Genomic DNA, 115,343 nt, shown 5'->3' with positions numbered 1-115,343 from the left:
TAATCTGTATACTTCTCCGGAAGACGCCGCTAATATGATAAAATTTGCGGCTGCCGGTAATCAGTTGTTCTTAGCCGTCAACAGACCCGATAGTATACTATTGGATCTCCTGCATCTGACGGTAGATGATGAAGGATTTTTCCAGTCAATGACCAATGCAGATCAGCGTTATGTCAACAAGCATCTGGCGCCTGATACCGCCTTTTCGCGTAAAGGGATCAGGGGTGGCAGCTATATCACAGGAATGGATTCCAGTGCTACAACTATATTAGGAACAGATGCTTTTAACCGGCCAAACTTTGTGAAAATAACAGTCAGTGAAGGAGCTGTTTTTGTTTTGTTACAACCATCTACATTGACCAATTATTTTCTGATGCATGGTCGTAATATGGTATCGCTGGAAAGACAGCTGTCATATACCAATCACTACATGGATCATGTGTACTGGGATGAGTTTTATAAATATCAGTATAGCAGACAATCATCTGATTTCAGTGAATGGCAGGTGCTGATGCGTTATCCTGCTATGAGATGGGCATTGTGGCTGGGCGTCGGTTTGTTATTGCTGTATATCCTGTTTGAAAGTAAGCGCAGACAACGCATTGTTCCTGAAAGACCACCACTGGAGAATAATTCATTGGAGTTTGTAGATGCATTGGGGCAACTTTATTATCAGCAACATGATAACCGTAATCTGATACAAAAGATTATTCTGCAATGGCAGGAGTTTATACGTACACGTTATTATCTGAGTACGAATAATATGGATCATGCTTTTGCAGATGCTTTGTCGCGGAAGGCAGTGATGCCGGTTGAACAGGTAAAAGGAATATTGCAGGATATCCGGCAGATGCAGGATACACAAACTATCTCAGATGAGTTCCTGCAACAGTTTTATAAGAAAATACAGGCGTTTTATATAAATACGAAATAATGGAAGAAACTATATTCCAGCATCGCACGGACTTTACAGCGCTTCACGAAGCAGTAAATGCTATCCGTCAACAGATAGGAAAAGTAATCGTTGGTCAGCATGAAATGATTGACCTTTTAATAGCAGGTCTGCTTACGCATGGCCACGTATTGATTGAAGGCGTACCGGGTGTTGCAAAAACACTTACTGCCAAATTACTGGCGCGTTGCATTGATGCAGACTTTTCCAGATTGCAGTTCACACCGGATATCATGCCGGCTGATGTGGTAGGTACATCTGTATTCAATCCTGAGAAGAGAGAGTTTGAATATAAACGCGGACCTGTATTTGGTAATCTGGTACTGATAGATGAGATCAACCGTGCTCCTGCAAAAACACAGGCAGCATTGTTTGAGGTGATGGAAGAAAGACAAATTACCAATGATGGTATTACACATCCGCTGCCGGCTCCTTTTATGGTAGTAGCTACCCAGAATCCGATAGAGCAGGAGGGTACTTATCGTTTGCCTGAAGCACAATTAGATCGTTTTCTCTTTAAGATAGAAGTGAAATACCCTTCTTTAACGGAAGAGGTAGCAATGTTGCAGGCCATGCATCAATATAATGGTCTTGCTGATCTCACGCAACTGATACAGCGGGTGGTGACAGCGACACAGATCATCGAATATCAGGCGCTCGTACGTAAGGTGCATATCGAAGATAAATTGTTGCATTTTATTGCTGCACTGATTCATGAAACGCGTAATAATGCTTCATTATATCTGGGTGCTTCTCCACGTGCATCATTGGCAGTCATGAACTGTGCAAAGGCGACTGCCGCTATGACCGGCCGTGATTTTGTAACGCCTGATGATATTGTAAGTATGCTGCCGCATGTATTGCGCCATCGTATTGTACTGACGCCCGAACGTGAAATGGAAGGTATTACAACAGATGAAGTGATCGCACAGATTGTGAAAGCAGTGGAAGTGCCAAGGTAAACGCAATGTTATGTTGAAACGTTTTTTCTCTCTTTATTCTTTACGACACGCTTTTATACATTGATGGGAAGCACAGCGATCTTTTTTGTGATCAGCTTCTTTTTCCCTTTATTGTTTATCGTGGCAAAACTGATGGTAGGTATTTTATTATTCCTGCTGTTGCTGGATCTTTTCTTTCTGTATGTAGCGGGAAAACAACCTGTGCTGATCTCCCGTAGTATGGCCGGTCGCTTTAGCAACGGAGAGGAAAATGATATTCATCTCAAGCTGCAGAATAATTATCGTTTTCCCGTTACCGTGATAGTACTGGAAGAATTACCTGTACAGTTTCAGATCCGGGATTTTCGGAAAAAGGTACAGCTGAAACCCGGTGAAGAGCGGGACATGAGCTATACCTTACGCCCGGTGGAAAGAGGGGAATATAACTTTGGAAAAACCAATGCTTTTGTACGGAGTCTGTTAGGCATGGCGCAACGTCATATAACAGCGGCAAATGAAACAGTCGTGAAGGTGTATCCTTCTTTTGCTGCTTTACATAACTATGAATTTTTCTCTTTTAATAATCGCCTGGCAGAACTGGGTGTACATAAGAAACGGGTGATAGGACACAGTATGGAGTTTGATCATATCAAGGAATATACTCGTGGTGATGATGTGCGTACTTTAAACTGGAAGGCGACAGCAAGGAGAGGTACATTCATGGTGAATAACTATGTTGAAGAAAAGTCTCAGCAGGTATATTGTGTGATTGATAAAGGACGTGCGATGAAGATGCCGTTTAATGGTCTTACGTTACTGGATTATGCCATTAATGCTTCTCTTGTATTCAGCAATATAGCTTTACAGAAAGGTGATAAAACCGGACTGGTGACATTGGCTGCGCAACAGGTAGATGTATTACCTGCTTCCGGTAAGAAGACGCAGATGAACCTGTTGCTGGAGCGTTTGTATGCACAGGAAACGCGATGGGAGGAAAGTGACTATGAACGACTGAGTGTGTCATTGCGTAGTCTGTTCTCACAGCGTTCCCTGCTGATCCTGTTTACCAATTTTGAATCCATGACAGGGTTGCAGAGACAGTTACCTTACCTGCGAAAACTGGCTAAGTATCATTTATTGCTCGTTGTATTTTTCGAGAATACAGAACTGAAAAAGTTCACGAAAGACAATGTGCATACAGTGGAAGATATCTATCGTCAGGTGATTGCGCAGAAGTTTGCTTATGAAAAGAAACTGATGGTAAGGGAACTGACCCGCTATGGTATTCTGTCATTGCTGACTACACCAGAGCAATTAACACTGAATGTGGTGAATAAGTATCTGGAATTGAAATCAAGATCATTGATCTGATAATTGTTTGACGGGTATGGTACTGGTGACAGACATACCGGGATCGTTTTTATTGACAGCTGTAACAGTAATGGAACGGGTAGTACCATCATTACTGTTTAACAGCAGGTCCTGACCCAATAGTTTCCCTGCATTTGTTTCAAATTTTATCGTGGCTGTATCCAGCGGATACACCTTTCCACTCGTGAAAGTACCTTCCACATTCAGATAAAAGCGGAAGCCTCTTTTCAGACTATCTGCATAATGATTAAAACGGATACCTGTCAGGTGAGGAAGTTCGAGTTTCGTAGTGATAGGTGTGGCTGACTCCGGAACGGAAATGGTCAGTTCGATGATATACTGCTGACTGGCCAGCTGTTGCCTGTTGACTAACAGATAACCATTCTGTATACTCCCATTGGAGCTGCTTATTTTGATATTTCTCCATCGGTAAGGCCCTTGTAAATATCCTTCTGTTTTTCTTGTTTGTCCGTTTTCATATTTAAATTCGAGACCTAGTGGTATACGGTCATATAGCTCTGCAATCGCGCCCGGATCATAACTGGCTTTGATGCTGCTGATATTGTTTTGTTGCGCCTGTGTTGGTGTGAATAGGAATAACAGCGCAATGATTAAGAAAGCTTTCAATTTGTTTTTTACCTGAAAGCTGAAAAAATCATTCCACATTTACAAGTAGAGCGGGCTATTATTAATTCTTAACAGATATTAACAGTGCGATGTAATAGCTGCGGGATCATTGCTGAACTGAAAAAACAGCTATATTGGAATGTGGAAAAGTTGTTCGAATGATATATTGCAGGTATTTGTTTTCACTCGATCTGTAAATGATTGACAAGTAGGGGTATATGTCCACTTTGTACGCAATATGCTATTTATCTGCAGCAGATCAAGTCCACGTCAGGTCCACGTTCCGGGCAGGTCAATTACGGGGAATAAGGCTGGGAGTGACTAATGAAGGGCAATGGAATGTAGGGGCGTTCAGTAGTGAAAAAACAGCAAGCGATGCCATAAAAAAATGTTAAATTAGGGAACCATTCGTTGTAAGAAATATTCCCCTTATGTCAAAACAACTTCAATACATTAAAAGCACTCCCGCGTATCTTTCCCGCGTGTTATATTGTATTACCTTTTTACATTGATTAATCTGTTTACGGTGCCTTACATCAGGCTGCTTGCCGGCACTATAGGGCATGGTGTTTATCGCGATAATCTCAGTGAGCGTTCGTGGATATTGATCATGTTTATGCTGTTTGGTACGCTTGGTTTTTTCTGGGGAAATAAGAAGACTTTCAACTCTGTAAAAAGAGAGTCCAACCGCATATGGGTGCTGCATCTGGGTATTGATGTGCTGATTTACGCTGCAAGTATGCTGCTTGTATTATTCATCCACCCATTTCTGGATAAACCGGATGCTGCAATGACTGATTTGTGGAATCCGGTAATGATGTTATTGCTGCTTTCAATCAAGTACACATTTTTACGCATAAGATATGCTCAGCGGGACGATCAGTATATGTCCCGTTAACCTCTTATTGCGGCAAAGTCCTGATTCCTGATCAGAGATCAGGGGTATGTGAGGACGACATTTCCTTGCGGATCTTTTCTCTATGCATCGTACCCCAGTCATTCAGTGAATGTAATACTGCACCAAGTGTATCGCTATATTCTGTCAGTTCATATTCCACCACTACAGGACGTCCTTCATATACCTTTCTCCTGACAAAGCCGTTTAATTCCAGCTCACGCAGTTCGTTAGACAGTACTCTTGCAGAGATACCGGATACCGCACGCTGCAGTTCATTGAACCTTTTATTACCGTCTTCGCGAAGCACGATGATGATCTTCAGCTTCCATTTACCACCAATGGCGTAAAGGGCGTCATGAATGGCTGATAATCTGGCGGAGCACTCTTTCGCACTTCTTTTTACTTTTTCAGCTACCTGTGTTTCCATTTCCCGAAGGTAAATAACTATCCAACAGGTTACTACTAACCTTTAGTATACTACTAACTATTTACTAGCAATTGTGAATAGTTTTGCTTCATCAATTTTTTTAGATGAAAGCAATCAAAGTTACTTATTGGGCCACCACCGCAATTATTGCGTTAATGATGACCTATTCCGCCTATGCCTATTTGACAAAACCAGAAATGGATCAGGCTTTCCGGCATATTGGGTATCCCGCGTATTTCAGGATTGAACTGGCGATCGCCAAGCTGATCGGAGTGGTGCTTTTAGTACTTCCGCTTGTGCATGGCCGCCTGAAAGAATGGACGTATGCAGGCTTTGCCTTCACGTTTGTATCGGCCGCTATTGCACATGCAGCTTCCGGCGATCCGATGCCTAATCCGGTAGTACCGGTGGTATTCCTCGGAATACTGGCCGCCTCTTATTTTACTTATCATAAGCTCAAAAAATAAAAATAATCGTATGAAAAAGATATTGAAAGTTGTATCCAGTGTGAGTGGTGCTGCGTCTAAGAGTACACAGCTGGCAGATGGCATTATTGCTCAGTTACAGGAACGTTATCCGGGTAGCACAGTGACCGTGAAAGACCTTGCAAAAGATCCTTTGGGCCATTTTGATGCATCACATTTACTGGCATTCCGTGGTGCGGGAGATGCTACAGCAGAAGCAGCCGCTATAGCGGACAAATTATCAGAAGCAGCTATTAAAGAAGTGGAAGAAGCGGATATCATCATATTGGGAGTAGCGCTGTATAATTTCCATATTCCGTCTACGCTGAAAGCATGGCTGGATCACGTGGTACGTGCAGGCAGAACATTCTCTTATGCCACAGGTAAACCTGAAGGTCTGTTAAAGGATAAAAAGGTATATATCGCGCTGGCTTCAGGCGGTGTTTATTCTGAAGGACCTGCACAGGCATTTGATTTTGCTTCTCCATATTTGCTGGGTATGCTGGGTTTCATCGGATTGACAGATGTGCAGCTGGTGAGAGCAGAAGGTTGTAGTATTCCAGGTTTACAGGAAACTGCGGTACAGAAAGGATTGGAGCAGGTTGTAATTGCATAAATACTTTCACTGCATAATAAAAAAGGGCTCCGTAAGGAGCCTTTTTTATTATATAATCAGAATGGCGGAGGCGGTTTACATATACTTCATGGCATCGTAGCCCAACAATCTTCTCCACAGGGCCAGTTGTCCGATACAATTTGCTTCCCGGTAAATCTGGAACGAAATGAGTTCCAATAGGGTCATTTTCATACCCGGCATTTCAAAAGGCTCATCCAGTTTCTCATCATCAGCTTCCAGCAGTGCTTTTCTCAGCAAAGGAGAGATGATCTTCCAGTCCTGCTCAAGTGTTTGCAAAGAGGGATATTGTACTCCTTCCTGTATCCCCTTATGATCTTTGAATAATTCATAGGCCTGTTGTTGCTTATCTATGCCGAAAGATTTCGCCAGTTCAAATCTTTCCTGTACAAGACTGCCCGCCAGCCATGCCATATGGTTGGCTTTTGTACCTAAACGTTCGCCGGCATCTTTTTCAGAAATATCCACGATGACTTTGGAGAAAAACGTAGTATGCATGTCATACAATACCATGAAGCCATAGGTTCTGCTGCTAACTGTTTGTACTTCCATCGTTAATAGTATTGGTGTAGTCCAAGGTAGGTCATTCGTCCGCAGGAACGGGTCGGTAAAGCAGCCAATTATAGGGGGTATTTGTGACAAACAGCGTAAATTCGTATTCAACACCATATAGTTATGTCATCTCAGACACTGGACAGCCGCACGATCGATACATTGAGAGATCTTCCCGATCTTATCCCCGTATTCAGAGAATATTTTGAGGACTGGAGCATCCGGGTATTCAACCGGGAGATACATGAATGCCGGAATTATCTTTCTCCTAACCGCCGGGATTTTTACAAGATCCTTTTTACGACAAAGGGCGCAGGTGTGTTTACGATGGGCCTGAATACCTATTATCTGGATGAGCCGTCTATTTTGTTTATACATCCGAATGATATTATTTCCTGGCGGAACCTTTCAGAGGAATCCGGAGGGTATTATTGCCTGTTCAGGCGCTCTTTTCTGGCTGAATTTCCCATGCTGAAAGCGGGTATGGATAAATTTAGTCTGTTTACTGATAAGTCGAAGAGTGTAATCCGTATTGCGGCAACAGATGTTCCGGTGCTGGAACAGCTTTTTGACAGAATGAAAGAGGAAGAACTGGCAGGTAGTAAATTAAGCGGTGATTCGCTGCAGGCTTACCTGCAATTGATTATGGTGGAGAGTGTGAAGAGAGCCAGTTTCCCACCACCAGACACGGTCTCCGATGAATATCGTCATGTGCATGACTTTTTCAGATTGCTGGAAGAGGAAACTGGTGGCATTAACAGGGAAAATCCGATAAGGATCAGGACTGCCAAAGAATTTGCTGCTGGTCTTTCTGTGCATCCTAATCACCTGAATGCCTTGTTAAAGAAGCATACAGGGCAGAATGTGAGCACTCATATCAAAAACAGATTACTGGACGAAACCAAGGTATTGTTACTGCAGACCGACTGGTCATTGCAGGAGATCGGCTATAGTATTGGATTTGCGGAGCAACCCAACTTCAACGCTTTCTTTAAGAAGAATACCGGTCTGACACCCGCTGAATTCAGGAAGAACTATCATCTTTGAAATTCATAATACTTTCAGTGTTATTGCTAACAGCCAGCCCATGGCTTCTTTTCATCTTTGTATCACAAAAACAGACACAAAATGAAAAACACAAAAACACAGAAAGTTTGGTTTATAACTGGTGCATCCAGAGGTTTTGGTTTGGAAATATCAAAGGCGGTGCTTGCGGCCGGAGATAAACTGGTGGGTACTGTACGTAGCAAACCGGAGGATTTGAAAGCACAGCTGGGCAATCATCCGGATCTGGCAGTGGTAGTGATGGATGTGACGAATGAAGAACAGGTACGTAAAGCCGCGGCAGAAGCGATTGAGGTCTTTGGACGTATAGATATATTGGTCAATAATGCAGGTTACGGTTTGCTGGCAGGCGTCGAAGAAGGAACAGCTGCCGAGGTAAAACAGAATTATGAAGTGAATGTATTTGGTACGTTGAATGTTACCCGTGCAATATTGCCTTATATGAGGACGCAGGGTGCCGGTCATGTGATTAATGTCTCTTCTATCGGTGGACTGTCCGGTTTTACGGGATGGGGCATCTATGGTTCAACAAAATTTGCGATAGAAGGTATTACAGAAGCTATGGCGAAGGAGTTGGCGCCATTGGGCATTCATGCCACGGTAGTGGCGCCCGGTTTCTTCAGGACAGAATTTCTGGATGAAGCTTCTCTGACCAGAACCAGTAATGAAATAGCTGATTATGCTGCTACGGTGGGAGAGATGCGCACAGCGATGACCCATGCCAACAAGAAACAGCCCGGTGATCCGGCAAAGCTGGCGCAGGCATTTATTAAACTCGGTCATACAGAAAAGCCGCCGGTGCATCTGCCATTAGGTAGTGATACATTGGCAAGGTTCAGGGAAAAAACGGCTGCTTTTGAACAGGAGATTACGGCATGGCATGATGTGATTGTAGGAACAGATCACGATGATGTGACTGCCTGATGAGTGGCAGCGGAGATAAAGATTATAATAAAGAAAAAGGGCTTATCTGCTGTAATGGTAGACAAGCCCTTTTTCATGTGTATAAGTTATTATTTACTATGACCGGGTGAGTAACTGACTGGTTTTTTCCAGTGTTTCATCCAGTTCCTGTACCAGCCGGGCAACGATGTCACTAATCGGGCTGATATCTTCCACCATTTCCACGCTCTGGCCGGCGGTCCATAATTGTTGATAATTACCCGGTTTGATGGCCTGTTCCAGCTTTTTCATGCCTTTTAACTGTACCAGCATTTTAAAGTATTTGCGGGTACTGGCATTTTTATTCAGCTGTTTTTCCAGCCAATTCTGCTTATAGCCCATTTTTTTGGCTGCCGGTGTGTTGATGACATTGCAGGGCGTGCCTGAGAGGCGTTCTGTCAGTACAATATCTTCCATACCGTAGTCGAGGATGGCATTTTTATAAGCGTCACTTACGCTGGCTTCTTCACTGGCGATAAAACGAGTCCCGATGGAGGCGCCGTGTGCGCCGAGTACCATGGCACTGGCGAGTTGTTGTCCGGTAGCGATACCACCGGCGGCGACCAGCAATTTATCCGGGAAGGCTTTTTGCAGGGCTGGTACGAGAATATGCATAGGGTAGGGGCCGGCGTGGCCACCTGCGCCTACGCAGACTGCAATAAATCCATCACAGCCCTCCTGTGCCGCTTTTTCTGCATGCTGAATATTGGTGACATCGCAGAGTACTTTCGCGCCATAGCTATGGGCGGCGGCGATTACCTCCCGGGGATTGCCCAATGAGGTAATATAAAAAGGTACTTCTGCTGCTACACAATCTTTCAGGTGTTTTGCATAGAGCGGATTCGTCTTCTGGACGATCAGGTTAACGCCATAGGTGCCTTGTCCGGCGGGCAATTGTGCCCGGTATTGGTTCAGCTGGCCGAGTACCTGTTTTAGTTCCCCTTCCTTCCGGTAATTGAGGGTGGGGAAGGTACCGGCGATCCCGCTGTACATGGCTGCCCGGACCATTTTTTCATTACTGACGAGGAACATGGGCGCCATGATAACCGGATGGCGGATGGCAAGGGCTGAGGTTAATTGCATAAGTGGATGTTTGAGCTATGATCTGACAGCAAGCTGTCGGGCCACGAACTTACCCAGAATATCAAATTCCAGGTTGATGGTGTGCCCGGGTTGAACGGCTGAGATATTTGTGTGTTCGTATGTATAAGGAATCACGGCGATGGTGAATTCCGTATTGGTCACATTATATATGGTCAGGCTGATACCGTTGAGGCAGATGGAGCCTTTTTCCACGATGAGGCCGGCGAACTGTTCGGGGTAGCGGAAGCGGAATTCCCAGCTACCGTTCTGCGGTGTTACGGACACGCATTCACCGGTGCTATCGACGTGGCCTTGTACGAGGTGGCCGTCAATTCTGCCATTGAAGATCATGGCTCTTTCCAGATTGACTTTCTGGCCGGGCGTCAGTTGGCCGATATTACTTTTAATCAGGGTTTCGGCTACGGCAACGATATCATATGTCTCGTTATCTACGCGGGTGACTGTCAGACAAACACCGTTGTGAGCCACACTCTGGTCAATTTTCAGTTCAGGCGCGAGGGAAGAGCGGATGGTGATGACCATATTGCTGCCTTCCTGCCTGGTAGCTATTACTTCTCCTAGTGATTCTATTATTCCTGTAAACATGGGGCTAATTTAAGTAATAATGAGGAGACGGGTATGACAGGGTGGCTTTCACATTATTTTGATAATTAAAAAGAATGTTTTACTTTTGCCTTCCTGAAAAAAAAGGCTATTAATTATGTTGATCATCGATTCCAAAGATTGCGAAAACATTGACAAGGCGCTCAAAAAATATAAAAAGAAATTTGAGAAAGCCCGCATCCTGCTTCAACTCAGGTCACGTCAGTCTTTCACAAAACCATCCGTTAAGCGTCGTACTGAAGTGCTGAAAGCTGTTTACAAACAGCAGTTGGCCAGTGGTAAATTAGATTGATTCTATCGGGAGTAATTCCCCGCGCAAAATATCTGATGATTGTAAGGTTTGTTTTAACTTTACAATCATCAACTTTTTTATTTTGAGTGAAGTTTTACACCCGGTAGCCAATCAATTTCTGGCTTATATCCAACTGGAGAAGCGCTATTCTGCGCATACTTTCACTGCATATCAGCAGGACCTTACACAATTTTTTATTTTCCTCAGATCACAATATGGCGATGTGTCTCTACAAGGCATATCGCATTTGCATGTCCGTACCTGGCTGGCGTGGCTGATGGAGGAGGGCATTATTGCCAAAAGTGTTAACCGCAAGATTTCCACACTTAAATCATTTTTCAAGTATGCGATGCGTCATGGTGTAGTAGCGACTTCACCGATGACAAAAGTGACTGCGCCCAAAACGGGAAAGCGTTTACCGGGTTTTATTGATGAGAAGGGGATGCAGGCGGTGGAGGATAACCGGAGTATGCGTCGTGGACAGGAGGACCGGCCTATATTTACGGATGACCTTGAGGGGAAGACGCACCGGTTGATATTTGAGTTGTTGTATCATACGGGCATACGGTTGTCAGAGCTGATAGGTTTGCAGGAGCGGCATGTAGACATCTCCAATCTGACATTGAAAGTGTTGGGAAAAGGGAATAAGGAGCGCATTATTCCCATTAGTACAAACTTACGGGACGAGATCAGGGCATACAGGGATATGCGCAATAAAGAGCTGGAAATGCCGGATAAAGAGGTGTTGCTGGTGAATCCCCGTAGCGGAAAGAAGTTATACCCCCGTTATGTATATAACGTTGTAAAAGGTTACCTCACAGATCACGAGATCACGACGATCAGTCGCAGGAGTCCGCATATACTGCGGCATACGTTTGCTACCCATCTTACCAATAACGGCGCGGACCTCAATGCAGTAAAGGAGCTGCTGGGGCATGCCAGTCTGGCGTCCACGCAGGTATATACACATAACAGTATTGAGAAATTGAAGGAGGCGTACAGGAAGGCACATCCGAAGGGCGAGTAGGGGCGTTGCATGTAGCGTGGGTCTTCATGCAATGAAGGAGTTGCCGGTCGCGTGCGGGTCTGGTGTGTACGGAGATACATGTACATGATAGTATTGAGCAATTGCGCGAAGCGTATCTGAGGGTGCATCCGGAGAATGAATAGAGGCGTTATACATAGTGCGGACCTCCATGCAATGAAGGAGCTGCCGGTCGCGTGCTGGTCTGGTGTGTACGGAGATACATGTACATGATAGTATTGAGCAATTGAAGGAAGCGTACCGGAGGGTGCATCTGGTGGGCGGGCAGGGGAGTTACACATAGCATTATTGAGCAATTGAAGGTGGCGTACCGGAGGAAACAGTTGAAGGGCGAAGAGGGAAGTCGGAAAGCTTTAACAAAATATTACTAAATGGTTATGCAAAAGAGTTGAAAGTTCATTAAATTAGTAATGAGTTCTTTGTATACTTTTTTCATTAGTCGATATCCATGACCATTAACACAATGAAAGCCTATGGACGTAATGTTACGAGCATGTACAAGATTGTTAAAACTAAAAATTAGTGCTATGAACGTTCAAATTCAAACAGTACACTTCGACGCTGACTCCAAATTGATTGATCATGTGAGTAAAAAACTTCAGAAACTCAATACTTTCTATGATCGGATTATCAGCGTAGAGGTATTTTTAAAACTTGATGGAATAGCTCATCAGGTGAAGGATAAAATAGCCGAAATAAAAGTCCACATCCCGCGCCAAGACTTATTTGTAAAGCACGAATCCAAATCTTTCGAGGAGTCATTTGATCTCGCCTTTGACTCAGTTGTTAACCAGATAAAGAGATCGAAAGAGAAAAAATTTCAATAAAATCTTAAAAATATTTTGGAATTAAATATCTGATTACTACCTTTGCCATCCCGATCGAAAAAAGGGATCGGCGAAGGTAGTAAAGTTCTTTACAGTAGGGTGTTTTAGCCGAATATACAAGTCTTAAAAAGGTTGTATGCAGGTGCTGAAAAAAAGATAAAAAAAGATTTGGAAGTTAAAATAAATCAACTATCTTTGCACCCTCTTATAACGGATATCATTTATAAGATTCTTATATAAGATAAGCCAGCATAGCTCAGTTGGCCAGAGCTACTGATTTGTAATCAGTGGGTCGGGGGTTCGAATCCCTCTGCTGGCTCCGGATAAATTCCGAAGCAAAAATGGTCCGGACGGACGAGATTTGGGAAAGGAGTTTAAGGAAAAATGGGCAGGTTCCAGAGCGGCCAAATGGGGCGGACTGTAAATCCGCTGTCTACGACTTCAGAGGTTCGAATCCTCTCCTGCCCACGTAGCGCAAATGTTCCGCCTTTGCCCCTCGCAAAGGCGGAACTTGTCTGTTAAGTGCAGGTTCTCCATAAATAGAGGAGAAGGTGAGTAAGATCAGAAGTTCTTTATAATGTTTACCATTATTAATTATATGCGGGAGTAGCTCAGTTGGTAGAGCGACAGCCTTCCAAGCTGTAGGTCGCGGGTTCGAACCTCGTCTCCCGCTCACAAATAATACGGATGGACTTTGTTCATTAGTATTATGTGAGATGAAAGTTCTTTAAAAGATTTTCAATGCTGTTGTAGCTCAGGGGTAGAGCACTTCCTTGGTAAGGAAGAGGTCGTGAGTTCAATTCTCATCAACAGCTCAACGGATTTCCAAACATCCGGGATCCGGATTTCGTTGTAGCTCAGTGGCAGAGCGTACCGGTTGATACCGGGAAGGACGTGGGTTCAATTCTCATCAGCGATACAAGTTTGTAAAACCGTTTTTTAAAAACAACTATCAATACAATCTTTACAAACCATCTAAAAAAAATACAATGGCAAAAGAAACCTTTAAGCGGGATAAACCCCACGTAAACATTGGTACCATCGGCCACGTTGACCACGGTAAGACTACCTTGACTGCTGCCATTACCAACATTTTGGCAAGCAAAGGTCTGGCAGAGAAGAAAGGATATGATGAGATCGATGCCGCTCCTGAAGAAAAAGAAAGAGGTATTACCATCAATACAGCACACGTTGAGTATCAGACAGCTAACCGCCACTACGCGCACGTTGACTGTCCTGGTCACGCTGACTATGTGAAAAACATGATCACTGGTGCTGCGCAGATGGACGGTGCTATCCTGGTGGTTGCCGCTACAGATGGTCCGATGCCACAAACTAAAGAACACATCCTCCTGGCTCGTCAGGTAGGCGTTCCTCGTATCGTTGTGTTCATGAACAAGGTTGACCTGGTTGATGATCCTGAGCTGCTGGAACTGGTTGAACTGGAAATCCGCGAACTGCTGAGCAAATATAACTACGATGGTGATAACACACCAATCATCAAAGGTTCTGCAACCGGCGCTCTGGCTGGTGAAGAAAAATGGGTATCTGCAGTTGATGAACTGATGACCGCAGTAGATGAATACATCCCACTGCCTCCTCGTCCGGTTGATCTGCCGTTCCTGATGTCTGTAGAAGACGTATTCTCTATCACTGGTCGTGGTACTGTTGCTACAGGTCGTATCGAACGTGGTAAGATTAAAGTTGGTGAAGCAGTTGAAATCGTTGGTCTGATCGAAAAACCACTGACTTCTACTTGTACTGGTGTTGAGATGTTCAAAAAATTACTGGATGAAGGTGAAGCTGGTGACAACGCTGGTCTGCTCCTCCGCGGTATTGAAAAATCTCAGATCCGTCGTGGTATGGTTATCGTTAAACCTGGTTCCATCACTCCGCACACTGAATTCAAATGTGAAGTATACGTACTGAGCAAAGAAGAAGGTGGCCGTCACACTCCGTTCTTCAACAAATACCGTCCTCAGTTCTACTTCCGTACAACTGACGTAACAGGTGAAGTTGAATTACCAGCTGGTGTTGAAATGGTAATGCCTGGTGATAACGTAGGTCTGATCGTTAAACTGATCGCTCCAATCGCTATGGAAAAAGGTCTGAAATTCGCTATCCGCGAAGGTGGACGTACCGTAGGTGCTGGTCAGGTTACTGAAATCATCAAGTAATCACTTTGATATAATTAAAGACCATTAGCAATTAGTAAATTGCGGCTGGATAATAGATTTAAATTTTGTAAATTTGTTCTCCGGATTTCATAAAGCTAAAAGCTAATGGTCTTATACACGGGCATAGTTCAATGGTAGAATAGAGGTCTCCAAAACCTTTGATCTGGGTTCGAATCCTAGTGCCCGTGCTAAAAAATGGTGAAAAGTGAAGGCTTTTCACCTTTCATGTTTTCAAACGGTTAATTTTTAAAACCAATGAATAAGGTTAGAGCATACTTCCGGGAGTCCTATCACGAGCTGGTGCATAAAGTATCCTGGCCAACATGGCAGGAACTGCAGTCTTCCACAATGATCGTATTAATCGCTACTATAGTTATAACTGCGATGGTCTGGGGTATGGACGCCCTATCGCATCTCGTGATGACTCAGTACTATAAAATGCTATAAAATAATTTCATAATGATCGATGCATCCAATAACCCTGCAGAAGAAACAAACATTCCGACCCAGGACACCAAATGGTACGTTCTGCGCGTAGTGAGTGGTAAAGAGAAAAAGGTTAAAGAATACCTGGATATCGAAGTACGCCGCTCCGATTGGGGTAACGTGATCACCCAGATATTTTTACCAGTAGAGAAAGTCTACAAAGTGCAGGCAGGTAAAAAGGTGATGCGCGAGAAAAACTTCTACCCAGGTTACGTAATGATCGAAGCGATTGATGGTAAAATGACTGACGAAGTTATTCAATCCATCCGCAACGTATCAGGCGTTATTCACTTCCTGGGTAAAGACAAGCCAATCGCCCTCCGTAAGGCTGAAGTGAACAAGATGTTAGGTAAAGTGGATGAAATGTCTGACAACGGACTGACCATGAGCGAACCTTTCATCGTTGGCGAAACAATCAAGATCATCGATGGTCCTTTCAACGACTTCAATGGTATTATCGAAGAGGTAATCGAAGACAAGAAGAAACTGAAAGTAACTGTGAAGATCTTCGGTCGTGCTACTCCTGTAGAACTGAACTTCATGCAGGTAGAAAAAATCAGCTAACTATTTCAGTAATCATATTAAAAACGCCTCGTTTCAAGCGAGGCGTTTTTTTATTGCTGTAAACCGGCAGTTATTTCTTTCTGGTAAAGTCGATTTCCATTGTCTTAACTTCTTTTCCATCATTCACCATATACATTTCCATATGGTGATGATCATCATCAATGATCTTGAAGATCTCTTTTACCCCCATGTCTTTGCCACTCATTGGCTCATACATTTTACCGGTAAATGTGATGGATTTAGTAGCGTCATCCCAGGTACCTTCCATATTCATAATACCAGTACCCATATTGTCAACCCAACTGCTCTGGAAGATCTTCTTTGCATTGTCATAAGCCATGAGTCCATGTCCTTCAAATGGCATCCCCATGATCGTACTCTTGTGAACGGATTCCTGATAACGACCACCCAGCACCATTTTATTCACCGTGGTACCATTGCCTTTGGTGGGCGGCTGACTCGGATCCATCCACATAGACATTTCATAGCTCCATTCACCATCTGATTTTGCGATCATCTCGTGAACAGGACCTGGTTTCATATATTCCATCCAGGCTTTTTCTTCGGCAGATTGTGCCTGTACCTTTGTGTTGAAAGAAAGGCAGATGGCAATAGCTGAGGCTGAAAATAACAATAGACGTCTCATAATTGGTGGAGTTTTTTATTTAGAAATAACGCTTTAAAACGGATAAGGTTGATGTATAAAGGCCCTAAATGATTGATTATCGCTACCTTCGTGACTACTTTCGTTATATATATGAGATCTGTATACCTATTGTTAGCGGTCATTATATCATTTTCTGTTTCTGTATACGCCCAGCCTAAAGAAAGAATCAGCACTGAACATCCGGCACCAGCTTCACTGAATATTCCGGAAGGAGATAGTCGTACACCTGCAGCGCTCAGTCAGTACCTGAGAGCACATACTGCATCAGACAGGGAGTTTGTGCGTCAGCTCTATAGCTGGATCGTCTGGAATATCAGTTATGATGTGGTTAATATGTACAATCCCAGCTATTATAAGGATACCCTTGATGCAGCGAACAAGACTTTGTCTACCAGAACCGCCGTTTGTCAGGGTTATGCTAATCTGTATTATCTGACTTGTAAGGAAGCAGGGATTCCGGTGCAGCTGATTGGTGGATATACAAAGACACAGGGAAGGATAGATAATGCGAGTCATGCGTGGGTGGCAGTAAGACCAGATAGTGTATGGTATATGAGTGATCCGACATGGGGAGCGGGAGTTGTGAATAATAATAAGTTTGTCCGCAAGCCGGTTGACAGTTATTTCCTCATAACGCCTGCTGCATTTATCAAAACACATATGCCTTTTGATCCCTTGTGGCAGTTGCTGGAGCGTCCGGTAAGAAATGAAGAGTTCAGGGATAACAACTGGACGGCTGCGGCGGGGCGGAGTGTATTTCATTATAAGGACTCGCTGGATACTTACAATACGATGAAAGATGATTTGTTGAAGTACCAGCAGGTGATTAACAGGATCGAGGGCGCGGGCATCACTAATCAGATGATCAGCCATGAGCTGGTGTATTATAAAAATCTGGTGACATTCATTGCGGAGAACCGCAAGGTGGTGGCGCAGAACAAGGCGGTTGATGAATTTAACGCAAGTAGCAGCAGGTATAACAGGGCGGTGAACCTGTTTAATGAATATGTACAGTTCAAGAATAACCAGTTTAAGCCGGCTAAGACGGATCAGGCGATTAAGGAGATGGTAGATGCGATCAGTAAGAAATTGTCTGACAGTAAGCAGGGGCTGGCGGGCCTGAACAGGAATGAGCCTTCATTGAAGCATAATATAACGGAGCTGGAGGAGTCCTTGTCGGTATTGGAGAAGCGGGTAGTGGAGGAGCAGGCATTTGTGGACAAATACATTAAGACTGGCAAGCTGTTCAGAAAATCTTTATTTTATAAGACGACATGGATGGGAATTCCATTAAATTAAATTAGATTTGTTGCTAACCATTAAGACCGAAAAGTTGCCCTATGGTTTTTACCTAACAGGGTTAAGATAAAATAGTTTTGTTATAGAATTGTAAAATTTTTGCCCCGAACTGATTATAATAGCAAAAAGAATGCCCGAAAGCAAATTCTTTTTGAGATTTAATACATTATTATATACCTTTGCATCCCCTTTAAAAGGTAAATTTTCTCCTTTTAGTTTTGGGAGTTTCGCCAGAAACGAGACGTTCTAACCAAATTAAACTTTATAACATGGCAAAAGAGATCGCTACGTACGTGAAATTGCAGGTTAAGGGTGGCGCGGCCAACCCAGCTCCTCCAATTGGTCCAGCGCTGGGTTCCAAAGGTGTGAACATCATGGAGTTCTGTAAGCAGTTCAATGCCCGTACCCAGGATAAAGCGGGTAAGGTATTGCCTGTATTGCTGACAGTTTACACTGACAAATCATTTGATTTCGTAATCAAGACGCCTCCTGCTGCTGTACAGCTGCTGGAAGCTGCCAAATTGCAGAGTGGTTCTAAAGAACCTAACCGTAACAAGGTGGGTAAAGTTACCTGGGCACAGGTAGAAGCAATCGCGACAGACAAGATGCCTGATCTGAACTGCTTCACCAAAGAAAGCGCTATGAAAATGGTCGCTGGTACTGCCCGTTCTATGGGTATTACTGTTGAAGGTAACGCTCCCTGGAGTAACTAATTGTGTCACCCTGTACAAGCAGGTTAACTTTTAAAACATTTTGCAATGGCAACTAAGAAAAGAAAAGCAGCCGATACAAAGGTGGACAAAAACAAGGTTTACAGCCTGAAAGAAGCTTCCGCACTTGTAAAAGATATTAACTGCACTAAATTCGACAGCTCTGTCGATATTCATATCCGTCTGGGCGTTGATCCCAAGAAAGCAGACCAGGCTATCCGTGGTTCCGTAACGCTTCCCCACGGTACTGGTAAAACTAAACGTGTACTGGTTCTTTGCACTCCTGATAAAGAAGCTGCTGCAAAAGAGGCTGGTGCTGATCATGTTGGTCTGGACGAGTTTATCCAGAAGATCGAAGCTGGTTGGACTGATATCGACGTTATCGTAGCTACGCCTGCTGTAATGCCGAAAATCGGTAAACTGGGTAAGATCCTGGGTCCACGTAACCTGATGCCTAACCCTAAAACAGGTACTGTTACTAATGATGTAGCAGCTGCTGTTAATGAGGTTAAAGGTGGTAAAATCACCTTCAAAGTGGATAAGGCAGGTATCATTCACGCTTCTATTGGTCGCGTTTCCTTCGCTTCTGATAAGCTTGAGCAGAACTCTCAGGAGCTGATCAACGCTATCATTAAGCTGAAACCAGCTACAGCGAAAGGTACTTACCTGAAAGGACTGTCAATGGCGAGCACAATGAGCCCGAGCATTACAGTTGACACAAAATCAGTTCAAAACTAATGATTGGCCGGTTGGCAGATCAACAAACTGACAAAAAGCTATGAACAAAGATCAAAAAAATGACGTGATTGAACTGCTGAAAAGTAAGTTCTCTCAATATAACAACTTCTACATCACCAACACCGAGTCTCTGACCGTTGCACAGGTGAACAACCTGAGAAGGGTTTGTTTCGACAAGAACGTGGAAATGAAGGTGGCTAAAAACACCCTGATCCGCAAGGCGTTGGAATCTCTGGATGCTGAGAAATACACCGGTATCTATGATGCACTGAATGGCGTAACTGCCCTGATGTTCTCTGACAGCCCGAAAGAACCAGCACTGATCATCTCTGCTTTCCGTAAGGAAAACAAGAAGGTTGAGAAACCTGAGCTGAAAGCTGCTTTCGTAGGTGATGAAATTTACACTGGTGATGCTCAACTGGCTAACCTGGTGAAAATCAAAACCAAAAACGAACTCATCGGAGACGTTATTGGTCTGTTGCAATCTCCTGCAAAACGCGTACTCGCTGGCTTGCTTGAAAAAGCTAAGAAAGAAGGCGCTGGTGCAGAAGTTGAAGCACCTGCTGCTGAGTAATCAGCTAAAAGCCTTTACCGGCTTATATAACAACACTGGCTTCCAAGTCACAATATAAATAATTACAATACTTAAAATTCTTAAAAACACTATACAATGGCAGACGTTAAAGCATTAGCCGAACAATTAGTAAGTTTAACTGTTAAGGAAGTTCAGGAACTCGCAGATTTCCTGAAAAGCGAATACGGCATCGAACCAGCTGCTGCTGCAGTTGTAGTTGCTGCAGGTGGTGGCGACGGCGCTGCTGCTGCTGAAGAAAAAACTGCCTTCAACGTTATCCTGAAAAATGCAGGTGCTAGCAAACTGAACGTAGTTAAGATCGTTAAAGACCTGACTGGTCTTGGTCTGAAAGAAGCTAAGGAACTGGTAGACGGTGCTCCTAAGTCTCTGAAAGAAGGCGTTTCCAAAGCTGAAGCAGAAGATCTGAAAGCTAAGCTGACAGAAGCTGGTGCTGAAGTTGAAATTCAGTAGTCTTTGCTTAAAGATACCTCTTTATAAAGGTCAAAAGTGCTTCTGGCACTTTTGGCCTTCTTCCCTTTGGGAAAGTGTCTTTTTGGAGCGTCAATAAGAGGAAATCACCAGGACGGTGGAGTCTGACACAACAAGCGAAGACAGAAATTTTGAGGGTATTTGGCAAAGATGTCTTAATTTCCCCGATTCATGTTGTGATTTACTTCACAATATTATATAAGTTAATATAACTGCTAACTTCGAATATGTCTCTAAAAAAAGCCCAAGCAAACGAAAGAGTAAATTTTGGAAAGATCAAACAAGTTACTGAGACACCGGATCTGTTGGCTATCCAAATCCAATCTTTCAAGGATTTCTTCCAGTTAGAAACCACACCAGACAAACGTAACAATGAAGGCCTTTTTAAAGTATTCAAGGAGAACTTCCCGATTACAGATACCCGCAATATCTTCAATCTGGAGTTTCTGGACTACTTTGTAGACCCTCCGCGATATACGATAGAGGAATGTATTGAACGTGGGCTTACCTATTCTGTACCGCTGAAGGCTAAATTACGCCTGAGCTGTAACGATGAGGAGCACGTTGACTTCCAGACGATTGTGCAGGATGTATTCCTCGGGAATATACCCTACATGACTCCTAGAGGTACATTCGTGATTAATGGCGCGGAGCGCGTGGTTGTATCCCAACTCCACCGTTCTCCTGGTGTATTCTTCGGACAATCCATACATCCAAACGGTACGAAAATCTACTCTGCAAGAGTGATTCCGTTCAAAGGGGCCTGGATGGAGTTTGCAACCGACATAAACAACGTAATGTATGCTTATATCGACCGTAAGAAGAAGTTCCCTGTAACTACCCTGCTGCGTGCGATTGGCTACGAGACAGATAAAGATATCCTCCAGCTCTTCGGAATGGCTGACGAGGTGAAAGCAGATAAGAAGAGCCTGGAAAAATACGCCGGTAAGAAGCTGGGTGCACGCGTACTCAGAAGCTGGGTGGAAGATTTCGTAGATGAAGATACCGGTGAGGTGGTGAGCATTGAACGTAATGAGATCATGCTCGAGCGTGATAGTATCCTCGATGAAGCGAATATCGAAACCATCGTGGATATGGGCGTGAAAAGCGTGTTTGTGCAGAAAGAGGAGGTGAGCGGCGACTTCTCAATTATCTACAATACTTTAAATAAAGATACATCTAACTCCGAACTGGAAGCCGTTCAGCACATCTACCGCCAATTGCGTGGTGCCGATGCGCCGGATGATGAAACAGCAAGGGGTATCATCGATAAATTGTTCTTCTCTGACAAGCGTTATGACCTGGGTGATGTTGGTCGCTATAAGATCAACAGAAAACTCGGTCTGCCTACGCCGCTCAACATGAAAGTGTTGACCAAAGAAGACATCATCGCGATCATTAAATACCTGGTACAGCTCACCAACAGTAAAGCGGAGATCGATGATATCGATCACCTGAGTAACCGTAGGGTGCGTACCGTGGGCGAACAGTTATATGCGCAGTTTGGTGTTGGTCTGGCCCGTATGGCCCGTACCATCCGTGAGAGAATGAACGTTCGTGATAATGAGGTATTTACGCCGGTAGATCTGATCAATGCAAGAACACTTTCTTCTGTAATCAACTCCTTCTTCGGTACCAGCCAGCTGAGCCAGTTCCTGGATCAGACGAACCCGTTGTCTGAGATCACGCACAAGCGTCGTATCTCCGCCCTCGGTCCCGGCGGTCTTAGCCGTGAAAGAGCAGGTTTCGAGGTGCGTGACGTACACTATAGCCACTACGGCCGTCTTTGTACGATCGAAACACCGGAAGGTCCGAACATCGGTCTGATCTCTACACTTTGCGTACACGCGAAAGTAAACGACATGGGCTTTATCGAAACACCTTACCGTAAGGTGAATGAAGGTAAAGTTGACATGGATAATGTACGCTTCCTGAGTGCTGAAGAAGAAGATTCTGTAAAGATCGCACAGGCAAACGCGCCACTCGACGAAGAAGGTCACTTTGTAAATGATAAGGTGAAATCCCGTGAAACCGGTGACTTCCCTATCCTCGACAGAGAAGAAGTGGAATACATGGACGTTGCACCTAACCAGATCGTTGGTCTGAGTGCTTCCCTGATTCCGTTCCTCGAGCATGATGACGCCAACCGTGCGTTGATGGGATCGAACATGCAACGTCAGGCAGTTCCATTGATCAACCCACAGGTGCCTATCGTAGGTACCGGTCTGGAAGGAAAGGCTGCACGCGACTCCCGTCTGCAGATCACTTCTGAAGGTAAAGGTGTGGTTGAATTCGTGGATGCAAACGAAATTCATGTTCGTTACGAGCGTGATGAAATGCAGAAACTGGTTTCCTTTGAGGATGACCTGAAAATATATCAGCTGACCAAATTCGTTAAAACCAACCAGAGCACCTGTATCAACCTGCGTCCTGCAGTGAAGAAAGGGCAGCAGCTCGTGTTTGGCGACTTCCTGACAGAAGGTTACGCTACACGTGGTGGTGAATTGGCACTGGGTCGTAACATGAAAGTGGCGTTCATGCCATGGAAAGGTTACAACTTCGAGGATGCGATCGTAATCTCTGAGCGTGTAGGACGTGAAGACCTCTTCACTTCTATCCACATCGATGAATACGAACTGGAAGTACGTGATACTAAACTGGGTGAAGAAGAACTGACACCAGATATTCCAAACGTAAGTGAGGAAGCAACCAAAGATCTGGATCAGAACGGTATCATCCGTGTTGGTGCACACATCAAAGAAGGTGACATCCTGATCGGTAAGATCACTCCTCGTGGTGAATCTGATCCTTCTCCTGAAGAAAAACTGCTCCGTGCGATCTTCGGTGATAAGGCTTCTGATGCGAAAGATGCTTCCCTGAAGGCACCTCCAAGCACAGAAGGTGTGGTAATCGACAAGAAATTGTTCAGCCGCGCCAAGAAAGACAAGAACTCTAAGACCCGTGAAAAAGCGGCATTGGAGAAACTTGAAAAAGTACACCAGAAGAATGAAGAAGACCTGCTGGAAGTACTCATGGGTAAATTGCTGACACTCCTGAAGGATAAAACTTCTCAGGGTATCACCAACACTTACGGTGAAGTACTGATCTCCAAAGGTTCTAAATTCTCTTCCAAGAATCTGGCAAACATCGACTTCCAGAATGTGAATCCGCTCGGCTGGACTACCGACGAGGTAACCAACGATCAGATCAACACACTGTTGCATAACTACAACATCAAGTACAATGAAGAACTCGGACGTTACAAACGTGAGAAGTTCAACATCTCTATCGGTGATGAGTTACCAGCAGGCGTACTGAAACTGGCTAAAGTTTATCTGGCCAGCAAACGTAAGCTGAAAGTGGGTGATAAGATGGCGGGTCGTCACGGTAACAAGGGTATCGTTGCGAAGATCGTTCGTGATGAAGATATGCCATTCCTGGAAGACGGTACACCGGTAGATATCGTACTGAACCCATTGGGCGTACCTTCCCGTATGAACCTTGGTCAGATTTACGAAACTGTACTGGGTTGGGCTGGTCTGAAACTCGGTGTAAGATTTGCGACACCTATCTTCGACGGTGCTACTACTGAAGAAATAGCCGAATATATCGACGAAGCAGGTTTACCAAGCTTTGGCCATACTTATCTGTATGATGGCGAAACCGGTGAGCGTTTCCACCAGAAAGCTACCGTGGGTGTTATCTACATGCTGAAATTGAGCCACATGGTTGATGACAAAATGCACGCCCGTTCTATCGGACCATACAGTCTCATCACACAGCAGCCGTTGGGTGGTAAGGCGCAGTTCGGTGGTCAGCGTTTTGGTGAGATGGAGGTGTGGGCACTGGAAGCATATGGTGCATCCAATATCCTGCAGGAACTGTTAACCATTAAGTCTGATGACATTGTAGGCCGTGCCAAAGCATATGAGTCTATCGTTAAAGGCGATAACATACCGAAAGCAGGCGTACCGGAGTCCTTCAATGTATTGATACATGAGCTCCGTGGTCTGGGTCTGGATTTGAAATTTGATTAATATTTGTCCATAAGTGATGGTCCATAGTCCCTGGCAGCCGCCTGGGACTATGGGCCTTAGGCTTTAGATAGTCAGACACGGTCCATGGACTTGTCTATGACCCGCGCACTGAATTACATGTGAATTTTCTTTAAACAACATACAATGGCCATCAAGAAAGAAAATCGTCCTAAATCAAACTTTAGCAGCATTACCATCAGTCTGGCTTCTCCGGATTCAATTCTGGAGCGCTCATACGGGGAAGTGCTGAAGCCGGAAACCATCAACTACCGTACTTACAAGCCGGAGCGTGATGGTTTATTCTGTGAAAGGATCTTCGGCCCCGTAAAGGACTATGAGTGCTATTGCGGAAAATACAAACGTATCCGTTATAAGGGTATCGTGTGCGACCGTTGCGGTGTGGAGGTAACTGAGAAAAAAGTACGTCGCGAAAGAATGGGTCACATCCGTCTGGTTGTGCCTGTTGTTCACATCTGGTACTTCAAATCATTGCCAAATAAGATCGGTTACCTGTTGGGTATGAGTTCTAAAAAACTCGAAACCATCGTTTACTACGAAAGGTACGTGATCATACAGGCAGGCGCCAAACAGGAGAAAGGCCTGAACTATGGCGATCTGTTAACTGAAGAAGAATATCTTGATATACTGGATACCCTGCCGAAAGACAACCAGCTGTTGCCTGACGAGGATCCAAACAAGTTCATCGCTAAAATGGGTGCTGAAGCGGTAGAAATGATGCTGGCCAGAATCGATCTGGATAGCCTTTCTTACCAGCTGCGTAACCAGGCGGCAACTGAAACCAGCCAGCAACGTAAAGCGGAAGCGCTGAAACGTCTGAGCGTGGTGGAAGCTTTCCGTGAAGCAAATGGTCGTGTTGAAAACCGTCCTGAATGGATGGTAATGCAATACATCCCTGTAGTACCACCAGAACTGCGTCCGTTAGTTCCATTGGATGGTGGCCGTTTCGCGTCTTCTGACCTGAACGACCTGTACCGCAGGGTGATCATCCGTAACAACCGTCTGAAACGTCTGATCGAGATCAAGGCGCCAGAGGTGATCTTACGTAACGAAAAACGTATGCTGCAGGAAGCAGTTGACTCCCTCTTCGATAACTCCCGTAAATCAAATGCGGTAAAAGCAGAAGGTGGTCGTGCACTGAAATCCCTGTCTGACGTACTGAAAGGTAAACAAGGTCGTTTCCGTCAGAACCTGTTAGGTAAACGTGTGGACTACTCCGGTCGTTCCGTTATCGTGGTAGGTCCTGAACTGAAACTGCACGAGTGTGGTCTGCCGAAAGATATGGCTGCTGAACTGTTTAAACCGTTCATCATCCGTAAACTGATCGAAAGAGGTATCGTGAAAACGGTGAAATCAGCTAAAAAGCTGGTTGACAGAAAAGAAGCAGTTGTTTGGGATATCCTGGAAAATGTACTGAAAGGACACCCGGTAATGCTGAACCGTGCTCCGACCCTGCACCGTCTGTCTATTCAGGCATTCCAGCCTAAACTGGTAGAAGGTAAAGCGATCCAGCTCCACCCACTGGTGTGTTCTGCGTTCAACGCTGACTTTGACGGTGACCAGATGGCTGTGCACGTACCGCTGAGCAATGCTGCGATACTGGAAGCACAGTTACTGATGCTGTCTTCACATAACATTCTTAACCCGCAGAACGGTACGCCAATCACCCTGCCTTCACAGGACATGGTACTTGGTCTGTACTACATCACTAAAGGCAAGAAATCTACCCCTACCGAAAAAGTAGAAGGTGAAGGTAAAGCCTTCTATTCTGCGGAAGAAGTAATCATCGCTTACAACGAGCAGAGAGTAAATCTGCATGCGAACATCCGCGTAAAAGCAAATGTTCGTGACGAGAAAGGTGAGCTGGTGAACAAACTGATCGAAACAACCGTAGGTCGTGTGATCTTTAACCAGCACGTTCCAAAAGAAGCTGGTTATGTGAACGCACTGCTGACAAAGAAATCACTGCGTGAAATCATCGGTGACATCATCAAGTATACTGATATCCCTAAAACTGCGAAGTTCCTGGATGATATCAAACAGCTTGGTTTCCGTACTGCATTCCGTGGTGGTCTGTCCTTCAACATCAATGACCTGATCATCCCAGAGGTGAAACAGCACATGATCGATGGTGCTGCCAGCGAAGTTGACGAAGTATGGGATAACTATAACATGGGTCTGATCACGAATAACGAACGTTATAACCAGATCATTGATATCTGGTCTCGTGTGGATACCAAAGTAACAGAAACGCTGATCCGTGAACTGGCAAATGATAAACAGGGCTTCAACTCTGTGTACATGATGCTTGACTCCGGTGCGCGTGGTTCCAAACAGCAGATTAAACAGCTGGCTGGTCTGAGAGGTCTGATGGCTAAACCGCGTAAGAGTGGATCTACCGGTTCAGAGATCATCGAAAACCCGATCCTGTCCAACTTTAAAGATGGTCTGAACGTATTGGAATACTTCATCTCTACGCACGGTGCCCGTAAGGGTCTTGCGGATACGGCACTGAAAACGGCGGATGCAGGTTACCTGACCCGTCGTCTGGTGGACGTTGCGCAGGATGTTGTAATCAATGAAGAAGATTGTGGTACCCTGCGTGGTATTGCGACTTCCGCACTGAAAGATAATGAAGAGGTGGTTGAGCCATTGTATGACCGTATCCTCGGCCGTACTTCACTGCACGACGTATTCGATCCTCATACAGAGGAAATCATTGTTGAAGCAGGTGCTCAGATCACTGAAGATATCGCTCATCGTATCGAAGACAGCGCGATCGATACCGTTGAAATCCGTTCCGTACTGACCTGCGAAAGCCGCAGAGGTGTGTGCGTGAAATGTTACGGTAAAAACCTCGCTACGGGTTATATCACCCAGCGTGGTGATGCAGTTGGTATCATCGCAGCACAGTCCATCGGTGAACCTGGTACACAGTTGACCCTCCGTACCTTCCACGTGGGTGGTGTGGCTGGTTCTACATCTGTTGAAACCGGCTTACAGGCTAAATTCGATGGTACTATCCAGTTCGACGGTCTGCGTACCACTACATACGAAAACAACGAAGGTGAAAAAGTTCAGGTGGTAATTGGCCGTACCGGTGAATTACGTATCGTGGACGTGAAAAATGACAGATTACTGATCACTAACAACATTCCTTACGGTTCTACACTGCTGGTGAAGGACGGACAGAAAGTTGCAAAAGGTGACATGATCTGTACATGGGATCCATACAACGCCGTTATCGTATCTGAAATCGCTGGTTCCATCCGTTTCGACAGCATCATCGAAGGTATCACCTTCCGTGAAGAGGCTGACGAACAGACTGGTCACCGTGAGAAAGTGGTTATCGAAACCAAAGACAAGAATAAGATCCCGTCTATCTATGTAGATGGTAATAAAGAGGTGAAATCTTACAACTTACCAGTAGGTTCCCACATCGTTATCGAAGAAGGTGAAGGTGTGAGAGCTGGTCAGGTAATCGTGAAGATCCCACGTATCCTCGGTAAACTGAGAGATATCACGGGTGGTCTGCCACGTGTAACTGAACTGTTTGAAGCACGTAACCCAAGCAATCCGGCTATCGTATCTGAGATCGATGGTGTGGTTGCATTCGGTAACATCAAACGTGGTAACCGTGAGATCATCATCGAAAGCCGTGAAGGTCACATCAAGAAATACCTGGTGCCATTGACACGTCACATCCTGGTACAGGACGGTGACTTCGTGAAAGCAGGTACTGCACTGTCTGACGGTTCTATCACTCCGGCTGACATCCTGTCCATCAAAGGACCGTTTGCAGTACAGGAATACCTGGTAAATGAGATCCAGGAGGTATACCGCTTACAGGGTGTGAAAATCAACGATAAGCACATCGAGGTAATCGTACGTCAGATGATGCGTAAAGTGAACATCGAGGATCCGGGCGATACCCGCTTCCTGGAAGGTGACACTACCGATAAATTCGAATTCTTTGAAGAAAACGATAACATCTTTGATAAGAAGGTCGTTACCGAAGCTGGTGACTCTGGCGTGCTGAAAGCTGGTCAGATCGTTACCCTGCGTCAGGTAAGGGAAGAAAACTCCCTGCTGCGCCGCGCAGATAAGAAACTGGTGGAATTCCGCGATGCAAAACCGGCTACCTCCAGCCCGCTGTTACAGGGTATCACGAAAGCGTCCCTGGGTACTCACAGCTGGATTTCTGCCGCATCCTTCCAGGAAACAACCAAAGTACTGTCTTCTGCAGCCATCAACGGTAAGATAGATGACATGCTTGGCCTGAAAGAGAATGTGATCACCGGTCACCTGATCCCTGCAGGTACTGGTCTGCGTGAGTTCGAAAACATGATCGTAGGTTCCAAAGAAGAATACGACATCCTGGCCTCTTCTAAAGAAGTGTTCCAGTTTGACGAAGAAGAATAGAACAGATACACTCATGTATAAAAAAAATGTCCCGGCACTACGTCGGGACATTTTTTTTACGTGTAACTTTCGGCCAATTAAAATCATCGGATGATTATTATGAAGCACTGGCGTTATTATTTATTGTTAATACTTGTTACCGCAGGCTTTTTTGCCTGTAATAAGGATAGTGACGAATCTATACCCGTTACCAGTTCTAATATCAATGTCTTTCAGGCAGTACCAGGTAAACTGTTTGACGTACTTATCGATACGATGACGATGACAACAGAGCTTGCCTATGGACAAAGCTCCGGCTATCACGCTTTCGAAGCAAAACGCTATGACCTGCTGATCCGTCTGGCGGGTCAACCCGACTCACCTTATATAGCTGGTCAGATCAGTCTCCGTAATGGACATTATTATTCCGTATTCCTGTCGCTAAATAATAATAATGTACCACAGGCGCTGTTGGTGGAAGATGCTTTAGGCGGTACCCGTGTAGGTTTTGGCAAAATGCGCTATATCAATCTGAGTGATTCTTATATCAATCGTGCCAGCAGGCTGACAATTGATATCAAAACATTTACCACTTCAGATGCCGGACAGGATACAGCGCGTTATTTCCGTCGCCTTAGTTATCTGGCGGCTACTGATTTCGTGGATGTACCTACCGGACCGCATTCGCTGGTTGTTACTTACCCGGATTCTACACTATCGCTTAATGGCAACGGACAGGCCATTCAGGTGGACGATCAGAAGCTATATACCTTTATCGGATATGGGAATGCTTTGAAGGCGGACTCCTTTAAAATCGCCACTTTTATACATTAATTCGCCTGAGAATGACCTGTATAGCAAATTTCATATGTGAAAGTGTTGTTAAGATAGGGAGGGACTAAGTATAATCATCTAAAAACCTTATTTTAGCCGTTCAAATTTTAAAACGTATTCAAGGATTCAAAATCCACTCAACAACATGCGCACTACTAAACAATTTGTGAAAAGCGGATTATTAGCGGTATTAACAGCCGGAACATTTATTGCTTGTCAGCAGACTAAAAATGAGGGTAACAGTAGCCCGGCGGCTGCTGCAAAAGATGGCGGTGCTGCTGCTAATAGCGCCTTTATCATTGCTTATGTGGATATCGATACCGTTGAAGCTCATTACGACTATTTTAAAGTAAAGAAAGCAGAACTCGAGAAGAAACAACAGGCGATTGATAATGAATTAAATGCTAACGCACGCGCATTACAGAACGAGGCCGCTGATTTCCAACGTCGTGTAAATGCTAACAGTGTAACACAGGCAGAAGGTGAAGCAACACAGCGTGCTTTGTATAGCAAACAACAACAACTGGAAGGTAAAGCACAGAACATGCGTTCTGAGTATGCTGAACAGGAGAATAAGTTCAATGAAGAGCTGCAGAAGAGACTGAATGACTTCCTGGCTAAATACAACGCCGATAAACGTTATGCCTATATCCTGTCATATCGTACAGGCGCCAGCAACGTTTTATACAAAGATGAGAAGTATGACATTACTAATGAAGTAATTAAGGGCTTAAACGAAGCAAGCAAAGAAGCATCTGAGAAAAAATAATAGTTGCTATAGCAAAAACATTAAAAAATAATATATCTTGGAATCCCGTCTCGTAAACTGAGGCGGGATTTTTTGTAATCCTCGATGTATGGACAACCAAAACACAGCTTTTCGTCCCAGTCTTAGTCTGCTGGACGCAACCATGATCGTTGCCGGTTCTATGATCGGTTCCGGCGTTTTCCTCGTTTCTGCGGAAATCACACGTAATGTTGGCTCTGCTGGCTGGCTGACCCTGATGTGGGTACTGGGCGGTATCGTTACCATTATCGCAGCAGTAAGCTACGGAGAGTTGTCTGGTATGTATCCTAAAGCGGGAGGACAGTATGTCTATCTGCGTGAGGCTTATAACCCTCTGGTGGCATTTCTGTTTGGCTGGACGCAGTTCAGTGTAATCCAGACCGGTACGATCGCTGCAGTAGCGGTCGCCTTCGCAAAGTTTTCCTCTTATATGATTCCCGCATTCAGCGAAGAGAATTATCTGCTGGATCTCGGTTTCCTGAAAATATCCGCGGCACAGGTCGTAGCAATCATATCTATTATACTCCTAACGTGGATCAATACACGAGGTATTAAAAATGGTAAGATTATTCAGACAGTTTTCACACTGGCTAAACTCTTATCGCTCTTCGGACTGATTATCTTCGGCTTTCTGCTGGGTGCTAAACAGGAGATCTGGAATGCAAACTGGACAAATGCATGGCAGGCTGTAAGCCTTACCCAGAGTGGGGGACAGGTAACGACTACCTTATTGTCAGGACTGGCATTGTGTGGCGCTGTAGCTATTTCGATGAAGGGCTCATTGTTCAGCAGTGATGCCTGGAATAACATTACATTCATTGCAGCGGAGATTAAAAATCCGCAGAAAAATATCGGCAGAGCATTGTTCCTTGGTACCTTGCTGGTGACCATCGTATATGTAAGTGCAAACCTCATGTATCTGGCTGTAGTACCTATGCATGATATCGCTTTTGCTGCAAAGGATCGTGTTGCAGTAGTTGCTGCACAGCAGATCTTTGGTAACAGCGGTGCATATGTGATCGCTGTAATGATCATGGTATCTACCTTCGGCTGTAATAATGGACTGATCCTGGCAGGTGCACGTATTTATTATACAATGGCACAGGATGGACTGTTCTTTAAAAAATCAGGCGCATTAAATGAGCATAACGTGCCGGCAAATGGTTTATGGATACAATGTCTGTGGGCATCATTGCTTTGTCTGACTGGTAAATACAATGATTTGCTGGTAATGGTAATATTTGGTGTATTAATATTTTATGTTATCACAATTGCTGGTATCTTTGTGTTACGTAGCAAACGTCCGGATATTCCGCGTCCCTACAAGGCATTTGGTTATCCGGTATTACCTATGATCTATATTGTGGTAGCTTCTGCACTGGCGTTATTACTGCTGATGTTTGAAAGTGGCTACGCTTTATCAGGTTTGTTAATCATTGTTATAGGTTTCCCGTTGTATTATCTGGCCATGAAGACACAAAAAACCGCGTAATAGGCAACGGAAGACTAGAATGGACAATAAATAGTTCATTCTTACACAAAAGTTGTATGTAAAATGGTTGAAAATTTATCCTACTGCTGTGGAACTTTCAGTGAATTGATGTAATTTGCATGAAGACTTCCGAATTAGAGGATTGATTTGTGTGTAACCCTTGACGCAACGACACGTATGAATAGAAAACCCTTTGTCAACTAAGAGCGCTGCTTTGCCACAGGAAGCAGTGAAAAATGGGGAGGGAACCTATCATATTAACACTACAATTGGAAGCCCGTTTAGCATAGGAGTAGTTAGGAAGAATATAAGTTCAGACATCCGGTATGGATATGTAGGAACGATTGTTCGTCAACATTGTTTGAAGATAGGTATCGCGTACAGAAAAACGAAGGTTAACATTAGAAGACTATATGCCGACAAACGACATCAAAAAAAATATTCATCATAAATAATTATAAGGCAATTATTTCTCATTAGGTGAGGTGAAGAAGATTTGAAAAAATCTTAGCACCCTGTAATGACCATTAAAAGCCTATACGATTTGCATTCTCGAACATTCACATGACAATCTTAACAACAAGCGTATGGTATCTACCATACGCTTTTTTTATGCCCGTTAGCCGCTTATAATTCCATTATCTCCCCGCAGCTAAGATCTGTATCCCCTGCGATTTATCCTGCCCATAAACCGGCTTTATTCTGTCCGTCATTTAAACATACCATAAAGATGATCAGGGTACTTTGTTTTCGTATAAATATGGTCAATGTTAAGGAATTATGAAGTCAGGTTTTCTGATTGGTACATCCCTTTTTCTCCGGCGTACTCTTTTTGTAAATTGAAATAATCAGGACTACGAACACCGGAAATGAAAATAGATAAGCAATTATTGGAAAAATACTTCAAAGGTGACTGTACAGCTGCAGAGGCTGCACAGGTTGCGGCTTATCTTGATCAGTCAGAGACGCCGGAAGCAGATGAGTGGTTTCAGGCAATGTATGAAGAGGTAGAAAAAGAAATTCCTCAGGAAACAATACTGCCCGTAAGTCAGATTATCACAAAAGAAAAGAAAGGCACACCAATATATAGCAGATGGTATAGTATCGCGGCAGCCGTTGTTATGTTGCTGGGCGTTTGCACCTGGTTGTTTCAAATGAGACAACGTAATGGTGGAAAAGCAAACCTGGCCCTTACATGGGATACCCTTGCCAATAATGATAAAAGTATCAAGCTGATGACGATGACCGATGGGTCCCGCGTATGGCTCGCGCCCCATTCGACAGTAATTTATCCCAATAACTATAACGACACCAGCAGGGAAGTCTGGCTGAAGGGAGAGGCATTCTTTGAAGTAGCGCAGGATCAGACAAAATCTTTCAGCGTACACACCGGTGACCTGAAAACTATTGCGCTCGGTACTTCCTTTAATATTTCCACCGGCAACTATGCTGATGGCAGTATACAGGTCAGTCTGATACAAGGGAAAGTAGCTGTTACCAGCCAATCATTCTCCCTGATATTAAAACCCGGAGAAATGGTGCGTTATGACGGAACCCGCTTATCCCAACCTGTAGAATTCGGCATCAGAGAAGTAATGGACTGGAGAAATGGTAAGCTGATCTTCGATAAGACCGCGTTGGAAGATGTATTCGCAAAATTACAAGCCCGCTATGGATGTAAGATCGTAGTCGGTAAAAATGTCGCAAAATCGTACAAGGTATCCGGCGTATTCCGTGCAGGAGCACCGGTACAGACTATACTGGAAGCCATACAATATGTACACGGTTTTCAGGTGATTAAAAAGGATGATAACACGTATGAGATAACTACGGGAAAAAATTAAAAGGTCACAACATAATTTATCGGGGATACCCTAGCCTGTATTTATTTACTATCAAATAGCAATTTCTAAAGTATGCAAAAATCTACAAACAGATTTTGTAATGGGGGAGTTATGCACAGTTGGAAAGCTTTCCTGTTATGTTTTGGTGCAGCGGGTTTCCCTGCTGTACTGGTGGGACAATCTTATCAATCATTAGGGGACAAAGTGTCTGTGAATCTGCAACACACAAATGCAGCAGCCGTTGTTAAATCACTTGAGCAGCAAACATCTTATACGTTCGCTTACGATCCGGATTATCTGGCCCATTGCTCACTGGAAGCAGTAAAGTTCAATGGACAGCCACTGGCGCAGGTATTGAATTACCTCGACTTGTATGCGCCTATCGACATCGCATTTGCTAACAATACAGTCGCCCTCAAACAGGGTAAGCAGGAAAAATCTGCTGTGAAAGAAAAAGGACGTGTGAAAGGGAAGATTGTTGATAATAAAAATGAAGCACTACCGGGTGTAACTATACAGGTAGATGGAGGAACAGGTGTCGTGTCAGGTATTGATGGTTCTTATGAACTGAATCTGGCACCGGGCACCTATACCGTTACCTTCAGCTTTGTGTCTTACGATACGCGTAAAGTAACAGAAGTAGTTGTAAAAGAAGGCGGCATCACCCCTTTGGATATCATACTCAAGAGCAGCAGCTCCCGATTGAAAGAGGTGACCGTTACAGGAAGTTATAAACGCGCTTCTGTGGAAGGATTATATGCTATACAGAAAAATAACGCCGCAATCACAGACGGTATTAGTGCTGAACAGATCAGCCGTACACCGGATAAAAATATCGGTGAAGTGCTGAAACGTGTAACTGGTCTCTCTACTGTAGATAATAAATATGTTGTAGTACGTGGATTAAGTGAACGTTATAATCAGGCAGTGTTGAATGGACAGATTATGCCAAGCACAGAGTTGAACAGAAAGAACTTCAGCTTTGATATCGTGCCTTCAAACATTGTTGAAAACGTAACGGTAGTAAAAACCTTAACTCCTGATCGTAGTGCAGAATTTGGTGGTGGTCTGGTAGAAGTGAATACACTTGATATGCCTACACAGAACTTTCTTAATATAGGTATCGGAGGTAGTGTGAATAACCTGACTACAGGTGAGAACTTCCGTACACTAAAACTGGAAGGAAAAGAATATTGGGGAAAAGCCGCCGATCATCGTAACCTCCTGGGTCAGACCAAATGGAATAATACAACAGACATCATTGCCAAATTTGACGCCAGCAATAAAGATTTTAAACAGTTCAGCAATAACTGGGGTGTATATGAAATGAAAGCGCCGGCGTCCCAGAACTACCAGCTGTCAGGTGGAAAAGTAATGAAGCTTGCCGGTACAAAACAATTGGGCATTGTTGCTTCTGCCAGCTATAGAAATACTTTTCAGACACAGGATATCATTATGACCAGAGATGGTTTTGATTATGGATTCACTGGTAAACGTTACGGTTTTACAACCAATCTGGGAGGATTACTGGGTATAGGTTACAGAAGTGACCGGACTAAACTGAGCTTACAGAGTTTATATATTCGTACACTGGACCAGCAATTGCTGATAGGCGTTGGGGATCACGTTGACCCGAGTGGACATATGCTGGGTTATTATGATCTGACAAATCAGACATCTCTCTGGCAGACACAATTCAAAGGTGAGCAGGCATTGGGAAAACGTGGTGTCAAATTGAAATGGCTGGGAAGTTATGTATCTCTTGACAAATTAAGACCAGATAACCATCAGCTGCTAGCTGAAACAATCAGTGATTCAAAATTGCCCTCCAACGAATTTAATGTGAGAGCACCGATCAGCAGTGGTATCAGTGAAGGTGTACTCCGCTGGTGGAGCCGCGCATATGAAAAAGACTATAATTGGGATGTTTCAATATCAGCACCATTCAAATTTGGTACAGGAAATTTCAATACCGACAATACGTTTAAAGCAGGATATGCAGGATGGAGCAAAAACAGATTGTTCTATGTATTGAACACCGGTACCAAAGGATTTAAAACAGATGATTTCCCGCCATTGTCTGAAGCATTTTCACCTGAAAGAGCTGGTGAAATTTACATGGGCCGCTTCGGAGATGATTTTCATAAAACAGCAGCACTGCATAGTATGTATGCAATGCTGGACAATAAGATAAATGAAAAATGGAGATTGGTATGGGGCGTAAGAGCAGAGTACTTTAACCTCAATGGTATCAACGGTGTACTTGATTCTGTATTCAGAGAGATCAATGCTTCAAGACCCGGTGCACAGCTGGACTATAGCGCACTGACAAACCGTGAACCAAACTGGCATTTGTTCCCCTCAGCGAACCTGACCTATAGCCTGACACCGGCAATGAACCTGCGTCTGTCTTATGCGAAAAGTATTATCCGCCCTGACCTGAGAGAACTGTCCTTCTTCCGTGAATATGACTTCGAATTGGGTGGTGCTTATGAAAGTGCACTGGTTAAATCAACTACCGTACAACACTTTGACTTCCGTTACGAATGGTATCCGGGTCCTGGTGAAATTATTTCCGCATCGCTTTTCTACAAAAACTTCAGAGATCCGATGGAAATCTACAAACAGGGAGACATCAGGTTATACCATTTGAAGAATAATAAAACTGCCAAAAACTACGGACTGGAAATAGAAGTAAGAAAAACACTCGCATTTACACAGGTACCAGTGATTAAAAACATCACCCTGTATGGAAACTTTACAGCACTGGATGCACGTGTGACACCGCTGGATATAGACTTCAACAGACTGGATCCAAACAACCCGAATAAAGTACTGCCGACAGAAGCTGTCAGAAAAGAAGAAAAAAGACCTCAGACCGGCGCCAGTAACTATATGGTCAATGCAGGGTTTTATTATGATGTAAAACCTGCTTCATTCAGCCTCGTATACAATTATGTGAGTAACAGAATGTTCAGACCAGCACAATATTACAGCGAATCACTTTTTGAACGTCCGCTGGAAGCACTGGACGCACAACTGGGTATCAAACTGTTAAAAGAGAAAATGCTGGTGCGTTTGAATGTGTCCAACCTCTTAAATAGTTATTCAATCGTATACCGCAACTTTTATAAAGACGAAGACATCAGTAATAATAGAAAGGACCCCAGCATTAAAGACCTGCTTTATCAGAAAGATACAGACCGTATAGATTATCAGGCTAAGCCGGGCAGGACTTTCAGCGCAACTTTGACATATAATTTTTAAGCCTTTTTGCATACGCGTAAACCCGAGATAAAACCCTGATCAGGTAAAACTCAGACACAAACCAAAAAACAAACAAACTCAAAACGAGAACCCATGAGAAAACAATCTCTGATTCTTTCCGTTGCAGTAGCGCTGATCGCTTTCAGCACTGCTTGTAAGAAAGAAAACAATGTCGTAAACGATCGTCCATTGACCGCTGCTGCAGCAGCCCACACTTGCGGTGATAGTACTATCTCAGGTGTAATCACTTCTAACCTGTATCTCGGCGACTGTAAAATTTACAAACTGAGCGGTATTGTGTACGTTTCTAACAACGCTACACTGACTATCGCTCCAGGTGCGCTGGTTCAGGGTATCAAAGGAGCTCCAGGTGGTACACTGGTTATCACCCGTGGTTCTAAAATCAACGCTGCTGGTACTCAGACTGCTCCAATTCTGTTCACTTCTGATCAGGCATCTCCTGTTTCTGGTGACTGGGGTGGTATCGTAGTTTTAGGTAAAGCTAACATCAACCAAGGCGATTCTGCGCTCGTAGAAGGTATCGGTGGTACACCTCCTGCCAGTGCTTATTATGGCGGTACAGTAACTAATGACAACTCAGGTGTACTGACTTATGTTAGAATCGAGTACGCTGGTTACGAACTGTCTGTTGACAACGAACTGAATGGTCTGACACTTGCTGGTGTTGGTTCCGGTACTACAGTTCACCACGTTGAAGTGTACAAATCAAAAGATGATGCATTCGAATTCTTTGGTGGTTCTGTTAGCGCTTCTTACCTGATCGCTGCTTACCCACTGGATGACATGTTCGATTTCGACAACAGCTTCAGCGGTACTATCAACTATGCATTAGGTCTGTCTGACCAGACTCGCGCTGACAAGAGCCAGTCTAATGGTATCGAGTGTGATAACCTGGCTACAGGTGATTCAACCAAAACTCCGATCACTAAACCAGTTATCAACCACATGACCATCATCGGTCTGCCTAACGCTACACTGGCTTCTACTACAACAGGTGCTCCATCTGGTACAGGTAGATACGGTCGTGGTGCTCATTTCAGAAGAGGCTCCCGTTTCGACGTAAGAAACTCAATCTTCATGGGTTTCAACACTGGTATCTCTCTTGATGCCAGCGTAGGTTCTGGTACAGGTGCTACTGCAAGCAACACTCCATGTGCTTACTTCAGAGGCCTGTCAGTACTGGATAACAACCTGGTACATGCTTTCAGCAGCACAGTTGCTCCTTTCACTATCGAAGGTACAAGTGCATGTCTGAATTCAAACGCTTTCTATAACCTGGCAAGCGCACTGAATGGCGGTTTCAATACTACTGATCCAAACAATGATATCCAACTGGTTGCTCCATTTGGTACTACTGCTGCCGGTTTCTATCCTCAGCCTTCTGGTGAAGCTGATGTATATAAAGCTGGTGCATTCAAGATTGGTGATGCTGACTGGACTGCTGGTTTCTCCCGTTTCGGAAACTAAGATATAGTCACTATTACAGTGTGGAGAGCATTGCTCTCCACACTCTTTAAAAACAAATAAAACATGCTGAGATTTTCAAAGGTTATTTTATTAGCTGCTGTTATATTGTTCGCAGCTTGCAAAAAGGGGGATCCTGTTAATGAATTTCATTTTGCTTCTTTTACAGCAGAATTAATTGCATTACCAGGTACAAGTAATATAGATATTTATGTTGGAGATAACATGTTAGATTCTCTGACACCCGGCATTACAAAAGGTCTGGCTACTCCGCTGATGCTGGCAGCAGACCAGACAAATAGAATTCTGTTTAAAAAAGCAGGGACCGACAGCCTATTACTCGATACCGTACTGAACCCTGCTCCCGGTCAGAAGATACCTTTAAAACTGGCGTACAGCACAGAGTTGGGTATTCGCAGTTTTATAACAGCCAGTGAAGGAAATATTCCAGCCGATTCAGCTGTATTTTTCCTCTTTAATCAGCTGCCCGTAGAGTTGCAGGCAGATGATGTAAATGTAGATGCAATTCTCTTCAGGTTCAATGGTACTGATTATGTAGATGCCGGCGTTTCGTGGACAAATCTGGAGAAAAACAAACTACATCCGGATCAGAAAAAAATAGCGGTTGTCGAAGATGAGACACCGATCAGATATATTATCAGATTAAAAGATAGAAGTACAGGCGAATTCCTGCCCGACGGACTCGGATTGGCAGACGTTTCTCTCAGCTATCTTCCCGGACAGCGGCAGATAGTGTCAGTTAAAGGAAGACTGACAAGAGGTAAATGGCGTTTTTATTCCGAAGCTGCAGCTTACTAAAATCGATGCGCATAAAAAGCTCGACTTAAAAGACGGACATTAACCCCTTTATACAATACGATGTTATCCGCTGATAACATCTCCTAGAATGTTTCACGAAGTGGTATGTTGTATCTACAGCATACCTTTTTTATTTAAATCAGTTTATCTCAACGCAGTTGGTATCTTCAATACCTGCTTATCCGCCATTGACGCCTGCGCGTCAAAATATCTTTGTACCACTGTCTCAGGATATACGCTTTCCCTGCCTCCGCCTGATATGATCGATATTGCTTTTGCAATCAGTGGATCTCCGGCATGCCCTACGGGAGATAGCGGTAATGCCGATAGTTCATCTATACGGTAATCAGGTGTAATACCATTCACATAGCCGCCTTCACCTTTTGCATTGGCAAGATTGTAAGTAAGTGGCAGCATCGTATAAGGGATACGCTGTGGAGAGCGCATGTCTGTGATAATAACTGCCGCCTTGTCCTTTCCTAATGTACTTAATCCGATCTGTACGACCTGCATATAAGACTTTAGTGTGTTGATGGTCAGTTCGGCAGCAGAAGCTGTCTGCGGACCCGTCAGAATAAATACACGTTGCAGGGAAAGCCTGCCGGCTGTCAGGCTGCTGAATGTCAGCGGACCACCAGTTTCTGGAACCGAGAGTGCTGACTGATATGAAACCGTACGCTGCCCCATGTTATTGTTGCCGCTATATTTTGCAAATACACTATTCTCATTGATCCCCGGGGCAATCAGGGCATTCAGTAAAGCAGCGCCGGCCACACTGCCACCGGCATTATAACGTAAGTCAATTATGAGTTCTGTTGCGCCGGCAGCCTTAAACTGCTTGAAGGCGTTCAGCACATTCGCGTTATAGTAGTCATCGAACGCATTGTAAAACAGATACGCAACTGTTTTTCCGTTTACCTGCTGTGTGTTTTGTTTATATATAGGTTGTTCACGGATCGTTCTTGCTGTCAGGGTAATATCTTCTCCTTTTACAACCGTATTTCCATTGACGGTTGCCATCGTCAGTACTGCATTACCACTGTTTAATATCTCCTGACTGAGCAAAGCCGCATTGGCAGTCGTCAGAGTGGTACCGTTGATAGCCGTAAAATAATCGCCTCTTTTGATACCCAGTATAGCTGCGCCGGAACCCGGTACAACAAGACCGGTCACTCCGATAGCCCCGCCGGGAGCCGCAGGGTAACTGATGACGTTGAACGTAAGACCAAAGGAGTACAGCATATATCTGGGAAGACTGGATGGATCATCCTGTTGATAGATCACGGAAAACCGATCCGCTTTGTCTTTCAGGCCGGCAAAGAATGCTGCCGCAGCAGGCTGACTATCCGCCAGCGCAGGTAGTCCGTTATTCCACAAATAGAAATACCGCATACTATCCAGTATCCAGGTATTGGTCTCCTGCCGGGTAACGGGTCCGGTAGGGACCGCCGGCCTGATCACGTCGTCTTTTTTACAGGCAATTATCAATAGAGATAAGGCAAGGGCATTAAGGGGCTTGCGGTACATATCAGATTGGGTTGATTGAATTACATATCGTAGTGGGCCATCATCTCCCGCCTGATGTATTGCAGGGCGAGGTTGAGGTGATTTCTTACAGTCATGGGCGACAGACTTAGCTGGTCTGCAATTTCTTTGTGACTTTTCCCTTTGTCACGGCTAAGCAGATAGATGTTCCGGCGTTGTTCCGGCATCTGTTCAATTAATTTGTGGACCTGTTCACTGAATTCTTTACGCATCAGTGTTTCTTCATCCCCCTTGTCTGTTGATATCTGGGTGGATGACAGTTGTGATAATGATTTTCTTTCACGGTATAGTTTTCTCGTTTCATCAATCACAATATGTTTTACAAATACAAATAGAAGGGGGAATACATCCTGGTCTTTTTGTACCTTATGGATGTTTTCCCATAGTTTGATGAAACATTGTTGTGTCACTTCCTCCGCCCGTTGCCGGTCGTCGGTAAGTTTGAATGCGAACCGGTACACCTTTTCCCTGTTGGCTTCAAATAATTGACCAAAGAGTATCCTTGATGGGTTATCAGACATAGCGTTTGATATATGGTTGCTATAATGGAAAATAAATGTAAGTAGTACATGTTACTTGAATGTTAAGCTTGAACTGCAGGGGATTTCAGCGGATGGAAACGGTAGAGTAATGGTCTGTTATAAACAATTTCATCAATTTATATACATTTGCCTCATGTCTACAGAATTGTACAATAAAATATTTGATCAGTGTATTGCTGATTATCATGTGCACAATAGTGTGCATCAGCCTATCAGCAATCCTCATGAAAAGTCAGCTTTTGAACACCTGCTGTATCTGAAAAACTGGATTGACACTGTACAGTGGCACCTGGAGGATATCATCCGTGATCCATTGATTGACCCGGTAAAAGCATTGGAAATCAAACGTTGGATTGATCGTTCCAATCAGGAACGTACCGATGTGGTAGAATATATTGACAGCTATTTCCTCGAACAATACAAAAATATCGCTCCGGTTGCCGGCGCAACGATCAATACTGAAAGTCCGGCATGGGCGATCGACCGTCTTTCCATTCTGGCACTCAAGATCTATCACATGCGTGAAGAGGCGACCCGCCCGGATGCTACACCGGAACACCGTGAAGCTTGTCAGCGTAAGCTGGACATTCTGCTGGAACAACGTCAGGATCTGGGAAGTGCTATTACACAATTACTTGAAGACATCGCTGCAGGCAGAAAATACATGAAAGTGTACAAGCAGATGAAGATGTACAACGATCCTTCCTTAAATCCGGTGCTCTACAAGGGAAAATAATTTATGCCTGAAAAACTGAGAACAATACTGGCGATCCGGTTTTCTGCCATGGGAGACGTGGCTATGACCATTCCCGTGATGCAGCAGGTATTGGAGCAAAATCCCGGTATACAGATCGTTTTCGTATCCAACAAAAACTGGGGTGCCCTCTGTGCCGGTATTCCCCGTCTGGTCTTTTTCCCTGCTGATCTGAAAGGAACCCACAAGGGATTTAAAGGATTGTACCAGCTTTTCCGGGAAATCAGCAAAGCGCATAAAATTGATGCCGTTGCCGACCTGCATCATGTGCTGCGCTCACAGATTGTACGCTCTTTTTTCCGCCTGAGTGGCAGAAAAGTTGCTGCGATTGATAAAGGCAGGGCAGAAAAGAAAGCTCTTGCCCGTCCGGAAGAAAAGATACTGATACCCCTTACGGGCACTATAGAGCGATATGCGGACGTTTTCAGGAAATTGGGGCTCCCGGTCACTATTTATCCAAAACAGCCTGTATTTGGCCGTCAGGAGTTAACAGAGGCCATATTGGAAGTGACAGGACCGAAAAATGGAGATAAGTGGATCGGACTGGCGCCATTTGCCACCTATAAGGAGAAAACGTATCCTCTGGCTAAAATGGAAGAAGTGCTGGCCGTACTTGTGAAAAAGAAACAGACAAAAGTATTGCTGATGGGTGGGGGAGCAGCAGAAGTGGCACAACTGACAACGCTGGCCGTAAAATACCCTGAAGCAATCATCGTCGCAGGAAGATTCCGTCTGCCGGAAGAAATGGCCATTATCAGCAATATGGATACCATGATCAGTATGGATTCAGCTAATATGCATCTGGCTTCTCTTTTTGGTGTGCCGGTTGTTTCCATCTGGGGAGCTACTCATCCTTTTGCCGGTTTTATGGGTTTTGGGCAGTCAACAGACAATGCGGTACAGCTGGAAAGCCTTTCCTGCCGCCCTTGTTCTATATTTGGCAACAAGCCCTGTTTCCGTGGTGATCATGCCTGTATGGAATGGATTCCACCTGCTGCAATAGCTGAGAAAGTGACAAAAGTGGTCGGAGAAAGCTAAATTTTTAAAACTTTTTTTGTAGATTAATAAAAATACTAATTTCGCCATCCCAAAACACGGTGAGCCGCGGTATATAGGGAGTACGATAGGTACGGATCTGTTTATCACTTCTGCAAAAGAAAGCATCGTTTTTTGACTGAATAGGAAAGAAGATATTTTAAAGATACAGTTTGTCCTATAGTATAATGGTAGTACATCTGATTTTGGTTCAGACTGTCTAGGTTCGAATCCTGGTAGGACAACGAAAAAAACCGCTCTCGCAGCGGTTTTTTTTATGCCCATATTTTTCTCCCCTGAAGAGGCCTCCCTGAAATTGATTCGTAATTTCTCTTGTTGTATTTTAATTTTGCGCTCAATATCCGGGGACGGTTAAATTATTGAGCAATGAATTTCTATACGCGTAAATGGGTAAAACCTGAAGACCTGAATGCACACGGAACTTTATTTGGAGGCAGTCTGCTGCGTTGGATAGACGAAGAGGCAGCTATCTATACCATTATACAGCTGGGTACCAACAGATGTGTGACAAAATACATGTCAGAGATCAATTTCGTGAGTTCTGCCAAACAGGGCGATATTGTAGAATTGGGGATAAAGGCAACTCACTTCGGACGTACTTCCCTGACTTTAGCCTGTCAGGTAAGAAATAAGATTACACAGAAAGTAATCCTCACCGTTGATAAAATGGTATTTGTCAGCCTTGATGAAAACGGCACTCCATGGCCGCACGGTCGTACAAAGATCACCTATACAGATGAGCGTCTGCGCGAAGATGAGTAATACTAAGAAGGGGTATTTACCAATACACACCCTTTAAGGATCTCCATTTTGACAAAAGAATCGGTTTCGCGGAAACCGGCATCTATCCATTGTTGCTTACACTGTGGATTAGCATAGAGTATTTTCAGTGGACGCTGCCGCCGTTGAAGGCTTTCTTTCACTTTACTGATGAATGCTTCCATGATTGTTTCATCAAAAGGATTAAAGAGAAAGATAACACCTACCGTTTCGGGAATGATATATTCACGGGCATCCTCACAGGATACATTGATCTGTATGTTTTTATAGCGATCATATAAGGTGTCACGCATCCGGATGGATGCCTGATACAAACGTGGGGAAAAGTCAATACCCGCCAATGCCTGAAAGCCATATGCTGCGCCCATCGCCAGTACCCGCCCTCTGCCACAACCAACATCCAGCAAGGTAGTAGCGAGGTCTGTAGGCTGCACATGGTCAAGTAACCACGTCGCCGTGTAGTAATTGACAGGTTCATACATGGCTACATGCTTCCTGTCTTCTTCTGATACTTCTGCCGCCAGACTGTCCGTGCCGATGGTACGGATACCATACTTCCTCTCTCCACGGATCTCATGTCTGATAATGAAGAAAGCCAGGTCAATGCCCCAATGCCATCCGATGTAAATAAAATATAACAGATACCTCATAATGTTCATGGTACTGTAATCCGCTTACAGTACGGCTATAATCTCAGGTTGTAGGGTATAAGAATAACGAGCTAATGTAAGTAAATTCCGGGAGATGAGGCCGGCCACCGGGCTATTGATCCTTGTCTTTCAGTCTTGGCTGATGTAATTGCACCGGCTTTGTACTCTTCGATTTCATCTTCAGATTCAGCATTTCAATAAATACCGAAAATGCCATTGCAAAATAGATATACCCCTTAGGAATATGCTGCTCAAAGCTTTCTGCAATAAGTGATACCCCTATCAGTAAGAGGAAAGAAAGCGCCAGCATTTTAACTGTTGGATGTTTATTCACAAAATTGCTGATACCTTCTGCGGCCACTACCATGACGCCTACCGCAATAATTACTGCACAGATCATAATCTGAATATGGTCGGCCATACCCACCGCCGTGATCACAGAATCAAGGGAAAACACGATATCCAGCAACAGGATCTGGATGATCGTCCGGGTAAAATTTGCCGGTTTAACCGGACCAGTTGTATGTTCACCGCCCTCCAGCTTCTCATGGATTTCAGCAGTGCTTTTATAGATCAGGAACAGACCGCCAATCAACAGGATAAGATCCCTGCCGGAAATAGCTGTTGCCTCCAGCCATTTTTCTGAATGAATGCCGATCCATTCCCCCACGTTAAAAAGAGGGGTAGTGAGAGACATGATCCAGCTGATAGATAATAAGAGCAGTATGCGGACAAACATCGCCAGTGTCAGGCCAAGACGGCGGGCCTTTTTCTGTTTTTCTGCAGGCAGTTTGCCTGCAAGGATGGAGATAAAAACAATATTGTCAATTCCCAGTACAATTTCAAGTACGCTTAAGGTTAAAAGGCTGATCAACGAGTCTATAGTAAACAGGCCTTCAGCGGAAAAAATATTTTCCATGTTTAGTTCGCATTAAGTTTGATACAGCAATCTTACTGTTTTTTTGTCTGCTTCGAAATTCCGTTTGATAGCCGGCGGATCATCCCTCCGAAAATAAAATAGTGGAAAGGAAGCATTATCATCCAGTAGAGCCTGCCCCATAAGCCGCGTGGCCGAAATGTGGCGGTTTGTTTTAATATAGATTGTTTATCTTTTTCTACTATCTGGAATTCCAGCCAGGCCTCTCCCGGAAGTTTCATTTCTGCAAATAATAACAACCTCCGTTGTTTTTTATCGGCAACCAGCACCCGCCAGAAGTCCAGTGCATCGCCCGCATGTATATCTACCGGGTCCCGTCTGCCTCTCCGTAGTCCCACACCGCCGGCAAGTTTATCAAGAAAACCCCGTATCCGCCATAGCGTATTGGCATAATACCAGCCAGTGTTACCTCCGATTTTCCAGATATTATTAAGGACGAAAGTTTCATCCTGATTGATGGGAATGCTTTGCTCATCTTTCAGACAACCAAAACTGGGGACTTCAATATTGTCCATCCATGTCTGAGGTGTGTTCGCTGACGAAAATGAATCTTTCCAGCTACTTGCGACAAGGTTTTGTTCTATTCGCCCAAATGCCAGTTCAACCGCCTGTTGGTAAGTAAGTAAAGTGATGCCCAGATCTGCTGCCAGACTGTTAGGCCTTGCTGTTACATCTACTTTCATACTATCAACAAGATTAACGGCAAGTTTATAGGAGGTAGATGTGATGAAATAAAGCCAATAGGAGGATAGCCGGGGTGTCATGACAGGCAGGGTGATAATATACCTTTTCAGCTTTCTGACCCTTGCATATTGCAATAACATCTGCTTATAGGTAAGTACTTCAGGCCCTGCTATATCATAATTTCTGTGATAGGTGGCCGCTTTCCCCAGCACACCACATAGAAAGAATATAACATCTCTGATACCGATGGGCTGGCAACGGGTGTTCAGCCATCGGGGAGTGATCATAACGGGTAATTTTTCTACCAGATCCCGGATAATTTCAAAAGAAGCACTGCCGGAGCCAACGATGATACCAGCTCTTAATGCTGTCAGGGGAACAGGGCCTTCTTTCAGGATATTCTCTACCATCAGCCGTGACTCAAGATGTCTGGAAAGGTCCTGTTGATTGACTATTCCGGTCAGGTAGATGACCTGCTGGCAGCTGGTATTGCTGATTAACCGTACAAATGTTCTTGCAGAAACCGCCTCTTTTTCCTCAAATTGCCCGCCACTGCTCATCGAATGCACCAGATAGTACGCTACATCAATATTGTCGGGGAAGGTGGTGTCCCCCGGCTGCAAAAAGTCGATCTCTATAACAGATACCGGATAGTCATGCTGCTGGTTAAACCTATCCCTGTCCCTGACACAACAGGTAATGTGATGGCCCTGTTCCAGTAATACCGGAATCAATCTCTGACCTATATAACCATTGGCGCCTGTAAGCAGTATGTTCAAGATGAATAGTATTAATATACAGTTTAAATACTACAAAATCTGCACCAGTACAGCAGTGAACTTTTATGATTAAAAAACAGGGAAAACCCATAGTTATTGGATACTTTTGTTTCATTAACCCTAGTTTGAAGACATATGAGTATAAAAGTTATTGCCTTTGATGCGGATGATACATTATGGATCAATGAACCCTATTTCCGCGAAACAGAAGCCGATTTTTGCCAACTGATGGAGAGCTATTTACCACAGCATACCGTCGCACGTGAACTATTGCAGACAGAGATCAAAAACCTGTCTCTGTACGGGTATGGTATTAAAGGATTTATGCTGTCAATGATAGAAACGGCATTGACAGTGTCCAATAAAACCATTGATATCAGTGCTGTGGAAAAGATTATTGAATATGGAAAAGCCCTGCTGGCCAGACCGGTGGAAATACTGGATGGTGTCCCCGAAGTACTCTCCGTACTGAAAGATCATTACCGCCTTGTTGTTGCTACCAAAGGTGATCTGCTGGATCAGGAACGTAAACTGCGCAATTCAGGCGTCCTGCATTATTTCCACCATGTGGAAGTCATGTCTGATAAACAGGAGGCCGATTACCGCAAGCTGTTAAAGCATCTGGATATTACACCTGACCAGTTCCTGATGATCGGTAACTCCCTGAAATCAGATGTATTGCCGGTACTGGGTATAGGTGGAAGCGCTATTCATATTCCCTATCATATCACATGGGAACATGAACATGTAGATGTGCATATTGATAGTCCGAATTTCAGACAGGTCAGCAATATTTCTGACGTACTGCCATTGTTGTACGCGCCATCGTTGTAACCCGTAACCAGTAATTTTTACTGAGTAACCATCCTATACTGTCTCCGCAGCAGCGGGGATTTCTATTGCTTTTTAATGTGTATTATTAAGCAGGATTTCCTATTTTGTAGCCCACGTTAAAATTCCATATTACTCACTACTCAAGTCAAGCAAATGAAAATTAAATGGATGGTGTGTTGTGCACTTCCAGTGGTTTTCATGTTACCACTGGGGGCACAAGCCGGCATCAAACAGGTCTCACCCGGCGCCTACACTCCTCCCGCGTATGAAGCGTTACGTCTGGGTAATGTTAAACCCACGGGCTGGCTCAAACGTCAGCTTCAGATTATGCGTCATGGATCATCTGGTCATCTGGATGAGTATTATGGCAAGATTAAAAATGATAACGGCTGGCTAGGTGGCCGCGGGGATGGCTGGGAGGAAACTCCTTACTGGCTGGACGGCGCATTGCCACTCGCTTATCTGCTGGATGACGCTGTCCTGAAAGAAAAAGTATTACGCTATGTCAACTGGACGCTGGATCATCAGCGTAAAAGCGGTTATTTCGGTCCCCTGACCAATGCAGAAATCACCCGCCAGATCGATATTGATCCGGAACATGCCGCAGAAGGAGAGGACTGGTGGCCTAAAATGGTCATGCTGAAAGTATTGCAGCAGTATTATTCCGCTACAGAAGACAAACGCGTAATCAAGTTCATGTCCCGCTACTTCCGTTATCAGCTGGACGCACTCAAAGTAGCGCCGGTGGGTAAATGGACCGAATGGGCCCAATCCCGCGGAGCGGAAAATGTAATGATGGCCCAATGGCTATACAGCATTACCAAAGATGATTATCTGCTCGAACTGGCAGAAACAATCGAACAACAATCATTTCCATGGACTACCTGGTTTGGTAACAGGGACTGGGTGATCAACACCACCACTTATCGCAATAATGCCCAATGGATGAACAGACACGCCGTGAATGTAGCCATGGGACTTAAAGCACCGGCAGTCAATTACCAGCGTACAGGCAAACAGGAATACCTGAAAAATCTCCATACCGGCTGGCAGGACCTGATGACGATTCACGGTCTGCCGATGGGGATCTTCTCCGGAGATGAGGATCTCAATGGAAATGATCCTACGCAGGGAGTAGAGCTCTGTGCGATCGTAGAGGCCATGTATTCATTGGAAAATATCAGTGCGATCACCGGAGATGTATTTTATATGGATGCACTCGAAAAGATGGCTTTTAATGCTTTGCCAACACAGACGACGGATGACTATAATGAGAAACAGTATTTTCAGGTCGCCAATCAGCTGCAGATCAGCAGAGGTGTTTTCAATTTCTCATTGCCTTTCGATCGTGAAATGTGTAATGTGCTGGGCGCCCGCAGCGGTTATACCTGCTGTCTGGCCAATATGCATCAGGGCTGGACAAAATACACGGCTAATCTCTGGTATCAGACGGCTGACAAAGGGGTGGCTGCATTAGAATATGGCCCCTGTATAATGACGGCAGAAGTAGGAAAGAAACACCGGGATGTGACCATCACAGAGGTAACAGATTATCCTTTTAATGAGGAAATCCGTTTTCAGATCGCTATAAAAAAAGAGACTGAATTTCCGCTCCGGTTACGCATACCCGCATGGTGTAATGAAGCTGTGATCTTACTCAATGGCCAGCCCTTAAGAAAAGATAAAGGCGGTCAGATGATCACGATCGAACGTGAATGGAAGGATAAAGACGAGCTGACATTACAATTGCCCATGACGATTAAAACCGGTACCTGGGGACGTAACTCCAGCGCGGTAGAAAGAGGTCCTCTGGTATATGCCCTGAAACTGGAAGAACGCTGGGTAAAAGACGCCGACCCCACAGAAGGTGCATACTATAGCGTATATCCCACCAGTGACTGGAATTTTGCATTACGTCGCAATGATATACGCCATGCGGCTGACAGTATGAAAGTGACAAAGCAGCGCCCACTGGATTCCAGTTTTGTCTGGAACCTGAAGCATGCCCCACTGGAAATAACCGCAAAGGCTAAAAAGATCCCTTCCTGGCAGGTCATGAACGGAGTTGCTTATCAGCCTCCGACCGACAGAGAAGGGCTCTATAAAGGGAAGGTAGATTCTGTTGTACACAATATCACACTCGTACCCTATGGTTTTACGAAAGTGAGAGTTGTCGCATTCCCTGTTGTACCATAATTTAAAACATCTGACATTGAGAGTAATTCTGACTGCAGCGCTGTTACTGATCACCAGTATTGTAAGCGCACAATATACCGCCTGGAAAGGTAGCTGGATCACCAACACGGAAGATACCACGGCTACAAAGGCACCTTATTTACGAAAGACATTTGCACTGGAAAAGAAGGTGGTCAGCGCGACTGCTTATGTGGCGGGTGTAGGTTACCATATTGTATTTGTAAACGGTAAACCTGTTACAGACGCTGTACTGGAACAGGCATATACCCGCTACGACAAACGCCTGTTATACAAAGTATATGATGTAACAGCACTGTTATCGCGTAAAGGTGCGCAGAGTATTGCTGCTGAACTGGGCAATGGCTGGTATAATATCCAGTCACATGCGGTATGGGGTTTCCAGAATGCACCGTGGAGAAAAACACCACGTCTGCTACTGGATCTTGTTATCCGCTATGATGACGGAACGACTGAAACGATCGCTACGGATAATAGCTGGAAATATTCCACAGGCCCCAGTCAGTTTAACTGTCTCTATTCCGGTGAGATCTATGATGCCCGTCAGGAAATATCCGGCTGGAACCAGACCGCATTTAATGATGCCGGCTGGAAACAGGTATTGCTGACTGCTTCCCCCGGTGGAGCGTTACACGAGCAGATCATGCCTTCCATAAAGGTGATACGCCGTATTAAGCCCGTATCTATGAAGAACCTGGGTAATGGAAAATACCTGTTTGATATGGGACAGAACTTCGCCGGTGTAGCTACATTAAAAGTAAAAGGACAGGCTGGTACTAAAGTGACCATGTATTATGGTGAGGTGTTGAAAAACGGTGAACTGGATATGGTGCATAACACAGAACACATGCGGAGCATGCCCGGTGAACTCCGTTTCCAGACAGATGTATATTACCTGAAAGGTGGTCAGCGTGAAGTGTTTACACCACGTTTTGTATACCACGGATTTCAATATGTGCAGATTGAGACTGACCAACCGCTGGACCTGAATGTACATTCACTGGAAGGGCTTTTTTACAGCACTGCATTTGAAGAAGCAGGGCATTTCACAAGCTCTGATCCGATGATCAATAAACTGTATGAAGCTGCCCGTCAGTCTTATCGCAGTAACTTCCTCAGCATCCCTACGGATTGTCCGCAGCGTGAAAAGAATGGCTGGACTGCAGATGCACATATCTCTACAGAAATCGGGCTATGGAATTATCAGACTACAGAAGGCTATCGCAAATGGTTGCATGATGTGCGTGACGCGCAATTGCCGAGTGGCGCCATGCCGGGTATTGCTCCTTCCAATGGATGGGGATATGACCGTCCGGGTAATGAAGAATTTACCTTCGGTCCCGCCTGGGGCAGTGCATTAGGCTTCGTTACATGGTATATGTATCTCTATCATAACGATACTGCATTAGTGAGAGAGCATTATGATGCATTTAAAAAGTATACGGATGCGGTGGCCAAAGGTGCGGAAGGTTACCTGTTCAAACACGGACTGGATGACTGGATGTCTTTGGTAAAAACACCAATGCCACTTACTTCCACTGCCTATTTTTATACAGATGCTGAACTGGTAGCGAAAATGGCGCGTGTATTGGGTAATAAGGCCGATGAGCAGACTTATACCAGATTGGCTGATAGTATACGTGCTGCATTTAATCGCGCTTATTTTGATGCTAATACAGGCGTTTACAAGGACAGTACAATGACTGCATTGAGTGCTGCTGTTTTCCACGGACTGGCTACTCCTGAAGCAGCTGCTAAAACTGCCGCGCAGCTGTCTGCAAAAGTACAGCGTAGTAATTATCACGCAGATTTTGGGGTGATGGGTACAAAGTATGTTTTACCAACCCTGAGTGATTATGGTTATGCAGATGTGGCTTTCCGCATGCTGACTGATACCGGTTATGCCGGTTGGGCGCATTGGATTGCCAATGGTGCAACTACCTTGTTTGAAGACTGGCCGGGAGAGTTATCACACAACCATATTTTCTTTGGCGATTATTGTGCATGGTATTATAAGACACTGGCAGGTATCCGTCCGGATGAAGCAGCGCCCGGATTCCAACACTTTTATATACAGCCGGCTTTTGTAAAAGCACTGAATTTTGTAAAGGCAGACTATGCCAGCAGTGCAGGTATGATCAAAGTGGAATGGAAGCGTAAAGGAAATGGTATAAAGGTGTCTGTAGAAATACCTTCACGTGCAACATTAAGATTGCCAGCCGGTATGACTGATGATAAAAATGCAACGCGTATTACTTTGAATGGACAGCAGTTTGATCAGATTATTCTGACAGCAGGTAAGTACACCTTTAACCTGAAATAATCTGTTGATAAATATTATTGGAATATGGAAACGTCTGGTAACATTACCAGGCGTTTCTCTTTTTATGACTAAACTATAGTTATACTATACTCAACTTACGTTAATGCTACGTTATAAACGTAGGTGTAGCGTAGGATTAGTATAGGATAACCATTATTTAAACGGATAATGATAGGGTGAGCAGGAAGGTAGTAATGTGGATAAATGGTACAAAGAGCAGGAGATGGTATATGATTTTGAGGGAAGGGAAACGGCGATGCCGTTAAGAATAAATACTACCTGTTTCTGGAAGACGCTTCATAAATAATCTGTTGCTGATATTCTCCGGTTATTACTCTGCCGTAAATGTTCCTTGTCCAGCCGTTTTCAAATCCATGATTATTAGCGATCAGATATCCTTTATGCGCGTCTGTCTTAATAATCTTATGTGCGTCGATGTAATGCCCTTTTACTTTGCAGAATACAATGTCTCCGATCTTGTATTCGCTGGATTTTTCGAAGGTCAGTTGTGTACCGCTCTTAAGAATGGGTAACATGGAGCTGCCAAATGCTTTCATCTTTCCTTTGCCGGTTTGCTCCAACTCGGCTTTTAATCGTTCGAATTTGTTCATGTTTTATAGTTTTCATGCTTATAGTTTTCAATGACAAATAACGGCTATATGTGTGCAACCTATTTGCGCAGGAGTGAACAGTTTTTTTAACAAATCATAACGGATTGAAAATGTGTACTATCGAAATAATATTTACTGCGCGTCCAAAAGAATGGCCATCCTGCTAATAGCAGAATGGCCACCAGATATCATTATGATTACTTTGATCAGAATGGACGGGGGTAAAAATTCAGCGCCTGATTCTTTCCTTCACTAATGGTCACATATCCGGAATTATCCGGCATTAATGCAATGCCTTCTCCTTGTTGCTCAGGTATGTATGGTAAGGTGACTGCCGGTCTGGCCATCGCAGCTTCCACTGTTTCCCCTGCCTGCCGGCTCCAGTAATACACAAGGCTTTTATCTTTAATCACAATATGTTTACCATCCCGGGAAATGTCGCCTGCGGTGATCCATGTATAAGGGACAGTACCCACTTTCTGTAATACCGCCTTTTCACCATCTTTGAAGTTCAGGGGTGTCTTATAGATCCCCACTGCCTTTTCTCTTTTACTTACCACATACAGGAACTTGTCAATGGGGTCTACCATGACCGTTTCTGCGTCTCTGGGGCCATCAGGATAGCTGATCAGTAATGTCTCCGGCTTGATGGTCGTTTTAGCGGCTGGTGCCTGAGAAGGGGCCTGAAAACGATAAATATGGGTATGCAGGTCCAAGCGGATATTGTTACCAATATCGCCGACATATACATATTGTTTTTGTGGAATCGGGCCGACGCCTTCCGCTATGTCTTCCCAATCGCGGTTTTTGACGCCTTCAAGCTGAATGGTGCTGATCAGTTGTCCTTTATTATCAAGGAGGTATACCTCGGGTTTATTACCACTATCATTGTGTGTCCAGAAGTAACCCGGCAGTGCTCTGCTGGCCGCAAGACCGGAAGCTTCCTGAATGGCTGGACTGTGTACGATCCCCAGTACCTGTGGCTGGACAGATTCGTTAAGCTGTACTTTCTTTTTTTTGGAGGAAGATTGTTCCTGTTTTTCCTTCTTCTTATGTTCCTTTTTCTTTTTCTGCGCAGGTGCTGATATGGCTGCAGATAGCAATAATAACAGCAGACTGTTAAAGATGGTCCGTTTACTCATTATACGATACTACGAAATAATGAGCACATAACCCATTCTAAACCAGCCCCGTCTGTAATGCTACCTTCACCAGTCCTGCAGTATTTTTTACTTCCAGTTTGTGTAGTAGACTGATACGGTGATTTTCTACTGTATGCAGACTGAGAAACAGTTTATCCGCAATTTCCTGATTGGTATGCTCATCAATGATCAGCTGCAGGACTTCTTTCTCCCTCCGCGTAAGCGTAGTATTTTTCTTTTCCGATTTCTTGTTACGGAACATATCTTCTATCAGCTGCTGGTTCAGGGCAGGAGAGAGGAATTGACCTCCTTTCTGTACTGTTTCGATGGCTTGCAGGATAGTGACATCGTCTGACTCTTTCAGCAGGTATCCCATGCAACCAAGTTTCAGCATTTTCTTCACAAGAAACAGCACATCAGAACTGCTGAGTACCAGAATGCGCACCTGTGGATAGTTCTTCAGGATACTAGCGGCCAGCTCAGGGCCACTCATATCCGGGAGGTGCATATCCAGCAACAGGACATCCGGCTGTCTTTCTCTGATACCCTTTAAAAGGGTATTACCATTGGTATAGATGTCGGTCACTTCTACATGGGCAGCATCACGTAATATGCTGCAGATGCCATTAGCTACAATAGGGTGATCGTCAGCAATCGCTAGTTTTATAGGCATGTCTGGCAGTATTATTATGTTTAATCGAAATTTCTATATGTACGCTGGTTCCCTCGCCTGGTACGCTCTCTATATGTAAATCCCCGTTTAACGAATTTACGCGTTCCCGGATAGTTTTCAATCCTATACCATCAGATTGTGCAGATGATAACATACCATTGCCATCATCTTCTACAGTAACAGCCAGTTGCGATTCATGACAGGCGATCTGAACGATGGCATGTTTTGCATTGGCATGTTTGAGGATATTATGGACAAGTTCCTGTATGATGCGATAAACGGTGAGTTCTTCTGCGGATGATAAGCCGGTATTGAAGCCGATGGACTGGAAAGTAACCTCCAGCGTGTGTCCTTTCTTTACGCGTTCGCAAAACAGGGCAGTAGCTTTGGTCAGTCCCTCCTGAAGCAATATTTCCGGCATCAGGTTGTGGGCTGTTTTACGTAGTTCGACAGACGCCTCTTCCAGCAGGTGCAGAACTTCCTTGAAATCTTCCGTCACATCCGTAGTGGTATATCTGCGGAAAATAGCACTCAGCCGTGTACGGATCGTACCCAGCGTACCACCCATGCCGTCATGCAGATCACGGGCAATACGGCTCCGCTCTTTCTCTTCTCCTGCAATCATCGCCTGTAAATTGCTGATCTGTAATTCCTGTCGCAGGTTCCGGATCTTCTCCAGCTGCAACTTCTGTTTATGCAGATTATTCCGGTATATCAGAACACTGATCAACAGTATCAGCAGTAATCCGGAAGACACTGCGATGATCAGCATATTTTTCGTTTTGATCCTGCTTTCATTACGGGTGATAGCCAGCTGCTTCTCCGCCAGCTCCTTATTCTTATCCGCAATACGGTATTTCATTTCCAGATTGAATACCAGTTCCAGTTTCTCCACTTTCATCATACTGTCCCTGATAACAGTATAAGCCTTTCTGTATTCAGCTGCTTTCCTGTACTGTCCGACGGCCTCATAGGCATCTGCCAATACCTGATTGCCCCGGCCTACCAGCAGGTGGACCATATGTCGTTCCTCCGCATTATTTAGTGCCGGTAAGGTAATGGTGATGGCTTTGTTATATTGTTGCTGCATTACAAAAGCCTGACCAGTGCAAATATCTGCAAAGATCTGGTGCCTGTTGGGAATAGGATTGTTCGCCGGAAAGAGTGCCTTTGCCTTTTTCAGGTATGCAATGGCAGGTACCGGATTCTTATCATCAAGGTAGGTAAGAGCAGTATTGATCAGTAGCCCGGCTTCCATACTGGCGGAGATCTTCGTTGCCTTTCCCATCTGGATGGCAGATGCACAGTAGTAACGGGCGGAGTCGTTCTGAACGATGTTATTAAAATAGCCTGCTTTATAATAATAAAGCATCATCAGTGCGGTAGTATCCTTCTTAATATTGGCGCTGTCGATCAGGTTGTCTATATGGCCCATGATCTGTTGAATATGCGAGTCGTTCTGGATATTTTCATTAATATTCAACCAGAAATCAAGCAGACTACAATATACACGTGTCTGCATCCTGCGGTCTGTTACCTTATTAGCCTCCAGCAGGTCAAGGGCCGCATAGCGGTAGTAGGCAGAAGAATCATACTTGCCCTTATAATAAAAGCTTTGCGACATGAACAGGTAGATGTTCACCCGCATTTCCAGTCCTTCCTGATTATCTTCACAATAATGCAGAGCCAGACGCTCGCATGACAGGGCCTTGTCTTTCTCATTGTTATTATTATAACAAAGCGCCAGACCCGCCAGCGCATGTGCAACGCCATTATTATACTTCAAGATGCGTGCATCCTCCATTCCCATATAATACAGACGAACCGCATTACTGGTGGCAGTATCTTTCTTGGTACCGGCAAGTTTTAACAGACTGTCCACATGCTTTATGCTGGTACCGGAATGCGTGACACTCCTTGTTAGCTGGTCAGTTACCGTCTGGGCAGTAAGGGACAGGCTGTTACCAATTAAAAGTAACAGCGCAAAAAGCAGCGTCCTACGGATCTTACCGTGGAACAGGTTACTAAGGTTACCCATCATTAGAAGTCATTTCATTCTCCTTGTGGCATCATGGCAAATTTTTCCTGTAAAATTGACAGTTATTACAGGATACGAAATAGATTCTGGTTGCAACAAAGGATTTCCTATAAAATAGTGTCGTTACGAATATAAAGTTTGGTTGATTCCGGGGAGTAAGATAAGAATTAAATAGTGGTTTACCGCTAATTTCTATAAAGGCGGTTTACCCGGATGCAACAACCTTCCCAACTGAATAATTTTAGCTTTTGAAAAAAGGAGCCTGGCTCGCAACATTCTTAAGGGGTATTGACAGTTGAATGTTAATTCGTTACAGCTAAATCTAACGCGTGGAACAGTAAAAGCCGGGTAATACGTCACACTATCAGGTCAGGAGCAACCAGAAGAAGATATTTTTTACAACCAGGATCATTTCAGTAAATCAGCTATACATATGACATTACCTATGCATGGTAATCAATTGCCGGCGTCCTTAAAAAAGCGCCGGAGGGGAATTATTACGGTTACAATACTGCTATTACTATCCGGTGCTGCGCATGCAGCCGGAACCAACCACGCGGCTGACAGCCGTATAGTAAGAGATTCTATCCCTATGGGTCTGGCGAAAGGAAGGGTGACTGGTGCTGAAGAGAAAGTCGCGCTGCCCAATGTATCAGTAGTCAACCTGTCTACGAAAAAAGGAACAGTGACAACTGTTGATGGTGATTTTACATTAAGCGCCCGTTCCGGAGACAGCTTACGCTTTTCATTTATTGGTAAAAAAGCACAGGTCGTCCTGTTTACCGGTCAGACTTTGGTGAATGTCCTGTTGAGTGGTACAGAAGGCTCCCTGTCAGAAGTGGTGGTGACAGGTTTCCAGAATATTGACAAAAAGAAATTCGCGGGTTCTGCCGTATCTATCAAGGCAGAAGACGTAAAAATAAATGGTGTGGCAGATGTTAGCCGCATGCTGGAAGGCCGTGTGGCGGGTGTATCTGTACAGAACGTATCAGGTACATTTGGTACCGCTCCCAAGATCCGTATCCGCGGTGCTACCTCCATTAACGGTGATAACAAACCATTATGGGTAGTAGACGGAGTAGTATTGGAAGATGTGGCCAATATCTCTAATGACCAGCTTTCCAGTGGTGACCCTACCACTTTACTGGGTTCTGCTGTTGCAGGTTTGAACTCTAACGACATTGAAAGTTTCGATATCCTGAAAGATGCTGCAGCAACGGCACTCTATGGTGCCCGCGCCATGAATGGTGTAGTGGTGATCACGACCAAAAAAGGACGTGCAGGTAAACCCACCATTGCCTATAGCGGCAATTTCAGTACACAATTGAAACCTACCTATGGAAACTTTAATATCATGAACTCTGCCAGACAGATGTCTGTACTGGCAGAGCTTGAGCGTAAAGGTATTCTGACATCCGATATCCTTTCCCGTGGCGACGTCGGTGTGTACGGAAAAATGTATGATATGCTGCAGACAGACGTGAATGGTCACTTCGAACTGGAGAATACACCTGAAGCGCGTAAAGCTTTCCTATTACAATATGGCAGAGCTAATACCGACTGGTTCGATATCCTGTTCCGCAACAACTTCGTACAGGAACATTCCATCAGCGTATCCTCCGGTACAGATCGCTCCCAATCCTATTTCTCTACCAGCTATTATGGAGATAACGGCTGGACAATAGCAGATAAAGTACATCGCTATACCCTGAACTATCGTAATAACTATAAATTCTCCGACAGATTCACAGCTGGTTTCTCTACACTCGGCTCCGTACGTCAGCAAAGGGCGCCGGGTACATTGACGCGTAACAGTAATCCGGTAGAAGGACAGTATGACCGCGATTTCGATATCAACCCTTTCAGCTACGCACTGAATACCAGCCGTACACTGAGAGCATATGATGATAAAGGCGATCTGGAATATTTCAGACGCAACTTCGCGGATTTTAATATCATCAATGAACTGCGTAATAACTATCTCTCACTAAATGTGATGGACCTTCGTCTGCAAGGTGATCTGGGCTGGAAAATCACCGATAAACTGAAATGGGAATTTGTAGGCGCACTGCGTTATGTGAAATCTTCCCGTGAACACCAGATCACTGAAGACGCCAACATGGCGAATGCTTACCGGGCAGCAGACAATGCGACCATCGCACAAAATAATAAATTCCTGTACCGCGATCCGGAGAACCCGGATGCACCGCCGGTGATTGTATTACCGGAAGGTGGTTTCTATAACAGAACGGAAGACCAGCTGGTCAACTACGATTTCCGTAACACACTCAGCTACAGAACTACATTTGGCAGTAATCATAATCTGAATATACTGGCAGGTCAGCAGGTGAAATATGCTGACAGACAAAATGCTTCCAATACAGGTTATGGTTACCAATACAATAACGGTGGTGTTCCTTATATCGACTATCGTGTATTGAAACAGACTATTGAAAGCAACTTCCCTTACTATGGTATGGCACGCGACTATGACAGATTTGCCGCCTTCTATGGTACAGCTGATTACTCTTATGGGGATAAATACAGTATCAGCGCTAATGCCCGTTATGATGGTTCTAACCGTCTGGGTGCTTCTTCCGGTGCGAGATGGCTCCCTACATGGAGCTTCGCTGGTCGCTGGAATCTGGATAGAGAAGACTTCATGCGTGAACTCCGTAATGTAGATTATCTCTCCTTACGCGCCAGCTATGGTCTGACCGCCAGCATGGGACCTGCTACCAACTCTAATATCGTTTATCAGACTGTAAACAGCCGTCGTGCACACCTGAATGAAGTGGAATCTGTCATCCAGCTGGCACACCTGAAGAATACCGAACTCACATGGGAAAAATTATATACGACTAACCTCGGTGTAGAAGCAGGCTTCTTAGACAGACGCCTGAACATGACGCTCGACCTTTACAGCCGTAAAAGTTTTGACCTGATCAGTCTTATTAAAACCTCCGGCATCGGCGGTGAACTGTACAAAGCAGCCAACTATGCGGATATGACTTCCAAAGGTATTGAAGTCATGGTAGGTGGTGAAGTGATCCGTAAAAAACATTGGGGATGGAGAACTAACCTGACCTTCGGTTATAACACCAATAAGATCACCAATGCGAAAAACGCTCCGTTGATCTTTGACCTCGTTGCTGCCGAAGGTGGTAATAAAGAAGGCTATCCGGTACGCAGTCTCTTCTCCCTTGACTATAAAGGACTGGACCCGCATACTGGTGTACCGACCTTCGTTACAGGTGATGGTAAGACCAGCTCAAACGTTGATCTGCAGGATGATGCAACTGGTACACTGGTTTATCAGGGACCCGTAGATCCTCCGGTAACAGGTGGTCTGAATAATACCTTCCGCTACAAAGCATTATCACTGAACGTATTCATGACTTATCAGTGGGGTAACAAGATCCGTCTGTACCCGGCTTTCAAAACGGCTTACTCTGACCTCGATGCAATGCCCAATGAGTTCTATGACCGTTGGATAATGCCGAAAGATGAAACCCAGACAAATGTACCATCCATACTCGATGCATATGAGCAGACACTGCTCGGTGGCGCATATCCTTATAACAACTACAACTATTCTACAGCGCGCGTAGCAAAAGGAGATTTTGTGCGTCTGAAAACGGTATCCCTGACATACCTGCTGCCAGCCAGCTTCTTAAAGAGAACAGGTTTTAGCAGTCTGTTGGTAACAGCTGCTGCGAATAACATGTGGCTGATCTATTCAGACAAAAAACTGAAAGGACAGGATCCTGAGTTCTTCAACGCCGGAGGTGTGGCACAGCCAATACAGAAGCAGTTTACATTATCTCTTAAAGTGGGCATTTAAAAACAGACAGTATGCAAAGAAAAGCGCTATATATACTTTTAGCTATTCTCCCGTCCGTAACAGGATGTAAAAAATATCTGGATCAACAGCCGGATAGTACCTGGACACAACTGGACACACCTGAAAAGGTAAGCCAGCTGCTGGGTACTGCTTATCCACAGGCTAACTATATGACCTTCTGCGAAGCGATGTCCGACAACGTGGCCGATAAAGGTACCGGTATCGACGTACGTACCAACAGAGATCCTTTCTATTTCAATGATGTACAAAACATCAATCAGGATTCTCCTGAATATTATTGGGCCGCGGCCTATACCGCCATCGCTGCGGCTAACAACGCCTTAATCGCCTGTGAAAATGCAAAAGACACCGCTGCTTACAGCCGGCAGAAAGGAGAAGCACTGGTAGCACGTGCATATGCACATTTTATGCTGGTAAATATCTTCTCTAAAAGCTACGATGCAGCAACGGCTAATACAGATATGGGTATTCCGTATGTTACCGAACCGGAAGAAGTAGTCTTCAAACAATATGACAGGAAGACAGTAGCCTATGTATACGATCAGATCGAAAAAGACCTGCTGGCAGGTTTACCATTGATCCGTGATGACAAATACAAAGTACCTAAGTACCACTTTAACCAGAAAGCAGCTTATGCTTTTGCGGCAAGGTTCTACCTGTACAAACGTGACTATAAACAAGTGATCACCTACGCAGATATGGCTTTCCCGACAAGTCAGGCAGTAACCTATCTGCGTCCGTGGAACAGCTCCTATGTGTTCCTTTCTCCACTGGAATTATTTAACATCTATTCCAACTCCAGCGAGAATGCCAACTTCCTGCTGGTGGAAACTAATTCCAGCTACGGTCGTAATCTGGCACAGTACCGGTTTGGTATGAACTTCCCGATGTACAGAGCTATCATGGGTAGTAATGTAACAGGTGGTGACTGGTGCTTCCCTGCATATACATATGGAACTGCTGATTACTTCATTCCTAAGCTGAGTGAATATTTTGTAAAGGAATCGGTGAATGCAACCATTGGTTACATCTATACTATGCTGCCTTTATTCACAGCCGAAGAAGTACTGTTCAACAGAGCCGAAGCAAACGCACAACTGGGTAACACCTCCGCTGTTCTTGCTGACCTGAATACTTATGCCAGTACGCGTATCACCAACTATGATGCATCTGCTGATGCGGTAACACTGGCCAAATGCAAAAGTTACTATGGACTTTCTGATAACAAAGACGCTTTGCTGAACACTGTGCTGGATTTCAAAAGAGCAGAATTCGTGCAGGAAGGTACACGCTGGTTTGATCTGATGCGCTACAAAGTGCCTGTTACCCATGTAACCAGTCAGGGACAGACTATCATACTCGGCGCAGATGATCCGCGCAGGGTTATTCAGATACCTGTATCGGCCAAGACATCCGGACTTCCATTAAATCCCCGCTAAACATTTCTCAGGATTTATCCCGCAAACAGCATGAAAAATATAAAGACATTATTACTTCTCCTGACGGTGGCCTTGTTTGCCGCATGTGCAAAAGATGACGATCTGAGTAATCTGGAAGATATTCCTGGATTGGGTGGAGATAGCTGGCAAAAAACAGCACTCGACAAATGGTTGTATGATACTCTGGTAGTACCGTATAACATTGAAGCAAAATACAAATGGGACCAGTTTGAGTTTGATCTGAACAAAACACTGGTACCGCCACAGGAAGCAATGGTAAAACCAGCCCTGCAATCCATTAAAAAAGTATGGATAGACACCTATGTACAGGAAGCGGGTATTGAATTCTTCCGTAAGAACAGTCCGAAATTCCTGATCCTTTGTGGCAGCGCCAGCTGGAATGTGGATAACGGCACTATCACTTTAGGTACCGCTGAAGGTGGCCGTAAAGTGGTCCTCTATTCCATCAATTCTTTCCGTATCAAAGGCATGCCCAATTATAAGCCTTCTGACTCAGCAACCCTGAAGCAGATCTTTCATGTAATAGAGCACGAATTTGGGCATATTCTTCATCAGACGATACTTTACCCACCAGCCTTTAAAAATATCTCCGCAGGGCGTTATTCTGCCAACTGGACCAATATCAGCGATGACGAGGCACACGCCAATGGTTTTATTACCCCATATGCGATGTCTGGCTTTGACGATGACTTTGTGGAAATGATCTCCCTGATGCTGACAGACGGCCGTGCAGGTTTTGAAAGACTGATCGCCAGTATACCGGAAGGAACCGCAGCCAGTGGTGTGACACAGGCACAGGCCATCTCTGCCCTGCGTCAGAAAGAAGCCATGGTTGTGGCCTACTTTAAAACAGCGTGGAAAATAGATTTCTACAGTCTGCAGACAAAGAAGCGGAAAGCAGTTGAAGCACTGATCTACTAAAAACAGCGGCTGACAATCATTTCAAAACACTAAGAAAAGACGCAAGATATTATGTATAAACGCTTACTCCTGATATGTTTTACCTTTTCCGTACTGGCAGCCTGCCAGAAATCGGATGAAGACGTATTCAGTGCTCCTCCTGATACCCGCCTGAACGATACCCTGAAAAAGTATAATGATATGCTTGTGGCTGCGCCATACGGCTGGAAAGGGCTGGTATATCCTTCTGGTCTGGAGCATGGTATATTCTCTTTTTACTTTCAGTTCAATGATTCCAACAGGGTAAAGATGTATGCTGATTTCGACTCTGCATCTTCCGTGACCATGGCAGAAAGCAGCTATCGTCTGAAAGCATTGCAACAGCCATGTCTCCTGTTTGATACTTATTCCTACATACACCTGCTGAGCGATCCGGATGGTTCCGTGAATGGCGGTGTATATGGCGAAGGATTATACTCTGACTTCGAATTTTCCATCGAAGGCATGAGTGGTGACTCGATCGTACTCAAAGGAAGATATCATGGCAGCAGAGCTGTACTTGTAAAAGCAACAGAGGCAGAAAAGAATGCTTATGCTGCACAGAAGAGCAATCGCCTGATAGATAAAATAGGTAGCTACCTCACTTACTTCAAACGCCTGACTGTTAACAGTAAAGGTTATGATGTGGCTTTTGATGTTGCCAGCAGAACCATTACCATCAGCTGGGTAGATGAAGGTGGCAATAATCATACAGAAAGCACCGGCTTTTATTATACGCCAACCGGTGTAGCATTCTCACCTGCCATTAATACCGGCAATGAGACGCTGACCGGCTTCGATAATGTTACCTGGAACGCCTCCACAACGACACTGGGCTTTACGGCCAACGGAAATACCGGTACCATCAAAGAAACAGCGAAACCATTGGTAATTGATAAAGACGCTGCGAAAACCTGGTGGCAACAGCAGGTAGATGCAGGTAGTTACTGGGTAACAGTAGATGGATTCCATGTAGACGGTATTGACGATGCCTACGGCATTCAGCAATTGCCTGACTATTCCTTTGTTGTATTCTATCCAAAATTCGGTACCAGCGACAATACAGTGTATGACCTCTTAGGTTTTGTAACCCGCACTGACGCCGGACAATACATCGAATACGGACCTGCATTCAGCGCTCCGACTTTCAAAACAGACGGCCGCATCATATTCCCATATCTGGGCATACTCGGAGAATTGCCGGAAGGAGAAACTGCTGTCTCCAACACCATTACGAAGATCACAGACTCCAACGGATTCTATCTGGTAAAAACGAATAGCGGTTACGATATGGTAAGCGCTAAAGACGGAAAATCCTGGATATCCTGGTTTTAACAATCCAAAAAGAAAGTTATTCACATGAAACGGTATTCTACTTATTCTTTTTACAGGGGTTTGTTGCTCATGGCAGTAGCACTGCTGGGTATACTGCCTGTTAAGTCCCAGACCAAGGATATTAAACTGGGCTCCAGCACCTTTGGCAGTGAGATCAGCTGGTATCCCTGCCCGCTGCAGGACTACAAGAAGGGCGCCCGTGCACAATATCTTTATCTGGCATCCGACCTGCAGGCAGCAGGTATGGGCGCGGGTAATATCAGTGCCCTTGGCTTTAATGTGCTTAACCTGCGTGGTATGAGCATCATAGAAAACTATGTAATAAAGGTAGGCTTCGTAACATTGAATAACCTGGATGAAACCAGATGGGAAACGGTTACTAATCAGGTATACGGTCCCAATCACTACCTGCCGGTAGCGGGTTATAACAAGTTTGCCTTCAATACCCCGCTTATCTGGAACGGTTCTGATAATATTATCGTTGAAGTATGTAATGGTGATCCTTCTGGTGGTACCAGCAATGAGAATCCGGAAGTAGCCTTTACTACAATGATGCCCTATAAAGCAGCGCATACCTATAGAGGAAATGACGGTACGGAATGTAGCACAACTTCAACTGATAATACCGGCGACCTGAATACACGTCCTGATATCCTGTTTACATGGACACCAGCAGCAGCTTGCACCGGTGCACCTGTGGCAGGAACAGTCGTGGCAAATGCAGCAGAACTTTGTGCTACGGGTAAAGTATACCTGTCACTGACAGGCACTTCTCTTGCCTCAGGTTTAACTTTCCAATGGCAGTCTTCTGCTAATAACAGCACCTGGACCAACGTCAGTGGTGCAACCCTGCCAGCTGTGACAGTAACACAGACTGCCAGCACCTGGTACCGTTGTGTAGTAACCTGTACCAGCGGTAGTGCCACTACCTCTGCCAGCCAACAGGTAGTAACACCTGCGCCGGTGAGTGGTACTTTCACCATTGATAGCAGACAAGCAACTGCCGGTAATAATTTCCATTCCTTCGCAGACGCTGTCAACTTTATCAGATGTGGTATCAGCGGCAATGTAATATTTAACGTGGCCGCAGGTTCTGGTCCTTATAACGAACAGGTATCCGTTCCCTCCATCACCGGCGCATCTGCCGGCAGCACTATTACTTTCAATGGTAATGGGGCATTACTGCATTTCCTTTCCGCTGATGCGAAGAAACAATATGTATTCGAACTGGATGGCGCAGATTATGTAATAGTGAATAACCTGCAGATAAAAGCAGAAGGTACCGGCTTCCAGCAATATGGTACCGCTGTACACCTGACAAACGATGCAGACAATAACACGATCAACGGCTGTACCATCACCAGTGATCTGGTAACCACCATCGACCAGTTTGTAGGTATCACATTAAGTGGTGGCCCCGGTGCAACTGTAGAAGACGCGAAGTGTGATAACAACACCCTGAGCAATAATACTATTACCGGTGGATACTACGGTATCTCCATGTTTGGTGGTCAGTTTACCTCCGTGTCAGGTAACAAAGTCCTCAACAATAAAATATATGATGTTCACAATACCGGGATAAAACTGCAGGGCTCCTTTAATACACTGGTGGAAGGTAATGAAATCAGCAATCCGACCAGAACAACCCAGTGGTACTTCGCAGGTATTGAATTGAATGGACTGAACACCAAAGCAATTGTTAATGCAAACCGTATCCATACGCCGTATGGTGGTATGCCGGGCAATGAGCAGCCTGCTACCGGTATCAATGTGAATATGGTAGTGGCTATCACTGGTCTTGAAAATAAGATTACCAACAACCTGATCTATGATATGAACAGTGGTGCCGACGTTACCGGTATCGCCTGTAATTATTCCAATAATATCTGGTTGTATCATAATACGATCGTTCTTGATGGCGCAGCTGCGCAGGGAACTTACGCAACAAAAGGTTTCACCGCAGATAATGGCGCTGGTGGTCTCCAGTTTAAAAATAACCTGATCTACATATCAAGAACAGGCAATTTTAAGAAACACGCCATGTACACAGATGGTGCTGGTGCCGGATTGGAATCTGACAGAAACGTGTTCTTCATCGCGAATACAGTGACAAATGCTTTTGTAGGATATGAAGGACAGGATGCAGCAACTCTGGTACAATGGCAGAGTATCTCGGGGCGTGAACAGGCTTCTGTTTTTGCACCGCCATTATTTGTAGATCCGGCAACAGGCAACTTCAAACCACAGAACAGCTCTGTGGATGATAAAGGTGCCTTCGCAGATGTAGCCCTCGATATCACAGGCGCTACCCGTAGCACCACAACACCTGATGCGGGTGCATATGAATTTACGCCACCTGCCTGTACAGCACCTCCTACACCGGGAACTGCCACACTGTCTAAATCAGTAGTATGTCAGAATACGGATGTAATGCTGGGCGCAAACGGTAATTCTATCGGTATTGGTCAGAGTTACCAGTGGCAGACAGCCACCGCTTTAGCCGGTCCTTTCACTTCCATTGGCAATGTACTATCTGGTCCGGATACAACTATCAGGGCCACAACAACACAATATTACCGGTTGGCAGTCACCTGTAGCGGGAATACTACGTTTTCCGTACCGGTATTACTGACGGTGAACCCACCTATGACACCGCAGACTTATACCATCAACAAAAATGCACCGGCTTCCGCACTCAACTTCACCAGCTTTACCTCTGCAGCTGATGCATTGTCCTGCGGTATCTCCGGTCCGGTAGTATTTAACGTGGTAGCAGGTTCCGGGCCTTATAACGAACAGATGATACTGGATACGATCAAAGGCGCCTCCGCGACGAATACAGTTACTTTCAATGGTAACGGTAATACCATCGCCTACAGCTCTGACGTATCTTCAGAAAGAGCAGCGATCAAACTGCGTCATAGTGATTATGTGATCATTGATAGTCTGACAGTAAACGGAGACGGTAGTGGTCAATATGGTGTAGGTATACAGCTGATGGATCATGCTGATAACAACATCATCCGCAGATGTAATATCATAGTAAGCACCACAGATTATTCCAAGGGAGTGGCTATGGTCATCAATGGTAGTGGCACGGATGAAGGTGAAAGTTATAATGCCTCTTATTGTAATAATAACCTGATTGAAAGAAATAACATTGTTGGTGGTTATTCAGCACTGACACTGTTTGGTAAAGAAGAATATCCGGCTGCTAATAACCGTATCCTGAATAACAACATCTCAGAATTTACACAGAATGGTATCCTGACAGATGGTACCCTGAATACGACAATTGCGGGTAATATCATCAGCCGTCCTACGCGTAACGGCAGTATGAGTGACTTTAATGGTATCAGATCTTCTACGCATAATGGTCTCCTCATCGAGAACAACCGCGTGGTGAATCCTTTTGGTGGTAATAGTACCGCTTATGGTGGGTTCGTAGGTATCTCTGTAGAACAGACAAGAGGCAGCGTATGGAATATTGTGAGAAACAATATCATCCACGCTACAGGTGGTAGCGGATCAACTGTTACAGGTATCTATGGTGGATTTACCAATAAAACCGGTATTTATCACAATACAATTGAAATAGAAAGCGCTCCTGAAGCAGACGTACTGGGCTTCTCTCTGGACGGTAATGCGGATAGTCTTGCTTTCAATAACAATATCATTAGTCTCAGAAGTGCAACAAGTAACAGATATGACAGGATCGGTATCAAACTGGGTAATGCCAGCCAGCAGATCCTGAGTATCGGTAATAATAATATCTATCTTAAGGCAGCAGGTCGTTCTTATGTCGGTAAAGTAGAATCTGTTAATGTTCCTGATATTGCAACATGGCAGGCGACGCCTTTTGGTACAGCATCTATCAGTGTAGAACCGATCTATGCCGATATGCAGAATGGTAACTATGCACCGGTGATCTCTCCGTTTGACAACGCCGGTATTCCGGTAGGAGTAACCAAAGATATCATAGGTGTGACCAGAAGTACAACTACACCAGATCTGGGCGCATATGAAATCAATATTCCAAAATGTACTGCTCCTCCTGTAGCCGGTACCGCGACTGCCACACCGGGTAGTGGTATCTGTCTTGGAGATACAGTAAAACTGGACCTGACAGGTAATACTAAAGGTGGTACCCAGACGTATCGCTGGCAGCGTGCAAAAGCAGCTACCGGACCATGGACAAACTTTGGTGAATGGCAGTTTGTATCCACACTGGCTACACCTATCACTTTCGAAAATTACTTCCGTTGTATCGTAGTATGTGGCACTGACACGACTTACTCTGCCGCAGTAAAAGTAAATATGAACGCGGCGTTTGCTGCCGGTCGTTATACAATCGACCCCACAAAACCAGCCGGTGTGACTAACTTCCAGTCCTTCAATAAAGCAGTAGAAGCTCTGGAATGTGGTATCGATGGCGCTATCATTTTTGATGTGGCAGCAGGTACCTATAATGAGCACATCAGGATGCATGCCGTAGCAGGCGCTGGTCCGGATGCCGGAATCACCTTCCGTAGTGCAAGTGGTGTTGCAGCAGATGTTACGATGACGTATGCCTCTCCTTATGATACCAACTATGTGGTAAGTCTGGATAGTGCAAGCTATATCACTTTCAATGGTATTACCATGAAAGCGACCGACAATAACTATGGTAAAGTAGTAGTATTCTCAGGTGCCGCTGCTTACGATAGTATCCTCAACTGTAAGATCATTGCTCCTGATGTGATCAACAGCAGCACAGATGTAGCCGCTATCATCGGAGAAAACTATGTTGGTAATAACATTGTGATCAAGGGCAATACAATTGAAAATGGTTCAGCGGGTGTATACTTCTTTGGCCTTGGTGATCAGAGTCAGTCTTTAGATCACGTGGTTGACAGTAATATCATTAACAACAGCTTCAAATGGGGTATCTATTCGCAGTATACCAGCCGTATGCAGATGACCAGAAATATCATCAATCTGGATGGTGATATGAGCAGCTCAGGCTATGGTATCTATGTCTTCGAATCAGATACTGCATGGCAGATCAATCAGAATACCGTTAACATCCTGAATACCGTATCCAGTGATAAAATATATGGTATTCAGGCAAGATGGGGTACTACTGAAACTTATGCGCCGTTTGAAATCATTGGCAATAAGATCATTGCACTGACCAACAACAAAGCATCGCTCTATGGTTTATATACCGGCGATAATAATAACACCAGTATACTGAATAACGTAGTGAGCCTCGTAACAGCCAATAAAACAGTTTATGGACTGTATGTAGACGGTGATAAGGCTGCTACTTACTATAACAACACGATCTATAACGGTTCTCCTGATCTGTCAGGTAAAACCACCAATATCACCGCCAGATTCAGAGACGATGACGGCAGCAGCGTAGTGGTAAGAAATAACATCTTTAGTCACGGTGCAGCAGGTATCGCTTTGGATATGGGTAGTGTAGTGGGAGAGAATACAGACTACAACCTGATCTATTCTTCCGGTGCAGTACTGGCATCTACCTCTCTTTATAAAGATGCAACTTTAGCTTCATGGATAGGACATACCGGACTGGATATACACTCCATCTTCTATAAACCGGAACTGAACCTGACGGATGGTAGTCCGGTGGTGAATGCACCCGGTGTATGGGCCCTGAATGGTCGTGGTATACAGATTCCTTTCAATGATCATGATATTAAAGGTCAACCAAGATCGGCCACCTTACAGGATGGTGTACCTGACCTAGGTGCATATGAATTCGTACCGACTTCTACACCAGCCTTGCTGACAGCTACGCCTGCGGCACCTGCTGCCGGTACTACCCAGCACTTTATGATGGGTTCTGACAGTGTGATGTCCATCACATGGGCAGCCGGTGCACCGGTTCCTGCTACTGTGGATATCAGAAGATATACAGGCACAGTACCTCCGAATGTAGATGCGTCTGTAGAAAAAATGTACTTCTATAATGATGTGCAGACAAGCGGCACAGGTGCATTCGACTTCTCCGTGAAGACCTTCTATATGGATCCATGGCAGGGTTTTGTAAGACAGCAATCACAGCTGGGATTAGGCAGAACAGATGCGGATGATAAGTGGCTGGTGACAGACAGTAGCAAAGTAGATGAATACAATAACTATATCACGGAATCTAAATTGAGCTTCCTTGATAAATTCACGGGTCTGGTTGATAGCGCAAGAGCGGTAGTTCCTGTTGTGATTCCACCGGCCGACAGCTCGAACAGAGGTACCCGTTTCTGGGTGGCATACGGTCATCATGACTTCTTCTTCAGTAGTAATGATCAGGATATGGTGCTTTACCTGAGTGCACAGGAAGCTGCTGACGTTACCGTAAAAGTGAATGGTACCAGCTGGATTAAACATTACCATCTGGATGCTAATTCAACATTGGCAACAGACATGATACCGAAAAATGGACTGGAAGATGCCCGTCTGGTATCAGAAGGTCTCTTTGACAGAGGTATCAGCATAGAAAGTGATAAGCCGATTGTAGCATACGCACATATTTATGGTAATCAGTCCTCAGGTGCTACCATGCTCCTGCCGGTAGGTACCTATGGATATGAATACTATGCACTGGGTTACAATCAGGTATACGGCGCCGCTGACTACTCATGGGCTTATGTGATCGCTGATCAGCCAAATACGGTAGTAGAGATTACGCCGTCTGTTCCGACAGCAACCGGTCACCCTGCTAACGTACCATTTACCGTAACACTGAACAAAGGTGATGTGTATCAGGTATTAGGTGCAAGGGTAAGTGAAACCACCGGTTATGATGTAACAGGTACAATCTTCAGATCAGTATCTAACTCAGCCGGTAAATGTTATCCGATTGCCGTATTCTCCGGTAACAGCCGTACCAGCGTAAGCTGTGATCCTACAGGTAGTGGTGGTAGTGGTGATAACTTTATCCAGCAGTGTTTCCCTTCACAGGCATGGGGCAAACGTTACCTGACAGCGCCTACATCTACAGATGAAGATCCTTCAAAACTGATGGGTAACGTCTACAGGATTATGGTAAAAGATCCGGCTACAAAAGTAAAAGTAGATGGCGTTACACTGACCGGACTCAATAAAGGACGTTTCTATCAATATGTAAGTGAAGAACCTAACTATATCGAAGCAGATCAGCCAATCATGGTAGCACAGTATATCGCGTCTACCGGCAGATGTTTCAATGCCGATGGTTATGGTGATCCGGAAATGATCTATCTCAGTCCGATAGAACAGGGTATTAAACAGCTTGGTTTCTATCGTAACACGGAAGAAGGAATTATCTCCAACTATCTGACACTAATCATCCCTACCAATGGTGTGAACAGTCTGAAAATAGATAACAGCACACTGTTTGACTTTAAATATCCTCACCCTGCTTTACCGGGTTACACCGTAGTGGTGAAACGCTGGGATGCTACAAAAGCACAGAGCTATGTAACCAGTGACTCCGCATTTACCGCGATCACATACGGTCTGGGAGATGCTGAAAGCTACGGCTATAACGCAGGTACTCTGGTAAGAAATCTGAATACCCGTGCTTCAATCTCTAACGTGAATAACGGTACAGGTGCGGCTAATGATTACACCTGTGAGAATACGCCGTTCAGATTCACCTTTATCTCAACACAGCGTCCTACTTCTTTACAGTGGAACATCAGTAAGGTAAGCAACATCACACCTGCTGCTGATGTAACACAGAATAATCCGGTACCGGTTGATTCATTCATCGCTAACAATAAGAAATACTACCGTTTTGCAATTGATGCAGATTACTCCTTCTCCAAAGCAGGTACTTATTATGTGCCGGTAGTAATGCAGGATCCGTCATTCGAAGGCTGTGATAATAAAGTAGAAACCTTCCTGCCGGTGAATGTAATCGCTGCGCCGAAAGTGGACTATACCGCCACCTTCAATGGATGTGTAAGCGACTCCGTACACTTCGAAGGAACAGGATCAACCACAAATAACGCAGCTATCACTAAATGGAAATGGGAGTTTGGTAATGGTGCGATAGATAGCATACAATCTCCTGTATATCTCTACTCTTCCGGTGGTACATACGATGTGACAATTGGACTGGTGGCAGCAGATGGATGTATAGCCGATACAACCAAAGAGCTGGAAGTAAAAGGACCGGCAGAAGGTATACTGGTTACAGACTCACTGACCATCTGTATGGGTACTGACGCTTCTTTCGAGGTACAGAGCCCTGCAACAGGAGTAGACTACAGCTGGTATGATGCACCAGCAGGCGGTAATAAAATAGCAGATGGCAGTACACTGAGCGTCACCAATGTTACTGCAGATGTGAAATATTATCTCGAAACAAATAAGGATGGTTGTGCATCTCCTGTGCGTACACCAGCGGTGCTCACCGTGTTACCACAGCTGACAGCACCAGTCGTAACACTCGATTCTACAGGTGTAAATGCCCTGCGTTTCGTCTGGGATGCGGTGCCGAATGCTTCAGGATATGAGGTGTCAACGGATGGTCTGAACTGGACCGTTCCTTCTTCCGGTAGCAAAGGATTATTCCATACCATTACCGGCTTACAGCCAATGCAGGAAGTGAAACTGTGGGTAAGAGCGCTGGGTTGTAAACCTGTAGAAACAGGACCGGTAAGTGGTACCACACTGCTGGACGGTATCTACATTCCGAATGCCTTTACGCCTAATGGTGATGCGGTGAATGATGAACTGAAAGTATATGGTAGCATCATTAAAGATATCCACCTGATGATCTTCAACCAATGGGGAGAAAAACTCTTCGAATCTGATATCCAGAGCCGTGGATGGGATGGTACTTACAAAGGCAAACCACAGCCATCAGGTGTATACATGTATGTGTGCAGACTGCAACTGGCAGATGGCAGTACGGTAGATAAGAAAGGAATTATCAACCTGATCAGATAACCATGACGACATTCGTAACCAACATTTTCAAAAAAATGCAGGCAGCAGTCCGTACAGGCGCTGCTGCCTGCTTACTCACACTGTGCGGCATTAGCACAATGGCTCAGGGACTGTCCAATAGAGGTAAAGAATTCTGGGTTGGTTATGGACACCATCAGTTTATGGAACCCGGCTTTACCAATAGCCAGAACATGGTCGTATACCTGAGTGCAGAAGATGCTGCGACTGTTACGATAAGTATCGATGGAACTGCATGGTCAAGAACATATACTATTCCCGCAAATACAGTGATCGTAAGCGATCTTATTCCTAAAGCCGGTTCCGTAGATGCCAGACTGTATTCTGTACCGCCTTCTTATGGTGGTACCGGTGGGGAAGGGGTCTTTAGTAATAAAGGTATTCATATCGTAAGTGACGTGCCGATCGTAGCTTATGCACACATTTACGGAAGCGTATCATCAGGTGCTACTATGCTGATGCCGGTTTCTACCTGGGGATACTCTTATATCTCATTAAATAGCCAGCAGAGCTTTGCAAATGACTGTTTTTCCTGGATGTATGTCATCGCGAAGGAAGACAATACGATGGTTGAGATTAACCCCTCTGAGTCGAGCCGTAACGGACGTCCAGCTAACGTACCGTTTACGGTGACGCTCAACAAAGGTGATATCTACCAGTTGGTAGGTGCGCCACTCGGTGGTGGTAAAGGAAAAGAGCTGACAGGTACTACTGTTCGATCCATCGCCAATGCATCCGGCAAATGTTTCCCCATATCCGTATTTTCCGGTAGTAGCCGTACGAGCATTAATTGCCCTGGTAGTACCGCAGGCACCAGCGGAGATAATAATATGCAACAGGTATTTCCTTATCAGGCATGGGGAAAACGTTACCTGACAGCACCTATCTCAGGCAGAGTAGCCACCAGTTTCCAGACGAATCCTTATAAAGTAGTCGTTAAAGATCCTTCCACTATCGTAAAACGTAACGGTGTTGTATTGACAGGCTTGTCTCATTCCTGTTATGAATTTGTCAGCAACACTGCTGATTATATTGAAGCTGATAAGCCGGTTTTACTGGCGCAGTTTATGGCCTCTCAGGGTGGTTGTCCGAATACAACCGGTATCGGAGACCCTGAAATGATCTATCTCAGTCCGGTTGAACAAGCCACGAAGAAAGTAGCCTTCTACAGAAATAATGTGGAAAAGATTGAAGTGAATGGGCTCTTACTTGTTATCCCTGATAATGGTATTCCTTCCCTGAAAATAGATGGTCAGAATACATTTGATCTGAGTTATCCACATCCGAACCTGCCGGGTTATACCGTAGTTGTTAAACGCTGGACAGCTGCTGCTGCACAATGTACCGTACAGAGTGATTCTGCCTTTAATGCCACTACCTATGGCCTTGGTGACTTTGAAAGTTACGGATATAACGCCGGTACCTTCATCAATAATCTGAACGCGATCGGACAGATCCACAATCAGGCAGATACCTCCAGACCAATGCACCCATTCACCTGTGTGAATACGCCGCTGGATCTATCTGTGTTGCTGACCTATCAACCTACAAAATTGGAATGGCAACTGAGTAAGCTGGGCGCTGATATCAGTCCTGCCGCAGATGTTGTACAGAATTCGCCGGCTCCTGCAAAACAGCTGCTGATTGAGGGCGTACAGTACTATCAGTATACTTTACCACAGCCTTATACATTTCCGAACGCCGGTTATTATGATATCACCGTATTATCCACAGCACCACATATCGATAACTGTAATAACACAGAAGAAGTCAACTTTACAGTGGCCGTAAAGGGTAAACCGGATGCGCTTGCTGCTTATACATTCGCTACTGCCTGTGAACTGGATACGGCTTATTTCGCCGGTAAAGACAGCAGTAACGGGTATAAACTGACGCAATGGAAATGGGGTTTCCCGGGTGGTGTAACATCTGCATTACAACAGACAGGCCAGCGCCTGAGCGCCGGTACACAAGCCATCACATATGCGGTAGTTACAGAAGATGGTTGTGTGGCAGATACAAGCTTTAACCTGACAGTCTATAACAAACCGGTAGCAGATTTTGCCGTTACAACTGCGGCAATCTGCGCTGGTAGTACCGTTACTTTTAATGACAATGCGGCGTATGCTGGTCCGGCGCCAATAAAAGAATGGAACTGGGATTTTGGCAACGGTACCAGTAAAACAAATACTACCAATTCGGCAACAACAGCCACCTATGCCGATTATAAAACTTATACTGTCAGTCAGGTAGTGAAAGTAAGTGATCTGTGTGTGAGTGATACCGTCAGGAAAACAGTGACAGTATACGCAGCACCAGTAGCTTCATTTACATACCCGGATGATTGTATCGCACAAGGTGCACCGGTACAGTTTACAAGTACGGCGACCGCTCCTGACGGACAGGCAATCGCAAGTTATGCATGGGATTTTGGAGACCCCAATGCAACAACCGGAAATCCAAATACCTCCACTTTAAACAATCCTTTACATTCCTATACCTACTATGGTTCCTATAAAATCCGGCACAGTGTGACGACCGTAAACGGTTGTGTGAAAGACACGTTGGTAACAGCCACTTTCAATGTAAAGCCTGTATTAACGTATGCGAGTATCCCAGCTGTTTGCGAAGGCGTAAAGGGCACCGTGTCCATTGCGCTTGCCGGGGTTACGAATGGCGTGACCGGGGCCGGTATCTACCGGGGCCCGTATATTGATGCCGCCGGCAATTTTAATCCTTCGGCAGCAGGTGCCGGAACACATACAGTAGCGTATGTGTTCACTGCGGATAGCGGATGTAAAGACTCCATCACCGCTAATGTAAATGTACTGCCTGCACCCGTTGCTGATTTCTCTCTTACAACTGATGTATGTCTGGGAGCTGTTGTACGTATTACTGATCAATCTACCGCAGGCAGCGGCAGCATCACTACGTGGAACTGGCAGTTCGGAGATGGTACTACAGCTGTACAAAGTAATGACAGTCCTTTCGATCAACTGTATAAAACAACAGGTACTTATGCAGTAAAACTGTCGGTTGTAAGCGATAACGGTTGTGTAAGTGATACGACTGCAAAGAATGCTGTTGTACATGCATTACCAGTGGCTGATTTCAATCCGCCGGCAGCGATCTGTATGCCTGAAGGAAATGCAATATTTACCAACTTATCCACAGCCGCAAACACATATCAATGGAGTTTTGGTGATGGCAGTGCAACCGCGACTGACAGAAACCCTTCACATGTGTACGCAACAGCAGGTACTTATAATGTGACCTTATCAGTAGTATCTGCCTATGGCTGTACACACGATACCGCAAAAATACTCAGCGCATTTTTCAATAAACCTACAGCAGCTTTCACAGCTTCTCCTGATACACTGTGTCAGGGTACAGACAATTTCTTTGCTGACAACAGCACTGTTGATAATGGGGTCATCAGTGCATGGACATGGGATTTTGGAGATGGTAGTTCCGACAATATTGCAGACCCTGTGAAGAGATATCAGGAACCGGGAGACTATACCGTGCGGCTGACCGTGACAAGTAATGCCGGTTGTATTTCCGAACCTTTCACCGCACCGGTAACAGTATACCTGCAACCTGTAGTAGACGCCGGCCCTTCATTCGTAGTGGCAGAAGGAACGGTGATCCGGTTTGCACCTGTCGTGAATAATGAAAACGAACTCACTTTCAGATGGACGCCTGCTACTGACCTGTCTGATCCGGACATACTGCAACCTATGCTGACGGTAAAAGCAGATGCTACCTATACCCTTACAGCTACAGGTCTGGGAGGTTGTACCGCCAGTGATGAGCTGACCGTAAAGGTGTTCAAGGAGGTAAAAGTGCCTAATGCCTTTTCTCCGAATGGAGATGGTATCAATGACACCTGGGTAATAACTAATCTGGCTGATTATCCGGAATGTGTTGTTGAAATCTATAACCGCTACGGACAGAAAGTATTTCAGTCCACCGGTTACAACACACCCTGGGATGGTATGATGAATGGACATCCTCTGCCACTGGCAACTTACTATTATGTTATAAAAATAAAGAATGGATCTGCGCCGCTGACTGGTTATGTAGTGTTGGTGAGATAAGTATAAACAACTATTAAAAAACATTGATCAATAAAAAAAGCTGACATCATGAGAACTTTTACCAAAGCATTGTTGATGCTGTGCTTAGTGGGCCTGACCGGTAAAAAGCTGCAGGCGCAATCCGACCCGCACTTCTCCGGTTACTATGTGTATCCGGCATGGTTGAACCCTGCCCTGACAGGTGTGTTTGATGGGGATTATCGCGTATCTGCCATCTATCGTTCTCAGTGGGGAAGCGTGAGCAGTCCTTTCAAAACCTATGGTATTGCAGGAGAAGTGAAGACGAATAATAATATCAACTTCGGCGCCAGTGTGTTAAACCAGAAGGCGGGTGACGGTGGCTATAACTATACAACTGCTTATGGTAGCGCTTCTTATACGGGTGTCCGCTTTGGTGCATTTGAACAACATAGGGTGGTCTTCGGTATTCAGATGGGGCTTATTCAGCGCAGATTTGATCCGGCTAAATTGCACTTTGGTGATCAATGGAATCCTATCACCGGTTACAACCCCGGACAGGCCACCAATGATATGTTCAATAAAACAACTGCTGCAGCTTTTGATGCCGGCGCAGGTGTGTTGTATTACGATGCACTGCCGGGTAAGAAATATAACCTCTATGGTGGATTCTCTGTCATGCACCTGAATAAACCCAGTGATCAGTTCAGTACTACCGGTGATGCCCGCATACCTATGCGTACCACTGCACATGCCGGTGTAAGAGTGATGATCTCTGAACTGTTCAGTCTCACACCAAACGTATTGTATATGAAACAAGGTGCTGCTTCTGAGAAGATGTTGGGTGCTTATGGACAATACACAGTTGCTGCTGAAACAGATGTGATGCTGGGTGCGAACTATCGTTTAAAAGACGCCTTCTCTGTATATACCGGTGTAAGCTACAAAAGCTTTATGCTCGGATTGAGCTACGATGTCAACTCTTCTGATCTCGGTAAGATTACGAGAGGTAATAACAGCTTCGAACTCTCTTTATCATTCATTGGCCGGAAATCAGTGAAAACACCAGCGGGTGATTTCGTTTGTCCAAGGTTATAAAGAAAAAATGATTACAACATGAAGAAAGTATTTCTGACAGTCATAGGTCTGGCCGCTATGCAGCTGGCATGGGCACAACATAAAGTAAGTTATTTAAGAGCTGCGGACAGCTATTACAAACAGGCAGATTATTATTCAGCTTCCATGTACTATGAAAAGTATCTGGCGGTGAATACTAAGTCTCCTGCTAAAGATGGATATAGTCCTTATACAGCACCCGGTGGAACAACAAAGCCTGCACCTTCTGCAGATGAAGTACTGGCAGCCTACCAGCTGGGAGACAGTTATCGTCACTTACATGATTATGAAAAGGCAGCGCCCCTGTTTGCAAAAGTAGTAGCCGCTGATAGCAGCCGTTTTCCACTGGCAGCTTATTATTACGGAGAAAGTTTGCGTTCACTGGCAAGATATGATGCCGCTGAAGCTGCATTCAAAGATTTCCTGTCCCGCTATGATAAACAGGATACTTACAGTACTGCTGCCGCGCAGGAACTGCGTAACCTGCCTTTTATCCGCGAGCAGCTACAGAAAAAAGAGCAGTCCGATTACCATATAAGAAAAGCGTCCGCCGCGCTGAATGCCGGCGGCGCTTCTTATGCGCCTGTATGGGCAGGTGATCAGTTATTATATACATCTACCAAAGAATCCAATTACACGAACCGCATCTATCTGGCAAAAGATACTGTTGCTGTTACCGCCCGCGCTGGTGTTCCGCAGACAACAAAGACGCATCAGGGTGCGATCAGTATCTCTGCAGATGGTAATGTTATGTACCTCACACAATGGACAACAGCAGATGCGAAGAAGTCAGCCGCCATCTATACCAGTCGTAAAGAAGGGGATAAGTGGAGTGAACCAGTGAAACTGGATGCGATGATCAACGTGGCAGGCGCCAATGCACAACAACCTTTTATCATGCCGGATGGTCGTCATTTGTTGTTTGCGAGTGACAGGGCAGGAGGACTTGGAGGATATGATCTGTGGAGCGCTGAACTGGATGCTTCGGGTAAACCATTGTCTGTTCAAAATCTTGGACCAGCCATTAATACTTCTTCAGATGAAGAGGCTCCCTTCTTCCATCCTGCTTCCGGCACGTTGGTGTTTGCCAGCAATGGCCGGACAGGCATGGGAGGTTTTGACCTTTACTATGCAAAAGGCAACCTGACTAAATGGGACACACCTGTCAACTTCGGTTATCCGGTGAATGATGTAAAAGATGATATGTATTTCTTCAGCCGCAGTAAGTCTGAATACATTTTGGAAGATGCATGGTTTTCTTCGGACCGTTCCGCCGAATGTTGTCTGGAATTATTCAGTCTGCATCTGGCACCACCGCCACCGCCTGTGAAAGAAGAGCCGGTAGTAGCGGTTACCCCTCCGCCAACGCTTGCAGATACGATTCTGAATGCGCCGGCGAATACAGCCATTACCATGCAGGAGATCTACTACGAACTGAACGAGTTTATCCTGACACCTGCCTCTCATCCGGCATTGGATAAATTGGTGGCTTTACTGAAAGATCATCCGCAGATGGAAATAGAGATCAGTGCACATACGGATAATACCGGTTCTGCTGCATACAACCAGCAACTGTCAGAAAAACGCGCACTGAACTGTGTGGCTTATCTGGTGGAAAAAGGTATCGACAAGCAACGTTTACAATACAAAGGATACGGTGCCACTAAACCGGTAGCACCTAATACGAACCCTGACGGAACAGATAATCCGGAAGGCAGAAGACTGAACAGACGTATCGAACTGAGGATCTTAAAACAGTAGCGTATGCAGCTGAAGGGCATGATAACAGCGATAATACTTGTACTGGCATGGCCGGTACAGGTATTGGCGCAACAGCAACCACACTATACACAGTATGTACTGAACACGTTTATCATTAATCCTGCTGTAGCGGGGATAGAGAACTATTGGGATGTAAAGGCGAGTCACCGTCATCAGTGGACAGGTGTGAATGGAAGTCCGGTAACGACCTACCTGACCGTACATGGTCCTTTGCGTAAAACAGACTATCCGCAGGCTTCTGCAACAGGGTTTAATCCGGAAGGGTCTAATCCCCGTGGAAAGGCCTATTGGGAAACCTATACAGCGCCTCCTTCACATGCCGGTGCGGGGTTTACTATCCTGAATGATAAGACGGGTCCACTGAGCCGCTTTTCAGTCAGCGGTACTTATGCACATCATATCGGGATAGCACCGGGTACCAGTCTGAGTGCCGGTATCAGTGTGGGTGCGCAATGCATTTCTCTGGATGCTACGGCTTTACAGTTTCAGAATCCTTCAGATCCGGCGATTGCTTCCAGTACTGTGTTAGGGAGGTGGAGACCTGACGTGAGTGCAGGGCTGTATCTCTATTCCGCGCAATACTTTGCCGGTATTTCCGCCCAGAATGTTGTGCCTTCAGGAATTGGTTTTGATAATGGTCAGGTGAAAGGAGACAGTGTCTATAGAGGCAAACTGGTGCCGCATTTATTTGCAACCGCGGGATACCGCCTGTGGGTGAATGAAGAGGTGAGTCTGCTGCCTTCAGTTATGATCAAATATGTAACGGCATTGCCGGTGAGCTTTGATGTCAATGCGAAGCTGCAATACCGTGATCGCATATGGGTAGGAGGATCTTACCGCTATAATGATGGTATTGCTGCGATGGTAGGGATTAATGTGAATGCCACTTTTAACATCGGGTATTCTTATGACTATACAACTTCCGGACTGAACATAGCCAGTCATGGTTCTCATGAAATTGTCCTGGGTATTATGATCGGGAATCGCTTTGCGGATCTGTGTCCGCGTAATATGTGGTAAATCTTATGCAGCATGCAGCTGCTTTAACGGAAACTATTTGATGGAGATATTTCAATCACTTTAACTTAAAATTCAAAAACCTAAATCGAAACATGAGAAAGATGTCTTTGTATGCTTTAATGTTATGCGGTATTATTTTCTTCGGTGCATGTGGTAAAGATGGTGAAGCTGGTCCTGCGGGCGCAAAAGGGGATACTGGTGCAGCAGGTCCTGCCGGTACGCCCGGTAAAGATGGTACTTCCGGTATTCTTTATTCTGACTGGCTGGATGTAACCTTCACTGCTGTAAAAGAAGAAACAGATGACAACGGTAATGGTGTGCTGGATACTATTTTCTTCGGCGCACAGATTGAAGCCGAAAAGATCACTGACGAGATCCTGTCTACCGGTGATGTAAGAGTATTTATCAATACTTATTCTGATGCAGAGAAAGATATCGCGCCTTTGCCATATGTTAGCCCGGTTACCGGCGCTACTATCAGCCCGTCTTTTTCCACTGGTCTGATCACGTTGCTGGCAAATGGTCCGTTCAACACCTTCACAGACGGTACTGCAAAATATCAGCAATACAGATATGTTATCATTCCCGGTGGTGCTGAAGCCCGTAAAGCCGCTGGTATCGACTGGAATGACTACAAACAGGTAAAAGCTTATCTGCACCTGAAAGACTAAGAAATAGTAAAAAGGACATAAAAAAGAGACTCCGGCTTTGGAGTCTCTTTTTTCATTTGTACTTTACCTGTCCTATCATGCAAAAAGGAATCTAATGAAAAGAAACAGGTACTTGATAAGTACAGCCATGTTATTCTTAGGAATTACCACGTCAGGTCTGGCTCAGATGGGGGCAAGCAACCTCTGGAGCCCCACAGGAAATTTGACTTATGTAGACCCCACTATAGGTAGTGTGGGCTTGATACTGGAGCCTACGAGGCCCGCCATGTATCTGCCTAACAGTATGGTGAGGGTATTCCCTTCCCGTAAAGATCAGCTGGAAGATCAGATCGACTTTTTCCCACTGACAATAGCCTCCCATCGTCAGCAAAGCCTTTTTGGCTTTATGCCACTCTCCGGAGAGGTAAATACCGAAAACTGGAAGCGTTCGCGTGTATATGACCGGGAAAAGGTATCACCTTGCAAATATTCTGCATATCTGGATGATACTGACGAGATAACATTTGCGCCCGCAGCACACAGCGGATACTTCGAAGTTAATTTCGCCGCTAATGCACCACATTACCTGAGATTAAGTATCCTCAATCGTGATGGTGACCTGACCGTAGATGGTAAACGTGCTATCAGTGGCCGGGAAACCTTCAATGGTATGAGCGCCTATTTTTATGCGGAAGTGAACGCTGATATCACCGGTACTGAATATCGCGGAGATAAGAAGCAGCACCTGTTTGCTGCACTGGGTAATAGTCCGCAGAAAGTAGCCGTACGTTACGGTGTTTCCTTTATCAGCGTTGAACAGGCAAAAGCCAACCTGAAAAAAGAAATTCCTCTGTGGAATATCTCACCTCTCGTTATCAAAGGCGCAGCCGCATGGAATAAAGTGCTGGGTCAGATCAACGTAAAAGGTGGCACTGATGCGCAAAAGAGGGTATTTTATACTTCCCTGTACCGCGCTTATGAGAGAATGGTGAATATCAACGAGTACGGTCAGTACTACAGCGCCTACGATCATAAAGTACATACCTCCGATAAGCCTTTCTATGTGGATAACTGGCTGTGGGATACCTATATCGCACTGGAACCTCTGCAAACACTGTTAAATCCTGAGATGGAAGCTGATAAGATCCGCTCTTATGTGGATATGTATGAGCAGAGCGGCTGGATGCCTTCATTCGCAGTAGCACATGGAGACATGCCTTGTATGACTGGCAACCACGCAGCTGCATGGATGGCGGATGCATGGTTTAAAGGCGTACGTAATTTCGATATCGCAAAAGCATACGAAGGGCTGAAAAAGAACTCCTTACAGGCTACTTTGTTGCCATGGAGAAATGGTCCTGCCACTTCCCTCGATGCCTTCTATACAGAACACGGTTATATGCCATCCCTGAAACCGGATGAAAAAGAAACCGTGAAAGAAGTGCACGATTTTGAGCGCCGTCAGGCAGTAGCCGTAACACTGGAAAACAGCTATGATGACTGGTGTATCGCGCAACTGGCAAAAGCAGCTGGTCATCCGGAAGATGTACCTCTGTTCCTGAAACGTGCCGCTAACTACAAAAATGTATACCGTGCAGATAAAGGCTTTATGTGGCCGAAAGATGCTGAAGGTAACTGGATAGAGCCTTTTGATCCTAAGTTCTCCGGCGGACAGGGTGGACGTGACTATTTCACAGAAAACAATGCTTACACTTATAACTGGGATGTGAAACATGACCTGTCCGGATTATTTGATCTGATGGGTGGTAAAGCGAAAGCAGAAGAAAAACTGGATCAGTTATTCCGTGAAAACCTCGGCCGTAGTAAATACAGCCTCTGGTACACCTTCCCGGATGCTACTGGTATGGTAGGACAGTTCGTAATGGGAAATGAACCAAGTTTCCACATTCCTTACCTGTACAACTACACAGGCGCACCATGGAAAACACAGAAACGTATCCGTATGCTGCTGGATACATGGTATACAGATAACCTGTTTGGTATTCCGGGTGATGAAGATGGTGGTGGTATGACCGCATTTGTGGTATTCTCCATGATGGGTTTCTGTCCGGTAACACCCGGTATTCCGGTATATAATATCGGTAGCCCGGTATTCTCAGAAATCACGATTAAACTGTCTAATGGTAAGACATTTACTGTATCAGCGCCGGGTAGCTCTGCTACTAAAAAATATATCCAGCGTGCTACGCTGAATGGTCAGCCGCTCAACGTGCCGTGGTTTACACATGAAGACCTGCTGAAAGGTGGCGTGCTGGAACTGGTAATGGGTGAATCGCCTAATAAACAATGGGGTACAGGTGCGCAGGCAACGCCGCCATCTTCCCTCAATTACAGCCCTGCTGCAAAGTAAATATTGGATTATTGGATAATAAAAACAAAGAAGCCTGATCGATCTGATCAGGCTTCTTTGTTTTATAATTGAAATAAGATATATCTGACGAATTAAAGCTCATCCTGAATATGAAGGGCCAGTTTCCTGATCGCCTCTTCATTCCGCTTATAATGGGTCCATTGCCCTAAACGGGTTGCTATCAGCAGATTAGCCCGCTGTAATAAAGACAGGTATTCTGACACGGTGGATTGTGTCAGTCCTGATTTCTGCTGAATGTGTCCCACACATACACCTGTTTTCGCAAATTCACCACATTCCTGTTTCGGGAAATGCTTTTCCGGTTCCTTCAGCCAGGCTAATATTTCGAGCCTCTTTTTGTTGGATAAGGCCTTAAAAACGTCTACTTGATCCATATTACAAAGGTATCGGAATTCTCCGATTTTTAGTCGTAGCGATTTTATAATGTTTTCATAACAATAATTTCTGCTATCTTAATGTTTTATAGATAATTTTTTATGGATCTGTTTCAATATAAGAATGGCGTACTGTATTGCGAGGATGTTCCCGTAGACAGCCTGCCGGCCAAAGGCCTTCCGACTCCTTTTTACCTGTATTCTGCGAACACACTCAGGTTGCATTATAAGAAGATTTATGGTGCTTTTGAGAAGCTGGATCCTGTAATCTGTTTTTCGGTAAAATCAAGTAACAATGTTCACCTGCTGAACGAACTGGCAGCTTTAGGTGCTGGTATGGATATCGTGAGCGGGGGAGAGCTGTTTGTGGTAAAACAGAGCAACGCCGATCTCTCTAAGGTGGTGTTTGCAGGTGTAGGTAAATCTGATGAAGAGATCACTGATGCCATCATGAGTGAAGTTGGCTATATCAATATCGAATCAGAACAGGAGCTGGCAAGAATACAGGAGCTCGCAGGAGACCTGAAAAGAGAGGTGAGTGTATTGATCCGCATACAGCCGGATATAACTGATGAGAAGACAAACGAGAAGACCCGCACTGGTTATAAAGGGGCGAAGTTCGGCATTGATTACGCGAATGTGGAAGCACTGGTAGAAGAGAATGCGGACCATCCATATGTAAAAATAAAAGGTCTGCATTGTCATATCGGTTCACCAATATCTTCCTATACATTTTATGAGGAAGTGATCCGTAAGATGGTCAGTCTGACGGAGTCTCTGAAGCAGAAGAATATTATCCTGAAAGTATTGAATATCGGTGGAGGGTTCCCTGCCAATTATGTGGATAACGATAACTTCTCTTGGGAGAGTTTTGCCGGTCCGATCATTAAGCTGCTGGAACCTTATGTGAAGCATGAAGGATTTAAGATCATCCTCGAACCGGGAAGGTCCATTTCTGCGAATACGGCGATCCTTGTGACGAAAGTATTATATGTAAAACAGTCCGGCGATAAACAAATCGCGATACTGGATGCCGGTATGACAGAACTGATCCGTCCTGCGATGTACAATGCCTTCCATTTCATATGGCCGGTAAAACCGGAAGCACAACACTTGCTGGCAAACAGGAACTATCCGGTACAGCAGGAAGGGCTGACTACCTATGATGTGGTAGGACCCATCTGTGAGTCATCTGATTATCTGGCCAAAGAACGTCCTTTGCCGCCGTTACAGCAGGGAGATTATGTGGCAGTATTCACCGTAGGCGCCTATGGGATGGTAATGGCCAGTAATTATAACCTGCATGTGAGACCCGCTGAAGTAATGATCGATCAAGACAAAGTATATATCATCAGAGAACGTGAAACCCAGCAGGATCTGGTGAGAAAAATGATCAGACACGAACTGTAATGTTAATCACCAATTGTTAAATGTTAATCACCTATGACAAAGGAAGAGTACAGTAAACTGTTCACTGCAGATGATGCCGTGGGCTGGCTGGCCATTGACAAACAGCTGGACAGCATTTATCCTGAACAGGAACCAAGGCACTATGCGCCGTCTTTACATTTCATGGTCGGGGGAGAAGATCCTATTGACGGTACCAGCATCTATGACAGCGAGAAACAGGTGAAGCACCTGCATCTCATCAGCTATGGCATGTCGCAGTTGTATTATGATGAAGAACAGGCAGGTAAGGAATTCAGTAAATGGGGTTTCGAATTTACCTTCCGGTTAAAACCGTATGCAGACGATGAAGGTGATCCCGGATGGGCGATCCGGATGATGAATAACCTTGCCCGCTATGTATACAAAAGCGAGCGTTGGTTTGAACCTTACCATTTTGTACCTGCAAACGGACCGATCAGACTAGACACGGCAACGGATATAGTAGGACTGGCATTTGTCCCTGATCCGGAACTGGGTGTGATCAGTACACCGCACGGTGAAGTGACCTTCCTGCAGATGGTAGGTCTGACAAAGAAAGAAGTAGAAAGGTTGCTGGCTAAACCGCAAACCAGTGAAGTCGAAAGACTGATCGATGAAATGCGGGAGTATAATCCACTGTTGATAACTGACCTCGACAGAGCAGACTAATTGAAAGGGCCCGCTGAAAAGCGGGCTTTTTTTTTGCAGGGTGTTAAAGAAAATGTTAACACCTGTTTATGGAATTCCATTGTTTCCTGCATCCTAATAGAAACGTTGTTGCCTTGAAGTATTTATCCTGGGCCTTTGTGGCCATGTTTGTTACCGCAGTCGTTGTACTGTCCTGGCAATATCTGCAGGCTAAAGCACCGCATGCTATATCTGCTGTGCACTATAAAACAGTAGGGCAACTGCCCTTGCCGCCGGGTTTTAAAAGAGAGCCTGTCGCAAAAGGATCCTTTGGTGAATGGCTCAGAACGATTCCTTTAAAAGCAGATAATACGGTGTATCTGTATAACGGAGAGAAAAAAAGGAATCAGACGGCACAATATGCTGTACTCGACATCTCTGTTGGTAAGAAAGATCTGCAGCAATGTGCAGATGCTGTGATACGTTTATATGCAGAATATTTGTATGCATCCCGTCAGTATGCGAAAATAGCTTTCCATGCTACGGATGGTACATTGATGGACTATAGCAGCTGGATGAAAGGTTATCGTTTTCCTGTAAAAAAAGGGCGTTTACAAAAGCAACTGATAGCGAAGCCCGGTCAGGGAGACGCTTGTTTTGCAGAGTTCCTGCAGACGGTTTTTTCTTATGCCGGGACCTTATCACTCAGTAAAGAATTGAATAATGTCAATAGTCCTGCTGCCATCAATATCGGTGATGTGTTTATCCGTGGAGGCTCTCCCGGTCATGCAGTGATCGTAATGGATATCGGTGTCAATCATGCAGGTCAAAAGACCTTTCTGCTGGCACAGAGTTATATGCCTGCACAGGATATCCACATACTACAAAATCCAGCCAGTAATGAAAATCCCTGGTATCAATATAACGGCGGAAAATTACTCAATACACCCGAATGGATTTTTGACTGGAACCAGCTAATGAGGTTCTGATAAGATTGTCACTCCCTATACCATGCAATGCCGGTCAGGCTGCTGATCCACACATCAGCATGCCTGCCGGCTTTTTGTGAATAAATACTTTTATTGGCATACGATGACTGCTTTTGCAGTTCAGGTAAATTTGAATATTTGCAATGATGTAACCCATTCCTTTCTATTATTTACCAACTTTTTTATTTGCTCAAATCAATCCCATGAAGTGGAATAATGAACCCGGAAACTGGTCAGGTAATGAAGAGAAACTCAGCTGTACCATTGAACCCGATACCGACTATTGGCGGATCACACACTATGGTTTTATCCGTGATAATGGTCCTTTTTACTATAAAGAAATTACAGGGGATTTTGAAGCCAGTGTAAAGATCAGCGGACAGTATAAAGAACTGTTTCATCAGGCTGGTTTAATGATACGTATTGACGAAAAGAACTGGATTAAAACCGGGATTGAATATGTCGATGGCGTGCAGAATGTAAGCGCTGTTGTTACCCGTGAAGTATCTGACTGGTCTGTTGTACCGCGGCATGATAGCCCGGCTGCTATCTGGCTTACATTACTAAGAAAAGGCGACTATGTGGAAATAAAATACTCTTTTGACGGGGTGCAATACGAAATGCTGCGACTCGCGTATTTTCCCCCTGATGTAGCAGCAGGTATTGGTGTAGTGGCAGCGGCTCCGGGTAAGGAATCGTTTGAGGTGGTATTTGAAGATTTTCAGGTAAAAGAAATCAGGAGTTGATAAATAAAAAGGGCTGTGTTCGAAGAACCAGCCCTTTTCTGTTGTTGTCGTTTAATGATCAACCTGAGATAACTGCCCGCTATATTACTATAACAGGCAGATTATACAAGGCAACCACTGTCTTTTAATGATTATTGGTTTTTATTATTGTCAATAGCCTGACGGAACATATTTCTTTCCTGTTCAGGAATGTTCTGTCCATATTTTTCCAGATAGGTATTAGCTGCAGATGCGTAGTTAGACCAATCCTGTTTATTGAAAGTATAGACTGTTTTTGCGCGTAGATAGATTTCTTCACCCGGATCGCCGTAAGGTTTGATGCTATTGGCAATAGCTGACCAGTCAGGGTCTGTGCTCTTCTGCAATACAGGGTCGATAACGTCTTTAAACACGATATTCATGAGCTTCACGGTAACTGGTCTTTTCTCTAACTGAGAATTACTGGATTGCAATTGTTGCTGTAATACGGCAAAGCCTTTGTCTTTTGTACTGTTGGTGAACTGAAGGATCAGATCCAGCTGTTCAGGGGAATAAGGGGCCTGTAATGAAGCGATATAAGCACTGCCGGCCAGATTAGCACCTGTTTTGTCACCCGCCTGTTTTGCCATCATGGCCAGGTTGAACAGGAATGACACATCCCGGCGGCCACCTACATATTCCTGCAGCATTTTGCTATATGCAACTACCGGATCAGTCAGATCTGCATTCATGGCAGTTACCTGTGGCACAGTACCCAGATCCGGGTTTAGTGACGCATGAATATTGCGCATCTGTTCAAATGGGATCTTCACTACCTCACGGTCATAGGTTAACAGACCATTCTGCTCACCTTCCACATCAAAAGGCTGTGTATAGATAGAGCCGGATAATCCATCTGCTTCCAGCAATTTCAGGTGCTGATTCATGATGGTATATTTGGCTGCCAGTGCTGCTGGTTTTTCCTGTATATATCCCCATGCGCTGCCAGTATTCCACTGGTGCTCAGGAATAAATACACCGATACCGCCGAATTCACCCAATACCCTTGCCTTGCCCGGTTCTGCAGGTGCATTCATCGGGTCAGGATAGGAGTGTACATCGGTCATATCTGCACTTACCCATGCATTAGGAGAGGGGCTGCGCAGTTGTTCATTCACATACAGCATTTCGCCGGAGTGACCGTTTACGATACGGGAAGGATCTGCACTTTTCACCCATTCAGTGATGCGCTGCTGATCATAAGCACCCCATTTTTCGTTAAAGATCACCCATGTAGTGATAGAGGGATAGTTGTGCAGTTGCTCCAGCGTTTCTTTGGTTTCTTTTTCATATTCCGCTTTAGCACCTTCCGGTAATCCCTGATTAGGATTCACGAAGTCCTGCCACACCAGCATACCCAGTTTATCAGTATGATAATACCAGCGTGCCGGTTCTACTTTGATATGTTTACGGATGGTGTTAAAGCCCATCGCTTTAATAGCTTCGATATCGAATTTCAGGGCATTGTCTGTAGGAGCGGTATAGAGTCCGTCCGGCCAGAAACCCTGATCCAGTGTACCAAGATTGAAGTAAGGTTTGTTATTCAGGAAGATACGGTCCACACCTTTTTCATCTTTCTGGATAGCAATTTTACGCATACCGAAGTAGCTTTTTACTTCGTCTACTGTCTTGTTTCCTTTGCTCAGTTTCACTGTAAGATCATACAGGAAAGGGCTGGCAGGAGACCAGAGTTTTGCGTTCTTTACAGGCAGTTTTAGCAGGCTGCCTGCTTTACCTTTTATTTTACTGACTTCGGTGCCATTATCACTGGCGATCAGTTCTACATTAGTACCTGCCGGCGCATTTACACTCACATTCAGCACGTTTTTGTCTACGTCAGGAGTGAGTGTTAAGTCTGCGATATAGGCAGCAGGCACAGTTTCCACCCATACAGTCTGCCAGATACCGGAAGAAGGGGTATAATAGATATTAGCGGGGTTCAGGACCTGTTTACCATGCGGGCCAACGCCTTCACTGGTAGGATCATATACCTTGACAATAATTTCGTTTTCTCCGTCTTTGAGTGCAGCAGTAATATCCTGAGAGAAGGACTGATAACCACCAGCGTGTGTACCTGTTTCTTTACCGTTTACATAGACAGTGGCCTGCCAGTCAACGGCGCCAAAATGTAATAAGACATGTTCTCCATCTTTGAGTGGTGCCTGCACAAAGTGCGTTTATACCAAAGATGCTGCGTAGGCAGCAGTGGCTTTTTTACACCTGACAGGGCCGATTCGATAGGAAATGGCACAAGTATCTGATCGCCAAAAGCGGAAGGCATAGCGGCGTCTTTTGGGGTAATGGTGTATTGCCACAGGCCATTGAGGTTTTGCCAGTTCTCACGCACCATCTGTGGACGGGGATACTCCGGAAGGGCATTGGTTGGGGAGACTTCCTGTGCCCAACGGGTTTTGATTGTAGCGGACTGTGCTTTCCAGCCGGTCTGCGCCATAACGCCCTGACCAAGCGCGACACTTAAGAAACATACACTAGCAGTCTTAATCAGATTCATTGCTGTAATTGATTGGTTGTTAATTGATTTTAGTTGTTGTGGAATCTCGCTTCCGCCCTCAGTGTAATCGATTACGCTGCGTTAGATAAAAGATCATCGTTGAGGTATAACATTAATAAGTATTTATTGCTGAAATAGTAACGTGCGAATTCGTTGTCCTGCCTGCGGATGCGATTGTTTGGTTTTAACTTTTCTGGTCTTTCGAGTGACAAAGATACTGAAAATTTGATGAAAACGATTGATAATCACTCAATTTTAATCACGGGGCTCCTTTTGCTTACCCCATTTTTATTGAGGGATTCAATCGTAAAATAATAGGTGATTTGTTTATCAAGTGCTTTTAGGTAGTACTCACTGGCATCATATACCATAATGCTATTATATAACTTGTCAGGGGCAATACCATAGTAGATGTTATAAGCATAGGCATCATCAGCAGGAAACCATTTCAGCCATGCATTTCGCTTGTCTGATTGCTGACGTAAGACCATAAATTGCTTAACATCTGCAGGCGTAGTACCATTTCCTTTACCGAATACCCTTAGTCCGCTGATAGCAAATTTTCCATTCGCCATATGAATATTCTCCAGTTTGATATACCGGGTTTTAACAGGCTTTGTGAATTCAACATAGTCATGTGGTACATCTTTCCTGTTCCGGCTTTTGTCGTGTAACAACTGCCAGTTTTTCCCATCTGTAGAATGCCATAAACGATATTGATGATAGATGTCGGTCCGTTTGCCCAGAATGTCTGCATCCTGATCCGCATAATTGATCTGTATGGCGTGGACAGTCGCAATTTCTCCGAGGTCTGTCTGTATCCATTCACCGGCATTGGCAGTCGCGGCACACCAATATGTTTTAATGTTTTCGTCCACTGCATTATTCGCAGCAAAAGCACCATACGTGGAAGAGACAGATACCGGGTGTTGATAATTTAGCAGCATCCAGCCGGTAAACTGTCCGCTTTTCTGTTCTCCCGGAAGATAATGTGGATAATCGCCGAAGGCGGTATTACAATAGAGTATATCATCTTTATCAAATCCGGCAGGCCATATCCCGATCCGTCTTTCGAAGTTATTCTTCACATTCACTACATGGTTGACACATGCCACCAATTATTGTTTTATCCTGAAAAGTAGCACCGTGTCCTGCTCCCGTGCAAATCCACCCGGTTTATAACTGAAAGGGTTGTGTGATTGATAAGTAAAAGGTCCCAGTGGATGGTCACTGATGTATACGCCATCTGCATAACCGCTGAATTCAGTGCCGGAGCGCCATATTGCAGGTAGTACTTACCATTGTGTTTGTTCATCCATGCACCTTCCATAAAGGGACATGAAATTATTGTCATTATATTCTCCGAAACGTTCCCATCCATGTTCGTCATCATGCAGTTTAATAAGATCATGGCGTGCTCCGATCGGTTGAAGGGCATGCCGGTCTACTTCCTGACCATAAAGTGGATAGGTATTGCTTGAACCATGATAGAGATACAGGCGATTATCATCGTCCAGAAAAAGGCAGGGTCCCATGCGCCGGCACGGAATGAATCTACGGCTTCTGTCCAGTTATCCGTCCGGGGATGCGTACTCATCCAGATAGGGAAATTCTTTTCATAGGTCGATCCGATGACCAGTAGTGTATCTCCAAAACAAAGACCGCAGGCGCACATAATTCATCATAGACTTTGTGCCAGGGTTTGAGGAACTTCCGGGGCACGAAATGCCAGTCAGATAGATCACTGCTCCACCAATATCCCCATTGGTTGGTGGAAAACAGGTAATAATCACCTTTGAATAAAGTAATGACAGGATCTGCAGTCGCCCGGTGCCGCCCGGCTTCAGAAAAGTTGGGAATAGGCGTAAAACCATAGTCAATATTGATGGGGTTGCAGTAGGTATGTTGTTGGGCATGTACTGTAGTGAAGAGGCAAAGCAGGGAAATGAGGTATATTGTGTTTTTCATAACCAGCCCTTTTGATACAGTAATAAAATTAAGAAAAATGGTGCCACGTGGTAAGATTGATTTCCGCTCTGATCTTTATTTGATATTAGTTATCCTACGTTCATCCTACGTTCATGAACGTAGGATGAACGTAGGATAACTAATATCAAAGCGGCATCTGTATGATCCTGAAATAGGTTTACACCTTAAAAAGTGTAAAACATGCAAAATTCAAACAATGAGGGACGTAAGGGTCGTCTAGGAATGCAATTTCAATATGAGCAGTCATTCATGAATAAAGTTGTAGCCGAATATATGGCTGGGGACCAAAGCATGAGCCAGGTGGCTGCTCGTTATAAGATTACAAAATCACAAGTAGCTTATTGGTACTCCCTTTTTTCTTCCGAACTTAGGCAAACTACTTTGGAAAAACCTATAAAAGGTACCGCTATGACAGAACAGGAAAAAAAGAATTTGAGGCCTTAAAAAAGCAAAATGAAGAGCTGCGTAGAAAGCTGGATCATGCCAATATGAAGGCATTTGCTTTTCAGACAATGATTGAAGTGGCTGAAGATCAATTTAATATTGAGATCCAAAAAAAGCCTGGTACCAAACCGTCTGCAGAGTAAAGGAACATTATCCTGATAAACATTTGGGTAATATTTGCGGACTGTTTGGTAAAAGCAGACAAGCTTTTTATAAGCAAAAAATATTAATCATCAATCTGCTCTTGAAATGGCTATCGTTCTTGAAAAAGCGGTACAAATCAGAGCTTCACAAAACAATTGGGTACTAAAAAACTGCATCGAATATTATCACAAACTCTTCAACATCATAAAATCAAATTAGGTAGGGATCGTTTTTTTAATCTGTTGGCTGAAAATGGAATGCTCCTCCGTAAAAGAAAACGAAAAAAAGTACAGACTACTGATTCTAATCATCCCTTCAAAAAGTACCCAAATCTGATTAAAGAGTTGAATCTGGACCGGGCCAACCAGGTATGGGTCAGTGATATCACGTATCTACGTTTGGTGGGTTCCAAGTTCTGTTATTTGAGCCTGATAACGGATGCTTATTCAAGAAAATAGTTGGTCATTGCCTGCATTTATCACTGGCTGCCGAAGGGCCTGCTGAAGCTTTGAAAATGGCTTTGGCGTCCATAAACACGCCTGGAAATCATAGCCTGATTCATCACTCTGACAGGGGTTCTCAGTATTGTAGTAATGGCTATATTAAGCTACTTCATGATAGTAAAATAAAAGTTAGTATGGCCGAAAAAGGTAATCCTTATGAAAATGCTATTGCTGAGCGTGTAAATGGTATATTAAAGACAGAATTTGCCCTGGACAGGTTATTTAAAAACTATGAGACTGTGGTAGCTGTGGTAGCAGAGTCTATCCATATCTACAATGACCAGAGGCCTCATACCAGTTGTGATTACCTGACTCCAAATCAGGCACATGCAAAACAAGGAGAATTAGTGAGAAGATGGCGAAATAAAAAAAAAGAGTCCCGAATCAGGATTAACAGTTGATACTGTAAACCAGATCCAGGACTAAAATCAGCAAAAAAACTTTTCCAGGATTATATTTTAATATTGTAAAATTCAAACGGATTATCTCACCCAAACCGTAAACCTATATCAGGACAAGACAATCAAACTAATAGCGCTATATAAAAAAAGGTGTATCGGGATTGACACGATACACCTTTTTGGGGATGCCGCTGACATCCACTCCGGAAGACAGGGGTTAAACAACAGGGGTGAAAGGACGGCTGAACTCTTTTACGAAAGCGTCTTTGCTTTGCTTTTTCTCCGATGGATCGTAAATAGCAAAAACCACTCTTTTGAAGGCATGTCTGAAAGCTTCATTATGCAACAGATGATGGGCAAACCATGCAGCCACATCTGTCGTTTTGTTTCTAAATACACCACAGCCCCAGGCGCCAAGGATCAGGGTGCTTTGTTTATTCATAACTGCGACAGACAACAGCTTCTCAATCCGTTCCAGCATCACTGCTTCTATGCGGTGTGCATTATTCGGCTGATTTTCAATCAGCGCGCCCCGGTTGACAGCCGGAGAAGTAATAATTGACACATGATAGGGCTGTTCAATCAGCTGATCATTATCATCTCTGAATACGGGTACCAGGGGGGAATAGATCATATGATCCGAATACAACAGATTGCCTTCTGCGCGATTGAAGTAATACATAGCAGGTTTGGCTTTCAGAGATGCATACAATCCGCTTGCCCTTGCCAGACTCTCTTCCTGTGCTTGTGCGCCACCCAGAAAACCGCCGCCCGGATTCTTCGCAGAAGCGAAATTCAGGCAACACACGTCTTCTTCTCCTTCCTGTTGTATCAGTCTGGCCGCAGCGCCAAAAGTCGTTTCGGCTGTTACTTCAAATGTGCAGGTGTCCGCAACCGGTGTCTGCAACAGTTTGTCTCTCGCAATCAGCACATTTTCAAAATCATCGGGGGTATAATGAATGGTGTTATCCACTGTGTATTGCAGTGCCGCACTGATATCTACCAGCTCTTTCTCAGGGTTGCTATACCGACCCGTGTTTAAAATATCCACGGTCTCATAAGCGATCGCCACTCTTTCATTTTTGTTCATAGTGGGTTAATTTTACTTTGCGTTAATTCGACACAAAGAGAAATCTTTTTCCTGAAACAGACAAATTATTTTTCGTGAAAGGTGTAATTTTCAGCCGCTAACCTTACCCTATACTGCAATATGAGCCGCACATTCGTCGTAGGAGATATTCATGGTTGTTATGATGAACTGATACAACTGACTGATCTGATGGGATTACAGTCAGAGGACCTGTTACTCTCCGTAGGAGATATTGTGGATCGTGGGGGAAAATCCCGCGAGGTATATGAATACTTTAGGAACAGACCAAACAGTAAAGTGCTGATGGGCAACCATGAACGCAAACACCTGAACGGGGTGTTGAGTTATGCACAGGAAATCGTGAAACTGCAATTCGGAGATACATACACTGCATTTCTGGAATGGTGTGCTACACTGGCGTATTTTCATGAGACACCCGAAGCTATTATCGTACATGCCGCATTTGAACATAATATCCCTTTGGCCGCCCAGCGGGAAGAGGTCTTATGTGGATCTACCGCCGGAGATCGTTATCTGGAGAAGAAATATGGGGAAGCGCCGGAGTGGGTCAACCGCTATCAGGGTAATAAACCATTGATTTATGGTCATCATGTGACAGGCGCATTACCTGAAATAAAGAACAACACATGGGGGATTGATACCGGAGCCTGTCATGCGGGTTATCTTACTGCAATAGAATTGCCGGGGTTCATCATGCATCAGGTGAAAGTGGAGCGCGATTACTGGGAAGAAGAACAGGCCATCTGGCAGATACCGGTATTAAAGTCGAAGGATTGGGAAAACATGACCTTTGAAAACATACAGAAACAACTGGATAAACTGGCTTATATAGAGGTACCGGAAGTGAAAGAGTATTTGTCCGCCATTGCGGAATGGTCTGCCGGTTTATCAGCGACGTATCCGGCGTTAATAACAGCTATAGATGCATTCGTGACACAGTTGACTGATACACACGGCGGGCAGTTCTCAGTTGTAGCCAATCAGTATGTATTCAAAACATACCTGTTCAAAAGCAGGGCAGGTAATCTGAACATTGCTGATCTGGAAAAGAGTCTGAATACGCCGGCTAAGATAACAGCATTGGCAGCTGCTCTTGGAATGTCATTATCAGACAATAAGTAATAGAGCGATGTTTTTTGTTTTTAAACAAATTTGCCATAATTTCAGTTTGTGGGATCATAATCACAACGACTCAGAATAATCTATACTATACTCAAAATCGACCTCAAGGGAATTAATCAAATCAACTCTCATTTGAACTGACGATGTAACCGCACTGCGGTGCTTCGTGTTTTTTGCTGTGGAATTCAATAACTGGTAAAAATAATCTTATTGTTTCAGGTTGCCGGGCTGATATGCCCGGGCATGTTTGCTATTGCCCATAGTATTCCTCGAAAGATCATCATAAACCACGACTCATGCAAAACGAAACATTTACCGTTGCGGATTATTTATTAACCCGGCTTAGACAATTGAATGTTACAGAAGTTTTCCAGATCCCCGGCGATTATGTAAAGCACTTCACACAAACATTAGAGCATTTCCCCGGTGTGAATGCCGTGGGGGCAATCAACGAACTGGATGCTGCGTATGCCGCGGATGCATACGGCCGTACCCGCGGACTGGCAGCTGTATCCCTGCAATATGGAGTAAGTACCTTTATTGCATTGAACGCAATCGGTGGCGCCTATGTAGAGCGGAGCCCTGTTGTGGTTATTTCTGCAACACCCGGAGCAGATGCCAGACAGATCACAAAGATGTATGACGTTTTGTATCATCACTCAACCGGCAATCTTGCTGCTGATCAGGAAGTATACGGTCAGGTAACGGTTGCTTCAGAAACGCTGAGCACTTCTGCAGGTGCAGGAGAAAAGATTGATCGTCTGATAGTGGCTGCTCTGACTTATAAGCGGCCGGTATTTATTGAGTGTTACAAAGAAGTATGGGGAGAACCTTGCGTACGTCCCTCAGAAACACCACTGGAAGCGATCAGATTTGAAAGTGAACCACTGGCACTGGAGAATGCAGTCAGTACTGCATGGGCACAGCTGACAGCTGCACAGAAGCCATTGATCTTTGCAGGCGTAGAAGTATTACGCCACGGACTTTCACCGCTTTTACAGGAACTGATTGACGTCAGCGGTTATCTCTACACCACGACCAGTCTGGGTAAAACAGTGCTGGATGAAGGTGGTGAGAAATTTATCGGTACTTATTCAGATCAGGCTTCCATTGAAAGTGTACGCAATCTGGTGGCAGAGTCAGATTGTTTCCTGACACTGGGCACTATTATCACAGACGACTATCTGTGGTTTATAGAGAATAAGTATGCGGATATGGTACTGGCTACTACTGAACTGGTAAGAGTGGGTTACTTTATTTATGAAGAGGTGACCATGGAAGATTTCATGCGTGCACTGATCGAACGTTTTAAAGCACATGGAGCCCCTTATCCGCTGGATGTAATAGCGCCGCCTCCACCGCGTTATCCGGAACCATGGATCTCTAATTCAGATCCTGTTTTTGATGCAACTCCTGAAGTACTCACCTACAACCGTTTCTTCCAGCACACTATGAAATTCCTGCATGAGGGGAATATGCTGCAGGATATCGTCTGGACATTTGGTATCAGTTCCGCGATGTATGTTGCCACTAATGCTTATGGATTACCGCAAAACAGTTTCCTCTCCTCCGCAGCATGGCAGATCATCGGTTATGAAACCGGTGCAACCACCGGGGCACAGCTGGGCAGTGGTAAAAGGTCATGGGCTGTGGCAGGTGATGGCGGCTTTATGACGGTATGCCAGTCATTATCCACATTGGCAAGAAACAATCTCAATGCAGTCATATTTGTAATGAGCAATGCGGTATATGCTATCGAACAGGTATACGTGAATATGGATGCGTTTAAACCCGGTCCGGAACACAAATTCGATACGTTCGATCTCTTGCCTAAATGGGATTATCTCGCGCTTGCACAGGCCTTTGGTGCACAAGGCTTCCGGGTTACTACCGTAAAAGAACTGGAAGATCTGCTCCCTGTCATCGCCGGAATACAGAATCAGCCTGCACTGGTAGAAGTCGTTATTCCTCAGAAAGACCTGCCGGGACAGATGCGTCGTCTTGGCCTCGAACCTTAAAAAATCTATCTCACATTTCCTCACCTTCAAATCACCACACAAAATGGCTAAAACATATTCAATTTTTGGCGCCGGAGCAGCAGGGCTTTATACTGCCTGGCGATTGCTGAACGGTAAAGTCAGAGATACCGGTGCAAAGGCAAAACAACTGACTGCCGGCGATACACTGGATCTTATCGACTTCGGGCATTATGCCTTTAATGACAAAAATAAAGGTACACGTGAACCCGGTGCACGCGTATGTACATGGCATTATAAAAACGATCCGGATAATTCTTATCTGGAAGTAGGTGGTATGCGTTACTCATACTGGAATGGGGATAATGACGGCAAAGCGGGTGGACACCGGCTGGTAACCACCGTAATTAAAAAGCTTGGATTGGATAAATACGCGGTGCCTTTTAATGAATCCACTAATCCGCTGTATTACCTGCGTACAAAGAATATGTATCTGAACCAGATTTCTTCGAATAACCCGGCACCTTATAATGTGGATAACTATGGTGCAGCGGCTTCTCCTGATACCGGTTTTAATATTGTGGAAAACCTGGCAGTTACCGCTCATTCTGGTCCGCAGACGAGAGCCGAATGGTGTAACTTCTATGCCAACGGTGTGATTAAAGTCAATATGCCGGATAGTTCTGCCTTTAAAAAAGGAGATAAGCTGAGCGATATAGGTTACTGGAACTTGATGTTTGATCAGCTGGGAACAGAGGGTTTTAATTATACATCAGATGGAAACGGGTATAGCTCTAACGTGATCAACTGGAACTCGGCAGTTGCCTTTCAGGCGAATAATGAGTTTACACCGGGTACGGAGTACAAGACCTTGACAAAGGGGTATTCTTACATGTTTACAGCCCTGTTTAACGCCATTGAGGATCTGGCGAAGGAAAAGGGTGTAAAACTGAATTACAAGCATAATACGCGTCTGCATTCCATTTTACAGATAGGTAATAAGATCAGGTATACGACGGCTTCCCGAGAAAACCCCAACAAAAAGAACGGCACCTTTGAAACGGATGCGGCATGGATGGCGATGTCCCGTGCACCGATTGAAAAAGTAGCACAGGCAACGCGTTACGAAGATCTGGAAGGTGCAGTAGATGTGTTGAACACCTCTAAAGTACAGCTCTATCTGGAATCGGCTATTTTACAGCCATCCTACAAAATAGGTATGTTCTTCCATGAGCCATGGTGGGCGGATAATGCAAAGACGCCGCCGACCTATCCTGCACAGATCAATGGTTATGAAATCACACAGGATGTGATTGAGCAGTTGAGAAAAGCGGGTTTTCCGGAACAATACCTGACGGATATTAAAAAGGACACCAATATTTTTGAAACACCATTTGCTTCTACTGATACTTTTGTGAAGACAGTGGAACTGGCGATTAACGAAAGGTTGACAGTAGAGCAGGAAAAACAATTGCTGCTGGCTGCACATCGCAATACGATCGGCCCAAGCGTGACAGATATGCCTATTCGTCAGGTTGTTTATTTCGGGGATAATGCCCTGAATAAGGAAGCGAAGAAAGTGTATGGTCTGCTGGCCGCTTATGACGATGAAATGTATGCCAGCTTCTGGAAGGAGCTGGAGCTGGGACCTGACCGGCAACGTGTGATACCTTTTTCTGAAGATTATCAGACATTGGACGGACCAAGAGAACCATCGAAAGCAATGGTCAAAATGCTGCGTGCACAGCTGGCGGCCGTGCATTTTGGTCCGCAGTCAGATTATACATTTGTTCCTGAACCGCTGGAAACAAGGTTTATGGACTGGTCTTTACCGCCATTCAATGCCGGTTACCATGCGTGGGCAGCACATTATGATGTATGTGATGTACAGCAGAAGATCAGGAAGCCATCATCACTCAATCCGGGTCAGGATGCGAATATCTTCATCGTAGGAGAGGCGTATTCCAATGATCAGGCATGGGTGGAAGGCGCTTATTGTACGGCGGAATCGGTGTTGAATGACTTTTTTGGCATAGAACCACTGATCGATGATGCAGAATATCCGTTCATCTGTCCGTGTGGAAAACCAGAAAAAGAAAAGGAAAAGAAAAGTAGTAAAAACGTGGAGGCAGCTGAGATTGCCTAAGATAACCGGTGCTGTTTAAACGGCACGGCTTCCGTTGGTAGTTAAAAAAACAGGTGTTGTATCAGCTTTATCGATACAACACCTGTTTCTGTTTGAGCATATGTTATTTAGGCGCGACTACGCTTTTTGCATCTGCCAGTTTTAGTGAGAATCGGGTAATGGAGTCATTGATCCCCACATATTTCTCCTTCAGGAATTCTTTTCTTTTGCGATCGAGATTCTCCATGGTCAGGGAGTCCGTGATATTGGTCAGGCTCTCTTTATACCGGTTAAACCGTTCGTGTTGTGCCGGGTTGTGTTCTCCGTCAATATACTTCTGTAAGGTATCCAGATAGCTGTTTTGTCTGGTTTTTACTTCTCCGGCCAGAGGACCGTCTATATTACGGGAAAGGCTGTCGGAAAGCAATTTGGCTTTCTGGGCGGTAGCCAGAATGTTTACAACAGTATCTTTACTCTTGATCAGGGCTGCCTGATCAGAAATCACGTTATTCTTATAGGAAGTCGTCATGAAAGTAAAGATGCCGACGGTCACTGTCATGATAAAGCAAACCAGCATATAGCGGTTGATCATCTTGATAATATTGGGATTAACGTTGGGTAGGGGCACCAGACTACTGATCAGTTTATATGCCAGATACATCAACAAAAAGCCAAATCCGGACAGTCCGGTTCCTAATATCTGTACGATATCTAAATTATCCATTGGTATAGGTTTGAAATTCAATTCCGGGTCAAATATAGAATATTTGGAATGTATTATTCAACACTCTGTCAGGAGTGAGTATAAAAAGAAACAGCCCGAAAACGGGCCGTAATTTGTTTTTTCTCATTTATTACCGTCCTACTTTTTCTGCTTGTTGATTTTCTGAATGATTTTTTTTCCGGGATAGCTGGCGTTGAACATGGAGAATGTATAGTCAGCTGCAAACTTTGGATTGGTATCACCCGGAATAGGCGCAATCTGCGTGAACCGGTGGCAGCCGGTACAGGTTTGCGACTGGATGTACGTTTCCATCGTGGTATTTGCAACTGGCTGGTCTTTCGGCGATGGCGCCATGGCTATTGGGTGTAAAGGCTGGATCTGTGGTTTCTCCGGAATGCCTGGAGGTGGGTTTTTGGTAGACCACAACACATTTACCAGATGGTAGTGTGACCATATAGATCCCGCATAGTTTTTTTCGATATACGCATGCAGTGTTTTGTTAGCTGCTTTTGCGAATGAATCTATGGGGAACTGCCTTTTCACCTGAATAGGAACGGGGCCCATGCCGCTGCAGAGATAGTAGGGCGGTGCCTGATTAGGCAATGAGGAGAAGGTAACCGTAGTGTCTATATTATTACAGCCACTGGTTACTTTGACGGTTGGTGGTTTATAATTGGGACTATAGAAATTGTACGAGATAGAAGTGGTATCTGTCTGGTTCATATCCGGCGCATTGGCTTCATGTTCAAAAGTTGTCCACACCCATTGTGGCTGGGAGGTGGTTTTCTGCAGGATATGTAGTCCGACAAGTGCTACAAGGGCATAACGGTAAGTACCGGTTTTTATATCTTCTACGACTGCTTTGGATAATTTATAGGTTTTCCATTTAGGATTATCCGGATCAGTCACTTCCAGCCATGCAGATTTCACTTCTACAGCACCTGTAGGGCCATTATATGCACCGGAGGGGAATACGATAGGTACGCCTTTATTCACAGCTTCATGCTGCTTATAGGCGTCGTAGAATTTATTGTTGACGATATAGTTATACTCATCCTGATTGAAATGGATAGCGTACCATACATTGGTTCCATTCTGGGCACCCAGCCATGCAGGGCTGAACTGAGGTTGTGCTTCTTCCGTATTCATGCTGTCCAGAAACATAGGAAGGCCGTCGAATTTGCTGGTCATACTCAGGAGAAGCGTTGCTTCTTTCATACGTTCATCTTTGGCGAGTACATCTTTCGGCAGATTCAGATGTTCCCTTAACTGGGCCCATGCACGAGGAGCGGCGCCATCAGACGGATATAATTCTTCTGAAGTGATATAGTTTTCCCACTGTACAGGTGCGGTACTGCCGGGTTGACCGAAAAAGTCGCCTTGTGTGGGCCAGTTTAATGTGATGAATTCCCACCAACCGAAGCAGTCGGCATTTTGTTGAGTGGAAAACAATCCTGTTGGAAGGTCTCCCGGTACATTGCTATTGAACGGAATACTTACATTTTCGCTACATTGGCAGGAGCCTGCATCACCTCCTTCAGTTGTCTGTGTTTTCTTTTCTGTATTGTTTGCGCAGGAGAAATAAATAACAGCTGTAATGGGCATAATCAGCAGCCATATCTTTTTATTGAATATGTACTTCATTTTATAATGTGGGTTTGGTCGTGATGGTGTGGAAAAATGAGACAATAGTTTCACCTGCAGGCATCACTCCTGCGTATGAGTTCTTGTGATATGACACGTCAATACACTACGCTGGACTATTGTCGCGTGGATGTCAGATAAGGCTTACATTAAATACTAAGGATTTCAATTTTTGAATTGGTTGATGTAAATAGTTTATGGTCTTCTGAGTCGTTATTTGAGGTGCGGTCTGCAATTAAATATACAGATAATTCGGACAAGTAAATCAATTTACGCAGCTAAATATTTTAGAATGAGGTAGTTAGTATTATGGTGTTTTTTAAATTGTTGAGAAGATTATATATGTTGTCATGTTGTTCCGGAGTGATTTAACTTAGGGGTACATAATCAGGAATTTAGCGGAGTTAAATTTGTCACTATGAATGAGTTGGAAGTACTGAAGCAACATATATCAAAGCGGATGTCGCTGCCTGAAGAAGAACTGAATGCATTTGTCGCAGCGTTTACAGTGAAGCGTATTAAGAAGCGGCAGTTTATCATTCAGCCTGAGTTTATCGCCCGTGTCCGTACATTTATTATCAAAGGTGCTTTCCGCTCTTATGTGGTAGGCGCTGAGGGTACTGATCATACGATACAACTGGCGATAGATGACTGGTGGATCAGTGATTACAGCAGTTATATTTTTCAGAAGCCGGCTACCATGTTTGTGGTGGCGCTCGAAGACAGTATAGTGGCGCAGATAGAATATGAAGCCGAGCAACGTCTGAAGCGGGAATACCATGATATTGAAACCTTTTTCCGTATGGCTGCAGAAGGTCTCGCTGCTTATCACCAGCGAAGGATCATTGCCTCATTGACACGTACTGCTGAAGAAAGGTATAATGACTTTATAGCCGCGTATCCCGGTATGTTGGAGAAGGTACCACAGTATGCTATTGCTTCTTATCTGGGAGTGACTACACAGTTTATTTCTAAAATCCGTAACAAAAAAGCGGCATCGAAATCATAAAAGTTAATCAAGGTTAACCGTTTTTTTTAATCTGCTTGATTTTTGCCCTGCTGTTTCTGTGAGAGCTTTGTGACATAAAAAGCAAAACAATATGTCACAGAAGTTAAAAAATAAGGTAGCGGTAATTACGGGAGGAAACAGCGGTATTGGTTTAGGCGCGGCAAAGTTATTTGCGCAGGAAGGTGCAAAAGTGGTGATCACAGGTCGTGATGCGGAGACGATCAATAGCGCAGTGACTGAAATAGGAAATGGTGCAATGGGGTATGTCAGCGACGTCAGTGATATGAGTAGTTTCGTGTTGCTCTTTAAAGAGATACATGCTACACTGGGGAAAATAGATGTATTGATTGTTAATGCAGGGATCATGCTAACTGCACCAATTGCTGAGATGACAGAAGAGATATTTGACAAGGTGACGAATATCAACTATAAGGGCGCATTCTTCACCATAAAACATGCTGTGCCATACCTGAATGAGGGCGCTTCTATTGTTATTACAACGTCCACTGTATCTGACAAAGCTTTTGTAGAAGGTAGCGCATATGTCGCTTCCAAAGCAGCAAAACGAGCGCTGGTCAGAGTATTGGCGGCAGAACTGGCGCCGCAGAAAATAAGAGTGAATGCATTAGCACCGGGATTTATTGACACGCCTCTTTTGACAAAGTCTGGTTTTACACAAGCGTATAAAATACGGTGGGTGACTTTTTTGCAGGTGCGGTAGCGTTGAAACGTGGTGGTACGGTAGAAGAAATGGCAAAAGGGTTTTTATTTCTTGCGTCTGACGACTCGTCTTATATGACAGGAGGGGAGCTGCTGATGGATGGTGGTTACAGGGATCTGTAAGGCTTGTAATAGATAATTTTATTAATGGCAGGAATATTCCTGCCATTGACGTTTATAGCTGTTTCTTAGTTGCTACAAGCCATTTGTTCACATTTTGAGTCGCAAAGATTCGACTTAATGAGCCTGAAGCTGTTTGTTTTACTATAAATGTCTCATTAACAGGTAAATAGCTGCCTATCTATCCGGTCCTTCTGCCGGAAATGATGTCGCATATGCATTTCCATAAATTGCACCCATTCAGCGGCACTGAAAAACAACAATCCCGGATGCAGGGATTTTCCTTTTGACTTTAAAAGCTGTTGATTTCCAGCTGATTGATTCACTTCTGCTTTGATTGACAACAAGGCCTGTTTTAGCTCCTCTTTGCTTTGAGGCTGTCTGATGGGTGTATTTGTAGCCGGTCCTTCGATCTGGATTTCAGGGAAGCTGTTATGCAGGAACATTTGTCTGGCGTTGGGATGCATGTCTTCGTGTTTATTATGCACATCAGACAGCGCCAGTTTCATTTGTCCGACCTGATACTGTGTATCGTCGATAATGTGGATATATACCTGTCCCAATGACCAGCTACCCGGTAAGGGTTGTTGGTGTAACATCTCAATAGTGTAGTCGTCGAGGTAGTTTAACCAGCTCGTAATGGTATGATTAAATTGCTTCAGAATATCAGCAGGATCAAGCGTTTGCATAATGTGGATTTTTTTAATAGCTCAAGTCGTCCCGAATTTATATATTTATCCCTCCATAAACTCTATTGTAAGCCTCATTTTTTGAAATTCTAATTTAAGATATCTTATGGGACTAGATTGGCGTCCGTTGGGTAAACCTAAACCTGAATGTAAAGAGAGGTTTGATCAGCTTTTTCGTATACTCAATGGAACTGACCCTATACCTGTAATTCCCGGCACGAAGAAGCGATATTCAAGAGAAGCATTGAAAGAAGAGTGGTTTGAGATACAGATACCTTCTTATGAAACCATCAAAGCGCCCATGGTAGGAAGAGATCCGGAAGCAGACGCGTGGGTAAAAGCACAATATGATGCAAGTGATAAATCTGACAGCCTGGAATTCTGGTATCAGCATTATAAAGGTTATTATGTGATTGAGCTGGCGAAAGAGACAGACGGTGTACCTGTGTATATATCTGAGATACAGGATGAGAATGTGTTCAGAGGGAAATTTGTCACAACATTCTGTGAGGAGCTGATAGGAAAACAGTTATATGAGGCTGCGTGGGAAACTCATCTGGCAGAGAGTACGGTGCAGTATGGCGAACAGCTGCTGGAAGTGGCAGATAAACTCGCAACAAAACATGAGCTGCTGTATCTGAAGGATCAGCATTTACCACCGGATATAGAAGTAGGCTCATTGCCAAGTCAAGTTCATATACTGTATGCTGCTGCCCGTTGGTTGATCTTCTACGGAAAAAATGGTCATGGCTTTGAAGCTGATCATTGATCAAAGATGTAATTGTGCTATCCAGACGGTAGCATCACCACATTGAGGATCATTTTCTTTGTATTCAATTATCTGAAAATTGTTTTCTTCTAATAATGTCCGGTACTGATCATAGTTGAGCGACGCATGAAATAGATTTTCACCGCCATTTATGCCCCACGCTTCACCGTATTCGGTACCGGATGTGAATATCAGTATTCCTTTATCGTGTAAATGATCTTTAAAGATCTGGAACATGACTGGTTGATCTGTCGCAGGAAGATGAAAGAAACTATGCCAGGCGATGATAGCGTTGAATTTCCTTTTCAGGCATAGTGTGCGCATATCGGCTTGTATCAATACAGCCGATGGCAGGTTTTGTTTGGCGATCTCTAGTATACGATGACTGGCATCTACGCCCGTCACCTTCAGCCCCTGACTCATCAGATAGTGCATCATCGGCTTGCCGGTTCCACAGCCAAGGTCGAGTATCTCAGCGTCTTTTCCTGCCAGTTGAATCAACTTATCCAGATATGCTTTCTCCGTCAATGCCTGCGGACGGTTGGCCGCAAACCAGTCCGCGATAATGTTGTATATCTTAAAGACATCTTTCTTCTCTTCCATGCAACAAAGGTAAAGCTGTTCCGCCAATATCACCTCCAACCGGTAACCAGTAAACCCTTAGCCGCTTTTTCACTACACTTCTGATATTTTGAATAAGCTCTTGCTGCACTGTTTCTTACATTTTCTGCTGATTCATTCCTGATGTAACTGCTCAACGCATCATGTAAAGTATAGGCTTCCGGAGACATTAAGCCGGTCGTCCAGACAAGCGGACGTGCCAGTGTAGGGGCCAGATGAGGGGTGAAATAGTCCCTGCTGATACAGGCTAATATAATGGCATCTCTGCGGATGCTGTCTGCATTGATAAAACGTTCCTGCAGATCGAAATCCATCAGTCCATCATGGCCGATGTAAGCCAGTAATCTGGCATTGCCATTAGTGCCCAATATTTTCTCCTTTAGCTGTATCGTGTCTTTTACACGTCCGGCGCAACTGTTTAGAAAGTCAATGGTGCATTGTTTGATGTATCTTCCATCGTAAGCATCTGCGATCAGGTAATAAGGTGCCTGCACATGCCGGAAGATCAGACGTTCCGGTCTGAGATTGTCCATCCTGTATTTCTTAACTAATGTCCATTCCTTGCTGTTTTTAAAATACGTGCGGACACCATTACCACAACCCCAATACAAGTTTTTATCCGGATCCTGCCCATTGCCGATTGCTTTGGGTACGGGGACAATGCCCTGGTTGTCATTGTCGCATAGGGCGACGAAGACGTGGATGTATTGGTAGGAGGAGTCGAAGGGGATATTGTGGGCAGGAAGGGGGATTTTAATGGCTGCTGTGTGCTTTTGGGAGCTACTTGCCTGGCAGGCGGTGAAGAGCAGGGAGAAGAGGAGTAATTTGTTCAAGGGGCTTGGTTTTTATAGAGATGCAGGGGGAGGGGAATTCCATAACAGGTATCAGATTTACTATCTTAAATAAGTCTTCACTATCAGGAATGTCCGGAAATTATTTGTATTGAATAGTATTCAATTTAATGTAGTCCCAAATTAATCGCTCTTTTAAATTTACCAGCCTGTAAAAAATGGTCTCTGGTGATAAATTGTTCTTCCCTTATTGTTGATTAACAAGCAGCGATAGGTGAATTTTTTTATCTTGCACCAGCCCGATAAGAAGGGGAGACTATGTTTGAGACAGACGATTTATCATTCAGAAGACCCCGTGATCTGCCTGTTCAGGAGCTACTGGATGGAGAATACATCCGTGTTGTCAGATTACATAAAGATATTAATCCTCTTTCCGTCATTCCTCATCGTCATGATCACTATGAACTGATGCTGGTTACAGCGGGTACAGGAACACATGCGATCAACTTCAAAACATTCGATATACAGCCAGATCGTCTGTTCTTTATACATCCCGGACAGGTTCACCTGATTGCACCTTTCGACCGTGATGGCTGGCTGATTATGTTTGGAGAAGAACTATTCAAAAGATTTCTTAAAATTCATCCCCACGAGGACGGAAGGGGCTTACTGGATGCCTATGCGTCCACACCTTTTATCGATCTGAATGCAGAGCTGTCAGTAGTGACGGGCTTTATTATAGAACAACTTCGTATCGGAGTAGCCGATACGAACCCGGATGTGGATATCATAATGCATTATGTTTCTTTATTACTCCTGCAATATAATCAGCAACACAATCAGCAACATCCTCTTCCGCAGACCAGCCTTGCACAGCGTGAATTATTACACAGGCTGAAACAACTAATAGAGCGCAATTTCCGGCAGCAGCATCAGGCGGCATTTTACGCAACGTATCTGAGAAATGATATCAAAAAACTGAACAACATCTGCCGTGCATCCACAGGACTCACTGTGTTTGAATTGCTACAGGAACGTCTGGTGACGGAAAGTAAGATTCTGCTACAGACATCAGTGCAATCAATCAAAGAAATAAGTTATGCCCTGGGGTTCAACGATCCTGCTTTTTTCGGTCGTTTCTTTAAGAAGCATACGGGCCTGACACCTGCCGCCTTCCGGCAAAGCCGATCGATATAGGCCATAAATCACCCGAAAAGTACCAGAATCGGGCTGCAGGTCAATCTACTTTTGTGGCATGTCAGAACAAAGAAAAGTTTTAAAGGCCATTTTGTGGGGCATTACTGCGTCCCTGTTTTTATCTTCCACATTCATTATCAATAGTCTGATTTCAGGCACTGGTGGGCATTGGGCGTGGACAGCTGCGTTACGCAGTCTGTTTCTTATTCCTATCCTTGGAGTAGTAGTATTGCTGGCAGGGCAGCTAAAAGCAACCCTGTCTGCCATCAGACAAGCGCCGGTTACTTTCCTGAAATGGGGTATTATCGGCTTCGGTTGTCTATATACATTGTTAGCGGTAGCTTCCTTATGGTCACCCGGCTGGATGGTCGCTGCCACCTTTCAGATCAATATTCTGGCAGGTATTTTACTCGCTCCTCTTATTTATCCTGATCACCGGAAGGTGATACCTAAGAAGGCATTAATTATCTCTGTGGTAATATTATCAGGAGTGTTTATCATGCAGCTGGAAAAACTCACAGAATTGCATTCCCTGAGGAATACCATTTTAAGCATTTTAACAGTGATAGCCGGGGCAATCGTGTGGCCATTGGGTAATCGTAGGTTAATGGTGGATCTTGAGCAAAAAGGGCTTCATCTAAACGCTTTACAACGTGTGCTGGGAATGAGTATCGGTTGCCTGCCTTTATTGGTCATATTGAGCATAACAGGCTTTGTTAAAAGCGGCCCGCCGACATTGCTGCAATGTGAGTCGTCTTTTTTATCTGCTTTGTTTTCAGGGTTCCTCGGTGGGGTAGGCTTTTATCAGGCTACACAGATCGTCAGCAGGAATACAGTAGCACTTGCGGCAATAGAGGCGACACAGGCGTTTGAAATATTGTTTACTCTGATTGGAGAGATCGTATTGAAGGGTGCCCAATTTCCGGGAGGGTATGCGCAGGTCGGATTTTGTGTGGTGTTGGTGGGGATTAGTGTGCATTTCCGGAATACATGGAAACAGGCGGGATATCAACCGGCGCCTATTGAAAAGACCTCCTGAATGCAACAGGCGAAAGACTGGTTTTTATCTTAAACAGTTTACTGAATGACTGCGGATGTTCAAATCCTAATTGATACGCAATTTCACTGACTGAAAGTGTAGTTGTTGATAACTGCTCTTTTGCTTTTTCAATCAATTTCTGGTGAATATGCTGCTGCGTATTCAGTCCCGTTAACGTTTTAAGCATACTGCTCAGATAGTCAGGAGAAACATGTAAGGCTTCGGCAACACTGGACACAGTTGGTAATCCTGTTTCTTCATCCAGATATCTTTGTAGTATATGTTCCAGTTTGTCTAACAACTGATGATTAGATATCCGTCGTGTTAAAAATTGTCTCCTGTAAAACCGTTCGGAATAATTGAACAAAGACTCCAGGTGCGAAATAATAATATTATGGCTAAGCGGGTCAATATTTCCATAATATTCCTGCTCAATATTGGTGATAATTTGTCTGATGGTGATTTCTTCTTTTTCTGAGAGAAATAAAGCTTCATTTACTGCATAGTCAAAAAACTCATATTGCCTGATCTTTTTTGCCAGCGGAGTATTCCACAGAAAGTCAGGGTGCAGCAGCAGAAGCCATCCGGAGGGGTGTCCTTCGATAGGTCCTTCCATCTCAAATCCGAGCAATTGGCCCGGACCAGTAAATGATAAAATGCCCTCATCAAAATCATACGCTTCCTGTCCATACCTGATCTTGATATTGCCAGCAAATCCCTTTTTCAGCGCGATCATATAGAAATCGGTCACTACCAGTTTAGGCCCCCGGGGAATTTCTGTGAGACTGCCGATATCAATCACACTGATCAGCGGATGCTGCGTTTTAGGCAGTCCTCTTAGGTGCAAAAACTCAGCAATTGTTTTTACTCTGTAGGCTTGCATACTCAAATGTACTTCTTTGCAAATTCCTTGACAAAATCCGTCAGTTTCACCTTTCCTAACGCTGGTCTGTGACGGTCATATTGTGCGAGTATTGTACCATCATGAATGGCAGCCTGCATTTTCACAAGATCTTTGGCCAGCCCTTCTGGTAGTCCTGCCATCTTATATCCCTGTAACATCTGTTTGTCAGAAATTCTGATCCACTTCATCCATGGTTTTCCTATAGCTGTACCAAAAATAGTAGCAGCTTCATTACAAGTGAGATCATCACTGCCTACATATCTAACATTGAGACCGCTGACAGGCGCCTCAAACGCTTCAACTGCTGCTGCCGCAATATCCTCCGGAGCGACGAGGATGATCCTGTCTTCAGCACCATAATTTCCTATCAGCAGACCTCTTCTTCCAAATAATGCCCTGATACCATAGGCCCTTAAGCCCATGACAAAGCCCATCATCCCCTTTCCGCGCATCATATCCATCATCTGATAGAAATTGGTGTAGAAGATGGCAGGGCGTAGATCAGAAATCGCTACACCTTCCAATGCTTTAAACACATCAGTCAGACTATGCCCTGCTATTTCAGCGGCCCATCCTGTCAGAAACACAGCTCGTCTGATACCATGTTGACGGATTGCCTGTACGTAATTACTAACAATCTGCTTCATGTGCATATCCTGATCTGCCACTGAAAAATCGAAAGGAACCATACAATAAACGGCTTCTGCTCCTGTAAATGCCGTATTTACAAACGAGGCGTCTGTGAGCGACCCAATAGCCGCTTTTGCACCTAATTGTTCAATTTCCTGTTGTTTTCCCGGATTACTGCTAATAACGGTCACGGAATGACCTTTCGTTATTAACGCGATACTAAGCGGTCTGCTGATGTTCCCCAGAGAACCTGTGATAACTATTTTCATGGACCAAAGGTACCTGTAGGGGAGTGGAGGGACTTAATCAAATCCCGCGGGTTTGTAGCCGTTTCCTCGGAGTTGTGAGTTATATATACAGTCCTTTGTTATTTTTATTGGGTTCCAGCAGGTCCCACTGGTTGCCATAGAGGTCTTCAAAAACGGCTACCATCCCATATGGTTCTTGTTTTGGTGGTCTGATAAAATGAACCTGTCGTGCGACCATGGTGTTGTAATCGCGCCAGAAATCATCAGTAAATAGAAACAGGAATACCCGTCCACCGGTTTGGTTACCGATACTTGAGGCTTGTTGCTCGTTGGCTGCTTTAGCCAGTAACAAACTACATTCCCTGGCGCCGGGAGGCGCTACTATTACCCATCTTTTTCCATCACCCTGTGGAGTGTCTTCAATAAGGGTAAAACCTAGCTTTTCCGTGTAAAATTGAATGGCTTCGTCATACTCTTTTACTACTAAGGCAATGTGGGCTATTCGCTGTTGCATAACTGCTATTTCTTTTATAGGTGATGCCGGATTAAGACAGGTTTACACTTAAAATCAGAATGCGGTGTTGAACTTTTATGCTGAAGTACTTATTCCAATCTCGTCGTTTTGGGTCCTTATTTTCTAAAATAGGTTTATGTACGGGCTTTGGTCGTGTAGGGTTGGAAAGCAAAAAACCGCTGCAAGTTACTTGTAGCGGTTTCTTTGTTGCCTGACCTGGATTCGAACCAAGACAAACAGAGTCAGAGTCTGTCGTACTACCGTTATACTATCAGGCAAGGTAGTCTTTGTTTCCCTCTTTCGCTTTGCGTGTTTGGGATGGCAAAATTATGCAAATCTTCATAACTTCCAAAAAAATCTATAAAAAATTTATAAATCGTTGAAAATGAAAAAAGTAGTTCCGCACAGGCGAAACTACTTTCTATTGGAAATCGGAGATTGATTGTCTTATTTGTAAGTGGCTGCCAGTTCCAGTGCTTTGTAAGCATTTACCACACCACCTGTACGACACAGTTCAGTCATCTGCACAGATGTAGGCTGATCTTCCACCATGATAGTCACCGGATGCTCAACTTTTACCACAGATTTCAGGATGATGTCTTTTACCTGTACTGCACTCAGCTTTGGATAATAGGAGCGGATCAGGGCTGCCAGACCTGCTACAACAGGCGCTGCCATACTCGTACCATCATGATATTCGTAGTGAGATCCCGGAGTAGAAGAGTAGATACCAACACCCGGAGCAAAAACATCCACGTTTACTTTACCATAGTTGGAGAATGGTGCAGCAAGTGTTTCATTGTCTTCCGGACCAGAAGCACCTACTTCGATCCATGCAGTTGCGGTGTCACCATTCTGGTATACACGGCTTGGATAGTTAGGCGTAACGTCATTGTTCTCTGCATCGTTACCAGCTGCATGTACCAGCAGCACGTCTTTGGAGATCGCATACTTTACTGCTTCATCTACCACGTCCTTATTAGGAGAGTATGCTTTACCAAAGCTCATATTGATCACCTTAGCGCCATTATCTGTCGCATAACGGATCGCGTTAGCCACGTCTTTGTCTCTTTCATCACCGTTAGGTACAGCTCTTACTGACATAATACGAACATTGTCAGCGATACCGTCTATACCCATATTGTTATTTCTGCCGGCACCGATGATGCCTGCTACGTGAGTACCATGATCTGCATCCGGACCGGTAGCATCACCGGAACCATAATATCTTTCAGTAGCATTGCTGTAGTCGTCGCCAACAATCGCACGTGGATCGTAGTTCAGGTTCAGCGAGTAATCTACCTGCTCTTTATAGTGTTTTACAGCAGCGTCCAGTTCTGTTGTCCTGAAGGTTTTGAAATCAGGATAGCGATCCAGTTGCGCGGAGATCACCTGTTTGATCTGTGCTTCTGCCGGATTCTGTGGCGTATAAGCCTGTAATTCTGCAGCTGTCGGATTGCTATTACCCAATTTCACCAGCATAGTATCCAGCATCTCTACAAAGCGGCTGATACCTACCAGTGTCTGCTGTGCTTCTGATAACTTCAGGTCATATTTATTCTTCAGTTGCTTGTACTTGTACAGTCCGGCGGTATCTTTCGGCACACTGTTCAGACTGCCGAATTGTTTCTGCTGCTGGCGGACCATACGGGTCAGCTCCAGATTGTCAAAGTCGACATTCCCTTTTGGAGAACCGATGAAGTTCCATCCATAAATATCGTCAGCATAGTGGTTTTTATCGTCATCCTTGCCATTTCCTCTTTTCTCTTTACTATTGATCCAGAGGATGCTTTTCAGGTCTTCGTGCGTAGTATCTATACCACTGTCGATTACAGCAACAACTACTGTTTTTGACTTCTTGCCTTTCAGTAACTCTGAATAAGCTTTTTCAGCACTGATACCGAATACTGAATCTTTCTGAAGGTCCATGCTCTGCCAGTTATGTTTCTGTGCATCCGCAACGAATCCTGACAATAATAATGTGGCAATGACTGCCGCTGGCTTACAAATATTCATGTGATAAAAATTCATTGATCAGCTGTAGTCCTATTCTATGTTTGACTAGCTGGGGTTGGTTTATTGAATTGTGTGTTATTAAATGCTACATCCTATCCTGCGTGCTCTGACTCATGCTCTTGACGGAATTACTGTTGCGCAAGGTAAAGTTTTAATGGCATTGAAAAATGTTAAAAGTTGGCAGGCGGTCGCAGATTTATTCAATTGGATTAACTGAAAAACCTATGAACGGCGTGTTATAGTGTTAATATTGTATTGAAATGGAGGCCTTTGCAGTATATTTCAATGCACATCCTGCTGGAAACTGGAAGGCCGCTTGTTGGTCAGCTGATAGAAAACCTTGCTAAAAGCAGCAATACTACTATAGCCTGTCTGATAAGCGATCTCACTTAATGTCTGATTCGTTTGCAGGATCATTTCTATGCCTTTTACCACTCTTAAGGTCTGCAGATATTGCACGAAAGACATATCCAGAATGTTGGTGAAAAGCCGCGATAAAGTACGCGGACTTAAATCAAACTGACTGCTGACGCTCTCCAGTGTCAGCTGTTGATCGAAGCTTTGTGCAATATATTGTAACACCGGACGTAAACGCTCATGCTGCGTGGTCGGTAATGCAACTGGTAA

General features: G+C 44.6%; 92 protein-coding genes and 7 tRNA genes (2 of these 99 cut by a window edge). 66 read left to right on the top strand and 33 right to left on the bottom strand.

What is annotated here, in order from left to right; translation table 11 throughout:
• From FEF09_RS07110 to FEF09_RS07100, 3 genes are all read left to right on the top strand, one after another.
• On the top strand, window positions 1–934 hold the 3' portion of the coding sequence (locus FEF09_RS07110) for a DUF4350 domain-containing protein (RefSeq protein ID WP_146304471.1). 245 nt of this gene lie to the left of the window's left edge; only the last 934 of its 1,179 coding nucleotides appear in the window; the start codon falls outside the window, past its left edge; the stop codon is at window positions 932–934.
• The gene (locus FEF09_RS07105) at window positions 934–1,914 is read left to right on the top strand and encodes an AAA family ATPase (RefSeq protein WP_146304470.1); all 981 of its coding nucleotides are present in this window, start codon (window positions 934–936) and stop codon (window positions 1,912–1,914) included. The genes FEF09_RS07110 and FEF09_RS07105 overlap by 1 nt, the downstream gene beginning before the upstream one ends.
• Window positions 1,915–1,977: 63 nt before the next feature.
• A complete protein-coding gene (locus FEF09_RS07100; protein WP_146304469.1) occupies window positions 1,978–3,264 on the top strand; it encodes a DUF58 domain-containing protein in 1,287 nt (428 codons plus the stop codon).
• On the opposite strand, the gene FEF09_RS07095 is transcribed toward FEF09_RS07100, so the two are convergent.
• The gene (locus FEF09_RS07095; RefSeq protein WP_146304468.1) at window positions 3,253–3,891 is read right to left on the bottom strand and encodes a hypothetical protein; all 639 of its coding nucleotides are present in this window, start codon (window positions 3,889–3,891) and stop codon (window positions 3,253–3,255) included. The two genes, FEF09_RS07100 and FEF09_RS07095, sit on opposite strands and share 12 nt — an antisense overlap.
• A 526-nt stretch (window positions 3,892–4,417) precedes the next feature.
• On the opposite strand from FEF09_RS07095, the gene FEF09_RS07090 reads away from it, so the two are divergent.
• Entirely contained in the window at window positions 4,418–4,789 is a 372-nt protein-coding gene (locus tag FEF09_RS07090; RefSeq protein ID WP_146304467.1) for a hypothetical protein, read from the top strand.
• A 31-nt stretch (window positions 4,790–4,820) separates the two neighbouring features.
• Here the strand turns inward: FEF09_RS07090 and FEF09_RS07085 are convergent, their stop codons facing one another.
• Window positions 4,821–5,216, bottom strand: a complete 396-nt coding sequence (locus FEF09_RS07085; RefSeq protein WP_146304466.1) for a winged helix-turn-helix transcriptional regulator — start codon at window positions 5,214–5,216, stop codon at window positions 4,821–4,823.
• A 104-nt stretch (window positions 5,217–5,320) separates the two neighbouring features.
• Between FEF09_RS07085 and FEF09_RS07080 the strand changes: the two genes are divergently transcribed.
• Both FEF09_RS07080 and FEF09_RS07075 read left to right on the top strand, forming a co-directional pair.
• Entirely contained in the window at window positions 5,321–5,683 is a 363-nt protein-coding gene (locus tag FEF09_RS07080; RefSeq protein WP_146304465.1) for a DoxX family protein, read from the top strand.
• Between the two features lie 10 nt (window positions 5,684–5,693).
• Window positions 5,694–6,296: an FMN-dependent NADH-azoreductase gene (locus tag FEF09_RS07075; RefSeq protein WP_146304464.1), complete on the top strand. Its 603-nt coding sequence runs from the start codon at window positions 5,694–5,696 to the stop codon at window positions 6,294–6,296.
• 75 nt (window positions 6,297–6,371) lie between these two features.
• Here FEF09_RS07075 and FEF09_RS07070 read toward each other — a convergent pair whose 3' ends face one another.
• Complete coding sequence (locus tag FEF09_RS07070) at window positions 6,372–6,866, bottom strand: DinB family protein (RefSeq protein WP_186774229.1); 495 nt, start codon at window positions 6,864–6,866, stop codon at window positions 6,372–6,374.
• A gap of 123 nt (window positions 6,867–6,989) precedes the next feature.
• Here FEF09_RS07070 and FEF09_RS07065 point away from each other — a divergent pair, with 123 nt between their 5' ends.
• Together FEF09_RS07065 and FEF09_RS07060 are read left to right on the top strand one after the other, a co-directional pair.
• On the top strand, window positions 6,990–7,913 hold the full coding sequence (locus tag FEF09_RS07065) for an AraC family transcriptional regulator (protein ID WP_146304462.1): 924 nt from the start codon (window positions 6,990–6,992) through the stop codon (window positions 7,911–7,913).
• A gap of 81 nt (window positions 7,914–7,994) precedes the next feature.
• Entirely contained in the window at window positions 7,995–8,855 is an 861-nt protein-coding gene (locus FEF09_RS07060; RefSeq protein ID WP_146304461.1) for an oxidoreductase, read from the top strand.
• 96 nt (window positions 8,856–8,951) lie between these two features.
• On the opposite strand, the gene FEF09_RS07055 is transcribed toward FEF09_RS07060, so the two are convergent.
• Both FEF09_RS07055 and FEF09_RS07050 read right to left on the bottom strand, forming a co-directional pair.
• A complete protein-coding gene (locus FEF09_RS07055) occupies window positions 8,952–9,956 on the bottom strand; it encodes an NAD(P)H-dependent flavin oxidoreductase (RefSeq protein WP_146304460.1) in 1,005 nt (334 codons plus the stop codon).
• Between the two features lie 15 nt (window positions 9,957–9,971).
• The gene (locus FEF09_RS07050) at window positions 9,972–10,562 is read right to left on the bottom strand and encodes a riboflavin synthase (protein ID WP_146304459.1); all 591 of its coding nucleotides are present in this window, start codon (window positions 10,560–10,562) and stop codon (window positions 9,972–9,974) included.
• A gap of 115 nt (window positions 10,563–10,677) precedes the next feature.
• Between FEF09_RS07050 and rpsU the strand changes: the two genes are divergently transcribed.
• The 11 genes from rpsU (at window position 10,678) to nusG (ending at window position 15,971) form a co-directional block, all read left to right on the top strand.
• Window positions 10,678–10,872, top strand: coding sequence for a 30S ribosomal protein S21 (gene rpsU / locus FEF09_RS07045; RefSeq protein ID WP_012789369.1), 195 nt, complete (start codon window positions 10,678–10,680; stop codon window positions 10,870–10,872).
• Window positions 10,873–10,954: 82 nt separating this feature from the next.
• On the top strand, window positions 10,955–11,899 hold the full coding sequence (locus FEF09_RS07040) for a tyrosine-type recombinase/integrase (protein WP_146304458.1): 945 nt from the start codon (window positions 10,955–10,957) through the stop codon (window positions 11,897–11,899).
• Between the two features lie 491 nt (window positions 11,900–12,390).
• A complete protein-coding gene (locus tag FEF09_RS07035; RefSeq protein ID WP_315898149.1) occupies window positions 12,391–12,744 on the top strand; it encodes an HPF/RaiA family ribosome-associated protein in 354 nt (117 codons plus the stop codon).
• 245 nt (window positions 12,745–12,989) lie between these two features.
• Window positions 12,990–13,063 (top strand) — tRNA-Thr (locus FEF09_RS07030).
• Between the two features lie 67 nt (window positions 13,064–13,130).
• Window positions 13,131–13,212 (top strand) — tRNA-Tyr (locus tag FEF09_RS07025).
• A gap of 132 nt (window positions 13,213–13,344) precedes the next feature.
• A tRNA-Gly gene (locus FEF09_RS07020) sits at window positions 13,345–13,417 on the top strand.
• A gap of 70 nt (window positions 13,418–13,487) precedes the next feature.
• A tRNA-Thr gene (locus FEF09_RS07015) sits at window positions 13,488–13,559 on the top strand.
• 174 nt (window positions 13,560–13,733) lie between these two features.
• A complete protein-coding gene (tuf, locus tag FEF09_RS07005) occupies window positions 13,734–14,921 on the top strand; it encodes an elongation factor Tu (RefSeq protein WP_146304456.1) in 1,188 nt (395 codons plus the stop codon).
• A 117-nt stretch (window positions 14,922–15,038) separates the two neighbouring features.
• Window positions 15,039–15,109 (top strand) — tRNA-Trp (locus tag FEF09_RS07000).
• A 67-nt stretch (window positions 15,110–15,176) separates the two neighbouring features.
• Window positions 15,177–15,368, top strand: coding sequence for a preprotein translocase subunit SecE (gene secE, locus FEF09_RS06995; RefSeq protein WP_146304455.1), 192 nt, complete (start codon window positions 15,177–15,179; stop codon window positions 15,366–15,368).
• A 12-nt stretch (window positions 15,369–15,380) separates the two neighbouring features.
• Window positions 15,381–15,971, top strand: coding sequence for a transcription termination/antitermination protein NusG (nusG, locus tag FEF09_RS06990; protein WP_012789374.1), 591 nt, complete (start codon window positions 15,381–15,383; stop codon window positions 15,969–15,971).
• A gap of 70 nt (window positions 15,972–16,041) precedes the next feature.
• Here the strand turns inward: nusG and FEF09_RS06985 are convergent, their stop codons facing one another.
• Complete coding sequence (locus FEF09_RS06985) at window positions 16,042–16,617, bottom strand: DUF1579 domain-containing protein (RefSeq protein WP_146304454.1); 576 nt, start codon at window positions 16,615–16,617, stop codon at window positions 16,042–16,044.
• Between the two features lie 111 nt (window positions 16,618–16,728).
• On the opposite strand from FEF09_RS06985, the gene FEF09_RS06980 reads away from it, so the two are divergent.
• The 14 genes from FEF09_RS06980 (at window position 16,729) to FEF09_RS06915 (ending at window position 39,432) form a co-directional block, all read left to right on the top strand.
• A complete protein-coding gene (locus FEF09_RS06980) occupies window positions 16,729–17,937 on the top strand; it encodes a transglutaminase domain-containing protein (protein ID WP_146304453.1) in 1,209 nt (402 codons plus the stop codon).
• 269 nt (window positions 17,938–18,206) lie between these two features.
• Window positions 18,207–18,650 (top strand): 50S ribosomal protein L11, encoded by a 444-nt coding sequence (gene rplK / locus FEF09_RS06975; RefSeq protein WP_089809282.1) that lies wholly within the window; start codon window positions 18,207–18,209, stop codon window positions 18,648–18,650.
• A 45-nt stretch (window positions 18,651–18,695) separates the two neighbouring features.
• A complete protein-coding gene (gene rplA, locus FEF09_RS06970) occupies window positions 18,696–19,385 on the top strand; it encodes a 50S ribosomal protein L1 (RefSeq protein WP_012789379.1) in 690 nt (229 codons plus the stop codon).
• Window positions 19,386–19,425: 40 nt separating this feature from the next.
• Complete coding sequence (rplJ, locus tag FEF09_RS06965) at window positions 19,426–19,959, top strand: 50S ribosomal protein L10 (RefSeq protein WP_146304452.1); 534 nt, start codon at window positions 19,426–19,428, stop codon at window positions 19,957–19,959.
• A 96-nt stretch (window positions 19,960–20,055) separates the two neighbouring features.
• The gene (rplL, locus tag FEF09_RS06960; protein ID WP_146304451.1) at window positions 20,056–20,430 is read left to right on the top strand and encodes a 50S ribosomal protein L7/L12; all 375 of its coding nucleotides are present in this window, start codon (window positions 20,056–20,058) and stop codon (window positions 20,428–20,430) included.
• 245 nt (window positions 20,431–20,675) lie between these two features.
• Complete coding sequence (rpoB, locus tag FEF09_RS06955; protein WP_012789382.1) at window positions 20,676–24,485, top strand: DNA-directed RNA polymerase subunit beta; 3,810 nt, start codon at window positions 20,676–20,678, stop codon at window positions 24,483–24,485.
• 144 nt (window positions 24,486–24,629) lie between these two features.
• Window positions 24,630–28,925: a DNA-directed RNA polymerase subunit beta' gene (gene rpoC / locus FEF09_RS06950; RefSeq protein ID WP_146304450.1), complete on the top strand. Its 4,296-nt coding sequence runs from the start codon at window positions 24,630–24,632 to the stop codon at window positions 28,923–28,925.
• Between the two features lie 99 nt (window positions 28,926–29,024).
• Window positions 29,025–29,738 (top strand): DUF4397 domain-containing protein, encoded by a 714-nt coding sequence (locus tag FEF09_RS06945; RefSeq protein WP_186774228.1) that lies wholly within the window; start codon window positions 29,025–29,027, stop codon window positions 29,736–29,738.
• A 145-nt stretch (window positions 29,739–29,883) separates the two neighbouring features.
• Entirely contained in the window at window positions 29,884–30,507 is a 624-nt protein-coding gene (locus FEF09_RS06940; RefSeq protein ID WP_146304448.1) for an OmpH family outer membrane protein, read from the top strand.
• An 88-nt stretch (window positions 30,508–30,595) separates the two neighbouring features.
• Window positions 30,596–32,017 (top strand): APC family permease, encoded by a 1,422-nt coding sequence (locus tag FEF09_RS06935; RefSeq protein WP_146304447.1) that lies wholly within the window; start codon window positions 30,596–30,598, stop codon window positions 32,015–32,017.
• An 869-nt stretch (window positions 32,018–32,886) separates the two neighbouring features.
• Window positions 32,887–33,861 (top strand): FecR family protein, encoded by a 975-nt coding sequence (locus FEF09_RS06930; RefSeq protein ID WP_146304446.1) that lies wholly within the window; start codon window positions 32,887–32,889, stop codon window positions 33,859–33,861.
• Between the two features lie 111 nt (window positions 33,862–33,972).
• Window positions 33,973–37,128, top strand: coding sequence for a TonB-dependent receptor (locus tag FEF09_RS06925; RefSeq protein WP_146304445.1), 3,156 nt, complete (start codon window positions 33,973–33,975; stop codon window positions 37,126–37,128).
• 93 nt (window positions 37,129–37,221) lie between these two features.
• The gene (locus FEF09_RS06920) at window positions 37,222–38,616 is read left to right on the top strand and encodes a hypothetical protein (protein ID WP_146304444.1); all 1,395 of its coding nucleotides are present in this window, start codon (window positions 37,222–37,224) and stop codon (window positions 38,614–38,616) included.
• Window positions 38,617–38,838: 222 nt separating this feature from the next.
• Window positions 38,839–39,432, top strand: coding sequence for a hypothetical protein (locus tag FEF09_RS06915; RefSeq protein ID WP_146304443.1), 594 nt, complete (start codon window positions 38,839–38,841; stop codon window positions 39,430–39,432).
• Between the two features lie 144 nt (window positions 39,433–39,576).
• On the opposite strand, the gene FEF09_RS06910 is transcribed toward FEF09_RS06915, so the two are convergent.
• Window positions 39,577–40,959, bottom strand: coding sequence for a S41 family peptidase (locus FEF09_RS06910; RefSeq protein WP_146304442.1), 1,383 nt, complete (start codon window positions 40,957–40,959; stop codon window positions 39,577–39,579).
• 20 nt (window positions 40,960–40,979) lie between these two features.
• Window positions 40,980–41,498 (bottom strand): RNA polymerase sigma factor, encoded by a 519-nt coding sequence (locus FEF09_RS06905; RefSeq protein WP_146304441.1) that lies wholly within the window; start codon window positions 41,496–41,498, stop codon window positions 40,980–40,982.
• A gap of 154 nt (window positions 41,499–41,652) precedes the next feature.
• Here FEF09_RS06905 and FEF09_RS06900 point away from each other — a divergent pair, with 154 nt between their 5' ends.
• The 4 genes from FEF09_RS06900 (at window position 41,653) to FEF09_RS06885 (ending at window position 44,091) form a co-directional block, all read left to right on the top strand.
• Window positions 41,653–42,255 (top strand): DUF4254 domain-containing protein, encoded by a 603-nt coding sequence (locus FEF09_RS06900; protein ID WP_146304440.1) that lies wholly within the window; start codon window positions 41,653–41,655, stop codon window positions 42,253–42,255.
• A 3-nt stretch (window positions 42,256–42,258) separates the two neighbouring features.
• Window positions 42,259–43,311: a glycosyltransferase family 9 protein gene (locus tag FEF09_RS06895; RefSeq protein ID WP_222596931.1), complete on the top strand. Its 1,053-nt coding sequence runs from the start codon at window positions 42,259–42,261 to the stop codon at window positions 43,309–43,311.
• Between the two features lie 171 nt (window positions 43,312–43,482).
• Window positions 43,483–43,553: transfer RNA gene (locus FEF09_RS06890), tRNA-Gln, on the top strand.
• Between the two features lie 142 nt (window positions 43,554–43,695).
• Entirely contained in the window at window positions 43,696–44,091 is a 396-nt protein-coding gene (locus FEF09_RS06885) for an acyl-CoA thioesterase (RefSeq protein WP_146304439.1), read from the top strand.
• 2 nt (window positions 44,092–44,093) lie between these two features.
• Here FEF09_RS06885 and FEF09_RS06880 read toward each other — a convergent pair whose 3' ends face one another.
• The 3 genes from FEF09_RS06880 to FEF09_RS06870 all read right to left on the bottom strand — a co-directional run bounded on the left by FEF09_RS06880 (window position 44,094) and on the right by FEF09_RS06870 (window position 47,159).
• Complete coding sequence (locus tag FEF09_RS06880; RefSeq protein ID WP_146304438.1) at window positions 44,094–44,759, bottom strand: class I SAM-dependent methyltransferase; 666 nt, start codon at window positions 44,757–44,759, stop codon at window positions 44,094–44,096.
• Between the two features lie 112 nt (window positions 44,760–44,871).
• Window positions 44,872–45,678 carry a TerC family protein gene (locus FEF09_RS06875; protein WP_146304437.1) on the bottom strand — a complete coding sequence of 269 codons (807 nt, stop codon included), beginning with the start codon at window positions 45,676–45,678 and terminating at the stop codon, window positions 44,872–44,874.
• Between the two features lie 32 nt (window positions 45,679–45,710).
• Window positions 45,711–47,159 (bottom strand): SDR family oxidoreductase, encoded by a 1,449-nt coding sequence (locus FEF09_RS06870; protein WP_146304436.1) that lies wholly within the window; start codon window positions 47,157–47,159, stop codon window positions 45,711–45,713.
• A 135-nt stretch (window positions 47,160–47,294) separates the two neighbouring features.
• On the opposite strand from FEF09_RS06870, the gene FEF09_RS06865 reads away from it, so the two are divergent.
• The 3 genes from FEF09_RS06865 (at window position 47,295) to FEF09_RS06855 (ending at window position 52,530) form a co-directional block, all read left to right on the top strand.
• A complete protein-coding gene (locus FEF09_RS06865) occupies window positions 47,295–47,993 on the top strand; it encodes an HAD family hydrolase (protein WP_146304435.1) in 699 nt (232 codons plus the stop codon).
• Between the two features lie 153 nt (window positions 47,994–48,146).
• A complete protein-coding gene (locus FEF09_RS06860) occupies window positions 48,147–50,189 on the top strand; it encodes a glycoside hydrolase family 127 protein (RefSeq protein WP_261387381.1) in 2,043 nt (680 codons plus the stop codon).
• Between the two features lie 16 nt (window positions 50,190–50,205).
• Window positions 50,206–52,530, top strand: a complete 2,325-nt coding sequence (locus FEF09_RS06855) for a family 78 glycoside hydrolase catalytic domain (protein ID WP_186774227.1) — start codon at window positions 50,206–50,208, stop codon at window positions 52,528–52,530.
• A gap of 275 nt (window positions 52,531–52,805) precedes the next feature.
• Here FEF09_RS06855 and FEF09_RS06850 read toward each other — a convergent pair whose 3' ends face one another.
• The 4 genes from FEF09_RS06850 to FEF09_RS06835 all read right to left on the bottom strand — a co-directional run bounded on the left by FEF09_RS06850 (window position 52,806) and on the right by FEF09_RS06835 (window position 56,997).
• On the bottom strand, window positions 52,806–53,141 hold the full coding sequence (locus FEF09_RS06850; protein WP_146304433.1) for a S24 family peptidase: 336 nt from the start codon (window positions 53,139–53,141) through the stop codon (window positions 52,806–52,808).
• Between the two features lie 206 nt (window positions 53,142–53,347).
• Window positions 53,348–54,283: a hypothetical protein gene (locus FEF09_RS06845; protein WP_146304432.1), complete on the bottom strand. Its 936-nt coding sequence runs from the start codon at window positions 54,281–54,283 to the stop codon at window positions 53,348–53,350.
• A gap of 37 nt (window positions 54,284–54,320) precedes the next feature.
• Window positions 54,321–54,956, bottom strand: a complete 636-nt coding sequence (locus FEF09_RS06840) for a response regulator (RefSeq protein WP_146304431.1) — start codon at window positions 54,954–54,956, stop codon at window positions 54,321–54,323.
• A complete protein-coding gene (locus FEF09_RS06835; RefSeq protein ID WP_261387380.1) occupies window positions 54,931–56,997 on the bottom strand; it encodes a sensor histidine kinase in 2,067 nt (688 codons plus the stop codon). Before FEF09_RS06835 ends, FEF09_RS06840 begins: the two co-directional genes overlap by 26 nt.
• Before the next feature lie 430 nt (window positions 56,998–57,427).
• On the opposite strand from FEF09_RS06835, the gene FEF09_RS06830 reads away from it, so the two are divergent.
• The 11 genes from FEF09_RS06830 (at window position 57,428) to FEF09_RS06780 (ending at window position 84,551) form a co-directional block, all read left to right on the top strand.
• Window positions 57,428–60,838 carry a SusC/RagA family TonB-linked outer membrane protein gene (locus FEF09_RS06830; protein WP_146304430.1) on the top strand — a complete coding sequence of 1,137 codons (3,411 nt, stop codon included), beginning with the start codon at window positions 57,428–57,430 and terminating at the stop codon, window positions 60,836–60,838.
• An 11-nt stretch (window positions 60,839–60,849) separates the two neighbouring features.
• Window positions 60,850–62,298 (top strand): RagB/SusD family nutrient uptake outer membrane protein, encoded by a 1,449-nt coding sequence (locus FEF09_RS06825; RefSeq protein ID WP_146304429.1) that lies wholly within the window; start codon window positions 60,850–60,852, stop codon window positions 62,296–62,298.
• Between the two features lie 30 nt (window positions 62,299–62,328).
• Window positions 62,329–63,240 (top strand): putative zinc-binding metallopeptidase, encoded by a 912-nt coding sequence (locus FEF09_RS06820; RefSeq protein ID WP_146304428.1) that lies wholly within the window; start codon window positions 62,329–62,331, stop codon window positions 63,238–63,240.
• A 51-nt stretch (window positions 63,241–63,291) separates the two neighbouring features.
• Window positions 63,292–64,593: a DUF4302 domain-containing protein gene (locus tag FEF09_RS06815; protein WP_146304427.1), complete on the top strand. Its 1,302-nt coding sequence runs from the start codon at window positions 63,292–63,294 to the stop codon at window positions 64,591–64,593.
• A gap of 24 nt (window positions 64,594–64,617) precedes the next feature.
• Window positions 64,618–73,536, top strand: a complete 8,919-nt coding sequence (locus FEF09_RS06810) for a right-handed parallel beta-helix repeat-containing protein (RefSeq protein ID WP_146304426.1) — start codon at window positions 64,618–64,620, stop codon at window positions 73,534–73,536.
• Window positions 73,537–73,538: 2 nt separating this feature from the next.
• Entirely contained in the window at window positions 73,539–77,654 is a 4,116-nt protein-coding gene (locus tag FEF09_RS06805; RefSeq protein WP_146304425.1) for a PKD domain-containing protein, read from the top strand.
• Window positions 77,655–77,702: 48 nt separating this feature from the next.
• On the top strand, window positions 77,703–78,710 hold the full coding sequence (locus FEF09_RS06800; protein ID WP_146304424.1) for a PorP/SprF family type IX secretion system membrane protein: 1,008 nt from the start codon (window positions 77,703–77,705) through the stop codon (window positions 78,708–78,710).
• Between the two features lie 18 nt (window positions 78,711–78,728).
• Entirely contained in the window at window positions 78,729–80,489 is a 1,761-nt protein-coding gene (locus tag FEF09_RS06795) for an OmpA family protein (protein ID WP_146304423.1), read from the top strand.
• Window positions 80,490–80,492: 3 nt separating this feature from the next.
• The gene (locus tag FEF09_RS06790) at window positions 80,493–81,530 is read left to right on the top strand and encodes a type IX secretion system membrane protein PorP/SprF (protein ID WP_146304422.1); all 1,038 of its coding nucleotides are present in this window, start codon (window positions 80,493–80,495) and stop codon (window positions 81,528–81,530) included.
• A gap of 92 nt (window positions 81,531–81,622) precedes the next feature.
• Window positions 81,623–82,201, top strand: coding sequence for a collagen-like protein (locus FEF09_RS06785; protein ID WP_146304421.1), 579 nt, complete (start codon window positions 81,623–81,625; stop codon window positions 82,199–82,201).
• Window positions 82,202–82,295: 94 nt separating this feature from the next.
• Complete coding sequence (locus tag FEF09_RS06780; RefSeq protein WP_146304420.1) at window positions 82,296–84,551, top strand: GH92 family glycosyl hydrolase; 2,256 nt, start codon at window positions 82,296–82,298, stop codon at window positions 84,549–84,551.
• A gap of 92 nt (window positions 84,552–84,643) precedes the next feature.
• Here FEF09_RS06780 and FEF09_RS06775 read toward each other — a convergent pair whose 3' ends face one another.
• Entirely contained in the window at window positions 84,644–84,946 is a 303-nt protein-coding gene (locus tag FEF09_RS06775; protein ID WP_146304419.1) for an ArsR/SmtB family transcription factor, read from the bottom strand.
• Between the two features lie 102 nt (window positions 84,947–85,048).
• Between FEF09_RS06775 and lysA the strand changes: the two genes are divergently transcribed.
• From lysA to FEF09_RS06755, 4 genes are all read left to right on the top strand, one after another.
• Complete coding sequence (gene lysA, locus FEF09_RS06770; protein ID WP_146304418.1) at window positions 85,049–86,356, top strand: diaminopimelate decarboxylase; 1,308 nt, start codon at window positions 85,049–85,051, stop codon at window positions 86,354–86,356.
• Between the two features lie 33 nt (window positions 86,357–86,389).
• A complete protein-coding gene (locus FEF09_RS06765) occupies window positions 86,390–87,043 on the top strand; it encodes a suppressor of fused domain protein (protein ID WP_146304417.1) in 654 nt (217 codons plus the stop codon).
• Between the two features lie 113 nt (window positions 87,044–87,156).
• Window positions 87,157–87,990 (top strand): DUF4846 domain-containing protein, encoded by an 834-nt coding sequence (locus FEF09_RS06760; RefSeq protein ID WP_186774226.1) that lies wholly within the window; start codon window positions 87,157–87,159, stop codon window positions 87,988–87,990.
• A 203-nt stretch (window positions 87,991–88,193) separates the two neighbouring features.
• Window positions 88,194–88,736 (top strand): DUF1349 domain-containing protein, encoded by a 543-nt coding sequence (locus FEF09_RS06755; RefSeq protein WP_146304415.1) that lies wholly within the window; start codon window positions 88,194–88,196, stop codon window positions 88,734–88,736.
• Between the two features lie 131 nt (window positions 88,737–88,867).
• Here the strand turns inward: FEF09_RS06755 and FEF09_RS06750 are convergent, their stop codons facing one another.
• The 5 genes from FEF09_RS06750 to FEF09_RS32780 all read right to left on the bottom strand — a co-directional run bounded on the left by FEF09_RS06750 (window position 88,868) and on the right by FEF09_RS32780 (window position 93,234).
• A complete protein-coding gene (locus FEF09_RS06750) occupies window positions 88,868–90,922 on the bottom strand; it encodes a glycoside hydrolase family 2 protein (protein ID WP_261387379.1) in 2,055 nt (684 codons plus the stop codon).
• On the bottom strand, window positions 90,844–91,266 hold the full coding sequence (locus tag FEF09_RS32795; protein ID WP_261387378.1) for a hypothetical protein: 423 nt from the start codon (window positions 91,264–91,266) through the stop codon (window positions 90,844–90,846). Before FEF09_RS32795 ends, FEF09_RS06750 begins: the two co-directional genes overlap by 79 nt.
• Before the next feature lie 245 nt (window positions 91,267–91,511).
• Complete coding sequence (locus tag FEF09_RS32790) at window positions 91,512–92,381, bottom strand: discoidin domain-containing protein (protein WP_261387377.1); 870 nt, start codon at window positions 92,379–92,381, stop codon at window positions 91,512–91,514.
• A gap of 180 nt (window positions 92,382–92,561) precedes the next feature.
• Window positions 92,562–92,801 (bottom strand): hypothetical protein, encoded by a 240-nt coding sequence (locus tag FEF09_RS32785; RefSeq protein WP_261387376.1) that lies wholly within the window; start codon window positions 92,799–92,801, stop codon window positions 92,562–92,564.
• A gap of 58 nt (window positions 92,802–92,859) precedes the next feature.
• The gene (locus FEF09_RS32780; RefSeq protein ID WP_261387375.1) at window positions 92,860–93,234 is read right to left on the bottom strand and encodes a hypothetical protein; all 375 of its coding nucleotides are present in this window, start codon (window positions 93,232–93,234) and stop codon (window positions 92,860–92,862) included.
• Between the two features lie 201 nt (window positions 93,235–93,435).
• Between FEF09_RS32780 and FEF09_RS06740 the strand changes: the two genes are divergently transcribed.
• Entirely contained in the window at window positions 93,436–93,699 is a 264-nt protein-coding gene (locus tag FEF09_RS06740; RefSeq protein WP_146304414.1) for a hypothetical protein, read from the top strand.
• A 652-nt stretch (window positions 93,700–94,351) separates the two neighbouring features.
• Window positions 94,352–94,747, top strand: a complete 396-nt coding sequence (locus tag FEF09_RS31385) for a transposase (protein ID WP_409994847.1) — start codon at window positions 94,352–94,354, stop codon at window positions 94,745–94,747.
• 217 nt (window positions 94,748–94,964) lie between these two features.
• On the opposite strand, the gene FEF09_RS06730 is transcribed toward FEF09_RS31385, so the two are convergent.
• Window positions 94,965–95,837, bottom strand: a complete 873-nt coding sequence (locus FEF09_RS06730) for a TIGR02452 family protein (protein ID WP_146304412.1) — start codon at window positions 95,835–95,837, stop codon at window positions 94,965–94,967.
• A gap of 120 nt (window positions 95,838–95,957) precedes the next feature.
• On the opposite strand from FEF09_RS06730, the gene FEF09_RS06725 reads away from it, so the two are divergent.
• The 3 genes from FEF09_RS06725 (at window position 95,958) to FEF09_RS06715 (ending at window position 101,102) form a co-directional block, all read left to right on the top strand.
• Window positions 95,958–96,980 (top strand): metallophosphoesterase, encoded by a 1,023-nt coding sequence (locus FEF09_RS06725; protein ID WP_146304411.1) that lies wholly within the window; start codon window positions 95,958–95,960, stop codon window positions 96,978–96,980.
• Window positions 96,981–97,276: 296 nt separating this feature from the next.
• Complete coding sequence (locus FEF09_RS06720) at window positions 97,277–98,998, top strand: alpha-keto acid decarboxylase family protein (protein ID WP_146304410.1); 1,722 nt, start codon at window positions 97,277–97,279, stop codon at window positions 98,996–98,998.
• Window positions 98,999–99,041: 43 nt separating this feature from the next.
• Window positions 99,042–101,102 (top strand): FAD-dependent oxidoreductase, encoded by a 2,061-nt coding sequence (locus FEF09_RS06715; protein WP_146304409.1) that lies wholly within the window; start codon window positions 99,042–99,044, stop codon window positions 101,100–101,102.
• A 103-nt stretch (window positions 101,103–101,205) separates the two neighbouring features.
• Here FEF09_RS06715 and FEF09_RS06710 read toward each other — a convergent pair whose 3' ends face one another.
• Both FEF09_RS06710 and FEF09_RS06705 read right to left on the bottom strand, forming a co-directional pair.
• On the bottom strand, window positions 101,206–101,805 hold the full coding sequence (locus tag FEF09_RS06710; RefSeq protein ID WP_146304408.1) for a hypothetical protein: 600 nt from the start codon (window positions 101,803–101,805) through the stop codon (window positions 101,206–101,208).
• Window positions 101,806–101,943: 138 nt separating this feature from the next.
• On the bottom strand, window positions 101,944–103,449 hold the full coding sequence (locus FEF09_RS06705) for a cytochrome c family protein (RefSeq protein WP_146304407.1): 1,506 nt from the start codon (window positions 103,447–103,449) through the stop codon (window positions 101,944–101,946).
• A gap of 418 nt (window positions 103,450–103,867) precedes the next feature.
• On the opposite strand from FEF09_RS06705, the gene FEF09_RS06700 reads away from it, so the two are divergent.
• The 3 genes from FEF09_RS06700 (at window position 103,868) to FEF09_RS32775 (ending at window position 105,301) form a co-directional block, all read left to right on the top strand.
• On the top strand, window positions 103,868–104,458 hold the full coding sequence (locus FEF09_RS06700; protein ID WP_146304406.1) for a Crp/Fnr family transcriptional regulator: 591 nt from the start codon (window positions 103,868–103,870) through the stop codon (window positions 104,456–104,458).
• Window positions 104,459–104,549: 91 nt separating this feature from the next.
• Window positions 104,550–105,179 carry an SDR family NAD(P)-dependent oxidoreductase gene (locus FEF09_RS06695; RefSeq protein WP_261387373.1) on the top strand — a complete coding sequence of 210 codons (630 nt, stop codon included), beginning with the start codon at window positions 104,550–104,552 and terminating at the stop codon, window positions 105,177–105,179.
• Window positions 105,152–105,301 (top strand): SDR family oxidoreductase, encoded by a 150-nt coding sequence (locus FEF09_RS32775; protein ID WP_261387372.1) that lies wholly within the window; start codon window positions 105,152–105,154, stop codon window positions 105,299–105,301. Before FEF09_RS06695 ends, FEF09_RS32775 begins: the two co-directional genes overlap by 28 nt.
• Window positions 105,302–105,456: 155 nt before the next feature.
• Here FEF09_RS32775 and FEF09_RS06690 read toward each other — a convergent pair whose 3' ends face one another.
• Complete coding sequence (locus tag FEF09_RS06690; RefSeq protein WP_146304405.1) at window positions 105,457–105,987, bottom strand: DinB family protein; 531 nt, start codon at window positions 105,985–105,987, stop codon at window positions 105,457–105,459.
• Between the two features lie 106 nt (window positions 105,988–106,093).
• Between FEF09_RS06690 and FEF09_RS06685 the strand changes: the two genes are divergently transcribed.
• The gene (locus FEF09_RS06685) at window positions 106,094–106,756 is read left to right on the top strand and encodes a hypothetical protein (protein ID WP_146304404.1); all 663 of its coding nucleotides are present in this window, start codon (window positions 106,094–106,096) and stop codon (window positions 106,754–106,756) included.
• On the opposite strand, the gene FEF09_RS06680 is transcribed toward FEF09_RS06685, so the two are convergent.
• Both FEF09_RS06680 and FEF09_RS06675 read right to left on the bottom strand, forming a co-directional pair.
• Complete coding sequence (locus FEF09_RS06680; RefSeq protein ID WP_146304403.1) at window positions 106,757–107,359, bottom strand: class I SAM-dependent DNA methyltransferase; 603 nt, start codon at window positions 107,357–107,359, stop codon at window positions 106,757–106,759.
• Window positions 107,360–107,388: 29 nt separating this feature from the next.
• On the bottom strand, window positions 107,389–108,210 hold the full coding sequence (locus FEF09_RS06675; protein WP_186774225.1) for a hypothetical protein: 822 nt from the start codon (window positions 108,208–108,210) through the stop codon (window positions 107,389–107,391).
• Between the two features lie 276 nt (window positions 108,211–108,486).
• On the opposite strand from FEF09_RS06675, the gene FEF09_RS06670 reads away from it, so the two are divergent.
• Window positions 108,487–109,365, top strand: a complete 879-nt coding sequence (locus FEF09_RS06670) for a helix-turn-helix domain-containing protein (RefSeq protein WP_146304402.1) — start codon at window positions 108,487–108,489, stop codon at window positions 109,363–109,365.
• Window positions 109,366–109,423: 58 nt separating this feature from the next.
• On the top strand, window positions 109,424–110,404 hold the full coding sequence (locus FEF09_RS06665) for a multidrug resistance efflux transporter family protein (RefSeq protein ID WP_146304401.1): 981 nt from the start codon (window positions 109,424–109,426) through the stop codon (window positions 110,402–110,404).
• Here FEF09_RS06665 and FEF09_RS06660 read toward each other — a convergent pair.
• The 6 genes from FEF09_RS06660 to FEF09_RS06635 form a co-directional block, all read right to left on the bottom strand.
• Complete coding sequence (locus tag FEF09_RS06660; protein ID WP_146304400.1) at window positions 110,385–111,287, bottom strand: helix-turn-helix domain-containing protein; 903 nt, start codon at window positions 111,285–111,287, stop codon at window positions 110,385–110,387. The genes FEF09_RS06665 and FEF09_RS06660 overlap by 20 nt on opposite strands.
• 2 nt (window positions 111,288–111,289) lie before the next feature.
• Window positions 111,290–112,207: an NAD(P)H-binding protein gene (locus FEF09_RS06655; protein ID WP_146304399.1), complete on the bottom strand. Its 918-nt coding sequence runs from the start codon at window positions 112,205–112,207 to the stop codon at window positions 111,290–111,292.
• Window positions 112,208–112,286: 79 nt separating this feature from the next.
• Window positions 112,287–112,700, bottom strand: a complete 414-nt coding sequence (locus tag FEF09_RS06650; protein ID WP_146304398.1) for a VOC family protein — start codon at window positions 112,698–112,700, stop codon at window positions 112,287–112,289.
• A gap of 207 nt (window positions 112,701–112,907) precedes the next feature.
• Window positions 112,908–112,978, bottom strand: a tRNA-Gln gene (locus FEF09_RS06645).
• A gap of 169 nt (window positions 112,979–113,147) precedes the next feature.
• Window positions 113,148–114,716: a S8 family peptidase gene (locus FEF09_RS06640; RefSeq protein ID WP_261387371.1), complete on the bottom strand. Its 1,569-nt coding sequence runs from the start codon at window positions 114,714–114,716 to the stop codon at window positions 113,148–113,150.
• A 282-nt stretch (window positions 114,717–114,998) separates the two neighbouring features.
• Window positions 114,999–115,343 carry the end of an AraC family transcriptional regulator gene (locus FEF09_RS06635; RefSeq protein WP_146304396.1) on the bottom strand. Its footprint extends 450 nt past the window's final position, so only the last 345 of its 795 coding nucleotides appear in the window; its start codon lies off the right edge, out of view; the stop codon is at window positions 114,999–115,001.

The sequence above is a fragment of the Chitinophaga pinensis genome, assembly GCF_007896845.1.
GTDB classification, from domain to species: domain Bacteria; phylum Bacteroidota; class Bacteroidia; order Chitinophagales; family Chitinophagaceae; genus Chitinophaga; species Chitinophaga pinensis_C.
This window is presented reverse-complemented; position numbering and strand designations above follow the sequence as displayed.

Excerpts from the sequence above, each read along its gene's own strand:
- FEF09_RS07105 (WP_146304470.1), top strand. The coding sequence starts at position 934 with ATGGAAGAAACTATATTCCAGCATCGCACGGACTTTACAGCGCTTCAC.
- FEF09_RS07100 (WP_146304469.1), top strand. The coding sequence starts at position 1,978 with ATGGGAAGCACAGCGATCTTTTTTGTGATCAGCTTCTTTTTCCCTTTA.
- FEF09_RS07085 (WP_146304466.1), bottom strand. The coding sequence starts at position 5,216 with ATGGAAACACAGGTAGCTGAAAAAGTAAAAAGAAGTGCGAAAGAGTGC.
- FEF09_RS07080 (WP_146304465.1), top strand. The coding sequence starts at position 5,321 with ATGAAAGCAATCAAAGTTACTTATTGGGCCACCACCGCAATTATTGCG.
- FEF09_RS07075 (WP_146304464.1), top strand. The coding sequence starts at position 5,694 with ATGAAAAAGATATTGAAAGTTGTATCCAGTGTGAGTGGTGCTGCGTCT.
- FEF09_RS07070 (WP_186774229.1), bottom strand. The coding sequence starts at position 6,866 with ATGGAAGTACAAACAGTTAGCAGCAGAACCTATGGCTTCATGGTATTG.
- FEF09_RS07065 (WP_146304462.1), top strand. The coding sequence starts at position 6,990 with ATGTCATCTCAGACACTGGACAGCCGCACGATCGATACATTGAGAGAT.
- FEF09_RS07060 (WP_146304461.1), top strand. The coding sequence starts at position 7,995 with ATGAAAAACACAAAAACACAGAAAGTTTGGTTTATAACTGGTGCATCC.
- FEF09_RS07055 (WP_146304460.1), bottom strand. The coding sequence starts at position 9,956 with ATGCAATTAACCTCAGCCCTTGCCATCCGCCATCCGGTTATCATGGCG.
- FEF09_RS07050 (WP_146304459.1), bottom strand. The coding sequence starts at position 10,562 with ATGTTTACAGGAATAATAGAATCACTAGGAGAAGTAATAGCTACCAGG.
- rpsU (WP_012789369.1), top strand. The coding sequence starts at position 10,678 with ATGTTGATCATCGATTCCAAAGATTGCGAAAACATTGACAAGGCGCTC.
- FEF09_RS07035 (WP_315898149.1), top strand. The coding sequence starts at position 12,391 with ATGGACGTAATGTTACGAGCATGTACAAGATTGTTAAAACTAAAAATT.
- tuf (WP_146304456.1), top strand. The coding sequence starts at position 13,734 with ATGGCAAAAGAAACCTTTAAGCGGGATAAACCCCACGTAAACATTGGT.
- secE (WP_146304455.1), top strand. The coding sequence starts at position 15,177 with ATGAATAAGGTTAGAGCATACTTCCGGGAGTCCTATCACGAGCTGGTG.
- nusG (WP_012789374.1), top strand. The coding sequence starts at position 15,381 with ATGATCGATGCATCCAATAACCCTGCAGAAGAAACAAACATTCCGACC.
- FEF09_RS06985 (WP_146304454.1), bottom strand. The coding sequence starts at position 16,617 with ATGAGACGTCTATTGTTATTTTCAGCCTCAGCTATTGCCATCTGCCTT.
- FEF09_RS06980 (WP_146304453.1), top strand. The coding sequence starts at position 16,729 with ATGAGATCTGTATACCTATTGTTAGCGGTCATTATATCATTTTCTGTT.
- rplK (WP_089809282.1), top strand. The coding sequence starts at position 18,207 with ATGGCAAAAGAGATCGCTACGTACGTGAAATTGCAGGTTAAGGGTGGC.
- rplA (WP_012789379.1), top strand. The coding sequence starts at position 18,696 with ATGGCAACTAAGAAAAGAAAAGCAGCCGATACAAAGGTGGACAAAAAC.
- rplJ (WP_146304452.1), top strand. The coding sequence starts at position 19,426 with ATGAACAAAGATCAAAAAAATGACGTGATTGAACTGCTGAAAAGTAAG.
- rplL (WP_146304451.1), top strand. The coding sequence starts at position 20,056 with ATGGCAGACGTTAAAGCATTAGCCGAACAATTAGTAAGTTTAACTGTT.
- rpoB (WP_012789382.1), top strand. The coding sequence starts at position 20,676 with ATGTCTCTAAAAAAAGCCCAAGCAAACGAAAGAGTAAATTTTGGAAAG.
- rpoC (WP_146304450.1), top strand. The coding sequence starts at position 24,630 with ATGGCCATCAAGAAAGAAAATCGTCCTAAATCAAACTTTAGCAGCATT.
- FEF09_RS06945 (WP_186774228.1), top strand. The coding sequence starts at position 29,025 with ATGAAGCACTGGCGTTATTATTTATTGTTAATACTTGTTACCGCAGGC.
- FEF09_RS06940 (WP_146304448.1), top strand. The coding sequence starts at position 29,884 with ATGCGCACTACTAAACAATTTGTGAAAAGCGGATTATTAGCGGTATTA.
- FEF09_RS06935 (WP_146304447.1), top strand. The coding sequence starts at position 30,596 with ATGGACAACCAAAACACAGCTTTTCGTCCCAGTCTTAGTCTGCTGGAC.
- FEF09_RS06930 (WP_146304446.1), top strand. The coding sequence starts at position 32,887 with ATGAAAATAGATAAGCAATTATTGGAAAAATACTTCAAAGGTGACTGT.
- FEF09_RS06925 (WP_146304445.1), top strand. The coding sequence starts at position 33,973 with ATGCACAGTTGGAAAGCTTTCCTGTTATGTTTTGGTGCAGCGGGTTTC.
- FEF09_RS06920 (WP_146304444.1), top strand. The coding sequence starts at position 37,222 with ATGAGAAAACAATCTCTGATTCTTTCCGTTGCAGTAGCGCTGATCGCT.
- FEF09_RS06915 (WP_146304443.1), top strand. The coding sequence starts at position 38,839 with ATGTTAGATTCTCTGACACCCGGCATTACAAAAGGTCTGGCTACTCCG.
- FEF09_RS06910 (WP_146304442.1), bottom strand. The coding sequence starts at position 40,959 with ATGTACCGCAAGCCCCTTAATGCCCTTGCCTTATCTCTATTGATAATT.
- FEF09_RS06905 (WP_146304441.1), bottom strand. The coding sequence starts at position 41,498 with ATGTCTGATAACCCATCAAGGATACTCTTTGGTCAATTATTTGAAGCC.
- FEF09_RS06900 (WP_146304440.1), top strand. The coding sequence starts at position 41,653 with ATGTCTACAGAATTGTACAATAAAATATTTGATCAGTGTATTGCTGAT.
- FEF09_RS06895 (WP_222596931.1), top strand. The coding sequence starts at position 42,259 with ATGCCTGAAAAACTGAGAACAATACTGGCGATCCGGTTTTCTGCCATG.
- FEF09_RS06885 (WP_146304439.1), top strand. The coding sequence starts at position 43,696 with ATGAATTTCTATACGCGTAAATGGGTAAAACCTGAAGACCTGAATGCA.
- FEF09_RS06880 (WP_146304438.1), bottom strand. The coding sequence starts at position 44,759 with ATGAGGTATCTGTTATATTTTATTTACATCGGATGGCATTGGGGCATT.
- FEF09_RS06875 (WP_146304437.1), bottom strand. The coding sequence starts at position 45,678 with ATGGAAAATATTTTTTCCGCTGAAGGCCTGTTTACTATAGACTCGTTG.
- FEF09_RS06865 (WP_146304435.1), top strand. The coding sequence starts at position 47,295 with ATGAGTATAAAAGTTATTGCCTTTGATGCGGATGATACATTATGGATC.
- FEF09_RS06860 (WP_261387381.1), top strand. The coding sequence starts at position 48,147 with ATGAAAATTAAATGGATGGTGTGTTGTGCACTTCCAGTGGTTTTCATG.
- FEF09_RS06850 (WP_146304433.1), bottom strand. The coding sequence starts at position 53,141 with ATGAACAAATTCGAACGATTAAAAGCCGAGTTGGAGCAAACCGGCAAA.
- FEF09_RS06845 (WP_146304432.1), bottom strand. The coding sequence starts at position 54,283 with ATGAGTAAACGGACCATCTTTAACAGTCTGCTGTTATTATTGCTATCT.
- FEF09_RS06840 (WP_146304431.1), bottom strand. The coding sequence starts at position 54,956 with ATGCCTATAAAACTAGCGATTGCTGACGATCACCCTATTGTAGCTAAT.
- FEF09_RS06835 (WP_261387380.1), bottom strand. The coding sequence starts at position 56,997 with ATGATGGGTAACCTTAGTAACCTGTTCCACGGTAAGATCCGTAGGACG.
- FEF09_RS06830 (WP_146304430.1), top strand. The coding sequence starts at position 57,428 with ATGACATTACCTATGCATGGTAATCAATTGCCGGCGTCCTTAAAAAAG.
- FEF09_RS06825 (WP_146304429.1), top strand. The coding sequence starts at position 60,850 with ATGCAAAGAAAAGCGCTATATATACTTTTAGCTATTCTCCCGTCCGTA.
- FEF09_RS06820 (WP_146304428.1), top strand. The coding sequence starts at position 62,329 with ATGAAAAATATAAAGACATTATTACTTCTCCTGACGGTGGCCTTGTTT.
- FEF09_RS06815 (WP_146304427.1), top strand. The coding sequence starts at position 63,292 with ATGTATAAACGCTTACTCCTGATATGTTTTACCTTTTCCGTACTGGCA.
- FEF09_RS06810 (WP_146304426.1), top strand. The coding sequence starts at position 64,618 with ATGAAACGGTATTCTACTTATTCTTTTTACAGGGGTTTGTTGCTCATG.
- FEF09_RS06805 (WP_146304425.1), top strand. The coding sequence starts at position 73,539 with ATGACGACATTCGTAACCAACATTTTCAAAAAAATGCAGGCAGCAGTC.
- FEF09_RS06800 (WP_146304424.1), top strand. The coding sequence starts at position 77,703 with ATGAGAACTTTTACCAAAGCATTGTTGATGCTGTGCTTAGTGGGCCTG.
- FEF09_RS06795 (WP_146304423.1), top strand. The coding sequence starts at position 78,729 with ATGAAGAAAGTATTTCTGACAGTCATAGGTCTGGCCGCTATGCAGCTG.
- FEF09_RS06790 (WP_146304422.1), top strand. The coding sequence starts at position 80,493 with ATGCAGCTGAAGGGCATGATAACAGCGATAATACTTGTACTGGCATGG.
- FEF09_RS06785 (WP_146304421.1), top strand. The coding sequence starts at position 81,623 with ATGAGAAAGATGTCTTTGTATGCTTTAATGTTATGCGGTATTATTTTC.
- FEF09_RS06780 (WP_146304420.1), top strand. The coding sequence starts at position 82,296 with ATGAAAAGAAACAGGTACTTGATAAGTACAGCCATGTTATTCTTAGGA.
- FEF09_RS06775 (WP_146304419.1), bottom strand. The coding sequence starts at position 84,946 with ATGGATCAAGTAGACGTTTTTAAGGCCTTATCCAACAAAAAGAGGCTC.
- lysA (WP_146304418.1), top strand. The coding sequence starts at position 85,049 with ATGGATCTGTTTCAATATAAGAATGGCGTACTGTATTGCGAGGATGTT.
- FEF09_RS06765 (WP_146304417.1), top strand. The coding sequence starts at position 86,390 with ATGACAAAGGAAGAGTACAGTAAACTGTTCACTGCAGATGATGCCGTG.
- FEF09_RS06755 (WP_146304415.1), top strand. The coding sequence starts at position 88,194 with ATGAAGTGGAATAATGAACCCGGAAACTGGTCAGGTAATGAAGAGAAA.
- FEF09_RS32795 (WP_261387378.1), bottom strand. The coding sequence starts at position 91,266 with ATGAATCTGATTAAGACTGCTAGTGTATGTTTCTTAAGTGTCGCGCTT.
- FEF09_RS32785 (WP_261387376.1), bottom strand. The coding sequence starts at position 92,801 with ATGGGACCCTGCCTTTTTCTGGACGATGATAATCGCCTGTATCTCTAT.
- FEF09_RS32780 (WP_261387375.1), bottom strand. The coding sequence starts at position 93,234 with ATGAAAAACACAATATACCTCATTTCCCTGCTTTGCCTCTTCACTACA.
- FEF09_RS06740 (WP_146304414.1), top strand. The coding sequence starts at position 93,436 with ATGCAAAATTCAAACAATGAGGGACGTAAGGGTCGTCTAGGAATGCAA.
- FEF09_RS06730 (WP_146304412.1), bottom strand. The coding sequence starts at position 95,837 with ATGAACAAAAATGAAAGAGTGGCGATCGCTTATGAGACCGTGGATATT.
- FEF09_RS06725 (WP_146304411.1), top strand. The coding sequence starts at position 95,958 with ATGAGCCGCACATTCGTCGTAGGAGATATTCATGGTTGTTATGATGAA.
- FEF09_RS06720 (WP_146304410.1), top strand. The coding sequence starts at position 97,277 with ATGCAAAACGAAACATTTACCGTTGCGGATTATTTATTAACCCGGCTT.
- FEF09_RS06715 (WP_146304409.1), top strand. The coding sequence starts at position 99,042 with ATGGCTAAAACATATTCAATTTTTGGCGCCGGAGCAGCAGGGCTTTAT.
- FEF09_RS06710 (WP_146304408.1), bottom strand. The coding sequence starts at position 101,805 with ATGGATAATTTAGATATCGTACAGATATTAGGAACCGGACTGTCCGGA.
- FEF09_RS06705 (WP_146304407.1), bottom strand. The coding sequence starts at position 103,449 with ATGAAGTACATATTCAATAAAAAGATATGGCTGCTGATTATGCCCATT.
- FEF09_RS06700 (WP_146304406.1), top strand. The coding sequence starts at position 103,868 with ATGAATGAGTTGGAAGTACTGAAGCAACATATATCAAAGCGGATGTCG.
- FEF09_RS06695 (WP_261387373.1), top strand. The coding sequence starts at position 104,550 with ATGTCACAGAAGTTAAAAAATAAGGTAGCGGTAATTACGGGAGGAAAC.
- FEF09_RS06690 (WP_146304405.1), bottom strand. The coding sequence starts at position 105,987 with ATGCAAACGCTTGATCCTGCTGATATTCTGAAGCAATTTAATCATACC.
- FEF09_RS06685 (WP_146304404.1), top strand. The coding sequence starts at position 106,094 with ATGGGACTAGATTGGCGTCCGTTGGGTAAACCTAAACCTGAATGTAAA.
- FEF09_RS06680 (WP_146304403.1), bottom strand. The coding sequence starts at position 107,359 with ATGGAAGAGAAGAAAGATGTCTTTAAGATATACAACATTATCGCGGAC.
- FEF09_RS06670 (WP_146304402.1), top strand. The coding sequence starts at position 108,487 with ATGTTTGAGACAGACGATTTATCATTCAGAAGACCCCGTGATCTGCCT.
- FEF09_RS06665 (WP_146304401.1), top strand. The coding sequence starts at position 109,424 with ATGTCAGAACAAAGAAAAGTTTTAAAGGCCATTTTGTGGGGCATTACT.
- FEF09_RS06660 (WP_146304400.1), bottom strand. The coding sequence starts at position 111,287 with ATGCAAGCCTACAGAGTAAAAACAATTGCTGAGTTTTTGCACCTAAGA.
- FEF09_RS06655 (WP_146304399.1), bottom strand. The coding sequence starts at position 112,207 with ATGAAAATAGTTATCACAGGTTCTCTGGGGAACATCAGCAGACCGCTT.
- FEF09_RS06650 (WP_146304398.1), bottom strand. The coding sequence starts at position 112,700 with ATGCAACAGCGAATAGCCCACATTGCCTTAGTAGTAAAAGAGTATGAC.
- FEF09_RS06640 (WP_261387371.1), bottom strand. The coding sequence starts at position 114,716 with ATGAATATTTGTAAGCCAGCGGCAGTCATTGCCACATTATTATTGTCA.